At 69.8% G+C, this 101,961-nt stretch carries 106 protein-coding genes, 1 rRNA gene and 1 pseudogene; 60 read left to right on the top strand and 48 right to left on the bottom strand.

What is annotated here, in order from left to right; translation table 11 throughout:
- Together rrf and ACFY1E_RS43345 are read left to right on the top strand one after the other, a co-directional pair.
- Window positions 1–75 (top strand): 5S ribosomal RNA (gene rrf / locus ACFY1E_RS43340); the annotation flags it as partial.
- A 71-nt stretch (window positions 76–146) separates the two neighbouring features.
- Window positions 147–701 (top strand): GNAT family N-acetyltransferase, encoded by a 555-nt coding sequence (locus ACFY1E_RS43345; protein WP_389086893.1) that lies wholly within the window; start codon window positions 147–149, stop codon window positions 699–701.
- A 3-nt stretch (window positions 702–704) separates the two neighbouring features.
- Here ACFY1E_RS43345 and ACFY1E_RS43350 read toward each other — a convergent pair whose 3' ends face one another.
- From ACFY1E_RS43350 to ACFY1E_RS43390, 9 genes and pseudogenes are all read right to left on the bottom strand, one after another.
- Window positions 705–2,210 carry a TraM recognition domain-containing protein gene (locus ACFY1E_RS43350; protein WP_389087222.1) on the bottom strand — a complete coding sequence of 502 codons (1,506 nt, stop codon included), beginning with the start codon at window positions 2,208–2,210 and terminating at the stop codon, window positions 705–707.
- Between the two features lie 18 nt (window positions 2,211–2,228).
- On the bottom strand, window positions 2,229–3,656 hold the full coding sequence (locus ACFY1E_RS43355) for an ATP-binding protein (protein WP_389086895.1): 1,428 nt from the start codon (window positions 3,654–3,656) through the stop codon (window positions 2,229–2,231).
- Window positions 3,657–3,669: 13 nt separating this feature from the next.
- On the bottom strand, window positions 3,670–5,229 hold the full coding sequence (locus tag ACFY1E_RS43360) for an SCO6880 family protein (RefSeq protein WP_389086898.1): 1,560 nt from the start codon (window positions 5,227–5,229) through the stop codon (window positions 3,670–3,672).
- Window positions 5,226–6,563, bottom strand: a complete 1,338-nt coding sequence (locus ACFY1E_RS43365; RefSeq protein ID WP_389086900.1) for a hypothetical protein — start codon at window positions 6,561–6,563, stop codon at window positions 5,226–5,228. Before ACFY1E_RS43365 ends, ACFY1E_RS43360 begins: the two co-directional genes overlap by 4 nt.
- Window positions 6,553–7,383, bottom strand: coding sequence for a hypothetical protein (locus tag ACFY1E_RS43370; protein WP_389086903.1), 831 nt, complete (start codon window positions 7,381–7,383; stop codon window positions 6,553–6,555). The genes ACFY1E_RS43365 and ACFY1E_RS43370 overlap by 11 nt, the downstream gene beginning before the upstream one ends.
- A gap of 197 nt (window positions 7,384–7,580) precedes the next feature.
- On the bottom strand, window positions 7,581–7,889 hold the full coding sequence (locus ACFY1E_RS43375; protein ID WP_014673544.1) for a hypothetical protein: 309 nt from the start codon (window positions 7,887–7,889) through the stop codon (window positions 7,581–7,583).
- A 420-nt stretch (window positions 7,890–8,309) separates the two neighbouring features.
- A pseudogene (locus tag ACFY1E_RS43380) lies at window positions 8,310–8,976 on the bottom strand (hypothetical protein); the annotation flags it as partial.
- A 36-nt stretch (window positions 8,977–9,012) separates the two neighbouring features.
- Entirely contained in the window at window positions 9,013–9,297 is a 285-nt protein-coding gene (locus ACFY1E_RS43385; protein WP_389086905.1) for a hypothetical protein, read from the bottom strand.
- A gap of 218 nt (window positions 9,298–9,515) precedes the next feature.
- Complete coding sequence (locus tag ACFY1E_RS43390; protein ID WP_389086907.1) at window positions 9,516–10,883, bottom strand: peptidase S8; 1,368 nt, start codon at window positions 10,881–10,883, stop codon at window positions 9,516–9,518.
- Between the two features lie 395 nt (window positions 10,884–11,278).
- Between ACFY1E_RS43390 and ACFY1E_RS43395 the strand changes: the two genes are divergently transcribed.
- Complete coding sequence (locus ACFY1E_RS43395; RefSeq protein ID WP_389086909.1) at window positions 11,279–11,827, top strand: hypothetical protein; 549 nt, start codon at window positions 11,279–11,281, stop codon at window positions 11,825–11,827.
- Between the two features lie 3 nt (window positions 11,828–11,830).
- Here ACFY1E_RS43395 and ACFY1E_RS43400 read toward each other — a convergent pair whose 3' ends face one another.
- Entirely contained in the window at window positions 11,831–12,436 is a 606-nt protein-coding gene (locus ACFY1E_RS43400) for an NADPH-dependent FMN reductase (RefSeq protein WP_389086912.1), read from the bottom strand.
- Window positions 12,437–12,522: 86 nt separating this feature from the next.
- Between ACFY1E_RS43400 and ACFY1E_RS43405 the strand changes: the two genes are divergently transcribed.
- The 4 genes from ACFY1E_RS43405 (at window position 12,523) to ACFY1E_RS43420 (ending at window position 16,302) form a co-directional block, all read left to right on the top strand.
- A complete protein-coding gene (locus ACFY1E_RS43405) occupies window positions 12,523–13,008 on the top strand; it encodes a MarR family winged helix-turn-helix transcriptional regulator (RefSeq protein WP_389086914.1) in 486 nt (161 codons plus the stop codon).
- Between the two features lie 389 nt (window positions 13,009–13,397).
- Complete coding sequence (locus ACFY1E_RS43410) at window positions 13,398–14,171, top strand: trypsin-like serine peptidase (protein ID WP_389086917.1); 774 nt, start codon at window positions 13,398–13,400, stop codon at window positions 14,169–14,171.
- A 183-nt stretch (window positions 14,172–14,354) separates the two neighbouring features.
- Window positions 14,355–15,362: an NlpC/P60 family protein gene (locus ACFY1E_RS43415; RefSeq protein ID WP_389086919.1), complete on the top strand. Its 1,008-nt coding sequence runs from the start codon at window positions 14,355–14,357 to the stop codon at window positions 15,360–15,362.
- A 232-nt stretch (window positions 15,363–15,594) separates the two neighbouring features.
- Window positions 15,595–16,302, top strand: a complete 708-nt coding sequence (locus tag ACFY1E_RS43420) for a phosphatase PAP2 family protein (protein ID WP_389086922.1) — start codon at window positions 15,595–15,597, stop codon at window positions 16,300–16,302.
- 204 nt (window positions 16,303–16,506) lie between these two features.
- Here ACFY1E_RS43420 and ACFY1E_RS43425 read toward each other — a convergent pair whose 3' ends face one another.
- Window positions 16,507–18,063 (bottom strand): FAD-binding oxidoreductase, encoded by a 1,557-nt coding sequence (locus ACFY1E_RS43425; protein ID WP_389086924.1) that lies wholly within the window; start codon window positions 18,061–18,063, stop codon window positions 16,507–16,509.
- 335 nt (window positions 18,064–18,398) lie between these two features.
- Between ACFY1E_RS43425 and pstS the strand changes: the two genes are divergently transcribed.
- The 4 genes from pstS to pstB all read left to right on the top strand — a co-directional run bounded on the left by pstS (window position 18,399) and on the right by pstB (window position 22,543).
- Complete coding sequence (gene pstS / locus ACFY1E_RS43430) at window positions 18,399–19,529, top strand: phosphate ABC transporter substrate-binding protein PstS (protein WP_389086926.1); 1,131 nt, start codon at window positions 18,399–18,401, stop codon at window positions 19,527–19,529.
- A 136-nt stretch (window positions 19,530–19,665) separates the two neighbouring features.
- A complete protein-coding gene (pstC, locus tag ACFY1E_RS43435; RefSeq protein ID WP_389086928.1) occupies window positions 19,666–20,664 on the top strand; it encodes a phosphate ABC transporter permease subunit PstC in 999 nt (332 codons plus the stop codon).
- Entirely contained in the window at window positions 20,661–21,725 is a 1,065-nt protein-coding gene (gene pstA, locus ACFY1E_RS43440; RefSeq protein WP_389086931.1) for a phosphate ABC transporter permease PstA, read from the top strand. Before pstC ends, pstA begins: the two co-directional genes overlap by 4 nt.
- Before the next feature lie 41 nt (window positions 21,726–21,766).
- Window positions 21,767–22,543, top strand: a complete 777-nt coding sequence (gene pstB / locus ACFY1E_RS43445) for a phosphate ABC transporter ATP-binding protein PstB (protein WP_389086934.1) — start codon at window positions 21,767–21,769, stop codon at window positions 22,541–22,543.
- Window positions 22,544–22,750: 207 nt separating this feature from the next.
- Here pstB and ACFY1E_RS43450 read toward each other — a convergent pair whose 3' ends face one another.
- Both ACFY1E_RS43450 and ACFY1E_RS43455 read right to left on the bottom strand, forming a co-directional pair.
- A complete protein-coding gene (locus ACFY1E_RS43450; protein ID WP_389086936.1) occupies window positions 22,751–23,749 on the bottom strand; it encodes an anion permease in 999 nt (332 codons plus the stop codon).
- A 7-nt stretch (window positions 23,750–23,756) separates the two neighbouring features.
- A complete protein-coding gene (locus ACFY1E_RS43455) occupies window positions 23,757–24,377 on the bottom strand; it encodes a DUF47 domain-containing protein (RefSeq protein ID WP_389086939.1) in 621 nt (206 codons plus the stop codon).
- A gap of 224 nt (window positions 24,378–24,601) precedes the next feature.
- Here ACFY1E_RS43455 and ACFY1E_RS43460 point away from each other — a divergent pair, with 224 nt between their 5' ends.
- A complete protein-coding gene (locus ACFY1E_RS43460; RefSeq protein WP_123966038.1) occupies window positions 24,602–24,940 on the top strand; it encodes a metal-sensitive transcriptional regulator in 339 nt (112 codons plus the stop codon).
- Window positions 24,941–24,968: 28 nt separating this feature from the next.
- Here the strand turns inward: ACFY1E_RS43460 and ACFY1E_RS43465 are convergent, their stop codons facing one another.
- The 5 genes from ACFY1E_RS43465 to ACFY1E_RS43485 form a co-directional block, all read right to left on the bottom strand.
- A complete protein-coding gene (locus ACFY1E_RS43465; RefSeq protein ID WP_181922833.1) occupies window positions 24,969–25,136 on the bottom strand; it encodes a hypothetical protein in 168 nt (55 codons plus the stop codon).
- A gap of 118 nt (window positions 25,137–25,254) precedes the next feature.
- The gene (locus tag ACFY1E_RS43470; protein ID WP_389086942.1) at window positions 25,255–26,082 is read right to left on the bottom strand and encodes a hypothetical protein; all 828 of its coding nucleotides are present in this window, start codon (window positions 26,080–26,082) and stop codon (window positions 25,255–25,257) included.
- A gap of 260 nt (window positions 26,083–26,342) precedes the next feature.
- Window positions 26,343–26,765: an NUDIX hydrolase gene (locus ACFY1E_RS43475; RefSeq protein WP_389086945.1), complete on the bottom strand. Its 423-nt coding sequence runs from the start codon at window positions 26,763–26,765 to the stop codon at window positions 26,343–26,345.
- Between the two features lie 50 nt (window positions 26,766–26,815).
- Window positions 26,816–27,931, bottom strand: coding sequence for a CHAD domain-containing protein (locus ACFY1E_RS43480; protein ID WP_389086947.1), 1,116 nt, complete (start codon window positions 27,929–27,931; stop codon window positions 26,816–26,818).
- Complete coding sequence (locus tag ACFY1E_RS43485; RefSeq protein WP_389086950.1) at window positions 27,912–30,146, bottom strand: RNA degradosome polyphosphate kinase; 2,235 nt, start codon at window positions 30,144–30,146, stop codon at window positions 27,912–27,914. The genes ACFY1E_RS43480 and ACFY1E_RS43485 overlap by 20 nt, the downstream gene beginning before the upstream one ends.
- Before the next feature lie 387 nt (window positions 30,147–30,533).
- Between ACFY1E_RS43485 and ACFY1E_RS43490 the strand changes: the two genes are divergently transcribed.
- The 5 genes from ACFY1E_RS43490 (at window position 30,534) to ACFY1E_RS43510 (ending at window position 35,507) form a co-directional block, all read left to right on the top strand.
- On the top strand, window positions 30,534–31,073 hold the full coding sequence (locus tag ACFY1E_RS43490) for an RNA polymerase sigma factor (protein WP_389086952.1): 540 nt from the start codon (window positions 30,534–30,536) through the stop codon (window positions 31,071–31,073).
- 478 nt (window positions 31,074–31,551) lie between these two features.
- Complete coding sequence (locus ACFY1E_RS43495) at window positions 31,552–32,382, top strand: zf-HC2 domain-containing protein (protein ID WP_389086955.1); 831 nt, start codon at window positions 31,552–31,554, stop codon at window positions 32,380–32,382.
- A complete protein-coding gene (locus tag ACFY1E_RS43500) occupies window positions 32,379–33,242 on the top strand; it encodes an ABC transporter ATP-binding protein (protein WP_389086957.1) in 864 nt (287 codons plus the stop codon). Before ACFY1E_RS43495 ends, ACFY1E_RS43500 begins: the two co-directional genes overlap by 4 nt.
- Window positions 33,239–34,843, top strand: a complete 1,605-nt coding sequence (locus ACFY1E_RS43505) for an ABC transporter permease (RefSeq protein ID WP_389086960.1) — start codon at window positions 33,239–33,241, stop codon at window positions 34,841–34,843. Before ACFY1E_RS43500 ends, ACFY1E_RS43505 begins: the two co-directional genes overlap by 4 nt.
- A gap of 16 nt (window positions 34,844–34,859) precedes the next feature.
- A complete protein-coding gene (locus ACFY1E_RS43510; protein ID WP_389086962.1) occupies window positions 34,860–35,507 on the top strand; it encodes an ABC transporter in 648 nt (215 codons plus the stop codon).
- A gap of 81 nt (window positions 35,508–35,588) precedes the next feature.
- Here ACFY1E_RS43510 and mshD read toward each other — a convergent pair whose 3' ends face one another.
- On the bottom strand, window positions 35,589–36,515 hold the full coding sequence (mshD, locus tag ACFY1E_RS43515; protein WP_389086965.1) for a mycothiol synthase: 927 nt from the start codon (window positions 36,513–36,515) through the stop codon (window positions 35,589–35,591).
- Between the two features lie 175 nt (window positions 36,516–36,690).
- Here mshD and ACFY1E_RS43520 point away from each other — a divergent pair, with 175 nt between their 5' ends.
- From ACFY1E_RS43520 to ACFY1E_RS43535, 4 genes are all read left to right on the top strand, one after another.
- Window positions 36,691–38,490 (top strand): bifunctional metallophosphatase/5'-nucleotidase, encoded by a 1,800-nt coding sequence (locus ACFY1E_RS43520; protein WP_389086967.1) that lies wholly within the window; start codon window positions 36,691–36,693, stop codon window positions 38,488–38,490.
- Window positions 38,491–38,548: 58 nt separating this feature from the next.
- Window positions 38,549–39,730: a DUF2993 domain-containing protein gene (locus ACFY1E_RS43525; RefSeq protein WP_389086970.1), complete on the top strand. Its 1,182-nt coding sequence runs from the start codon at window positions 38,549–38,551 to the stop codon at window positions 39,728–39,730.
- A 188-nt stretch (window positions 39,731–39,918) separates the two neighbouring features.
- Complete coding sequence (locus ACFY1E_RS43530) at window positions 39,919–40,047, top strand: hypothetical protein (RefSeq protein WP_344399481.1); 129 nt, start codon at window positions 39,919–39,921, stop codon at window positions 40,045–40,047.
- 108 nt (window positions 40,048–40,155) lie between these two features.
- Window positions 40,156–41,940 (top strand): ABC transporter ATP-binding protein, encoded by a 1,785-nt coding sequence (locus tag ACFY1E_RS43535; protein WP_389086973.1) that lies wholly within the window; start codon window positions 40,156–40,158, stop codon window positions 41,938–41,940.
- Between the two features lie 149 nt (window positions 41,941–42,089).
- On the opposite strand, the gene ACFY1E_RS43540 is transcribed toward ACFY1E_RS43535, so the two are convergent.
- Entirely contained in the window at window positions 42,090–42,827 is a 738-nt protein-coding gene (locus tag ACFY1E_RS43540; RefSeq protein ID WP_389086975.1) for a PH domain-containing protein, read from the bottom strand.
- A gap of 319 nt (window positions 42,828–43,146) precedes the next feature.
- Here ACFY1E_RS43540 and ACFY1E_RS43545 point away from each other — a divergent pair, with 319 nt between their 5' ends.
- Window positions 43,147–43,794, top strand: coding sequence for a Uma2 family endonuclease (locus ACFY1E_RS43545; RefSeq protein WP_389086978.1), 648 nt, complete (start codon window positions 43,147–43,149; stop codon window positions 43,792–43,794).
- A gap of 11 nt (window positions 43,795–43,805) precedes the next feature.
- On the opposite strand, the gene ACFY1E_RS43550 is transcribed toward ACFY1E_RS43545, so the two are convergent.
- The 6 genes from ACFY1E_RS43550 to ACFY1E_RS43575 all read right to left on the bottom strand — a co-directional run bounded on the left by ACFY1E_RS43550 (window position 43,806) and on the right by ACFY1E_RS43575 (window position 49,411).
- Window positions 43,806–45,239 carry a sensor histidine kinase gene (locus tag ACFY1E_RS43550; RefSeq protein ID WP_389086980.1) on the bottom strand — a complete coding sequence of 478 codons (1,434 nt, stop codon included), beginning with the start codon at window positions 45,237–45,239 and terminating at the stop codon, window positions 43,806–43,808.
- Entirely contained in the window at window positions 45,236–45,973 is a 738-nt protein-coding gene (locus tag ACFY1E_RS43555; RefSeq protein ID WP_389086983.1) for a response regulator transcription factor, read from the bottom strand. The genes ACFY1E_RS43550 and ACFY1E_RS43555 overlap by 4 nt, the downstream gene beginning before the upstream one ends.
- Window positions 45,974–46,068: 95 nt before the next feature.
- Window positions 46,069–46,269 (bottom strand): hypothetical protein, encoded by a 201-nt coding sequence (locus ACFY1E_RS43560; RefSeq protein ID WP_389086985.1) that lies wholly within the window; start codon window positions 46,267–46,269, stop codon window positions 46,069–46,071.
- A 29-nt stretch (window positions 46,270–46,298) separates the two neighbouring features.
- On the bottom strand, window positions 46,299–47,357 hold the full coding sequence (locus tag ACFY1E_RS43565) for a S1C family serine protease (RefSeq protein ID WP_389086988.1): 1,059 nt from the start codon (window positions 47,355–47,357) through the stop codon (window positions 46,299–46,301).
- 143 nt (window positions 47,358–47,500) lie between these two features.
- Window positions 47,501–48,523, bottom strand: a complete 1,023-nt coding sequence (locus ACFY1E_RS43570) for a LacI family DNA-binding transcriptional regulator (protein ID WP_389086990.1) — start codon at window positions 48,521–48,523, stop codon at window positions 47,501–47,503.
- A gap of 108 nt (window positions 48,524–48,631) precedes the next feature.
- Entirely contained in the window at window positions 48,632–49,411 is a 780-nt protein-coding gene (locus tag ACFY1E_RS43575; RefSeq protein ID WP_389086993.1) for a winged-helix domain-containing protein, read from the bottom strand.
- A gap of 183 nt (window positions 49,412–49,594) precedes the next feature.
- Between ACFY1E_RS43575 and ACFY1E_RS43580 the strand changes: the two genes are divergently transcribed.
- From ACFY1E_RS43580 to ACFY1E_RS43615, 8 genes are all read left to right on the top strand, one after another.
- The gene (locus tag ACFY1E_RS43580) at window positions 49,595–50,458 is read left to right on the top strand and encodes an alpha/beta hydrolase (RefSeq protein ID WP_389086995.1); all 864 of its coding nucleotides are present in this window, start codon (window positions 49,595–49,597) and stop codon (window positions 50,456–50,458) included.
- A gap of 56 nt (window positions 50,459–50,514) precedes the next feature.
- On the top strand, window positions 50,515–50,769 hold the full coding sequence (locus ACFY1E_RS43585) for a MoaD/ThiS family protein (protein ID WP_389086998.1): 255 nt from the start codon (window positions 50,515–50,517) through the stop codon (window positions 50,767–50,769).
- A 2-nt stretch (window positions 50,770–50,771) separates the two neighbouring features.
- Complete coding sequence (locus ACFY1E_RS43590) at window positions 50,772–51,881, top strand: hypothetical protein (RefSeq protein ID WP_389087000.1); 1,110 nt, start codon at window positions 50,772–50,774, stop codon at window positions 51,879–51,881.
- 149 nt (window positions 51,882–52,030) lie between these two features.
- Window positions 52,031–52,777, top strand: coding sequence for a DUF2993 domain-containing protein (locus ACFY1E_RS43595; protein ID WP_389087003.1), 747 nt, complete (start codon window positions 52,031–52,033; stop codon window positions 52,775–52,777).
- 208 nt (window positions 52,778–52,985) lie between these two features.
- Complete coding sequence (locus ACFY1E_RS43600; protein ID WP_389087005.1) at window positions 52,986–53,093, top strand: Ms5788A family Cys-rich leader peptide; 108 nt, start codon at window positions 52,986–52,988, stop codon at window positions 53,091–53,093.
- Window positions 53,094–53,225: 132 nt separating this feature from the next.
- Window positions 53,226–54,065 carry a sulfurtransferase gene (locus tag ACFY1E_RS43605; RefSeq protein WP_351480538.1) on the top strand — a complete coding sequence of 280 codons (840 nt, stop codon included), beginning with the start codon at window positions 53,226–53,228 and terminating at the stop codon, window positions 54,063–54,065.
- A 61-nt stretch (window positions 54,066–54,126) separates the two neighbouring features.
- Complete coding sequence (locus tag ACFY1E_RS43610; RefSeq protein WP_003991226.1) at window positions 54,127–54,414, top strand: DUF1416 domain-containing protein; 288 nt, start codon at window positions 54,127–54,129, stop codon at window positions 54,412–54,414.
- 71 nt (window positions 54,415–54,485) lie between these two features.
- The gene (locus tag ACFY1E_RS43615) at window positions 54,486–54,749 is read left to right on the top strand and encodes a DUF3099 domain-containing protein (RefSeq protein ID WP_115907338.1); all 264 of its coding nucleotides are present in this window, start codon (window positions 54,486–54,488) and stop codon (window positions 54,747–54,749) included.
- A gap of 67 nt (window positions 54,750–54,816) precedes the next feature.
- Here ACFY1E_RS43615 and ACFY1E_RS43620 read toward each other — a convergent pair whose 3' ends face one another.
- Window positions 54,817–55,179, bottom strand: coding sequence for a DsrE family protein (locus tag ACFY1E_RS43620; RefSeq protein ID WP_389087009.1), 363 nt, complete (start codon window positions 55,177–55,179; stop codon window positions 54,817–54,819).
- Between the two features lie 98 nt (window positions 55,180–55,277).
- On the opposite strand from ACFY1E_RS43620, the gene ACFY1E_RS43625 reads away from it, so the two are divergent.
- The 6 genes from ACFY1E_RS43625 to ACFY1E_RS43650 all read left to right on the top strand — a co-directional run bounded on the left by ACFY1E_RS43625 (window position 55,278) and on the right by ACFY1E_RS43650 (window position 60,335).
- On the top strand, window positions 55,278–56,054 hold the full coding sequence (locus ACFY1E_RS43625) for a hypothetical protein (protein WP_389087012.1): 777 nt from the start codon (window positions 55,278–55,280) through the stop codon (window positions 56,052–56,054).
- Window positions 56,051–57,100: a hypothetical protein gene (locus ACFY1E_RS43630; RefSeq protein ID WP_389087014.1), complete on the top strand. Its 1,050-nt coding sequence runs from the start codon at window positions 56,051–56,053 to the stop codon at window positions 57,098–57,100. The genes ACFY1E_RS43625 and ACFY1E_RS43630 overlap by 4 nt, the downstream gene beginning before the upstream one ends.
- Window positions 57,097–58,002: a hypothetical protein gene (locus ACFY1E_RS43635; RefSeq protein ID WP_389087017.1), complete on the top strand. Its 906-nt coding sequence runs from the start codon at window positions 57,097–57,099 to the stop codon at window positions 58,000–58,002. The genes ACFY1E_RS43630 and ACFY1E_RS43635 overlap by 4 nt, the downstream gene beginning before the upstream one ends.
- 251 nt (window positions 58,003–58,253) lie before the next feature.
- On the top strand, window positions 58,254–58,829 hold the full coding sequence (locus ACFY1E_RS43640) for an FABP family protein (RefSeq protein ID WP_389087019.1): 576 nt from the start codon (window positions 58,254–58,256) through the stop codon (window positions 58,827–58,829).
- Between the two features lie 92 nt (window positions 58,830–58,921).
- On the top strand, window positions 58,922–59,359 hold the full coding sequence (locus ACFY1E_RS43645) for a Fur family transcriptional regulator (RefSeq protein ID WP_099929821.1): 438 nt from the start codon (window positions 58,922–58,924) through the stop codon (window positions 59,357–59,359).
- A gap of 10 nt (window positions 59,360–59,369) precedes the next feature.
- Window positions 59,370–60,335 (top strand): YgfZ/GcvT domain-containing protein, encoded by a 966-nt coding sequence (locus ACFY1E_RS43650; RefSeq protein WP_389087022.1) that lies wholly within the window; start codon window positions 59,370–59,372, stop codon window positions 60,333–60,335.
- A 25-nt stretch (window positions 60,336–60,360) separates the two neighbouring features.
- Here the strand turns inward: ACFY1E_RS43650 and dtd are convergent, their stop codons facing one another.
- Window positions 60,361–60,786, bottom strand: a complete 426-nt coding sequence (dtd, locus tag ACFY1E_RS43655; RefSeq protein WP_030941515.1) for a D-aminoacyl-tRNA deacylase — start codon at window positions 60,784–60,786, stop codon at window positions 60,361–60,363.
- A gap of 167 nt (window positions 60,787–60,953) precedes the next feature.
- Here dtd and ACFY1E_RS43660 point away from each other — a divergent pair, with 167 nt between their 5' ends.
- Both ACFY1E_RS43660 and ACFY1E_RS43665 read left to right on the top strand, forming a co-directional pair.
- A complete protein-coding gene (locus ACFY1E_RS43660; protein ID WP_389087025.1) occupies window positions 60,954–61,601 on the top strand; it encodes an aerial mycelium formation protein in 648 nt (215 codons plus the stop codon).
- Between the two features lie 567 nt (window positions 61,602–62,168).
- Window positions 62,169–63,425, top strand: a complete 1,257-nt coding sequence (locus ACFY1E_RS43665; RefSeq protein WP_389087027.1) for a GNAT family N-acetyltransferase — start codon at window positions 62,169–62,171, stop codon at window positions 63,423–63,425.
- Between the two features lie 230 nt (window positions 63,426–63,655).
- Here the strand turns inward: ACFY1E_RS43665 and ACFY1E_RS43670 are convergent, their stop codons facing one another.
- Window positions 63,656–63,841, bottom strand: a complete 186-nt coding sequence (locus ACFY1E_RS43670) for a hypothetical protein (RefSeq protein ID WP_389087029.1) — start codon at window positions 63,839–63,841, stop codon at window positions 63,656–63,658.
- Between the two features lie 178 nt (window positions 63,842–64,019).
- Between ACFY1E_RS43670 and ACFY1E_RS43675 the strand changes: the two genes are divergently transcribed.
- The gene (locus tag ACFY1E_RS43675) at window positions 64,020–64,919 is read left to right on the top strand and encodes a winged helix-turn-helix domain-containing protein (protein ID WP_389087032.1); all 900 of its coding nucleotides are present in this window, start codon (window positions 64,020–64,022) and stop codon (window positions 64,917–64,919) included.
- Between the two features lie 54 nt (window positions 64,920–64,973).
- Here the strand turns inward: ACFY1E_RS43675 and ACFY1E_RS43680 are convergent, their stop codons facing one another.
- Window positions 64,974–65,162 (bottom strand): hypothetical protein, encoded by a 189-nt coding sequence (locus tag ACFY1E_RS43680; protein ID WP_344399511.1) that lies wholly within the window; start codon window positions 65,160–65,162, stop codon window positions 64,974–64,976.
- Between the two features lie 186 nt (window positions 65,163–65,348).
- On the opposite strand from ACFY1E_RS43680, the gene ACFY1E_RS43685 reads away from it, so the two are divergent.
- Window positions 65,349–66,230, top strand: coding sequence for a FadR/GntR family transcriptional regulator (locus tag ACFY1E_RS43685; protein WP_389087034.1), 882 nt, complete (start codon window positions 65,349–65,351; stop codon window positions 66,228–66,230).
- 29 nt (window positions 66,231–66,259) lie between these two features.
- Complete coding sequence (locus ACFY1E_RS43690) at window positions 66,260–66,961, top strand: HAD family hydrolase (RefSeq protein WP_389087037.1); 702 nt, start codon at window positions 66,260–66,262, stop codon at window positions 66,959–66,961.
- A 48-nt stretch (window positions 66,962–67,009) separates the two neighbouring features.
- Here ACFY1E_RS43690 and ACFY1E_RS43695 read toward each other — a convergent pair whose 3' ends face one another.
- Entirely contained in the window at window positions 67,010–67,207 is a 198-nt protein-coding gene (locus tag ACFY1E_RS43695) for a hypothetical protein (RefSeq protein ID WP_389087039.1), read from the bottom strand.
- A 131-nt stretch (window positions 67,208–67,338) separates the two neighbouring features.
- Here ACFY1E_RS43695 and ACFY1E_RS43700 point away from each other — a divergent pair, with 131 nt between their 5' ends.
- Window positions 67,339–68,211 carry a GntR family transcriptional regulator gene (locus ACFY1E_RS43700; protein ID WP_389087042.1) on the top strand — a complete coding sequence of 291 codons (873 nt, stop codon included), beginning with the start codon at window positions 67,339–67,341 and terminating at the stop codon, window positions 68,209–68,211.
- Here ACFY1E_RS43700 and ACFY1E_RS43705 read toward each other — a convergent pair.
- Window positions 68,180–68,977 (bottom strand): HAD family hydrolase, encoded by a 798-nt coding sequence (locus ACFY1E_RS43705; RefSeq protein WP_389087044.1) that lies wholly within the window; start codon window positions 68,975–68,977, stop codon window positions 68,180–68,182. The two genes, ACFY1E_RS43700 and ACFY1E_RS43705, sit on opposite strands and share 32 nt — an antisense overlap.
- Before the next feature lie 225 nt (window positions 68,978–69,202).
- Between ACFY1E_RS43705 and ACFY1E_RS43710 the strand changes: the two genes are divergently transcribed.
- The 3 genes from ACFY1E_RS43710 to ACFY1E_RS43720 all read left to right on the top strand — a co-directional run bounded on the left by ACFY1E_RS43710 (window position 69,203) and on the right by ACFY1E_RS43720 (window position 73,160).
- Window positions 69,203–70,288 (top strand): phosphotransferase, encoded by a 1,086-nt coding sequence (locus ACFY1E_RS43710; protein ID WP_389087047.1) that lies wholly within the window; start codon window positions 69,203–69,205, stop codon window positions 70,286–70,288.
- A 176-nt stretch (window positions 70,289–70,464) separates the two neighbouring features.
- Window positions 70,465–71,070: a TetR/AcrR family transcriptional regulator gene (locus tag ACFY1E_RS43715; RefSeq protein ID WP_389087049.1), complete on the top strand. Its 606-nt coding sequence runs from the start codon at window positions 70,465–70,467 to the stop codon at window positions 71,068–71,070.
- 68 nt (window positions 71,071–71,138) lie between these two features.
- Window positions 71,139–73,160 carry a HelD family protein gene (locus tag ACFY1E_RS43720; RefSeq protein WP_389087052.1) on the top strand — a complete coding sequence of 674 codons (2,022 nt, stop codon included), beginning with the start codon at window positions 71,139–71,141 and terminating at the stop codon, window positions 73,158–73,160.
- A 35-nt stretch (window positions 73,161–73,195) separates the two neighbouring features.
- Here ACFY1E_RS43720 and ACFY1E_RS43725 read toward each other — a convergent pair whose 3' ends face one another.
- A complete protein-coding gene (locus ACFY1E_RS43725) occupies window positions 73,196–74,053 on the bottom strand; it encodes a nitroreductase/quinone reductase family protein (protein ID WP_389087054.1) in 858 nt (285 codons plus the stop codon).
- Window positions 74,054–74,352: 299 nt separating this feature from the next.
- On the opposite strand from ACFY1E_RS43725, the gene ACFY1E_RS43730 reads away from it, so the two are divergent.
- The 6 genes from ACFY1E_RS43730 to ACFY1E_RS43755 all read left to right on the top strand — a co-directional run bounded on the left by ACFY1E_RS43730 (window position 74,353) and on the right by ACFY1E_RS43755 (window position 78,217).
- Window positions 74,353–74,835 (top strand): HAD domain-containing protein, encoded by a 483-nt coding sequence (locus ACFY1E_RS43730; RefSeq protein WP_389087057.1) that lies wholly within the window; start codon window positions 74,353–74,355, stop codon window positions 74,833–74,835.
- A 52-nt stretch (window positions 74,836–74,887) separates the two neighbouring features.
- Window positions 74,888–75,439, top strand: coding sequence for a carboxymuconolactone decarboxylase family protein (locus ACFY1E_RS43735; protein WP_389087225.1), 552 nt, complete (start codon window positions 74,888–74,890; stop codon window positions 75,437–75,439).
- A complete protein-coding gene (locus tag ACFY1E_RS43740) occupies window positions 75,436–76,302 on the top strand; it encodes an RNA polymerase sigma-70 factor (protein WP_389087059.1) in 867 nt (288 codons plus the stop codon). The genes ACFY1E_RS43735 and ACFY1E_RS43740 overlap by 4 nt, the downstream gene beginning before the upstream one ends.
- Before the next feature lie 111 nt (window positions 76,303–76,413).
- Window positions 76,414–77,040: a helix-turn-helix domain-containing protein gene (locus tag ACFY1E_RS43745; protein ID WP_389087062.1), complete on the top strand. Its 627-nt coding sequence runs from the start codon at window positions 76,414–76,416 to the stop codon at window positions 77,038–77,040.
- Between the two features lie 68 nt (window positions 77,041–77,108).
- The gene (locus tag ACFY1E_RS43750; RefSeq protein WP_389087064.1) at window positions 77,109–77,753 is read left to right on the top strand and encodes a hypothetical protein; all 645 of its coding nucleotides are present in this window, start codon (window positions 77,109–77,111) and stop codon (window positions 77,751–77,753) included.
- Window positions 77,754–77,884: 131 nt separating this feature from the next.
- On the top strand, window positions 77,885–78,217 hold the full coding sequence (locus tag ACFY1E_RS43755; protein WP_181922412.1) for a DUF2516 family protein: 333 nt from the start codon (window positions 77,885–77,887) through the stop codon (window positions 78,215–78,217).
- A gap of 51 nt (window positions 78,218–78,268) precedes the next feature.
- On the opposite strand, the gene ACFY1E_RS43760 is transcribed toward ACFY1E_RS43755, so the two are convergent.
- The 3 genes from ACFY1E_RS43760 to ACFY1E_RS43770 all read right to left on the bottom strand — a co-directional run bounded on the left by ACFY1E_RS43760 (window position 78,269) and on the right by ACFY1E_RS43770 (window position 81,956).
- A complete protein-coding gene (locus tag ACFY1E_RS43760) occupies window positions 78,269–79,579 on the bottom strand; it encodes a PP2C family protein-serine/threonine phosphatase (RefSeq protein ID WP_389087067.1) in 1,311 nt (436 codons plus the stop codon).
- Window positions 79,580–79,854: 275 nt separating this feature from the next.
- On the bottom strand, window positions 79,855–80,952 hold the full coding sequence (locus ACFY1E_RS43765; protein ID WP_389087069.1) for an NlpC/P60 family protein: 1,098 nt from the start codon (window positions 80,950–80,952) through the stop codon (window positions 79,855–79,857).
- A 191-nt stretch (window positions 80,953–81,143) separates the two neighbouring features.
- Window positions 81,144–81,956 (bottom strand): class I SAM-dependent methyltransferase, encoded by an 813-nt coding sequence (locus ACFY1E_RS43770; RefSeq protein ID WP_389087071.1) that lies wholly within the window; start codon window positions 81,954–81,956, stop codon window positions 81,144–81,146.
- Window positions 81,957–82,249: 293 nt separating this feature from the next.
- Here ACFY1E_RS43770 and mshA point away from each other — a divergent pair, with 293 nt between their 5' ends.
- The 3 genes from mshA (at window position 82,250) to ACFY1E_RS43785 (ending at window position 85,854) form a co-directional block, all read left to right on the top strand.
- Window positions 82,250–83,587 (top strand): D-inositol-3-phosphate glycosyltransferase, encoded by a 1,338-nt coding sequence (mshA, locus tag ACFY1E_RS43775; protein WP_389087074.1) that lies wholly within the window; start codon window positions 82,250–82,252, stop codon window positions 83,585–83,587.
- Window positions 83,580–84,080, top strand: coding sequence for a YbjN domain-containing protein (locus ACFY1E_RS43780; RefSeq protein ID WP_389087076.1), 501 nt, complete (start codon window positions 83,580–83,582; stop codon window positions 84,078–84,080). The genes mshA and ACFY1E_RS43780 overlap by 8 nt, the downstream gene beginning before the upstream one ends.
- Before the next feature lie 109 nt (window positions 84,081–84,189).
- Window positions 84,190–85,854, top strand: a complete 1,665-nt coding sequence (locus ACFY1E_RS43785; RefSeq protein WP_389087079.1) for a glycosyl hydrolase family 28-related protein — start codon at window positions 84,190–84,192, stop codon at window positions 85,852–85,854.
- On the opposite strand, the gene ACFY1E_RS43790 is transcribed toward ACFY1E_RS43785, so the two are convergent.
- Together ACFY1E_RS43790 and ACFY1E_RS43795 are read right to left on the bottom strand one after the other, a co-directional pair.
- On the bottom strand, window positions 85,763–86,503 hold the full coding sequence (locus ACFY1E_RS43790; RefSeq protein WP_389087081.1) for a class I SAM-dependent methyltransferase: 741 nt from the start codon (window positions 86,501–86,503) through the stop codon (window positions 85,763–85,765). The two genes, ACFY1E_RS43785 and ACFY1E_RS43790, sit on opposite strands and share 92 nt — an antisense overlap.
- A gap of 42 nt (window positions 86,504–86,545) precedes the next feature.
- Complete coding sequence (locus ACFY1E_RS43795) at window positions 86,546–87,349, bottom strand: AraC family transcriptional regulator (protein WP_389087084.1); 804 nt, start codon at window positions 87,347–87,349, stop codon at window positions 86,546–86,548.
- Between the two features lie 49 nt (window positions 87,350–87,398).
- On the opposite strand from ACFY1E_RS43795, the gene ACFY1E_RS43800 reads away from it, so the two are divergent.
- From ACFY1E_RS43800 to ACFY1E_RS43810, 3 genes are all read left to right on the top strand, one after another.
- On the top strand, window positions 87,399–87,824 hold the full coding sequence (locus ACFY1E_RS43800; protein ID WP_389087086.1) for a DUF2000 family protein: 426 nt from the start codon (window positions 87,399–87,401) through the stop codon (window positions 87,822–87,824).
- Window positions 87,825–88,145: 321 nt separating this feature from the next.
- Window positions 88,146–88,370, top strand: coding sequence for a hypothetical protein (locus ACFY1E_RS43805; RefSeq protein WP_389087089.1), 225 nt, complete (start codon window positions 88,146–88,148; stop codon window positions 88,368–88,370).
- Between the two features lie 225 nt (window positions 88,371–88,595).
- Entirely contained in the window at window positions 88,596–88,760 is a 165-nt protein-coding gene (locus tag ACFY1E_RS43810; protein ID WP_389087091.1) for a hypothetical protein, read from the top strand.
- A gap of 111 nt (window positions 88,761–88,871) precedes the next feature.
- On the opposite strand, the gene ACFY1E_RS43815 is transcribed toward ACFY1E_RS43810, so the two are convergent.
- Entirely contained in the window at window positions 88,872–90,128 is a 1,257-nt protein-coding gene (locus ACFY1E_RS43815) for an MDR family MFS transporter (RefSeq protein WP_389087094.1), read from the bottom strand.
- A gap of 152 nt (window positions 90,129–90,280) precedes the next feature.
- Here ACFY1E_RS43815 and ACFY1E_RS43820 point away from each other — a divergent pair, with 152 nt between their 5' ends.
- On the top strand, window positions 90,281–91,042 hold the full coding sequence (locus ACFY1E_RS43820) for a phosphoglyceromutase (RefSeq protein ID WP_389087096.1): 762 nt from the start codon (window positions 90,281–90,283) through the stop codon (window positions 91,040–91,042).
- 78 nt (window positions 91,043–91,120) lie between these two features.
- On the opposite strand, the gene ACFY1E_RS43825 is transcribed toward ACFY1E_RS43820, so the two are convergent.
- From ACFY1E_RS43825 to ACFY1E_RS43860, 8 genes are all read right to left on the bottom strand, one after another.
- Window positions 91,121–92,356: a tyrosine-type recombinase/integrase gene (locus ACFY1E_RS43825; RefSeq protein ID WP_389087098.1), complete on the bottom strand. Its 1,236-nt coding sequence runs from the start codon at window positions 92,354–92,356 to the stop codon at window positions 91,121–91,123.
- Window positions 92,357–92,358: 2 nt separating this feature from the next.
- Complete coding sequence (locus ACFY1E_RS43830) at window positions 92,359–92,568, bottom strand: hypothetical protein (RefSeq protein WP_389087100.1); 210 nt, start codon at window positions 92,566–92,568, stop codon at window positions 92,359–92,361.
- 469 nt (window positions 92,569–93,037) lie between these two features.
- Window positions 93,038–93,283: a helix-turn-helix domain-containing protein gene (locus ACFY1E_RS43835; RefSeq protein WP_389087103.1), complete on the bottom strand. Its 246-nt coding sequence runs from the start codon at window positions 93,281–93,283 to the stop codon at window positions 93,038–93,040.
- Window positions 93,280–94,893, bottom strand: a complete 1,614-nt coding sequence (locus ACFY1E_RS43840) for a phage/plasmid primase, P4 family (RefSeq protein WP_389087105.1) — start codon at window positions 94,891–94,893, stop codon at window positions 93,280–93,282. Before ACFY1E_RS43840 ends, ACFY1E_RS43835 begins: the two co-directional genes overlap by 4 nt.
- A complete protein-coding gene (locus ACFY1E_RS43845; RefSeq protein WP_389087108.1) occupies window positions 94,890–95,399 on the bottom strand; it encodes an HNH endonuclease in 510 nt (169 codons plus the stop codon). Before ACFY1E_RS43845 ends, ACFY1E_RS43840 begins: the two co-directional genes overlap by 4 nt.
- A gap of 2 nt (window positions 95,400–95,401) precedes the next feature.
- Complete coding sequence (locus ACFY1E_RS43850) at window positions 95,402–96,181, bottom strand: hypothetical protein (protein WP_389087110.1); 780 nt, start codon at window positions 96,179–96,181, stop codon at window positions 95,402–95,404.
- Complete coding sequence (locus ACFY1E_RS43855; RefSeq protein WP_389087112.1) at window positions 96,178–96,837, bottom strand: hypothetical protein; 660 nt, start codon at window positions 96,835–96,837, stop codon at window positions 96,178–96,180. The genes ACFY1E_RS43850 and ACFY1E_RS43855 overlap by 4 nt, the downstream gene beginning before the upstream one ends.
- The gene (locus tag ACFY1E_RS43860) at window positions 96,834–97,232 is read right to left on the bottom strand and encodes a hypothetical protein (protein ID WP_389087114.1); all 399 of its coding nucleotides are present in this window, start codon (window positions 97,230–97,232) and stop codon (window positions 96,834–96,836) included. Before ACFY1E_RS43860 ends, ACFY1E_RS43855 begins: the two co-directional genes overlap by 4 nt.
- Window positions 97,233–97,641: 409 nt before the next feature.
- Between ACFY1E_RS43860 and ACFY1E_RS43865 the strand changes: the two genes are divergently transcribed.
- Window positions 97,642–98,721 (top strand): XRE family transcriptional regulator, encoded by a 1,080-nt coding sequence (locus ACFY1E_RS43865; protein ID WP_389087116.1) that lies wholly within the window; start codon window positions 97,642–97,644, stop codon window positions 98,719–98,721.
- Here the strand turns inward: ACFY1E_RS43865 and ACFY1E_RS43870 are convergent.
- Window positions 98,705–99,511: an NUDIX domain-containing protein gene (locus tag ACFY1E_RS43870; protein WP_389087117.1), complete on the bottom strand. Its 807-nt coding sequence runs from the start codon at window positions 99,509–99,511 to the stop codon at window positions 98,705–98,707. The genes ACFY1E_RS43865 and ACFY1E_RS43870 overlap by 17 nt on opposite strands.
- A gap of 1,313 nt (window positions 99,512–100,824) precedes the next feature.
- Between ACFY1E_RS43870 and ACFY1E_RS43875 the strand changes: the two genes are divergently transcribed.
- On the top strand, window positions 100,825–101,058 hold the full coding sequence (locus tag ACFY1E_RS43875) for a YozE family protein (protein ID WP_389087119.1): 234 nt from the start codon (window positions 100,825–100,827) through the stop codon (window positions 101,056–101,058).
- The last annotated feature ends 903 nt before the right edge of the window (window positions 101,059–101,961 follow it).

Here is a 101,961-nt window from a genome sequence, read left to right on the forward strand (position 1 = left end):
AACCCGGAAGCTAAGCCTTACAGCGCCGATGGTACTGCAGGGGGGACCCTGTGGGAGAGTAGGACGCCGCCGAACAATTTTTGAGAAAACCCCCGTACCGTTTATTCGGTACGGGGGTTTTCTGCGTTTCGGCTACCGTGGCCTGCATGAACTACAAGATCCGTTCCATACGCGCCGACGAGTGGCCCCGGGCGAAGGCGTTGCGGCTCGTCTCGCTCCAAGATCCCGTAGCGCATCTCGCCTTTCTGGAAACCTACGAGCAAGCGATCGCGCGCCCGGATTCCTTCTGGCAGGAGCGGGCGGCCGGCGCCGCCGAGGGCGCGTCCGGGGCGCAGCAGATCATTGCCGAGGGGCCCGACGGAGAGTGGGTCGGGACGTTGGTCGTGCTGGTCGAGGAGGCCGGGTCGACCGACTGGGCCGGGTTTCCGGTGGAGCGGAAGCAGGGGCATGTCGTAGGCGTGTTCGTGCGGCCGGAGTGTCGCGGGATCGGGCTCACCGAGGTGCTCTTCGATTCCGGCCTGGAATGGGCCTGGGCGCAGGGTGTGGAGCGGGTGCGGCTCATCGTGCACGAGGAGAACGGGCGGGCTCAGCGGTTCTATCGGAAGATCGGGTTCGCGCCGACCGGGGTGACCGTGCCGCTGCAGGAGAGGCCGGGGGAGTCCGAGTTGGAGTTCGCTCTGGTGCGGGACGAGGTCGGCTGACGGCTATACCGGCAGTTCGTCGTGCGGCCAGCGGGCCCGGCCCTGTTCGCGGGAGCGGAGCAGGGCCAGGGTCGGCAGGCCCCGGTCCGCTCCTGTGGCCAGTAGCTCCGGGAGCTGGGGAAGCGGAGCCACTGCTGCGACGTCGTCTAGGACGAGCGTGAGTGGTGGGTCGAGGCGACCGGAGGATGACCGTTCGGCCATGCGCCGGCCACGCTCGACCACGCTTGAGACGAGGGCCGTCAGAAGGGGCATCGCGCCCGGGTTGCTTCTGGGGTCCTCGATGGATTCCCCCACCACATAAAGCGTGCCCCCTTCATGGACGAAGGAATCCAAGGTGAGGGCATCTGTTCGGTTTGGAGTGCAGGCCTCGCGGATGTTGACCGTGAAGAGCGCGGAGAGTGCTCGGCTGGTCAACTCCTGGGCCATGTCCCTGCGTTCCGGGTGCGCGGTGAGCGCGGCCTCGAGTTCGCCCGCGGAGCCGGGGGCCGCCTTGGGGTTCGTACGGAGGATGCGGACCGCGTCCTGGACCTGGGCGCCCTGGGACCAGCGGTGGACGTGGCGGATGGTGCGGCCGTCGATCGCGGCGGCGTGCACATAGCTGCGCAGGAGCGTTTCGGCTGTGGCCGACAGGGCCTGGTCGAGTTTGGCCGTGGGGCGGATCGGGGCGAGGAGGGCGGCGGCTCTCGCCGTGGCCGTCTCCTTGTCCTCGCAGCCCGTGGTGGGCGACCAGTGGAGGCGGGCCGGGGTGTCGCAGAGGTGGGCGGGGTCGTAGAGGAGGACGGGGCCCAGTTTTGACCGGGCGTCCTTGGTGTCCGACCAGACCGCCGGGTTGGAGGTGATGACGAGGGCAGGGCCCTCCGCGTCGCGTACGGCCTGGGTGGCGGCCGTCTGGCGGCTTTCTCTGGGGGCCACGACGAGTTTTTCCCGGCTGCCTGTTGCTCCGCCCACTCCGGCCGTCCCGCCCACCGTCGTCCGGTCATCGGCGAACAGGGAGGGGGAGGGCTCGGGAATGGGCGCCGGTTCCTGGAGGAGTTCCGTCGGCTGTGGTTCGGGCGGTGCCGTCCGCGGCGTCGGGACCTCGTAGTGCGTCGGCGTCGGCGACGGCTCGGGTGCCGGGCGGTCGAGTGGTTGCGTGCGGCGCTTCAGGCGGCCCGCGCGCCAGCGCGCGAAGGTGCCCATCGCGAAGACCGTCAGTACGAACAGCACCATCAACTGGCCGATGAACAGGCCCCAGAACAGTCCGTAGCCGGAGAGCTGGGTGTCCGGGGTGTCGGGCCAGGCGCCCGGGATGTCGTGCGGTTGGCCGATGAGGTGGCGCATGGCCGTGGGGGTGCGGGTGAAGGTGACGCCGTGCGGCCAGCTGCCCTTGGTGAACAGGCCGGCGAGGCCCGTGGCCGTCCACACCAGCACGGTCATGCCGAGGAGGAAGGCGAGTATGCCGAGCAGGAGCCCGTCGGGGATGCCGCCCTGCCCGTCCCGGGGGTCTCTGCGCCGGTCGTCCGGTCTCACCACGTCCCGCCTCCCCTGCTATGCCACCGTCGACTCGGACGGCCCCTCGAAGTCGCTCAGGTGCTGTTCCACGAAGGCGGCCGCGCGCTCCTCCGCCTCCAGTTCGGCGGCGCGCAGGGCGTCGTCGGCCAGGTTCCGCTCGGCGGAGGACTCCGTCATGGCGCGGTCGGTGAAGACGAGGGGGCGTTCCGTCTCGGTGACCAGGTGTTTGACGACCTGGACATTGCCGTTGACGTCCCAGACGGCGATGCCGGGGGTGAGGGTGGGGATGATCTCCACCGCCCAGCGGGGGAGGCCCAGGACGCGGCCCGTGGCCCGTGCCTCGTCGGCTTTCTGGGCGTAGATCGTCCTGGTGGACGCCATCTTCAGGATGGCCGCGGCTTCCTTCGCCGCCGCGCCGTCGACGACGTCCGACAGGTGGTGGACCACCGCCACGAAGGACAGACCGAGCCGGCGGCCGAACTTCAGCAGTCGCTGGAACAGCTGGGCGACGAAGGGGCTGTTGATGATGTGCCAGGCCTCCTCGACCAGGAAGATGCGCTTCTTCCGGTCGGGGCGGATCCAGGTGTGTTCCAGCCATACGCCGACGATCGCCATCAGGATCGGCATGGCGATGGAGTTGCGGTCGATGTGGGACAGGTCGAACACGATGAGGGGTGCGTCGAGGTCGATGCCGACCGTGGTCGGGCCGTCGAACATGCCTCGCAGGTCACCGTCGACCAGACGGTCCAGGACCAGCGCCACGTCCAGGCCCCAGGCCCGTACGTCCTCTATGGCGACGTTCATCGCCTCGGCCGACTCGGGTTCGGGGTGCCGTAGCTGCTCGACGATGTCGGTGAGGACCGGCTGGCGTTCGACGATGGTCTCGTTGACGTAGGCGTGCGCGACCTTCAGGGCGAAGCCGGAGCGTTCGTCCAGGCCGTGGCCCATCGCGACCTCGATGATCGTCCGGAGCAGGGCGAGCTGGCCGGTCGTCGTGATCGCCGGGTCGAGGGGGTTGAGGCGGATCCCGTGGTCCAGGGCTGCCGCCGGGTCCAGGCGGATGGGTGTTATCCCCAGCTCTTCCGCGATCAGGTTCCATTCGCCGACGCCGTCCTCGCCCTGGGCGTCGAGGACGACGACCTGGCGGTCGCGGAAGCGCAGCTGCCGTAGGACGTAGGTCTTCTCCAGGGCCGACTTGCCGTTGCCGGACTCGCCGAGGACCAGCCAGTGCGGGGCCGGGAGCTGCTGGCCGTAGAGCTGGAAGGGGTCGTAGATGTAGCCCTTGCCGGAGTAGACCTCGCGGCCGATGATCACGCCCGAGTCGCCGAGGCCCGGCGCGGCGGTCGGCAGGTAGACCGCCTGGGCCTGGCCCGTGGAGGTGCGTACGGGCAGGCGGGTCGTCTCGACCTTCCCGAAGAGGAAGGACGTGAAGGCGTCGGTCAGGACGGACAGCGGATCCCGCATCAGAACTCAGCCCCTACCTTCGGATGCCGGTGGCGAACGGGAGGGTGTTCACGAAGGCGCGATGGTGTTCCCGGTCGCACCACTCCAGCTTCAGGTACGACTTTCCGGCCGAGGCGCGGATGGTCCGCTTGTCGCGGGCGAGGGCCTCGGGGGAGCGGGAGGAGACGGTGATGTAGCCGACCAGGTTGACGCCTGCCGCGCCGCTCGCCAGGTCCTCGCCGCGCTGGTCCAGGCGGTTGTGGGCGGCGACGTCACGGGGGTCGACCGTGCGGTTCATCTTGGCGGCGCGGGAGGCCTCGGCCACGTCGTTGGTCTTCTCGGTCAGCATGCGCTCGATGGCCACCTCGGTGGGTTCGAGATCCATCGTGACGGCGACCGTCCGGATGACGTCCGGGGTGTGGACGAGCAGCGGGGCCAGGAAGTTGACGCCCACCGGGGTCATCGGCCACTCCTTCACCCAGGCCGTGGCGTGGCACCAGGGCGCGCGGGTGGAGGACTCCCGGGTCTTGGCCTGGAGGTACGTCGGCTCCATGGCGTCCAGTTCGGCCGGCCAGGCGTTGCGCTTGGTCATCGCCTGGATGTGGTCGATCGGGTGGTCCGGGTCGTACATGGAGTGGATGAGGGAGGCGAGACGGCCCTGTCCGAGGGGCTGGCGGACGCGGATGTCGGCCTCCTGGAGGCGCGAGCAGATGTCGGTGAGCTCGCGGGCCATGACGACCGCGAGACCGGCGTCCCGGTCCACCTTGCGGCCGTTCTGGGGGCGGGCCGCGCGGGCCATCGCATGTGCCTCGGCCGCGAGCTCGCGGGTGAAGTGCATGCAGGCGACGAGGTAGGCGCGGTGCTGCTCGCTGCTCGTCGACACCATCGACTGCAGTTGGTCGTACGACTGCTGCAGCCAGCCCAGCGCCTTCTCGTCCCCACGGATGGCGACGTCCTTGGCGTGGGCGTCCGGGTCGGCGGGGAGGGTGCGGGCGAGCATCTGGAGGCGGGTGACGAAGCCGTCCCCGTTGGCGACGTGCTTGAGGAGCGTGCCGAAGCGGTCGACCAGGGCTTCCTGGTCCTCCGAGTCGCGCAGTCCGACGCCGGGGCCCTCGATCTCGATGGCCGCTGTCACCGTGCGGCGGTCCGCGTGGAGCAGTACGGCGATCTCGTCCGGGCCGAACGGGGCGGCCAGCCAGGTGATGCGGCCGATCCCGGGGGGCGGGCCGACCTCGACCTCGCGTCCGTCGAGCCGCGTGCCGGCCTCGATGACACCGCTGCGGTAGACGGTGCCCTGCTTCAGGGTGCGCTTGTAGCTGCGGTTGATCTCGAACCACTTGTAGAACGTGCGGTGCTTGTACGGCACGTAGACCGCCGCCAGGGCGAGCAGCGGGAAGCCCATCAGCAGCACGATGCGCAGGGAGAGGACGGGGACGAGGAGCCCGCACATCATGCCGAGGAAAGCGCCCGCGATGATGAGCGCGATCTCGCCGGATTCACGATTACGGCCGACGATCGCGTTCGGCCGGGCGCGGCCGATGAGATATGTACGGCGGGGCGTGACCGGATGGGACAGGTGGGACTCGGTCGTCAACGCCCTTCACCTCCCGTGCGGTTGGTACTGCTGTTGCGGGTGTTGCTGGCGTGCGGGGTGTTCACCGGGTTCGACGAACGGGGTGCGGGTGCGGCGGTGGGGACGGAGCCGCCGCCTCCGTTCGAGGGCCGGGTGCTGTGGGCGGCTACGCCGCCGGTGGCCGGGTTGGCCGGGCGGGGGCCGCCGTTCGAGGACGACTGGCCGCCGCCCCCGTTGTCGTTGGCGCGGGCGCTGTGCGTCTTGATGCCCTGCGCGACCATGGTCGCCGGGGAGCTGATGACCGCGGCGGCCTTGCTCTCGGCGCCGGCCATGATGCGGTTGTTGCGGCCGTTGGCGATCTCGTCGCCGAAGCCGGGGACGAAGCGGTAGATCATCCCGGAGGCGAAGATCGCGAGCAGGATGATGGCGAGGCCGGAGACGACGGCGGCGAGCGAGTCGGGGCCTCCCCCCGAGGCGAGGGCGCCGGCGAGGCCGAGGACGATGACGATCACGGGTTTGACCAGGATGACCGCGATCATGATGCCGGCCCAGCGGCGGACGTGGCCCCACAGGTTCTTGTCCACGAGGCCGGCGTAGACCACGACGCCGAGCAGGGCGCCGACGTACAGCAGTACGGCCCGCAGATAGAGCTCCAGGTAGAGGACGCCCGCGGCCAGTACGGAGACCAGCGACACGATGATCAGCATGATCGGGCCGCCGCCGATGTCGTTGCCCTTGCTGAGGGCTGCGGAGAACGTGCCGAAGAACGTGTCCGTCTGGTCGCCGGTGCCCTTCGCGATGACGTCGGTGACGGCGTCGGTCGCCGATACGACGGTGTAGAGGATCAGGGGCGTGAACGCCGAGGCCAGGACCGTCAGCCACAGGAAACCGACCGCCTCCGAGATGGCCGTCGTGAGGGGGACACCTCGGACGGCTCGCTTGGCCACCGCGAGCAGCCAGAGGAGGAGGGTGAGGATTGCGGACGCCGCGAAGACGACTGCGTACTGCTGAAGGAACTTCTGGTTGGTGAAGTCGACGTTCGCGGTTTCTTTTACGGCGTCACTGAGCTTGTCGATGGTCCAGGAGGCGGCTTTTGCGCAGCCCTTGGCGAGGGAGGAGAGGGGGTCGAGGGTGGAGGTGGGGTCCAGGGAGGTGGAGCCGCCGGTGCCTTTGTCGCCGTTGCCGCGTTCGCAGTACTGCTTGGCGGGGCCGACGATGAGGTCGCACTTGTCGTCCGACGTCGTCGGCTTCGGTGAGGGTGCGGCGGCAGCACGGGTGGCCAACAGCACGGCTGCGGTCTGTGCGGCTGTGACGGCGGCGGCGACCGTGAGTGCGCGGCGCGGGCTACCGGGCATAGGTGAAGCCTCCGTACTCCTCGACGGCCTTGGACATCTCGTCGGCGGTGGACGCCTTGTTGTCCCCGGGGACGGGTGCGGGGCCGCTCTTCTGGGAGAAGCTGTCGACCTTCCAGTCGCCGTTCGCCCAGCGCAGCTGGAGCGTCATGGTGAACCAGTCGCTGGTCACTGGATTGGCCGAGTTTTCACCGGCTGTGCCGTACAGCCCGGTGCACCACACCTCCATGGTCGCCGCGGCGTCCGAGTAGCTCGTGGTCTTGGTGCCGATCGGCACAGTGCGCGAGACATAGGTGGAGCCAGCGGTCGGGTTGCCGTTGTCGTCCAGGCCGATGTTTCTCAGGAAGTCCCTGGAATAGGCCTTGTTGAGCTTGTCCTGGAGCTCCGCCTGCTTGTCGGTGACGAAGACCTGCTGGACGATCTCGGCCCGTCGGGTCGGCTTGAGGATGTCGGCCGAAACCAGCACCGTGGCGTAGTTCGCCGCAGCGCTCTGCGCCCCCTGCTGGTCGTGTGCGAAGCCCGTGGGAATGCCCCCCGCCGTCGTCCGGACAGGCTTCGTCCCGCTGGCCGCCGTGGACGCCGCGTCCGGCTTGCTCCCGCTTCCGCTGTCCGAAGAGGAATCGCCTCCTCCACGGTTCGCGAAGGCGATTGCGGCGATGAGGAGGACCACCACGCCGACGACCGTGATCAGGCTCCGGGACGACGAGCGGCCGCCGCGGCGGGCGCCGCCGTAGACGTCGCCGCCCCCGTCGGGCAGCCGGGTCCGGGTCTGGCCCGTGCCGCCGTAACCGCCGGAGGCCTCGTGCTCGTCTCCGAGACTCATGCCGTGTACGCCCTCTCCAGCTCGTAGACATACGACGGTAGCCGTGCTGGTTCCCGCGCGGGCGCGGTGTGGTGACTCGACATCAGGGAAACGCAACCTCAGCCGGTGGGCACGACGGGCGGGTGGGGGTGGAGGGGACCGGGCGCGCCCGGAGGGACTGGCGGACGCCTGCCGCGAACGGCCTGCTAGACGGCCATCTAGACAGCCATGCCGTACACGATGGTGAACAGCGTGCCCAGCGAACCGATGATGAATACCCCGGTGAGACCGGCGATGATGAGGCCCTTGCCCTGTTCGGCGCTGAAGGTGTCGCGGAGCGCGGTCGCGCCGATGCGCTGCTTGGCGGCGCCCCAGACGGCGATGCCGAGGCAGAGGAGAATGGCGACGGCCATCACCACCTCGATCATGACCTTCGCCTCGTTGCCCAGGCTGCCGAAGGGGCCCCAGTCCGGAGCGATCCCGCCGATGATGGTGTTGATGTCTCCCTTGTCGGCCGCAAAGAGCATGTAAGTCACCGCCCCTGGTGGGTAGTTCCGCAGCCCCTGCCGGGATGCAGAGGTCAGGCTCATTCTCGCCGACAATGCTGCCTTCGTATGTCGACTTGGCGTCATTGCATGGCGGGTTTCGTACGAATAGCTGTTAGGTCACTCTGTGTATCACGGCAGGTCACGCCGGGCAATGAGGCCTGAGCGGAACCTGTGGTGGGGTTCCGTCGTTGACCCCTCTTACGACCTGAATCGTTCCTGACGGTGGGTCGGGTGAGGGATCGAGCCGATGTTCTCCGGGTGACGGGCGAACGGATGAAGAGTATCCGGTACGGCGAACGGGCCGCGGTCGGCGGCCGTGGCCCGCTCGTTGACGGAGGGTCAGTCGTAAGCCGGTGAAGGCGGCGCCCCCCTCCGGGTGGCCGCAGCGTAGGGGAAGGAGTAGGAGGAGCAGCCGGAGCCGGTGGCCTCGGTGCTCGACGTCTTCCAGACGGTTTCCCTCCGGCCTCGGGTGGTGGAGGTGGCCTTGGTCAGGGCCGTGCCGCCGACCGAGGTCACGTACCGGGAGGCCGCCGGGTATTCGGCGCCGTAGCGCTGTGGCCCGCGCCGACGGTTGCGGAGGGCAGGGAGGTCGTCGAGCCGGTCTGGCTGACCTTCCTGAAGCAGCCGTTGGCGGCGGTGCAGGCGGAGAGGCCGTAGTACGAGCGGTAGGTGGCGAGGTCGGCCTCGGCGTTCGGATCGTCGTAGACGTCGACGATGGCGATGGTCCCGCCGGAGCCGTTCGAGGCGGCGGCGGAGGTCAGGCCGTGGGCGGACCGGAGGTCGGTGGGGCCGTAGCCGGAGGGGGTGGCGGCGTCGGCGGCCTTGGGGGTGACGCCCCTCTTCGCCGCCTGCTGCTTCTGGAAGGCGGTGAGGCCGCCCGTGACGCGGTAGGAGTTGCAGGCCAGTTCGCCCTTGTGGGCGGGGTGGCGCAGGGGGTCGCGGTCCAGGTGGCCTTGGCGGAGGCGGCGGGCTGCGCTGCCTCCGCCTGGACTGCGGTGCCGAAGCCGGCCAGGAGCAGGGCGGCCGTGGCGGCCGCCGCGGTGGCGGTACGGCGCAGGCCGCGCACGGATCGCTGTCTGTATCGCTGCCTGTTTCGGTGCCGCTAGCGCGTGGTGCACTTGGGGTAGCGGGACCCCTCGACGCAGTTGTTGTAGGCGCTGTAGCTGACGTCGACCTCTTCCTCGTCGCCGCCCTTCGTGCGGACCGTCAGCTCGTACTCGGTGTGGCAGCTGCGGGTCCGCTTCGAGCCCTTCTTCTTCGTCTTGCACTCGTGGTCCGTGTCCTTGCTGACGACGGTGCCGGTGACGTTCTTCGACGAGCTGCTGCAACCGGCCAGTGGCGCGGTGAGTGCGGCGACGGTGAGCAGGACTGCGAGCGTGCGCTTCATTCGGTTTTCCCCCGGGCGTCGTGGATGGGACGTCGACGTTCTCCGGAAGATGGTGCCCGATGCACTGTCACGTCCGAACGCCGGGGCGTACGGGAAAACGGGCCGCGGCCGGCTGCCGTGACCCGTTTTCCTTTCCGTGCCGCCGAGGAGGCCCCACGTACTCCCTCAGTCCGGCGGCTCCCCGTGACCCGACGGGGTGGTCCTGCCGTGTACCGCTGTCAGCTCGCCGTGAAGGCGGCGAGGCCCTCGGGGGTGCCCCAGCCGGTCGGGCCGTCGTAGCCCGACTTCGCGGTGCAGAAGTAGCTCGTGGAGCAGGTGCCGTTGCTGCCGCTGGTGACGTCGTTCAGCGCCGAGGTGCCGGCCGCGTTGTAGGGGTACTGCGCCGGGTAGTCGCTGGAGCCCGGGGTGCCGGCGAGGGCGTAGACCGAGGCGATGAGCGGGGAGGAGGCGCTGGTGCCGCCGTAGGTGTTCCAGCCGGTGCCGTCGGAGCCGTAGGTGTCGTAGACGGAGACGCCGGTGGCCGGGTCGGCGACCGCGGAGACGTCGGCGATCATGCGCTTGCTGCAGCCGGTGTCGGTCTGCCAGGAGGGCTTCGCGTCGTACGAGGAGCAGCCGGAGCCGGTGCCCTCGGTGCTGCTGGTGTTCCAGACGCTCTCGGTCCAGCCGCGGCTGTTGGAGGACGTCGAGAGCTTGGTGCCGCCGACTGCCGTGACGTACTTGGAGGCGGCCGGGTATTCGGCGCCGTAGCCGCTGTCGCCGGCGCTCGCGGTGATGGCGACGCCCGGGTGCTTGTAGTAGGAGGAGTCGTACGTCGTGTCCGAGGAGGACTCGGAGCCGCCGTAGCTGTTGGAGACGAACTTGGCGCCGAGCTTGACGGCCTCGTTCACCGCGGTGCCCAGGTTGGCGTCGGACGCCGACTTGGCCTCGACGAGGAGGATGTTGCAGTTCGGGCAGGTCGCGCTGACCATGTCGAGGTCGAGGGAGATCTCACCGGCCCAGCCGCTGTCGGCCTTGGGGAGGGAGGTCGTGGAGCCGGTCTGGCTGACCTTGGAGAAGCAGCCGTTGTCCGTGGTGCAGGAGCTCAGGCCGTAGTAGTCGCGGTAGGTGGCCAGGTCGGCCTCGGCGTTCGGGTCGTCGTAGGCGTCGACGATGGCGACGGTCTCGCCGGAGCCGTTGGAGGAGGCGGCGGAGGTGAGGCCGTATGCCGACTGGATGTCGCTCGGGCCGTAACCGGTCGGGTCGTCCTGAGCGGCGTTCGGCTTGATCGTCTTGGGGGTGACGCCCTTGAGTGCGGCCTGCTTCTCCATGAAGGCGGTGGTGCCGCCGGTGACGCGCAGGGCGTTGCAGGCGGCGTAGCCCTTCTTCGGGGTGGCGCCACAGGCCCTCGTGTACTGCACGTGCGCCTTGGCGACCTGCGCGGCGATCGCCTTGGTGCTCACCTTGTGCGCGGCCGGGGCGGTGGTGGCGTGCGCCTGGACCGCGCTGCCGAATCCGGCGAGGACCAGCGCCGCGGTGGCCGCGGCGGCCGAGCCGATCCGGCGCCATCTGCCGGATGTGTGGGGGGAGTTGGGGGTGGTCGTACGCAACGTACAGCCTCCTGAAAGTGGTGGGCAGAGGCCTGCGGTGGGGGACTGCCGGGGTGTTCCCGGCAGGGGCGGCGACCCGCGAAGACCATCGCTTGTTGAGTACGCGACAAACAAGGCAGTTTCGGAATTCTGACTTCCGCATTACTGAAGGGGGTTGGCGGATTGCTGCTCAATGGCGGTGCGATGGAGGGGGGTTGGGAGTGGCTTGACTCCGCGCACAGCGTTCGGACAGGTAGGAGACAGGTTTACGCGCGTCGATTCCCGGGCGTGGCGGCCCCTGTCCGGGCGGGGTGGGGGTCAAGTCTGCGCCATGTGCCATCGGCGGCTGAGAGGGCGGGAGTTGTCCGACGTATGTAGTGGGCATGTGGATGGCGACCCCGAAGAGGGGCAACCCTGTGATCCAGCACCGCATCGTCCTCGCTTCGGCCGCGGGCCTTGTCTGCGCCTTCCTGCTGGCGGCGTGCGACTCCATGAACAGCGGCGCCTCCGGTACGAGCGCTGCCGGCGCCGCGCCGGTCACGTCGGCTCCGGCGGCCTCGGCACCGGTCGGCGGTGAGGCGTCCGGGAGCGGGCGGACGGCCTCGGCCACCACGGTGAGGGCCGAGGCCGTGAAGGGCGGGGCCAGCGTCGTCACCGACGGCACGGGCGCGACCCTCTACCGCTACGACAAGGACCGGCCGGATCCGTCCCGGTGGACGTGTGCCGGCGCGTGCGTGAAGACGTGGATTCCGGTCATCGTGTCGGACTCCGTGCAGACGGTGGGCGTCGAGAAGAGCCTTCTCGGCACGGTCCACCGCAACGGCAGGAAGCAACTCACCCTGGGCGGCTGGCCGTTGTACCGGTATGTGGGCGATACGGGGGCCGGGCAGCTGAACGGTCAGGGGAGGGGCGGGCAGTGGTATGCGGTCACTCCGACCGGGGGCAAGGCCGATGTGACCGGCTGAGCATCATGCCGTTGCGGCGGGCATGGCGCCTGCGTGCGCCTCCGCCTTGGCCTCGCGTACGCCGCGCAACGCACCGGACCAGGCGATGACCTGGTCGAGCATGCCGCAGACCGCGTCGGCGAGGCCCTCCGCCGGGACGAAGGTGCCGGTCGCGAAGGCAGGCATCAGGGCGATCGCGGGTTGAGTGCGGACCGTGGCCGTCTGGAGCTCGGCGAGCACGAGCCGCAGCGCCTCGGCGGCTCGAACGCCCGCGGCCCATCCGCCGTAGCTGATGATGCCGGCCGCCTTGTCGTTCCACTCCCGGTAGACGTAGTCCAAGGCGTTCTTGAGCGCGCCGGGGTAGGAGTGGTTGTACTCCGGGACGAGGAACACGAAGCCGTCGAAGCCGTCGATCAGTGCGGACCAGGCCCGGGTGTGCGGGTGCTCGTACTGCTGGTGGGTCGGATTTCCGCCCTCGTCGAGGTTGCCGAGGCGGTGGTGGGCGAGGTCGATGAGCTCGTAATCGGCGCCGCCGTGGGCGCGCGCCGTGTCGAGCACCCAGGAGGCGATCGTCTCGCCCCGGCGTCCGGGGCGGGTGCTGCCGAGGATGATGCCGATGCGGAGTGGCATGGTGTTCCTTCCAGAGGAGTTGACGCGTCAACTCTAGAAGGCAGGGAGTTGACGCGTCAACACCATGCCTCGGTATGCTGCCCGCCATGGCTCAGATGCGCACGCTGGAACCTGAGGAGTGGGAGTTCTGGGACGCCTGGATGCGCGCGCAGCGCCTGCTCACCCGGGAGCTCGACCGCGGTCTGCAGCGTGACTGCGGCATCTCGAAGGCCGAGTTCAGCGTGCTGGTGACGCTGTGGCAGGCCCCCGGCCGCGAGATGCGCGTCGGCGAGCTCTCCGAGTCGCTCGACTGGGAGAAGAGCCGTGTCTCGCACCAGCTGACGCGCATGGAGAACCGCGGCTTCGTGGAGCGGACCGAGCACGGCGCCGGCGGCCGCCGCACCGGGATCGGGCTGACCGACAAGGGGCGCAGCGCCGTGCAGAGCGCCGTCCTCGTGCATGCGGGAAACATCCGCCACTACTTCCTCGACACGCTCACACCTCAGCAGGCTGCGGCCTTGCGGGCCTGGAGCGGGCAGCTGATCGAGCGCATCGAATCGCGCGGCGGTGGGGCCCCCGACGACGCCGGGTAGGACACGGCCAGGACTGTGTCGCGGGCCGGATGTCAGTCCGGTGGCCTAACGTGATGGTGTGGGTTCGGAGAGTGAAAGGAGGATGTTGTGGTGAACGTGGAGTCGCGCCAGGGGCGGGCTGCGCGGCCATGTGCGCAGCGTGACGCGGAGGCGGAGTCGGCGGTCGCACCGTACCGTGGTGGCGATGCCGAAGCGGTGGAGAGACGGAGGCAGCGAGCCATGTCCGTGTCGCCGGGCGCCCTGGCCCGTCCGCGACCCCGGCACCCGGGTGTCGTGTACGGCGCTTCCGCGCGCCCTCCGCAGTCGCAGCCGCGGGGAGGATCGTTCACGGAGAGATCCAAGTGAACGTCAGACCCTTTTCTCACCTTCGTGGGCCACAGTGGGCGCCGATGAAGCGCATCCCACGCATCAGCAGGCGTGTCACCAGTCCCCTGTGCGCGGCGGTCGTGCTCCTTGTGCCGGCGCTCACCTCCGCTTCCCTCGCCAACGCGGACGACGGGCCGGGGCCCCTCGGGGTGACCGCCGTGGCGCCGGACAACGCGCAGTCCAGGAAGGTCGGAGCCCTCTTCGACGCCGATCGACGGTCCTCGCTCGCCGGCGGGCACTTCTGCACCGCCTCCGTCGTGTACAGCCCGCATCGCAATCTCATCGTCACGGCTGCCCACTGCCTCAACGGCAGCAAGGACGGGGACCTCGTCTTCGTGCCGGGGTACCGGGGCGGGCAGGCGCCGTACGGGACGTGGACGGTGCGGAAGGTGTTCCTGCCCGACGGGTGGGCCAAGGGGCAGCACGAGGACAGTGACGTCGCCTTTGCCGTCGTCGAGAACAAGAGCGGGAAGAGCGTCGAGGACGCCGTCGGTGGCAACCCCTTTGTGGCCGGTATGGCGACCGGGGCGACCGCCGTCACCATCACCGGGTATCCCAACACCCGTGAAGTGCCCGTCAGCTGCACCAACAGGCCGACCGTGCACAGCCGTACCCAGCAGCGGATCTACTGCCCCGGCCTTTCGGGAGGAACCAGCGGGAGTCCTTGGGTCAACGGGGACAAGGCGGTCGTCGGGATCCTGGGCGGGCACGAGAAGGGCGGGAGCACGGACGACATCTCGTACAGCGTGGTGTTCGGGGCGGAAGCGGCCGAGCTGTATCGGGATGCGACCGGCTGATCTCTGACGCGGCGGAGCCGCATGTCGGCTGTGCCGTCAGCCGCTGCGGAGCCGCATGTCGGTGGTGCCGTCAGCCGCTGCCGCGGCGGGGCCCCGTGCCCCTTCGGGCCCGGTGATCTCCCGGAACTCAGCACGCGCCCCTAGACTGACGTGGGCTTCGGACTCCCGGGCGGTGAGGGGCGGTTGACGGTGCGTAAGGCGTGGATCGTTGCCGGCGTTGCCGTCGGCTCTGCTCTGTCCTTCGTCATGCTGCTCGTCGTCGGGGTGTACGTCGTCGCCGGGAACCTCATCAACGGGGTGGGCGTCGGTACCAAGGCCCTGGCCAAGGGGGCCGTACCCGCCGCGTATTCGGCCATCGTGCAGAAGTGGGGCAACCTCTGCCCCGCCCTCAACCCCGCACTGCTCGCCGCCCAGCTCTACCAGGAGAGCGGGTTCAATCCGAACGCCAGGAGCGCGGCGGCCGCGGAGGGGATAGCGCAGTTCATTCCGGGCACCTGGGCCACCCACGGCGTCGACGGCAACGGAGACGGCGTCAAAAACGTCTGGGATCCCGCGGATGCCATCCCGTCAGCCGCCTCGTACGACTGCCAGCTCGCCTCGTACGTCAAGGACGTACCCGGGAATCTGACCGAAAACATGCTCGCCTCGTACAACGCGGGGGCCTACGCGGTGATCAAGTACGGGGGCGTGCCGCCGTACAAGGAGACCCAGAACTACGTCAAGACGATCACGACGCTCGAGGAGAGCTTCGCCGCGCCCGTCAGCCGGGTGGATCCCAGCAAGCAGGCCGCGGGGGCCATCTACTACGCGCAGAAGAAGCTCGGGACCCCCTATCTGTGGGGCGGCGACGGTACCGCCGCGGACAACGGGCGTTTCGACTGCTCGGGGCTGACCAAGGCCGCGTACGAAAGTGTCGGGATCACGCTGCCGCGGGTCGCCAACGACCAGTACAACGCCGGGCCGCACCCCAGGCGGGACGAACTGCTGCCCGGCGATCTCGTGTTCTTCTCCACGGACCCCACCGACTCCCGGGCCATCCACCATGTGGGGATCTATGTGGGCGGCGGGTACATGATCGACGCGCCGAGGACGGGCGCAGTGATCCGGTTCGACCCCATCGACACCTCCGAGTACTTCGGAGCCACGCGCGTCACCGAAGATGGCGCGAAAGCACTGCCCACCACGGTGTGAACCGAGCGTGAACCCACCCCCTGAGCTGCAGAGATGAGTCTCTCTTCGATAACGTCTGCGTGATCATTCGGTGGAGTGTGGAACGTAGTAACTGGGACCGTGCGTTCCTGTTCTCGTAGTCATCCGACAGTCATCCCGGTGGCTGTCCGCGACGTGACCTACAACCACGGGGGTGGGTAAGCGGGCGTGCGCGAGTACGTCCGGCAGCAGACGACGAAGGGGCCGCAGCACCATGGCTGGACTCGCCGAATCCGGGTCGAACCCCGACGTCGACCTGCTCTACGACATCAATGGCCTGGCCAAGGACGCGCCGCACTGGCTCGACCGGGTCGTCTCCTTCGTGGGCGAGTACGGGCTGTTGCTGGCCATGGTGCTGCTGGTGGTGTGGTGCTGGTGGTCCGTGCGGCGGCGCGGGGACGAGGACGCTGCCTCGTCTGTCGCCGCGTTGGTGTGGGCGCCGGTGGCTGCGGCGTTGGCGGTGCTGGTGAATGTGCCGATACGGGGGTTCGTCGAGCGGCCTCGGCCGTTTCGGACGCACGACGGGCTTGATGTGCTGGTGTCCGGGAAGGCCGACTTCTCGTTTGTGAGCGATCACGCGACGATCACCATGGCGATGGCGGTGGGGGTGTTTGTCGCCAACCGGAAGTTCGGGGTGGTCGGGATCGGGTTGGCGCTGCTTGAGGGGTTCTGCCGGGTCTACATGGGTGTGCACTACCCGACTGATGTGGTCGGGGGGTTTGCGCTGGGGACGGCTGTGGCGTTGTTGCTTTCGCCGGTTGCCATGCTGCTGCTGACGCCTGTGGTGAAGGCTGTTGAGGGGTCGGCTTGGGGTGGGTGGCTCGTGCGGAGCCCTGCGCGGGCGGCTGTAGGGCAGGGTGCGTTGATCCCTGGGGCGCGGAGTGAGGCCCTGGGTGCGGATGAGCGGGACCTCGCTGCGTAGGTGACCGGGGGTGTGGTCGGCGTAGGGGAGGTTCGCTTGCCCGCGCTGCGGGGTGCCGCTGCGCCCACCCGTGCCGCCCTTGGCGGCACGATTGCCCGCAGCTTCGACGGTTGCCCGCAGCTTCGACGGTTGCCCGCAGCTACGACGGTTGCCCGCAGCTGCGACGGTTGCCCGCAGCTGCGGCAACTGGGGCAGCGGAGGCGGCTACAGCGACTGGGGGTATGTGAAGAAGCGGTTCGGGTCGTACTGCTTCTTTATTGCCGTCAGGCGGGGCGCCGCATCCCCGTAGTACGCCTGGCGCCAGTTCGTCAGGGTCGGGTCCGTGTAGTTCTGGTAGGCCGCTCCCGAGGCGTACGGGCGCATGGCGTTGTGAGTGTTGGTCAGCCAGGTCTGGGCCGTGGAGCCGGTGGTGCCGGCCCGCCAGGATGCGAGGTACTGGGCCAGCATGCGGGAGCGGCGGTGGACGAAGGCCGTTGCGGTGGGGGAGACGCGGTTGACCGCGCCGCCCAGGGCCGTCAGCGCGATGCTGCCCGCGCCGCCCGGGACCGAGCTGATGCTCCTCAGCAGGGTCTGGATGCCCGCCGCGGAGATCGAGCGGTCGAAGAAGTCCGAGCGGGCCGAGTAGGTCTCCCGGCCCAGGGAGCCCCCGGGGTTGCGGTTCGGGGTGGAGCCGGGGAGGTGGCACTGGGCCTCGGTGCGGAACGACGAGCAGCCCGCGTACGCCTCCATCGCACCCTCGTAGGTGTGCCGCTTGAGCGTCTCGCTGCGGGCCGGTGAGCCGACCGCCGAGACCAGGCGGTCGAGGGCGTTCTGCAGTTCGCCGTACGTGCCGATGGAGAACGCCGCCACCGACACGGTGGGCGAGCCGCCGTTCTCCAGGTGGCAGGAGGACCAGATCTCGTCGGGCTGGTCGGGACCCCATTCCTGCCAGGCCTTCACCACGGCGGCGGCCTTCGACCAGGGCCAGGTCAGGTAGGCCGAAACGGCCTGCGGGGCCGGGTGGGTCCTGAAGTGCAGTTCCGTCACGACGCCGAAGTTGCCGTTGCCCGCGCCGCGCAGCGCCCAGAACAGGTCCTTGTTGGTCGTCGCGTCGGCGGTCAGCTGCTTGCCGTCCGCCGTGATCAGGGTGGCCTGGGTGAGGCTGTCGCAGGTCAGGCCGTACGCCCGGGAGACCACGCCGTGGCCGCCGCCCAGCACCAGGCCCGAGACGCCGACCGAGGGGCAGGAGCCCGCGGGTATCGTCACGCCCTTCGCGGCCAGCGCCCGGTAGACGTCGATCAGTTTGGAACCGGCGCCGACGACGGCCTGGCCGCCGCCCACCCGGATCTGCTTCAGCTTCGAGACGTCGACGATCAGCTTGCCGTTGCCGGAGGACCAGCCCGCGTAGGAGTGGCCGCCGTTGCGGATCGCGACCCGGATGTCGTGCGCGCGGGCGTAGGCGAGGGTCGTCCGTATGTCGTCGGTGTGGGCGACATAGGCCACGGCCGCCGGTTTCAGGCCGTCGAAGCGGGTGTTGTACAGCTGGTGGGCCGTGGTCCAGGTGGCCTCGCCCGGGCGTATCAGGGCGCCGTCGAGGTCGCGGGAGAGCGCGGTCCAGTTCGCCGGGGCGGCCTGGGCGGACGTCGACCTCATCGCCGTACCGGAGGAGGCGGACGACGCGGAGGTGCTGGTGTTCGCGTCGGCGGACCCGCCCCTGCACGCGGCCGTGGCCACCGCCGCCAGCGCGGCCGCGCCGCCTCCGATGAACGTACGACGTTCCATGTTGCGCCCTCCCGGATTGCTCTCGGGGAACGAGACGGCTCGCCGATCACATGGGTTCCTGCTGAAGTGTCACTGCTGTGTCACCGTGGAGGGAGACACGAACAGAGCCGGGACCTTTGTGTGCTCTCCCCGTGAGCATTCCGTGACCTAACCACACCGTCGGCAGGGGTTCACCTGCCGTTCATTTCCGGCCGTAGGCGCCTTCACCTGGTCTGCTTAATTTCGGCCTTACGCGATGTGGGTGCGCCTGGGGAAGGTGCGTCCTCCGTCGCCAGGACTTAAACCTCGCACGCCGCCGAATTCAGGACGGCGGCTCCTGGAAGGAACTCTTTCAAGTGAAGCTTCAGCGCATGAATCGGCGGGCCATCGCCCTCGGTGCTCTCGCCGCGTCGAGCGCCCTGGTCCTCACGGCGTGCGGCTCGGACAACACCAGTAGCGGTAGCAGTGGCGGCAACAGCGCCTCCTCCACCACCGGTGCCAGCAAGATCAAGTGTGACGGTGCCAAGGGTCAGCTGCTCTCCGACGGCTCGTCCGCGCAGAAGAACGCGATCGACGCGTGGGTGGCGCAGTTCTCCCAGGCCTGCGGTGTGCAGATCAACTACAAGGCCGGCGGTTCCGGCGCGGGTGTCACCTCCTTCACGCAGGGCCAGCTGGCCTTCGCGGGTTCCGACTCGGCTCTGAAGCCCGAAGACGTCACCGCCTCCAAGAAGGTCTGCACGGGCGGCCAGGGCATCGACCTTCCGATGGTCGGCGGCGCGATCGCGCTCGGCTACAACCTCTCCGGCGTGGACAACCTGGTCCTGGACGCCCCGACCATTGCGAAGATCTTCGACAGCAAGATCACCAAGTGGAACGACCCGGCCATCGCCGCGCTGAACAAGGGCGTCAAGCTGCCGGACCTCAAGATCCAGGCGTTCCACCGCTCGGACGAGTCCGGCACCACGGACAACTTCACCAAGTACCTCAAGGCCACGACGCCCGACAACTGGAAGTACTCCGGTGGCAAGGCCTGGCAGGCCAAGGGCGGCCAGTCCGCCGCGCAGTCCTCCGGTGTGGCCGCCCAGGTCAAGCAGACCAACGGCGCCATCGGCTACTTCGAGCTGTCCTACGTCACCGACGGCGTGAAGGCCGCCAGCATCAACACCGGCGCCAGCGCGCCGGTCGCCCCGACCAGCGACAGCGCCACCAAGGCCATCGCCGACGCGAAGGTCGTGGGCACGGGCAAGGACCTGTCGCTGAAGCTGAACTACAACACCAAGGCCGACGGCGCCTACCCGATCTCCCTGGTCACGTACGAGATCGTGTGCGACAAGGGCAACAAGGCGGACACCCTGCCCGCCACCAAGGCGTTCCTGCGCTACATCGCCTCCGAGGACGGCCAGGGCCTGCTGCCGGGCCTGAAGTACGCGCCCGTCCCCGCCGACATCATCGCCAAGGTCCGCACCACCATCGAGGGCCTCAGCTGATCCGAGTGCGGTCCGGTCCCGGGCCTGAGAACCCGGGACCGGACCGCATCGTCCGGTGCACCGCCGCCACGAGCCGTACGTCGTACGGCTTCGCAGAGCCCCACTCCGCGTGAGGCTCCGCAGACCGGAGAACCCGATGGACACTTCCACACAGATAACCGACGCTCCCCCACCCGCCCCCACCGCCGAACAGAAGCGCGCAGCGCGCGGCGCCACCCGACCCGGTGACCGGATCTTCCTCGGTCTCTCCCGTGGGTCGGGCATCTTCCTGTTGGTGGTCATGGCCGCGATCGCGGTCTTCCTGACCTATCGCGCCTCCCTCGCGATCAGCAAGGACCACGGCAACTTCCTCACGACCTTCGAGTGGAACGCCACGTCCGTCCCGCCGGTCTTCGGCATCGCGGTCCTGGCCTTCGGCACGGTGGTCTCCTCGATCATCGCCATGGTCCTCGCCGTGCCGATCGCCGTGGCGATCGCGCTGTTCCTCACGCACTACGCCCCGCGCAGGCTGAGCGGTCCCATCGCGTATGTGATCGACCTGCTCGCCGCCGTACCGTCCATCGTGTACGGCCTGTGGGGCGCCCTGATCCTCGTACCGCACATGAACGGCCTCTACGGCTGGCTGAACAGCTATTTCGGCTGGACCGGCATCTTCTCGTGGGACGGCGGTGCGCCGCGCTCGATGCTCACCGTCGGCATCCTGCTCGCGATCATGATCCTGCCGATCATCACCAATGTGAGCCGCGAGGTCTTCCGCCAGGTCCCGCAGATGCACGAGGAGGCGGCTCTCGCCCTCGGTGCCACGCGCTGGGAGGTCATCCGCATGGCGGTGATCCCCTTCGGCCGCTCCGGTGTGATCTCCGCCTCGATGCTCGGCCTCGGCCGTGCGCTCGGCGAGACGATGGCCGTCGCCACCGTGCTCTCCCCGGACTTCCTCATCCACGGCAGCCTGCTCAACCCGGGCGGCGGCACCTTCGCCCAGAACATCGCCTCCAAGTTCGGTGAGGCCACCGAGCAGGGCCGGGACGCGCTCATCGCCTCCGGTCTGGTCCTGTTCGTCATCACCCTGTTGGTCAACGGCGCGGCCCGCATGATCATCGCCCGCCGCAAGGAGTACTCGGGGGCCAACGCATGAGCCACAGCGCCAACGCCGCCATCGCCGAAAAGCCCGCCAGCACGCTGCGCGGTGCCAGCCTGCCGAAGTGGTCGCCCTGGGCGATCGCCGCCGGCTCCGTGGCCGTGGCCATCGGTATCGGTCTCGCCGCCGGCCTCGACAGCAAGGTCCAGTGGGGCCTGATCGCCGGGCTGATCTTCCTCGGCGCCACGTACGTCATCGCCGCGGCCGTCGAGGGTCGCCGTCAGGCCAAGGACCGCATCGCGACCGGCCTGGTCTGGGTGGCCTTCCTGGTCGCCGTCGTCCCGCTGGTCTCCCTGGTGTGGGTGACCATCTCGCGCGGTGTGAAGGTCCTCGACGTCTACTTCCTGACCCACTCGATGGGCATCGTCGCCGACTCCCAGCCAGGCGGTGGCATCTACCACGCCATCATCGGCAGCCTGGAGCAGGTCGGCCTCGCCACGCTGATCGCAGCGCCGATCGGCATCCTCACCGCGATCTACCTGGTCGAGTACGGCCGGGGCAAGCTCGCCCGGGCCGTCACCTTCTTCGTCGACGTGATGACGGGTGTCCCGTCCATCGTCGCGGGTCTGTTCATCCTCAGCCTCATGCTGATCTTCGAGTTGGAGCCCTTCGGCTTCGCCGGTTCGCTGGCCCTGGCCATCCTGATGATGCCGGTGGTCGTGCGCTCCACGGAGGAGATGCTCAAGCTGGTCCCGAACGAGCTGCGCGAAGCCTCCCTGGCGCTCGGTGTCCCGAAGTGGCGCACCATCCTGAAGGTGGTCCTGCCGACCTCCATCGGCGGCATCACCACGGGCATCATGCTGGCGATCGCCCGTATCACCGGTGAGACGGCTCCCGTGCTGCTGCTGGTGTTCGGCAACCGGTTCATCAACAACAACCCCTTCGAGGGTGCGCAGCAGTCGCTTCCGCTGTACATCTATCAGCAGTACGCGGCAGGCGCGGACGCGTCGTACGCCAGGGCCTGGGCGGCCTCGCTCACCCTGATCGCCTTCGTGATGATCCTGAACCTGGTGGCCCGCGGCATCGCCCGCTGGAAGGCCCCGAAGACCGGTCGCTGACGCGGCCATATGCGACCGAGAATTCTGGAAGTGACGTAATCATGGCCAAGCGAATCGACGTAAGCGGGCTCACCGCCTACTACGGCGCCCACAAGGCGATAGAAGACATCTCGATGACCGTCGAGCCGCGTTCGGTGACGGCGTTCATCGGCCCCTCCGGCTGCGGCAAGTCGACGTTCCTGCGCACGCTCAACCGGATGCACGAGGTCACGCCCGGCGGCCGGGTCGAGGGCAAGGTGCTGCTGGACGACGAGGACCTGTACGGGCAGGGCATCGACCCGGTGTCCGTGCGCCGCGAGGTCGGCATGGTGTTCCAGCGGCCCAACCCGTTCCCGACGATGTCGATCTTCGACAACGTGGCGGCGGGGCTGCGGCTGAACGGCTCGTACAAGAAGAGCGAGCTCGCGGAGATCGTGGAGAAGTCCCTGAAGGGCGCGAACCTCTGGAACGAGGTCAAGGACCGGCTGAACAAGCCCGGTTCGGGGCTCTCCGGTGGTCAGCAGCAGCGTCTGTGCATCGCGCGGGCGATCGCGGTGGAGCCGAAGGTGCTGCTCATGGACGAGCCCTGCTCGGCCCTCGACCCGATCTCCACGCTCGCCATCGAGGACCTGATCGGTGAGCTGAAGGAGCGGTTCACGATCGTCATCGTGACGCACAACATGCAGCAGGCGGCGCGTGTCTCGGACCGTACGGCCTTCTTCAACCTTGCGGCGGTCGGGCAGCCCGGCAAGCTGATCGAGATCGACGACACGGAGCGGATCTTCTCCAACCCGTCGGTCCAGGCGACGGAGGACTACATCTCCGGCCGCTTCGGCTGAGCCTTCGAGACCCCTCGCGGTGCTGCATGGCGGTGCCACCGCGAGGACGATGAAGGGCCCGCCCCTGGCTCCCGGGGGCGGGCCCGTCGTCGTATCTGGGGGCTCCGCCCCCAGACCCCCGTCCGGCCCTTGAGGGGCCTCGTCCTCAAACGCCGGACGGGCTGAGTCGGCTGAGCCGAGGAAGGGGCGGCGGGGGCGAGAAAGGCTCTACAGGAACGCCAGGTTCACGATCCCGAAGGAGCCCGCCGCCACCAGGGCCGCCGCCGGCATGGTGATGAACCAGCCCAGGACGATGTTCTTCGCCACCCCCCAGCGCACCGCGTTCACGCGCTTCGTCGCGCCGACGCCCATGATGGCCGAGGTGATGACGTGGGTCGTCGAGATGGGCGCCTTGAACAGGTACGCCGTGGTGAACATGATCGACGCACCGGTCGTCTCGGCGGCGAAGCCCTGCGGGGGGTCGAGCTCGATGATCTTCCGGCCCAGCGTGCGCATGATGCGCCAGCCGCCGGCGTACGTGCCGAGGGACAGCATGAGGGCGCAGACGATCTTCACCCAGACCGGGATCGGGTCGGCGAAGGTCTGGTGGCCGGAAATCACCAGTGCCATCACGACCACACCCATGGTCTTCTGCGCGTCCTGAAGGCCGTGGCCGAGCGCCATGCCCGCCGCCGACACGGTCTGCGCGATGCGGAAACCGCGCTTGGCCTTGTGCGGGTTGGACCGGCGGAAGAGCCACATGATCGCCAGCATCACCAGGTAGCCGGCGATCAGACCGACCACCGGCGACAGGAACATCGGGATGACGACCTTGTCGAGGACGCCGCTCCAGAGCACGTCGGTGCCGCCCGCGAGCGCCGCTCCGACCAGGCCGCCGAACAGCGCGTGAGAGGACGAGGAGGGCAGGCCGAAGTACCAGGTGATCAGGTTCCACACGATCGCGCCGGTGAGCGCCGCGAAGAGGATGCCCATCCCCCTGGAGCCTTCCGGCGTCTCGATCAGGCCCTCACTGACCGTCTTGGCCACGCCGTTGCCGAGGAACGCACCCAGCATGTTCATCGCCGCGGCCATCGCCAGCGCCGCCCGCGGTGTCAGCGCCCGCGTCGACACCGACGTCGCGATCGCGTTCGCCGAGTCGTGGAAGCCGTTCGTGTACGTGAAGAAGAGCGCGACCGCGATGGTCACGACCAGAGCGAAGGTGTCCATGGAGGGGTCAGGACTCCTTGACGGCGATGGTCTCCACCGTGTTCGCCACGTGCTCGAACGCGTCCGCCGCCTCCTCCAGTACGTCCACGATCTGCTTGAGCTTGAGCACCTCGATCGCGTCGTACTTGCCGTTGAAGAGATGCGCGAGCAGCTTGCGGTGGATCTGGTCGGCCTGGTTCTCGAGGCGGTTGACCTCGATCCAGTACTCGGTCAGGTTGTCCATGGTGCGGAGGTGGGGCATGGCCTCCGCCGTCAGTTCGGCGGCCCGCGCAAGGACCTCGATCTGCTGCTCGACGCCCTTGGGGAGTTCCTCGATGTTGTAGAGGACGACCAGGTCGACGGCCTCCTCCATGAAGTCCATGATGTCGTCGAGGGACGAGGCGAGGGAGTAGATGTCCTCGCGGTCGAAGGGCGTGATGAACGAGGAGTTCAGCTGGTGGAAGATCGCATGCGTGGCGTCGTCACCTGCGTGTTCCGCGGCCCGCATACGCTCTGCGATCTCGGCCCGGGCAGGTGCGTCCGCCCCGAGCAGTTCCATCAGGAGCTTCGAGCCGGTGACGATGTTGTCCGCGGATGCGGCGAACATGTCGTAGAAGCTCGTCTCCCTGGGGGTCAGACGAAAGCGCACGTGGGGTCCTCGGGGTGCTTCGGTTTCGGTCAGGGTGATGCTAGGCGCATCATCCGGCCACGGCTAATGGGCCGTCCCCCAGTGTCGCCCATCGGGCAGGGTGGTCGGCACGGGGGCGGTGTGCGGGCCCGGTCCCGGCAGGGACCAAGGGCCGTATACCCAGCGAAGTTCGATACCATATACCCACCAGGGGTATATGTCCGCATGTCTTACGGGAGGACGCGATGACGACCACCGAGGCCGGCGCGACGGCGCCCTCCGACGACAGCACGCAGAACGCGACGCACGGCTACCACAAGCAGAAGGACGAGCACCTCAAGCGCCTGCGCCGGATCGAGGGCCAGATCCGTGGCCTGCAGCGGATGGTCGACGAGGACGTCTACTGCATCGACATACTCACCCAGGTGTCCGCCTCCACCAAAGCCCTGCAGTCCTTCGCGCTGCAGCTGCTGGAGGAACACCTGCGGCACTGCGTCGCCGATGCAGCCGTCCGGGGCGGTGACGAGATCGACGCCAAGGTGGACGAGGCGACGAAGGCGATCGCCCGGCTGCTGCGCACCTGAACCCGCCGGTGCGGGGCCTCGCCTCCGGCTAGTCGCCGGAGGCGGCGCGCTCTTCGGCCACTTTCAGCACCTCGTCGATGCTCTCCAGGCTGAGCCGGTCCTCCGCGGCCGAGGCCGCGATGATCAGCTCTCCGCACAGCTCGATCTCGGCGAGGGCCACGTGGTCCTGAACTGCCGTACCGCCGACCGGAGCCACGTGCATCACCTCATCTCTGCCGTTACCGACTTCCTAGAGTAGGGAGCGGCCTACACACCGCGCATGGCACGGACGGGCTAGTTCTTGACGCCCGGAAATCCTCCTCCAGCAGGGCCCGCTACTCGGCGATCTTCCCTGCGTAGATGTCCTTCGAGGCCGGCAGCCGTACGTCGACGGGGGCCCCGAAGTCGTACAGCAGCGCCGTCGAGGCGACCGCCACGGTGCCCTTCTGGAGGCCGTTGACGAAGCTGAACCGGTGCCGGATCTTGCGGATGCGGCCCTGGTCGTCGAGGTAGACGTCGAACGGGACCTCGGCCGTGGCGAACCCTTTCGCCGCCGCCGCGAGGGCCTCCCGGACGCCCTTCGAGGCGTGCCGCGCGGCCAGGGTGAGGTCGGCGAGGCCGCGGTAGTGCCGCACCTCGACACCGGCGAACTCGCTCCGGCCGAGATACGTCGCCCTGCGCGTCCCGCGCAGCAACTCGGCCGCTGCATACGGGTCGGTGGCGCCGCCGGTCACCAGGTTGCCGTCGGAGAGGGTGGCCGTGTCGACCCGTACCCACTTGTCGGCGGGCACTCCCGCGCCCCGGTTCTTCATGAACAGGGCGCCGGGCGCGAGGAGTTCGGTGATCGGGCGGTGGTCGTCGGTTCCGGCCGGGCTCTGCGGGAGCTGCACCTTCAGCCGGCCGATCTGCCGACGGTAGTTGTAGTCGCCCTCGCCCCGGATGGTGACGCGGGTGCCGCCGATGGCCATCTCCATCGAGGTGGTCGCCCTCGAACTGCCCGACTCCACCAGGGTTTCGGCGGCGCGGTGCAGGATCTCGACGGGGTCGGAGGCGCGGGGGTCCTCGGCGGCGGACCCGGTGCCGGAGCAGCCGCCGGCCCCCATGCAGACGCAGACCACGAGCCCTGCCGTGACGACCGTCCCCCTGTGCTGCCGCTCCGCCATCGCCTGTCTACCCCCAAGCCGGTACGTCCGTCACGGGCCCCCTGTCGTTCCGGATAACGACGGCTGGGGTGGGGCCGTCACGCGCATACCGGCGCCTTACTCGGGGTGGGTAACGTTGTCAGCGTGGCGCAGCAGGAACATCGCACGACGACGGTCGAACAGGGCCGGTTCTGTATTGCCCGGTGCAGCTGCGGGTGGCGTGGGCCTGCCCGCAGAGCGCGCAGCCAGGCCCGGGCGGACGCCGAAGGGCATGTGGGCCTTCAGGCGTGACGGAGTGTCGCAAGCAGCTCGTCGACCAGGGTGCGGTCGCGGTACTGGGTCAGCCGGCTGCGGGCCGCGGCGGGGGAGAGCCACAGGATGCGGTCCACCTCCGTGGTGGGGGTGAAGCTGCCCGAGACCGCTTCGGCCGCCCAGTAACGGACCTGTTTGGGACGGCCGTTGGCGAAATAGCGCAGGGTGGACAGCTCGGCGCCCGGTTCGGCCGTGTAGCCGGACTCCTCGGCGACTTCGCGCAGCGCGCACGCCAGATGGTCCTCGCCCCGCTTCAGCTTGCCCTTGGGGTGGGACCAGTCGTCGTACTTCGGCCGGTGGACGAGACAGATCTCCAGCTCGCCGTCGACCGGGGAGCGTCGCCACAGGACGCAGCCGGATGCCTGGACGATGGTGTCGTTGGTGTGGGTCACGGGTGGGTCACCGCCTCCTTCGACAGGGATGGGGCGCCGGGGTGGCCGGCTCAGGGGGTGCTCACCGCCTGCTTCTGCCAGCACTGCTGGAAGGTGAAGCGGGCCGCTTCCACTTCGTGCCGCTGGTCCGCGTGGAGCACACCGAGTGCGTACGCCGTCGCCGGGGCGATCCGGGGGGTACGGGCCGCGGAGGCCGCGGCCGCCGCCGCCTCCGAGGCGTCGCGGTGCCGGTCCAGGGCCTGGCCCGCGGTCAGCAGGCGGAGGTCGGTCGGGCCGCCGGTGCCGTGGAGGGCCTCGCGGGCGTAGCGGTGCAGGCGCAGCAGCAGGCGGACCTGGTGCCAGGGGGCGTCCTGGGGGTGCGGGGACGGGTCCGGGGAGAGGCCGTGGATCAGGGCCTCCGCGTTGTAGGGGCTGCCTGCGGTGACGAGAGGGAGCGCGGCGATGGCGTCGGTCAGACGGTCCTCGGCTGCGGCGGCGAGAGGCTGGAGGGCTGTGGTGGGGGCGGTCGTGGTGAGGGGGACTTCGCTGGCGAGTACGGCGATTTTGTCTGCGACGGCGTGGAAGCGGCTGGATCCCAGGGCCTGCAGGGCGGTGCTGTGGGCTCGGGTGCGGGCGAGGGTCAGCTGGCGTTCGAGCAGGGCGCCTGCTTTTGCTGCGCCAACTGTGAGGTTGCCGCGGTCCGTTGTGGGCGTGGGGGCGGGGGGACCGGTGGTGGTCTGTGCCGTTGTGCCCACCCGTTCCGCCCCGGCGGAACGACTGCCCACAACGGCGCCGACGGCTGAAGACGTGGCCGCCACCGCAGACTGCGCCGGGAACACCGTCGCCCCCGACAGCCTGTGCAGCGCCAGCAGCAGCCGTTCCTGCCTTGCCGCGTAGGCGTGTTCCATGGCCAAGGTGCCGGAGAGCCAGGCCAGTTCGGGCTGGAGGGACTCCGACCATTCCGGTTCCAGGAGGGGGCGGAACGTGTGCAGGCTGGCGCTGATGCGGCGGACCGAGCGGCGCAGGGCGCGGGCCGCGTCGACCGGGTCCTCCGTGCCGTTGCCGGTCGCACCGCCGGTTTCCCGGTGCAACCGCAGGGCGCGGAGGAACTCCGTGGCCTGGGCCCTCAGGTAGCCCGCGAGGGCCTCGCCTGTGGGGTCCGTAGGGTCAAGGTGTTGCTGTGCCACGCCGGCGCCTCCGGGCGTCTATGAGCATCTCCTGGATGTTTCGCAGGGGCCCGCCGTCCGCGTCGGTGGCATGCCGCGTCCACTCGCCGTCCGGGCCGAGGTGCCAGGAGGCGGTGGTGTCGGACATGCCGGTCTCCAACAACCGGTTCAGGGCGGCGCGGTGGGCCGGGTCGGTAACCCTGACCAGGGCCTCGATACGGCGGTCGAGGTTGCGGTGCATCATGTCGGCGCTGCCGATCCACACTTCCGGTTCGCCGCCGTTGCCGAAGGCGAAGACCCGGGAGTGTTCGAGGAAGCGGCCGAGGATGGAGCGGACCCGGATGTTCTCCGACAGGCCCGTGACGCCGGGGCGGATCGCGCAGATGCCGCGCACCCACACGTCGACCGGCACACCGGCCTGCGATGCCCGGTAGAGCGCGTCGATGAGGGCCTCGTCCACCATCGAGTTGACCTTGATGCGGATGAAGGCCGGACGACCGGCACGGTGGTGCTGGGTCTCCTTGTTGATCCGCGCGATCAGTCCGTCGCGCAGGGACTTGGGGGCGACCAGCAGCCGGCGGTACGTCTCGCGGCGCGAGTAGCCGGAGAGGCGGTTGAAGAGGTCGGAGAGGTCGGCGCCGACCTGCGGGTCGGCCGTCAGCAGGCCGAGGTCCTCGTACAGCCTCGCGGTCTTCGGGTGGTAGTTGCCGGTGCCGACGTGGCTGTAACGCCGTAGCGTGTCGCCTTCCTGACGGACCACCAGGGACAGCTTGCAGTGGGTCTTCAGGCCGACCAGGCCGTAGACCACGTGGCAGCCGGCCTCCTCCAGCTTGCGCGCCCACTTGATGTTGGCGTGCTCGTCGAAGCGGGCCTTGATCTCGACCAGGACGAGGACCTGCTTGCCGGCCTCGGCGGCGTCGATGAGCGCGTTGACTATGGGGGAGTCGCCGGAGGTCCGGTACAGGGTCTGCTTGATCGCGAGGACGTCCTCGTCCTCGGCCGCCTGCTCCAGGAACGCCTGCACCGACGTGGAGAAGGAGTCGTACGGGTGGTGCAGCAGCACGTCCCGGCTGCGCAGCGCGGCGAATATGTCGGGCGCGGACGCCGACTCGACCTCCGCGAGGTCGCGGTGGACGCCGGCGACGAACTTCCGGTACTTCAGCTCGGGACGGTCGAGACCGGCGACACGGAAGAGGCCCGTGAGGTCCAGGGGACCCGGCAGCGGGTACACCTCGGCCTCACTGATCTTCAGCTCGCGGACCAGCAGGTCCAGCACCTCGCGGTCGATGGACTCCTCGACCTCCAGGCGCACCGGCGGCCCGAAGCGGCGCCGCATGAGCTCCTTCTCCAGGGCCTGGAGCAGGTTCTCGGCGTCGTCCTCCTCGACCTCCAGGTCCTCGTTCCTGGTCAGCCGGAAGGCGTGGTGCTCCAGGACCTCCATGCCCGGGAACAGCTCCTCCAGGTGGGCTGCGATGACGTCCTCTATGGGGACGTAGCGGCCGGGGGAGCTCTCCAGGAAGCGGGAGAGCAGCGGCGGCACCTTGACGCGGGCGAAGTGCTTGTGGCCGGTGACCGGGTTGCGTACGACCACGGCCAGGTTCAGGGAGAGGCCGGAGATGTACGGGAAGGGGTGCGCCGGGTCGACCGCCAGGGGGGTCAGCACCGGGAAGATCTGGTGGCGGAAGAGGGTGAACAGGCGGGCCTGCTCCTTCTCCGTCAGCTCGCTCCAGCGGACCAGGTGGATGCCCTCCTCCGCGAGCGCGGGGGCGACGTCCTCGTGGTAGCAGGCGGCGTGCCGGGCCATGAGCTCGCGGGAGCGGGCCCAGATCATCTCCAGGACCTCGCGGGGCTGGAGGCCGGAGGCGGAACGGGTGGCGACACCCGTCGCGATACGGCGCTTCAGACCGGCCACCCGGACCATGAAGAACTCGTCCAGGTTGCTGGCGAAGATCGCGAGGAAATTGGCGCGCTCCAGCAGCGGGGTGTTCGGGTCCTCGGCGAGTTCGAGGACCCGCTCGTTGAACGCCAGCCAGCTGCGCTCCCGGTCGAGGAAACGACCCTGGGGCAACTGAGGGCCGTCGTACGGCGACTCCTCGTAGGCATCGAGATCGGCATCGATGTCGGGTTCCAGGTCGGAGACCGCGGCGGCCACCGTGTGGGGGCGGTGCGCGGCTATGGAGCCCACGGAGGGCTGCGCGTGCTGGACCTGTGCCTGGGCGGTGTCTGGCTGACTCATGAACCCATTCTTCCGCGTTCCCAGCGATACGGGCGCGTCGGAAAGCGCGGGCGGGAGCGCATTCGGGAGAGCGCTTACGGAGCCAGGGCCGGAGCGGAGGGCGTCCCCGTCCCCCGCAGGCCCCTCGGGGGACGGCGAAGGCTGTGGCACGGAGGGCGTCATTGGCCGAGCGTCGCAAGCCTGTCTGAACCGTTGGTTACGGCGACATGGCGTGCGGGATATCTGGGGGCGGCTCCGGGGCGTCTACGTCCAGGGGGCCGCCGTAGAGACTGCTGGGAGCCGCCCCGAGGATACGTACGTCCATACCGCCGGGGAAGGACGTACGCGCATCGGATGCCTCACACGGTTCGCGTGAACCGATCCGCGGGGCCGGTCCGATGAGGGGACGTGAGCGAAACGAGAAGCGACGGTGAGCTGCTGCGGGCCGCCGCGGACGGGGACCGGCGGGCCTTCGAGGAGCTGTACCGGCGGTACGCGCCGTGGCTGACCGCCCGGCTGCGCGGCCGGTGCGCCGACGCGGGCGTGGTCGACGACGTCGTACAGGAGACGTTCCTCGCGATCTGGCGGGGCAAGGCCCGCTACCGCCAGGACGGCGACGTCGCCGGCTGGCTGTGGCGGATCGGCTCGCGGCGGCTGATCGACGCGCTGCGGGGCGACGGGGCTCGGGGGCGGCTCAAGCAGGCGCTGGCGCGGCTGCGGCACCGGGACGAGGCGTCCGCGGAGGAACGCGTGCTCGCGGGGGTGGAGCACGGGGATCTCGCGGGCGCCCTGGTCCGGCTCTCACCGGAACTGCGCGCGGTGCTCCAGGCCACGGTCATCGACGGCCTGACCACGAGGGAGGCGGCCGTCCTGCTCGGGATACCGCCGGGCACGGTCAAGACACGGGCGATGCGGGCCCGTAAGCAACTGCGGGAGGCGCTGGCATGAGCGGGCGGGTGTGCGACGGGGGTTTCCGGTCTGTGTCCGGGTGTGGGAGTCGGGGTGCCGGTCGGCTGGTGTGCGATCGGGGCTTGCGGGTCGTGCGCACGGCTGGGAGGGGCGATGTCGGGGGGCTGCTGTGCGATCGGGCCTTCCGGGTCGCGTCCGGGTGTGGGAGTCGGGGTGCCGGTCGGCTGGTGTGCGATCGGGGCTTGCGGGTCGTGCGCACGGCTGGGAGGGGCGATGTCGGGGGGCTGCTGTGCGATCGGGCCTTCCGGGTCGCGTCCGGGCGTGGGGGCTGGGCTGTCGGTGGGCTGGTGTGCGATCGGCGCTTGCGGGTTCTGCGCACGGCTGGGAGGGGCGATGTCGGGGGGCTGCTGTGCGATCGGGGCTGCGGGGGCGCGGGGCGGTCGCGCCGGTGCGGGGGCGGCGGAGTGGGTGGGCAGGGGCGTGACCTGGGGCGCGTGGCGGTGCGGGAGGTGACCTCATGACCTGGCATGTGGATGCTGAGGATCTACGGGCCTATGCCCGGGGTGAGCTGGCGCCGCCCGCATTGTGGTCCGCCGACACTCACCTGGTCGCGTGTGCGCAGTGCCGGGGCGTGCTCGCGGAGGTCGGCGACCCGGAGCGGGTCGATGCCGGGTGGGAGCGGCTGGACGCCGAGCTCGACGCGCCCCGGCCGGGGGTGTTCGAGGGGCTGCTGGTGCGGCTGGGGGTCGCCGATCACACCGCGCGGCTGCTCGCGGCCACGCCCGTGCTGCGCCGTTCCTGGCTCGGTGCGGTCGTCGCCGTGCTGGTGATGAGCGTCGTGGCGGCGCACACCGGCACGGCGGCCGCCTCGCCCACGCTGTTCCTGGCCCTCGCGCCGCTGCTGCCCCTCGGCGGGGTCGCGCTGTCCTACGGGCCGGCGCTGGACCCGACGTACGAGATGGCGGTGGTCGCGCCGATGCACGGGTTCAGGCTGCTGATGGTGCGGACGGTCGCCGTGCTCACCGCCGTGCTCGGCCTCAGCGGCCTCGCGACCCTCGCGCTGCCCGGATACGGGCCGGCCGCCCTGGCCTGGCTGCTGCCCGCGCTGGCCCTGACCTCGACCGGCCTGGTCCTCACCGCACGCCTCGGCCCGGTGCTCGCCCCGTCGCTGGTCGGCGGGGTGTGGGTGGCGCTGCTGCTGGCGGCCCACGCCTATGACGCCGGTGCCACGCCCGTGCCGTTCACCGCGGCCGGCCAGGGGGTGGCGGCGGCGGTCGCCGCGCTCACCGGCGGGCTGCTCTTCCTCGTACGTGACCGTTTCGACCGCTTCCAGGGGGATGCCGTATGACACCGACCGTTTCCGCTTCCGGGCTCAGCCTCCGCTTCGGCCGGACCCAGGCCCTCGACGAGGTGTCGCTGCGGCTGACCTCGGGCGTCACCGGGCTGCTCGGGCCCAACGGGGCCGGAAAGACCACCCTGCTCAGGGTGCTGGCCACCGCCGTGCCCCCGGACCGGGGCGCCTTCACCGTCCTCGGCCACGACCCGGCGACGGCGGCCGGCCGGCAGGAGGTGCGGCGCCGGCTCGGCTACCTGCCCCAGACGCCCGGCTTCCACCCGGACTTCTCGGCCTTCGAGTTCGTCGACTACGTGGCGATCCTCAAGGAGATCACCGACCGGGGCGCCCGGCACCGGGAGGTGCGGCGCGTGCTGGGCGAGGTGGACCTCGCCGACGTACGCGCCAAGCGCATCAAGAAGCTGTCCGGCGGAATGCGCCAGCGGGTGGCGCTGGCCGCCGCGCTCGTCGGTGACCCCGGCTTCCTCGTCCTCGACGAGCCGACCGTCGGGCTCGACCCCGAACAGCGCATGCGCTTCCGGGAGTTGATCGCCCAGGCAGGGGAGGGCCGCACCGTTCTCCTCTCCACCCACCAGACCGAGGACGTGGCGATGCTCTGCCACCGTGTGCTGGTGATGGCGGGCGGCAGCATCCGCTTCGACGGCACCCCCGCCGAGCTGACCGCACGGGCGGCCGGACGGGTCTGGAGCAGCACGGAACGCGACCCCGGCGCGAAGGCGGGCTGGCGCACCGGCACCGGTTCCTTCCGCAACGTGGGCAGCCCGCCCGCCGGCGCCGACCTGCTCGAACCCACCCTGGAGGACGGCTACCTGCTCACCCTGGACGGCGCGGGCGCGGAGGTGGCGGCGGCATGAGCACGATCATGGAGGCGACGGCCCCGCCCGTCGTCCAGGGCGGACAGCGCCGCAGCTGGGCGGCCGTGTTCGCCCTCGCCCGCTTCGAGGCACGCGAACTGCTCCTGCAGGTCCCGGTGGCGGTGACCCTGCTGTTCTACGTCGGCTACACCGGCTGGAAGCTGCTCTTCCCTCCGGACGGCATGGACGCCTACCCGGCGCTCCAGGACGTCGACCGCGCGACCCAGACCACGCCGGTGCTGCTAGGCATCGCCCTGTTCGTCGGCGTCAACCGGGCTGCGCTGCGCTCCCGTCGGCGCGGTACCGACCGGCACTTCGACGTGCTGGTCATGGAGCCCTGGCGGCGTACGGCCGGGCACGCCCTGTCCGTGGTGCCGTTCGGTGTGCTCACCGCACTGGTCGTGGGGGCCCAGTTCACCTGGCAGGCGCTGCGGCCGGGCGCGGTGGGGCACGGGTCGGTGGCCGAACTGGCCGTGGCTCCCCTGTACGTGCTGCTGTGCGGAGCCGTCGGCCTGCTGATCGCCCGGCTGATCCCGTCCGTGTTCGCGGCGCCGCTCACGGTGCTCGGCCTCTTCACGTTCCTGATGTTCGTCTCGGCGGGGACGTCGGGGGCGCAGTGGAGCCGCTGGCTGTCGCCCGTGGTGAGCGAGAACAGCAACTCGACGCTGCCGTCCGACCTGCTCGGTCGGCCTGCGGGGTGGCACGCCCTGTACCTCGTGGGGCTGACCCTGCTGGTGGCCATGGCCGCGGTGCTTTGCGCTCCGCGGGATGCGGTTGGTCGTCTGCAGCAGCGTCGTGGCTGGTCGGGCCCCGCGGCGGAGCCGCACATGAGTGCAGCCCCGCGCCTCTATGGGGCGCTTGGGATCGCGGGGGCTCTTGCGATCACGGTGGTTGGTGCGGTGGGGCAGTCCGGCGGGGTGTCCCCTGAACTTGCCGCGGCACGGGAACGGGCCTCCGTCTCACCCGAGAAGGAGCAGTCGTGCGTACGGCACGGCTCCTCGCGGTACTGCGCCTTCGACGAGTGGACCGGTCGCACGGGTACCTGGGCCGGGGTCGTCGACCGGGTCCAGGCCCTCGCCGGGGGTGCGGCCGCGAGCCGGCCCCTGCTCGTACGGCAGCGGATCGACGCCCGCTACGGCCTGGACGGCGACGCGGCGATCGAACCGTCCACCACGCCCGGCCAGGTGACCGTCGGCACGCGCTGGGGTGGCAACCGGGTGCCCGAGTTCGCGGTCGGCGTGGCCTCCGTGCTGGTCGGCGGCGACGAGAAGAAGGGCGGCGACCTCTGCGACGGCCGCGTGGTCACGGTGATGTGGCTGGCACTGGGCCGCGATGCGAACCCGGTCGCCGACCTCAAACACGTCCGCCTCGACGACAGCCTGAGCGGCCCGGCGATCGCGCTGACGCCGACCAACCCGTTGTCGATGTCGGCCGGACAGACCGACGTCGTACGGGAGTTGCTCTCCCGCCCGCGTGCCGAGGTGACGTCCGTGGTCAAGTCCCACTGGGCACAGCTGACGGCTCCCGGGGTGACCACCGCCGAGGTGGCCCGGGTACTGGGGACCAAGGTGCCGAAGGGGGCGGACGAGTGTGGGAAGTGACCGCAGGACCGTTCCGGTGAGCGGGGCGCTGGTGGCGGCCGTGGCGCGTACGGTGCCGTGGCGGGCGCTCGGGGCGGGCGCGGCGGTGGGGCTGCTGCTCGTCGCCCTGCCACGGCTGTCCGACGGCCCGCCCGGCCCCTGGCTCGCACTCACCCTGCTGCGGGCCGCCGCCCTCGCCTTCGCGCTGGGCCTGACCTTCCTGCTGGACGACCCGGCCCGGCACCTCACCACACCCGTCACCACCCCGCGATGGGTGCGCACGGGCCTGCGGCTGGCGCTGGTCGCGCCGCCGGCGGCCCTGTGGTGGACGGCCTCCCTGGCCCTCGTACCGCACTCCGTACGTCCCCCGGTCGGCGCCGTCACCCTGGAGGCCGGCGCAACAGCAGCCCTCGCCCTGGCCGCGGCGGCCACCGCGGTACGCCTCACGGACGAGCCGCAGCCGGGCCCGTCGGTGGCGGCCGCCGTCCTGACCACGGCGACCCTGGGGGCCCTGGTGATCCCCGCCCGCTGGACCCTGCTGGCCGCGACGGGCGATCCCCGCTGGGCGGCCGCGCACGAGCGGTGGGGGGTGCTGCTGGGGGCCGGGGTGGTGGCTTGGGGGGTCTGCATGCCCGAGCCGGTGCGGAAATTCCAGCCCGTCCGGCGTTTGAGGACGAGGCCGTAGGCCGATGGGGGTCTGGGGGCGCAGCCCCCAGGGGCGTGCACCTCACCCGCCCGCACGACACACCGCTCGACCGCCGGAGGCTCACGTCTCCGTGCGGTACATCAGGTCCGTCTCGTACGTGGTGAAACCGAGCCGCTCGTACACCGACACCGCCGCCTTGTTGTCTCCGTCGACGTACAGCATCGCGGTCGGCAGCCCCTGCGCCTCCAGGTGCCGCAGCCCGATCGTCGTGAGGGCCTTGCCCAGCCCCCCGCCCTGCGCCCCCGGCCGCACCCCGAGGACGTACACCTCACCCAGCCGGTCGGCCGCATGCACCTTCGTCCAGTGGAAGCCGATGAGTTCGCCGCCACGGAAGGCGAGGAAGAAGCCCGCCGGGTCGAACCACGGCTCGGCCTTGCGGTCGTCCAGGTCGCGCTGGGTGAGGGAGCCCTGTTCGGGGTGGTGGGCGAACGCGGCGGCGTTCACCGCGAGCCAGTCGGCGTCGTCCTCGCCGGGGACGAAGGTACGGACGGTCACGCCCGCCGGCAGCACCGGCTCGGGCAGGTTCAGGTCCGTCAACGACCGCCGCATCTGCCGCAGTTCGCGGAAGAGGGTGAGCCCCAGGACCTGGGCGAGATGGCGGGCCGCGGAGTGCCCGCCGTGCGCCCACACCCGCAGCCGCTTGCCGGAGGCCGCGAGCAGCGCCGAGCCAAGTGCTCGCCCGTGCCCCTGCCCGCGGTGCGCGGGGTGCACGACCAGTTCGGCGGCCGGTGCCTCCACCGGATCGGTGTCCTCCAGCTGCGCGTAACCCACGAGCTCGTCGCCGACGCTGAGCAGCAGATGCGACACGCCCTCGCGTTCGCCGCCCCGCAGTTGCAGCCGTCCCTGTTCGGACACCGCCTGCTGGCCGTCGGTCTCGGCGGCCGCGGCGAGCAGCGAGAACACGGCCTCGGTCTGCTCCTGGGAGAGCGCGGAGTAGGTCTCGATGGAGCGGGTCCGGCCGGGCCGGGCGGTGTCGTCGCTGGTCATGCGTACGAGGGTAAGCGGAGCGCCCCGCAAAGTGGGGGTCAATGGAAGGGCAAAGGGAAACCAGGATGTAACCACGAATCCCTTTTCGCGCTACGCGCGTTGACCCTAGGCTGCGCCCGACGAGGCCATGACATCCAGCAGACCCGCAGGCCTCAACGGACCCTCAGGGGGGCGCATGCCAGCCACTTCCCAGCCGTACCCGCGCCGCAGACGGACGTTCCGTCTCGTCGCCGCAGCCGCCGGACTCGCCACCGCCGGCGCTCTCGCCGCCGCGCTGCCGGCGGACGCGCACGAGACGAAGGGCGGCGGCCACCACCCGAGCCGCTACCAGGACGTCCAGCTGCTGTCCTTCAACGACCTGCACGGCAATCTGGAGCCGCCGTCGGGCTCCTCCGGGCGGGTCACCGAGCTGCAGGTCGACGGTACGACGAAGACGATCGACGCCGGTGGTGTCGAGTACCTCGCGACCCATCTGCGTGAGGCCCGCAAGGGCAAGGCGTACTCCATCACCGCGGCCGGCGGCGACATGGTCGGCGCCTCGCCGCTGATCTCGGGCCTCTTCCACGACGAGCCCACCATCGAGGCGCTGAACAAGCTGGACCTGGACGTCACGTCCGTCGGCAACCACGAGTTCGACGAGGGCGCCAGGGAACTGGCGCGCCTGCAGAACGGCGGCTGCCACCCGACCGACGGCTGTTACACGGACGAGGAGTTCGAGGGCGCCGACTTCCCCTATCTGGCGGCGAACGTCCTCGACGAGAAGACGAACAAGCCGATCCTCAAGCCCTACTGGGTGTGGAAGAAGAAGGACGTCAGGATCGGCTTCATCGGCGTGACCCTGGAGGACACCCCGGGTGTGGTCTCCGCCGAAGGAGTCAAGGGCCTCAAGTTCAAGGACGAGGTCGAGACGATCAACAAGTACGCGCGGGTGCTCCAGGCGCAGGGCGTGAAGTCGATCGTCGCGCTGATCCACGAGGGCGGTCTGCCCGCCTCCGGGGCCTACAACTACAACTGCGACTCCGCGGGCGCGGGCAGCGGTATCTCCGGCCCCATCGTCGACATCGCGAAGAACATCACGCCGGCGGTGGACGCGCTGGTCACGGGCCACACACACGCGGCCTACGTCTGCACGGTCCCCGACCCGGCGGGCAAGCCCCGCATGGTCACCTCGGCCGCGTCCTTCGGCCGGCTCTACACGGACACCACGCTGACGTACGACCGCGTCACCGGTGACATCGCCCGTACGGCGGTCAAGTCGGCGAACCACGTGGTCACCCGGACCGTCGCCAAGGCGCCGGACATGACCGAGCTGATCGGCAAGTGGAACACCCTGGCCGCGCCCATCGGCAACCGCGCGATCGGCTACATCTCCGCCGACATCGGCAACACCGGCACCGAGTCCCCGATGGGCGACCTGATCGCCGACGCGCAGCTGGCGTACGGCAAGGAGCTCGACCCGGAGACCGACCTGGCGCTGATGAACCCGGGCGGTGTGCGGGCCGGTCTGACCTACGCGGCCAAGGGCAGCGAGGGCGACGGGGTGGTCACCTACGCGGAGGGCTTCACCGTCCAGCCCTTCTCCAACACGGTGAATCTGCAGAACTTCACCGGCGCCCAGCTGATCCAGGTCCTCAAGGAGCAGGTGAGCGGCACGAACACCGCCGCGCCGAAGATCCTGCAGCCGTCGGCGGGGCTGACGTACACCCTGGACCTGACGAATACGGGCGCTGACCGGGTGGTGACGGACTCCGTCAAGCTGAACGGGTCCGCGATCGACCCGGCGGCCACCTACCGCGTCGCCACCAACAGCTTCCTCGCGGGCGGCGGCGACGGATTCCCGACGCTCGGACAGGGCACGGGCGACCTGGTCGGAAGCGACGATCTGGCGGCGCTGGCGAAGTACCTGACCGCCAACTCCTCGGCCGGCAGCCCGATTTCGCCCCCGGCGGCCGACCGGATCACGATCGTGAGCTAGATCGCATACCTGAGGCAGAGGTTGCGGGTGGGGGGCCTTGGCATGGTCGGATGGATCGATGCGTGCCCCCCACCACATAACGACGCATCCTGGTACAAACATCAACGACTTCTTCGAGGGTGCCTCTGTCGCAGGCGAGGCCGAGGAAGCGGAGGACGAGCCCTGGGCTCCGCCCAACCACCGCCGCGGCGGCCGTCGTAGGCGAAGGCGGTTCGCGGGTCTTCCGCTCGCGTTGAAGGCGGTGGTGGGCGTTGTCGTCCTCGCCGCCTTCCTCACCCTCGCCGACCGCTGGGCGCTGCTGTACGCCGAGCGCCGCGCGGCGGACGAGCTCAAGGACCGGATGCACCTGAGCGCGGCTCCCGAAGTGGACATCGACGGCTTTCCCTTCCTCACCCAACTCGCCGACGACAGACTGGAGTCGGTGCAGGTCACCGTGCCGGACGTGGCGGCCGACCGGGTCTCGCTGGCCAGGGTGACGGCGACCGCGCACGACGTACGGCTGAACGCGCCCGACGGGCCGACCTCCGTACGCGGCGCGGCAATTCCCCGGCTCGACGGCGACGTACTGCTCTCCTTCGACGACCTCAACCGCGAACTGGGCGCCTCCCAGGTGACGTTCACCGGCCACGGCCACGACCGGGTGCTGGCCCGCGGCACGCTCCCGGTGGCCGGACACGACCTCCGGCTGCGGGCCGACGCCCGTATCGGCCGGGACGGCGAACACGGCATCGCCACGCAGATCGACGGAATGCGCCTGGACATCGGGAACCTGGCCACCTACCGGCCCGGCACCCGCGCCTCCGAGGGCCTGCACCTGACCCGCGCCTCCGCCGCACGCCTCGCGCACGAGACGAAGAAGGCGAAGGCGCTGTTCGCGGTGGACGCGGTGGTACGGCGGCTCGGCGTACCCGACTCCGCCGTACGCGCGGCCCTGCGCTCCGACGCCGAACTGGCGCGCGTGACCGGCTCCCCGCGCTTCATCCACCGGGCCATGCGGCTCAACCTGATCGACCTGGCCCTGGAACACCCGGCCCTGCTCAAGCGCCTCGGCTTCGACCCGTCCCTCCTGAACGCCCTGCCCCGGCTCACCCGCCCTGTCCTGGCCGACCGCCTGTCCCTGGGCTTCCGCCTGCCCACACCGGACCGGGGTGAGCTGCGGCTCAGGGATGTGCGGGTGGAGAAGGACGGGATCCGGGTGCGGATCGAGGGCTCGGGGCTGGCCGTGGGCGGCTCCGGCTGAGGCTCGATAAAACCTGTGTGAGTGCGGGTTCGGTTCCGCAAATTACATATGAATCTTCCACAGAATCAACTCAGCAACCTCTAAGGGGAATTGGGCTTTTCCTGCTCCGGGAATGCCGTAACGTTTTCCATGTCGAAAGCGAACGACGCGAAACGAAAAGCAATTCACGGCAAGAAAGGCAGACTGTCATGAGCTTCCACAAGATTGCCCCGGTGAAGAAGCACGACTGCAAGAAGGGCGCCCCGGCCCCGAAGAAGAAGGCGCCGAAGAAGCCCGCCCCGGCCCCGAGGCGCCGTCCCGTCGGCCACCAGGGCTGAGGTACGCCGCGAGGCGGGGTCACCGGTCGGCGAGCGCCGCTCGCCCGGTGGCCCCGCCTCGGCCATGTCCGGCGCCGACTTCGGCGTACGAGAAGGGAGTTGTCGACCATGGGTGAGGTCCGTGCGGCCTTCCGTCGTTTCTGGCCGCTGACCCGCGGCGACCGCAAGTGGCTCGCGGCGATCGTCGCGTGCGTGGTGGTGGCCGCGCTCGCCGAGACCGCGTCGATCCTGCTGTTCGCGGAGCTCACCGACAACGCCCTGAAGGCCGGCTCGCTCTCCGCTTTCTGGGGCCCGGCCGGTGCCTGGCTGGCCGTCGCCGTGCTCGGCGCGCTCGTCGGCTATTTCGGCAACTCGCTCGCCACCTGGACCGCGGAGAGATTCGTGCTGCGGCTACGGGCGGGCGTCTTCCGGCATGTCCAGAGCCTGCCGCCGCATTTCTTCCAGAATCACCGCCAGGGCGACCTGGTCGAGCGGCTGACCGGTGACGTCGAGGCCATCGAGCAGATGGTCGTCTCCGGTGTCGTCGGCACGGCGTCGGCCGCGTTCTCCGCGGTCTTCTACTCCTGCGCCGCCCTCTGGCTGCGCTGGGACCTGGCCCTGGCCACCTTCGTCCTCGCGCCCCTCTTCCTCCTCGCCGCCCGCCGCTTCTCCGGCCGTATCAGAACGGCCTCGCAGGACGAACGGGTCGCCGACGGCGCGATCACCTCCGTCGTCGAGGAGTCGCTCGGCAACATCGTCCTCACCCAGGCCTACAACCGCCGCCGGGACGAGGAGCAGCGCCTCGACCGCGAGGCCCGCGCCTGGATGAAGGCGTCCGTGCGCGGAGCCCGACTGAGCGAGATGTACGAGCAGTTGGTGGAGGTCGTGGAGACCCTCTGCGTCCTGGCCGTCATCGGCCTGGGCGTCTGGGAGATCTCGGCCGGCCGCATGACCCTTGGCCGGCTCCTCGCCTTCGCCGCCTTCATCGGCTACCTCTACCCGCCGGTCCGCAATCTCGGCCGGCTCGGCCTCACCCTCACCGCGGCCACCGCCGGTGCTCAGCGCCTGAACGAGATCCTGGACGCGAAACCCGCCGTCGCCGACCCCGCCCGACCGGTCGCCGAGTGGCCGGTGCGCGGCTGGGTCGCCTTCCACGACGTGTCCTTCCGCTACCCCGAGTCCCGGCGCGCCTCCCTGCGGGACGTGTCCTTCACCGCGGGCCCCGGAGAGCTGGTGATCGTCACCGGTCCGAGCGGCGCCGGCAAGTCGACCCTCTCCAAACTCCTCACCCGCTTCTACGACCCCTCGCAGGGCACGATCACCCTGGACGGCGTCCCGCTCACGGACGTACCACTGGAGTTCCTGCGCGAGAACGTGGCGCTGCTGCCCCAGGAGACCCTCGTCCTCAGCGGCACCATCCGGGAGAACATCGCCTGCGGGCGGCCCGGCGCGAGCCACGAGGAGATCGAGCAGGCGGCCCGGGAGGCGGCGGCGCACAACTTCATCACCGCACTCCCCGAGGGCTACGACACCCATATCGCACCCGGCACGGCCGCCCTCTCCGGGGGCCAGCTGCAGCGCGTCGCCATCGCCCGCGCCATGCTCCGCGCCGCACCGGTCCTGGTCCTCGACGAACCGACCGCGGGCCTGGACGCGGTGGCCGCCCGCCAGGTGGTGACCCCGCTGCGCAGGCTGATGGCGGGCCGTACGACGATCATGATCACGCACGATCTGAGCCTCGCGCCGGACGCGGACCGGATCCTCGTAGTCGAGCGGGGCCGCCTGGTGGAAGCGGGCACCCACGAGGAACTCCTCGCCCGCCCGGGCGCCTACGCCCGGCTCGCCGAGCCACTGCCGGACGCAGTGGCCGACGTACCGCCGGCGCAGGACGAGACGATGATCCTCAGGTGGTAGTGCGGGGCGGGCGGCCTGGGGCACCGAGGGTTCGTGGCAACCCCATGGTGGAGCCATGGCGGAGCAGATCGCGGAGCGTGTCGCCGCGAGCCGCAAGGTACGCACTCGCCGTACTCCCCGGGCATGCTCGGCTTCCACTGACCCGGACGCTAGGGCTGCTGCGGCAGGGAGCGTGGGGGACGGCTGGTCCAGTACCGGTCGAGTACCGTGCCGAGGACGCCGAAAGCGGCCAGCGGCACGCACACGAACAGCAGGAACACGTGTTCCGGACGCCCGGTGGCGACCATCCCGATGTCCAGCACGACCATGACGAAGAACGTGATGAGCGCGCCGTACGCAGCCCATGTCCAGGCCCTGCGCCGGGCCGCCCGCCGCAGGATCAACTCCTCGACGTGGGGCTGACGTTGCCAGGTGAGGCTCCGATGGGGGGCCGCGGCCAGGCACAGGTCGGAGACCTCCGCGTAGGGGTCGGCCAGCTGCCAGTCGTCGAGGTGCCGGAGCAGGAAGCGGCGGCCTTCGAGGTCGTAGAGGTGGGTGAGCCACTGGGGACCCAGCTTCCCGGTACCGCGCGGAGCCTGCTCGACCCGGATGTCGTACACCTCGTGCCAGGCCCACGACCGTGAACGGAGGCTCCCCTGGGCGGTGACGCCCGAGGCGGTCACGCGGGTGTGCGCCCGGAACTGCTCCAGGAGGACCCGGACGAGGGTCGCCATCGCGAGCAGCCCGATCAGCCACGGCCCCCATCGGGGCAGACCCGGGTCGTCGGAGGCGCGGGCGTTCTGGAGGAGGGCGTTGAAGAACACCACCGCCACCGCGCCCAGGTACTGCCACGGCAGCCTGCGCCGTCTTCGGTACACCCGCTCGATCCCGCCCGTGTCCCCGCCCATACGCCCTCCCCGGCATCCGTGTCCGAGGTGATCGTAGAGCGGGGAGCCGAGGGCGTGAGGAGAAGGTCGGCGTCCGGCCGGCCGGCCTGTGGGGTGGTCTTGATCGCCGCGCTCAGGCTGGTGGTGACGGCGAGAGCGGTTCTGCGTCGGCTGTGCTGGGGGGCCGCCCCGGGCGGAAAGGTTGCCGGGTCGTTTCGCCTTCGCTCGAACGAGTGATCTGGAGGCATTTCCCCAGGTCAGGCGTATCACCTTACTTACCGTGATCGTGTTGCTTGTGCCGCAGGCACGCCCAGCCCACACTTGAGGAGGAGGTGCCACCTTGACCGCTCTCGCACATGAGAGGCCCGAGACCATGTCCGAGGCTTCGGCTGAAATCGTGAACGTACCCGACCTGGACGAGGTCTTGTGGCAGGCATGGAAGGCCATGGAACTCCCCGAGGGCTACCGCGCTGAGATCATCGAGGGAGCCATCGAGGTGTCGCCCACCGCTCGCCGTTCGCACGGTCAGATCACCAATCGTGTGCGCAGGGCGCTCGACAAGTTCCTGGACGGAGGCGAGTACGCCTGCCATCAGGACGTGAATGTGATCCACAAACGCAAGGCGTGGATCCCGGACGCCTTCGTCGCCCCGGAGGACACGGAACCGTGCAGCGACGAGGACGACATGGGGGTCAGGGCCGAGTCCGTGCACCTCATCGTCGAAGTCGTCTCCCCGGGCAAACGCAACCAGGACCGCGACCGCACCCGCAAGCGCCGCGAATACGCCCGCGCCGGCATCCCTATGTACGTCCTCATCGACGACTACGACGGCCAGGGCGCCGTCACCCTCTTCACCGGCCCCCGCCCGGACAAGGCCGACTGGGAGGACATCCACCGCGTCCCCTACGGCACCGAGGTCACCATCCCCGAAGGCCCCGCGAAGGGATTCGTGATCGGGGAGACGATCACCGGCCCGAAGCGCGGCTGAGGCCGCCCGGACTACGGCCCCTCCGGCGGCGGCATCGGCGCCCCCGGCAGCCGTACCGTCGCCACCGTGCCGCCGCCCTCCGCGCGGGACAGGGTGACCTCGCCGCCCGCCTGCTCCACCGTCCGCGCGACTATCGACAGACCCAGGCCCGAGCCCGGCAGCGCGCGTGCGCTCGGGGAGCGCCAGAAGCGGTCGAAGACGTAGGGGAGCTCCTCGGCGGGGATGCCGGGGCCGTGATCGCGGACCGTCAGGATGCCGCTGCCGAGCTCCACCTCGATCGCGCCGCCCTCGGGGCTGAACTTCACCGCGTTGTCGAGGATGTTGACGATCGCCCGCTCCAGCGCGGACGGCTCCGCCCGTACGTACCAGGGATGCAGGTCCGCCGTGATCGTCAGCTCCGGCCCGCGCAGACGTGCCCGGCGCAGCGCCGCTTCCACGATGTCCTCCAGCGAGACCACCTGGACGCGCTCGCCCCGCTGGCCCTCCGAACGCGACAGCTCCTGCAAGTCGCCGATCAGGGCGGCCAGTTCGGTCATCTGCGCCTTCACGGAGGCGAGGAGCGCCTTGCGGTCGGCCGGGGGGAGGGGGCGGCCGGTCTCCTCGCTGCGGCTGAGGAGTTCGATGTTGGTGCGGAGGGAGGTGAGGGGGGTGCGGAGTTCGTGACCGGCGTCGGCGATGAGCTGCTGCTGCAGGTCGCGGGAGCTGGCCAGGGACGCGGTCATCGAGTTGAAGGAGCGGGACAGCCGGGCCACCTCGTCCTCGGCGTCGTCCTCCACCGGGATGCGGATGCTCAGATCCTCGGTGCGGGCGACGTGTTCTACGGCTTCGGTGAGCTTGTCGACGGGGCGGAGGCCAGCGCGGGCGACTGCTAGTCCCGCGGCGCCGGCGCCGAGGACTCCGACGCCGGAGACGAGGAGGAGAATCAGGGCGAGTTCGTTGAGGGTGGACTGCGTGCCCTTGAGCGGGACCGCGAGCTGCAGGGCGACACCCTGGCCGTCGGTCTGGTCGACGCCCAGGTACAGCGTCAGCACGCGGACGGCGTTGCCGTGGTCGTCGGTGCCGTTGCGGAACGTGCCCCGGAGGAACTTCCCGTCCTTGATCACGTCCTTGTCGGAGCCGGTGACCTTGACCGTGCCCGGGGAGCTCGGGTCGACGCAGGGGGTGCCGCTCTCCTTGATCGCCTGGACGTAGTTGTTCCGGCCCGGATAGTTCTGGGGGTTCTCCGGCGGGTTCTGCGTGCACCTGTTCAACAGCTGGTTGACCGTGCCGGGCCTCCCCGCCATCTCGTTGAGATCGTCGTTGACCTGGTCGTACAGCTTCCCCTGCACGATGAACCAGCACGTCACCGAAACCGCCGCCACCGCAAAAGCCACCGCCGCAGCCACCAGCATCGCCAGCCGGGAGCGGATCGGCAGCGTCTGGAAGCGGCGCAGGAGCCTCCTCACTCCGCGCCGCCCTGCCGCAGCACATACCCGACGCCCCGCACGGTGTGCACGAGGCGCGGCTCGCCGCCCGCCTCCGTCTTGCGGCGCAGGTACATGACGTACACGTCCAAGGAATTGGAGCTCGGCTCGAAGTCGAAGCCCCACACCGCCTTCAGGATCTGCTCCCTGGTCAGCACCTGGCGCGGGTGCGCCATGAACATCTCCAGGAGGGTGAACTCCGTGCGGGTCAGCTCCACCTGGCGCCCGCCCCGCGTCACCTCCCGCGTCGCCAGATCCATCCGCAGGTCCGCGAAGGTCAGCGCCTCGTCCTCCTGGAGGGCCCCGGCGGCCGCCGCGGCGGCGTACGAGCTGCGCCGCAGCAGGGCGCGGACGCGCGCGAACAGCTCGTCCAGCTCGAAGGGCTTGACCAGGTAGTCGTCGGCGCCGGCGTCGAGGCCCGTCACCCGGTCACCCACCGTGTCACGCGCCGTCAGCATCAGGATCGGCGTCGTCGTGCCCGCCCCCCGCATACGGCGGGCCGCGGTCAGACCGTCCATGCGCGGCATCTGGATGTCGAGGACCACCAGGTCTGGCTGGTACGCCGTTGCCTTCTCCAGCGCGTCGGCGCCGTCGACCGCGACCTCCGTCGCGTAGCCCTCGAAGGCGAGGCTGCGCTGGAGTGCTTCGCGTACGGCCGGCTCGTCGTCGACGATCAGGATGCGCTGCGGGTCACGGTCGCCATCGGCGGGGCTCATGGGCTTCGGGTCCTCGGTGCGGTGGGACGGTGGGACGACAGGGGGCTGGACCAGCGAAAGATGCTCAACGTGCTGAAGGCCTTCAGCCTCGCATATCAGCCACGCATCGCCGCGATCCGGTTCAGCGGCACCCTGCGGCGGTGCGGGCGGGCGGCCGAGGTGTGCAGGCCCATCAGCTGCGGGGCCACCTCCGGCGCCCGCGTCGTCGGTGCGTGCAGTTCGTACGCCACCGCGAGGGCCAGGGCGAGACCGGCCGGGTCGGTGCCGGCGACCGTGTGGGAAACCTGCTGGATCATGACGTACTCCCTTTTCGTGGAGGCGGGATTCAGCTGTCGGTGCCGCCGGCCCGCAGCGTGGCCAGGTCGGACTTGACGGTGTTGATCGGGATGGCGAAGCCGAGGCCGACGCTGCCGGCGTCCGACGAACCCGAGGACGACTGCGAACTGGCCGAGTACATAGCGGAGTTGATGCCGATGATGTCGCCCGCGGCGTCGATCAGCGCGCCGCCGGAGTTGCCCGGGTTGAGGGACGCGTCGGTCTGGATCGCCTTGTACGTGGTCGTCGAGGAACCCGTGTCGCCGTTGAACTGCCGGCCGCCGAAGGAGAACGGCCACTGGCCGTCACCGCCGTCCTGTCCCTGCCCCTGGTTCTCGTCGGTCGAGACGGTGACGTCGCGGTTCAGGGCCGAGACGATGCCGCTGGTGACCGTGCCGCTCAGGCCCTCGGGGGAGCCGATCGCCACGACCGTGTCGCCGACCTGCACGCCGTCGGAGTTGCCGAGGGTTGCCGCCTTCAGCCCGGACGCACCCTCCAGCTTGATCAGGGCGAGGTCCTTCTTGCTGTCGGTGCCGACGACCTTCGCGGGGTAGGTCTTGCCGTTGCTGGTCGTCACCTTGATCGACGAGGCGCCGGAGATGACGTGGTTGTTGGTGACAATCTCGCCGCCGCTGGTGATGATCACACCGGAGCCGGTCGAGGAGCCGTTGCTCAGGGTGGCGCTGATCTCGACCACGCTCGGGCTGACGGCCGCGGCGATGGTGGCGACGTCGCCCTTCTTGCCGGCCGGCACCACATTGGTGCTGGTGCTGCTGGTCGCGACGGTGTTGTTGCCGGTCAGTTCCTGGAAGGCGTAGGCGGTGCCGCCGCCGATCGCCGCGGCGACGATCGCCACGGCGGCCAGCAGGGCCAAGGGGCCCCGGGACCGCTTCTTCGGCGCCTGAGCGTGGGCCGGCTCGACCATGGCCTGCTGCACCGGCGGCTGCGCCGGCGGGGGCGGCCACTCGGGGTTCACAGGGGAGGAGGCGTGCTGCGGGGCGCCCTGCTGCGGGTTCCCGTAGCCGTCATAGCTCTCGTACTCGCCGCTGCGGCGGAAGCTCTCGGTCATGACAATGAGCTTGAACCGCGACCATGAGAGCTTCCTGAGTGTCCGCTGAGAAGCCCGGCAGAACCTTGTTTGCCCGATATAAAGACGCTTCTCGCTGCCCGGCGGGCGCCTTCAGAGAACTTTCATGTGCCGGTGCACGGCCCTCAGGGGCAGCCGCAGGAGGTCCGCGCGACCAGTCGTGACGGGAACTGCTTGAGCCGTTCCCGCCGCGCCCCCGCCACCCTGAGCCCGTCGTCGAGTACGAGGTCCACGGCCGCCCGGGCCATCGCGGAGCGGTCCGAGGCGATCGTGGTCAGGGGCGGATCGGTCAGCGCCGCCTCCTTGATGTCGTCGAACCCGGCGACCGCCAGCTGACCCGGCACGTCGATGCGCAGCTCGCGGGCGGCCCGCAGCACGCCGATCGCCTGGTCGTCGGTGGAGCAGAAGATCGCGGGCGGCCGCTGCGGCCCGGAGAGGATCTCCAGCGCCACGCGGTACGCGTCGTAGCGGTTGTACGGCGCCTCGAAGAGCCGCCCCTCGGTGGAGATCCCGGCCTCGCCCATCGCGCGCCGCCAGCCCTCGACGTGGTCGGAGACCGGGTCGCCGACCGCGGGGGTCTCGGCGGTGCCGCCCATACAGGCGACGTACTCGTAGCCGTGCTCGATGAGGTGGCGTACGGCGAGCTCGGCGCCGCCCAGGTCGTCGGTGACGACGGCGACGTCGTCGATGGCCTCCGGCCGCTCGTGCAGCAGGACCACCCGGGCGTCCCAGGCGTCGATCTCCGCGGCGGCCAGGTCGTTGAGGGCGTGCGAGACGAGGATCAGTCCCGAGACCCGCATGCCCAGGAAGGCGCGCAGGTAGTGGACCTCGCGCTCGCTGACGTAGTCGGTGTTGCCGACGAGCACCATCTTCCCGCGCTCGGAGGCGGCCTGTTCGACCGCGTGCGCCATCTCCCCGAAGAAGGGCTGGCGCGCGTCCGGGATGATCAGGCCTATGAGGTCCGTACGCCGGGACGCCATCGCCTGCGCGACCCGGTCCGGTCGGTACCCCAGCTCCTTGATGGCGGCGAGGACACGCTCGCGCGTGGCCGGGGCGACCGGCCGGGGTCCGTTGTTGATGACGTAACTGACGACGGCGGTCGAAGTTCCCGCCAGCCGCGCCACATCATCCCGAGTCACCTTGGCCACGCGCGGAGTCTACGCGGATATACCGGCCCTGGGCAGGGCGAGAAGGAGCTTGCTCCCGCGCCCCCTGGGTGGAAGCTGTGCGGAAGCAATGCCCCTTCCGGCGGTCCGTTATGCCTCGGCCGACACCTCGGCGGTGTCCAGAGCGGCGGTCTCGTCCGCATCCTCCACCTTTGCCCGGTCTGCCTTGGCCTTGACTTCGTCGGAGACGCGATCGGCCTTCTCGGGAGTAACGAATCGATAACCGACGTTCCGGACGGTCCCGATCAGCGACTCGTGCTCGGGGCCGAGCTTGGCGCGCAGCCGTCGTACGTGGACGTCGACCGTGCGGGTGCCGCCGAAGTAGTCGTAGCCCCAGACCTCCTGCAGCAGCTGGGCGCGCGTGAAGACGCGGCCCGGGTGCTGTGCGAGGTACTTGAGGAGCTCGAACTCCTTGAAGGTGAGGTCGAGGACCCGCCCCTTGAGCTTCGCGGAGTACGTCGCCTCGTCGACCGACAGGTCGCCGTTGCGGATCTCCATGGGGGAGTCGTCGTTGACGATCTGCTGCCGGCCCATGGCGAGCCGCAGTCGCGCCTCGACCTCCGCAGGTCCTGCGGTGTCGAGGAGCACGTCGTCGATGCCCCAGTCGGCGGTGACGGCCGCGAGGCCGCCCTCGGTGACGACGAGGACGAGCGGACAGCCAGGGCCCGTGGAGCGCAGCAGCTGGCACAGGCTGCGGACCTGGGGCAGATCACGGCGGCCGTCGACGAGGATGACGTCGGCACCGGGGGTGTCGACGAGGGCGGGGCCCTCCGCCGGAGCCACTCGCACGTTGTGCAGGAGCAGGCCGAGAGCGGGGAGCACCTCCGTCGACGGCTGGAGGGCATTGGTCAGGAGCAGCAGAGAACTCATACGTCTGGTTCCTCCTCGGTCCCTGCGAGGACGTGTGCGGTGTATCACCCTGCTCTGCGATCCCGAAGGCCCCGTATATCAGCGGTCACCTGGAGTTTCCCGCTTCGTATACAACGCTTCCGAAAGCACAAAAGGACCCGGGGGCTACGCTGCCCGAGTCCTCTGCCCAGCAGAATAGCCCACATGAGCATCACTCCGGCAGGTCATGTGGCGCGATCCACCGTTCGTCCGAATTCTGAGACGGGCAGACAGGGGCCTTTCCGTACGTTTCTGCGCACCGACGACGGGATTGCGATTGATTCCGTATACGACCCGGGTGCGGCCGTATACGACGCCTCCACGACACCTTCTGTTGTTCCGGTGTTCGTCGTCGCCCACGGGTTCACCGGCGATGTGGACCGGCCGCATGTTCGACGGGTGGCGGAGGCGTTCGCGCAGTACGGGGCCGTGGTCACGTTCTCCTTCCGCGGCCACGGCGCCTCCGGCGGGCGCTCGACCGTCGGCGACCGGGAGGTCCTGGATCTGGCGGCCGCGGTGGAGTGGGCGCGGGGGTTCGGGCACGCGCGCGTGGTGACCGTCGGCTTCTCGATGGGCGGCTCCGTGGTGCTGCGGCACGCGGCGCTGTACGGGCAGGGGCGCGAGGGGCGCACGGAAGCGGCGACGGACGCCGTGGTTTCGGTGAGTGCCCCCGCTCGCTGGTACTACCGGGGCACCGCCCCTATGCGGAAGCTCCACTGGCTGGTAACGCGGCCCGAGGGCCGGCTGGTGGGCCGCTACGGATTCCGTACCCGGATCCACCACCGGGAGTGGGACCCGGTGCCGCTGTCTCCCGTGGAGGCCGTACCGCGGATCGCCCCGACGCCGTTGCTGATCGTGCACGGCGACCGGGACGGCTACTTCCCGGTCGACCATCCGCGCATGCTGGCCGACGCCGCCGGTGACCGGGGCGAACTCTGGCTGGAGCACGGCATGGGGCACGCCGAACACGCGGCCACCGACGATCTGCTGGCCCGTATCGGGGCCTGGGGTGCCGCGCAGGCGGGCTAGCCTGACGGTGTACACCGCCGATGCACCACTCGGCGATCCACTACTTGAGGAACCGGATGCCAAAGGTCACGGTGCGCTACTGGGCCGCCGCGAAAGCCGCGGCCGGGGTCGCCGAGGAGCCGTACGACGCGGCCACCCTCGCCGAGGCGCTCGACGCCGTGCGCGCGCGACACCCCGGAGAACTCGCGCGCGTCCTGCAGCGATGCTCGTTCCTCATCGACGGTGATCCCGTGGGCACCCGCGGACATGAGACGGTACGGCTGGCCGACGGCGGCACGGTCGAGGTGCTCCCGCCGTTCGCAGGAGGGTGACGATGACCGACCAGCCGTACGAGGGTTCGTACGACGCGTACGACCCGTATCAGCAGCAGCACCAGCAGCCGTACCAGGGGTATCAGGGGTACCAGGGGTACGACGAGGCGCACGCCGCCCAGGCCCAGCAGTACCAGCAACACCCGCAGTACACGCAGCAGTGGCAGGGGCAGACCTGGGAGGCGGCACAGCCGCAGGAGTATGCCGGCGCTGCGGTCCACCCCGGCTACGAGGCGCCCGGCGGTGGCGGCCTTGCCCACCCGTCCCGCCCCAGCGGGACGACTGCCCAAGGCGGCGGGGAGGACGCCGAGGCCGACTCCGACTACGGGCCCGCGACCCTCGCAGGGAACTCCCGGATCACGGACGCCCAGCGTGCCCGTGAAGAGGGACGTTCCCCGATCATCGAGCCGGGCATGCAGCCGGCCGGACTCACGGCGCTGCTCGGGCTGCTCGTGTCCGGAGCGGCGGCGATCAACTCGTACGCCCTGCTCGCCCCGCTCGTCGCGCTGCAGGCGGTCACCGCGGCGGGCTGGTTCCGGCTGAACGGCATGTGGCCCGCCCGGCAGGGCATCGCGCTGGCCTTCCTGGGCGCGCTGGCCGCGGACGTCGCACTGCTGGTGGCGGGCCGGGAGAACGCCCCGGCGGCGATCCTGGGCACCCTCGGCGTCTGGGTGCTGCTCTCCCTGGTCCTGCAACTGCGCTCGCACGCGGAGCCGGACGAGCGGATGTACGGCCTGATGGCGACCGTCGCCTCGGCGGCGCTGTCGATCGTCGCGGCCGGGTACCTCGCGGCCGAGCCGGACGCGGTGACCGTCGGCGCGGCGGCCGTGGCGGTGGCGGTCCTGGCCCGCGCCCTGCCGCTGCCCACCCCGGCGTCGATCGTCGTCTCACTGCTCGCCGCGGCGGGGGCAGGTATCGCGGTCGGCGGGATGACCGGTTTCGGCGCGAAGGGCGCACTCCTCGGCGCGGGCGTGGCGGTCTGCGCCCTGATCGGCCACCGGGTGGCGAGCTACGACTACCCGTCGAGGTTCGTCCACTTCACGGCGGGCGTGGCCCTGCCGCTGACAGCGGCGGCACCGGTGGTGTTCATGCTGGGCCGGGCATTGGCGTAGCCCGGCCCGTCCGGCGTCTGAGGACGGCAAGCTCTGTCACAGCTGATCGACAACTCCCCGATCAAACCCAGGGGCAGGGTTACTCTCGCGCTGGACGGCCACCCGGTCGTCACAACCGTCGTCGTCCGGCCAGGTGGGGGAAACACCGAATGCGCGCCCTGCGAATACTTCTGATCCTCGTCGTGGTCCTGGGCGGCCTCTTCGTGATCGCGGACCGTGTCGCGGTCCACTTCGCCGAGAACGAGGCGGCGGACAAGGTGAAGACCACGGAGAACCTCGCCACCACGCCGGACGTGTCCATCAAGGGCTTCCCCTTCCTCACCCAGGTCGCCTCCGGCGAGCTGGACGACGTCGAGATCGGCATCAAGGACTACGAGGCCGACACCGGCACGGGCACCGGCGGCAACAGCGGCCCGAAGTCGATCCGTATCGACGATCTGAAGGCCGACATGAAGGGCGTCAAGTTCTCCGGCGACTACAGCTCCGCCACCGCCGCCACCGCGACGGGCACCGCCACCATCGCCTACGACGAACTCCTCAAGGCGGCCAAGTCCGAGCCGACACAGATCATCCCCGGCATCGACGCCCAGGTCGTCGGCCTCTCCGACGGCGGCAACGGCAAGATCAAGGTGGACATCAAGGTGACCGCTGCGGGCGCCACGCAGACGTATCCCGTGCTCAGCTCGGTGACCGTGGACGGCGACACCGTCAAGGTGCACGCGGACAACCTGCCCAAGCTGGTCGTCGACCTCGCGGACTCCCGCATCCGGGCGATCACCGACTTCCAGCAGGCCATCCACCAGCTCCCGGGCGGTGTGAAGCTGGACAGTGTGCAGGCTGCGAAGAACGGTGTGGAGATCACGGTGAAGGGTTCGAACGTCAGGCTCGCGGGGTAGTACGACGGGCGGTGGACGGCGGTGGACGCCTGGCGTCCGAAAGGCGAGACGCTCGCGTCCGCACCGTAGATGTGATGACCGGCAGATCCACCCGCGGACCGTGCCGGTGCACCCCGCGCAGTGATCACTTCTCACATTCCGGACGATCGCATCTCACGATACGACACCCCGGTGACACGCCCCGCTGTCCGTCCCTACGATCGACCGCATGCAGAGCTGGACTAGTGTCCTCCGGCCACGGGGACAGGCGGACCTCACGAAGCGGCGGGCAGTCGACCTGTGCCGCGTCGCCGCCATGCTCTGTCGCCCCTTCTGAGCGGAAGGCGCAGACCTCCGCATCCCCCTGCCCTGCTCAGGGCACCCGTGCGCGCCCCGGCCCACCGCCGGAGGCATCCCGCGCCCCCTGCACTCGCACGCCCCGCCGCAACTGCCCCGGAGGAGAAAGAGCATGAGCCGCAGCGACGTCCTGGTCGACGCCGACTGGGTCGAGGCCAACCTCGACAACCCGAACATCGCGATCGTGGAGGTGGACGAAGACACGTCCGCCTACGAGAAGAACCACATCAGGAACGCGATCCGCATCGACTGGACCAAGGACCTGCAGGACCCGGTCCGCCGCGACTTCATCGACCAGGAGGGCTTCGAGAAGCTCCTGTCCGCCAAGGGCATCGCCAACGACACGCTGGTGATCCTCTACGGCGGCAACAACAACTGGTTCGCGTCGTACGCGTACTGGTACTTCAAGCTGTACGGCCACGAGAACGTCAAGCTGCTCGACGGTGGCCGCAAGAAGTGGGAGCTGGACGCCCGCGAGCTGGTCGAGGAGGTCCCGGAGCGCGCCGAGACCACCTACAAGGCCAAGCCGCAGAACAAGGCGATCCGCGCCTTCCGTGACGACGTGGTGGCGGCCATCGGTTCGCAGAACCTGGTCGACGTGCGTTCGCCCGACGAGTTCTCCGGCAAGCTGCTCGCCCCCGCGCACCTGCCGCAGGAGCAGTCGCAGCGTCCGGGTCACGTCCCGACCGCCCGCAACATCCCGTGGTCGAAGAACGCCAACGACGACGGCACCTTCAAGTCGGACGACGAGCTCAAGGAGCTCTACGCCGAGGAGCAGGTGGACCTGTCCAAGGACACCATCGCCTACTGCCGCATCGGTGAGCGCTCGGCCCTGACCTGGTTCGTCCTGCACGAGCTGCTCGGTGTCGAGAACGTCAAGAACTACGACGGCTCGTGGACCGAGTACGGCAGCCTCGTCGGCGTCCCGATCGAGCTCGGCGCCAACAAGTAAGACCCCCAACCCGCAAATCCCGACCGGCCTTCCTCCGGTCAGACCCCTCTTGGAGAAAGACATGTGTGGAGCGAAGGCCGGCGGCCCGGACGCCTCGACGATCAAGCCCGGTGAGACCACCATCCAGGGCCAGGTGACGAAGGACGGCGAGCCCGTCGTCGGCTACGTCCGCCTCCTGGACTCGACCGGTGAGTTCACCGCGGAGGTCCCGACCTCCGCCACCGGACAGTTCCGCTTCTACGCCGCCGAGGGCACCTGGACCGTCCGCGCGCTCGTCCCCGGCGCCACCGCGGACCGCACGGTCGTCGCCCAGCAGGGTGGCCTCGCGGAGGTCGCGATCGCGGTCTGACGCGCCGACCACCCAAGGGCCGCACCCTCCGGGGCGCGGCCCTTCGGTGTGCCCGGGCCTACGCTGGAAGCATGCTGGCACGTCGGCGTCACGTTTATTTCGCCATGATGGGCACCTGCATCACGCTGTTCGTCCTGGCCTGGGGAGTCGTACGCATCTGGTCGGTCCCGGTGGCGGTCGGGATGTGCGTGGTGGCGATGGTCATTCCCCCGGTCGCCGCCATGGTCGCCAACCGCCGGGGTCCGGACGACCGCTGGTGGGACGATCCGTCCGGCGATCCGAAGTCCGACGAGTGGTGGGACGAGCTGGACGGCAAGAAGCGCCCGAGGTCCTAGCGGCCGCCCGAGGTCCTGGCGGCTCGGTGGGCCGGCCCAGCGGTCCGGCACCGTTCCGTAGACCGTCTCAGTAGACGAGAGCCTGCGTCTCGTCCCCCAGGGCCTCCTGAACGAACACCTGCGCCCCCGCGATCCGTACGCCCTCGATGACGTCCTTCTCCGTGATGTCCCGGCGGGCCGCGCACTGGGTGCACAGGGTGACGTTGCCGGCGGCGAGGATCGCGTCGAGCAGGTCGGGCAGCGGGGCCGCGTGCGGGAGTTCGAACTCTGCGGCGCGACCCGGCAGGGCGAACCATGCGGACTCCCCGGTCAGCCACAGGGAGACGTCGACACCGCTGGCCACGGCCACCGCCGCCACCGTGAACGCCTGCGAGCACCGCTCGGGCGCATCGGCCCCCGCCGTCACCTTGATCACGAGCTTCTTCGCCATGGCCGAATCGTAATCACCGCCCCTACAACCAGCAGTGCCGGCCATGGGTCTCCTGTGAGCGCGCGTACGGAATGCGCGCTTCAAGTTTGTGGGGGGACGTGTTGGAAGTATCCGAAGAGGTGGTCGAAGCGCCGGTTGCGGAGGTTGCGCCCGATGCGCCCGCCGTGCCCGGCCGCCGCGGCCGCACCGCTCTGCTGATCGCCGGCGCCGCACTCCTCGGCGTGGTCACCGGCACCTGCACCGGCTGCCTGATCCAGGCCGACCGCAGCCCGACGGCCCTGCCCCCGCTCTCCCAGCCGAAGCTTTCACAGGCGACGGGCAAAGCACCCGAACCGCTCTCCGCCGCCCAGGACCGCCAGGTGAAGACCGACGGTGACCTGCGCAAGCTGCTGCTGAAGAAGCCGGGCGGTGCGAAGACGGCGGCCTGGCTGAGCGGCGGCGACGGCTGGATGAACCTGACCGAGTACGCCGAGGACTTCGAGAAGCCCGGCACCATGTTCGGCAACCTCGTCCGCGACGAGTTCCGCCGTGCGGCCGTCACCGGCTGGGAGACCGACGGCAGACAGACCGTGGAGATCCGGCTGGTCCAGTTCCGCCAGCAGGAGTCCCTGGAGGCCGCCGACTCCAGCGACAACAGCCAGTACTGGGCGGAGAAGAAGTCCGCCACCGACAGCTGGCCCGTCCCCGGGACGGGGAGCGGTATGGCGTACGTCCACAACCGTCCGGACACCGAGGCCGGCTATGTGCCGCTGTACAGCGCGGAGGCCCACGCCTACCGCGGTGACATCGCCATGGAGGTCTGGATCTACGACACCAAGCCGATCACCAAGGCCAGGATCATGGACCTGGCCGAGCGGCAGATGGAGCGGCTGTGAGCGAGAACGTCAACGAGCCGGTCGAGTCAGTCGAGTCGGTCGAGTTGGTGGAGCCGGTTGAGTTGGTGGAGCCGGTTGAGTTGGTGGAGCCGGTGGAGCCGGTCGAGTCGGTCGAGTCGGTCGAGCGGGTCGAGCCGGTGGAGCCGGTGGAGCCGGTCGAGTCGGTCGAGTCGGTCGAGCGGGTCGAGCCGGTGGAGCCGGTGGAGTTGGTCGAGTCGGTCGAGCCGGTTGAGCCGGTCGAACCGGTACGGCCGGTCGAGCCCACCGCCGCTCCCGCGCAGCCCGCTGCCCCCGCCGGCCGGCCCCGCCGTCGTGGCCGTGTCGTCGCTGTCGCCGGGTCCGCCCTGCTCGCCGTGGCAGTGGCCGTCGGCGTCGGCTACACCGTCGTCACCGTGAACGGCGCCGATCGTGACGCCGGTGCGGCCGTCTGGAAGTTCCCGAAGCAGAAGAGCGCCGGCAGCGAGAAGAAAGCCCGCGCCAAGGGGCTCTCCGGGATGCTCCTGACCTACACCGGCGGCTGGAAGCGCGGCCCCGACCTCGGCAACTTCGCCGCCGACACCGAACTCAGCGGCGCCCAGGCCACCGCCATGCGCAAGGAGTCGCTGCGGAACCTGCCGCGCACCCAGCGCAGACAGCTGGAGAAGCTGATCGACAAGCAGCACATCGAGGGCATGGCGATGCGCAGCTATGTGAGGGAGGCCGGCGCCGGCTTCTTCACGGACACCGCCGTCGCCGTGAACATCCAGCTGTCCCAGATGAAGAACAGGGCCGCCGTCCGGAACATCTCGGCGTCCCAGAACGAGTTCCTCGACAGGCTCGACGTCTTCCGCAAGGGCCCGAAGATCGAGGGCTACAAGGACGCCGCGTGCTTCCTGCCGCCCAAGGACTCCGGTGAGGACCTGGAGGCGATGTTCTGCTCCGCCTACCGGGGGAACGTGCTGGTCACCGTCACCGCGGACGGGGTCAAGCCGTTCGACTCCAAGGGCATCGCCCAGCTTCTGAAGGACCAGCTCGACCGCATCGCCGAGCCCGGAGAGGCCGTATGACCGAGCAGACCGAGCCCGTAGTGCAGACCGATCCGCAGGCCGTCGTGCAGACCGATCCGCAGGCCGTCGTGGTCCCGCCCCACGAGCCACCGGCCCCGATCGAGGACCCGGCCCCCGCCCCGGCCCCGGCTCCGGTGAAGAAGAACCGCCGTGTCCTGCACGCGGCCCTGCGCTGGACCGCCGCCGTCGTGGTGTTCGCGGCGGCCGGTGCGGGGACGGCGTACGGCATCACGGCGATGAAGCGGACCGACGTACCGGGACTGGCGACGCAGTCGGACGGGCGCTGGGACTACCCGACGCTCGTCAGGCCGCCGCTGCCCTCCGGCAGTCCAGGGCCCTTCGCCGAGGACAACACGGCCGGCACCCACTACGCCGACCTGCGTGCACTCGTCCTGCCCGCACCCGAGGGAGCGGTGCAGGACCAGAAGCTGCGCGGCAAGGACGGCTGGCTGGCGACGAAGGACTTCCTGGCCGAGTACCCGCCGGGGTCCGCCCGCGACGACCTGCGGCAGGAGTTCGTCGACGATGGTCTGCGGCACATAGCGGCCCGCGGCTGGACCACTCCGGACGGCATGCGCACCCGCATCTACCTGCTGCAGTTCGGCACGGCGGAGGTCGTCGACGATCTGTTCTCCCACGAGGCCCCGATCGACGGCCCCCGACATCCGCTGCGCGGCACGGACGGCCTGGTCTTCGACACGGACTTCCCGGCCGAGGCCCACGACCACGACGTCGACTACTCCGTCTACATCGAGAAGAGGCCGCGCGGCGCCGAGCAGACCCGGCAGGGATACCTCTCCGCCGGTGACGTCCTCGCGGTGATCCTGCAGTCCAGGAAGGGCGCGGCGCAGGCCGTACCGTTCCGGCAGACGGTGGCCCTGCAGAGCGAGCTGCTCGGCTGACGTCCGCCCGAGTCCCGCTTGGGCGTACCTCACAAGGAGTGCCGGGCCCCGGCCGCGTAAGCTGGGGCCCGGCCTTTGTGTACCGCCCACCCTCAGCTCATCAAGGAGCACCCCGTGCTTGAGGCATTCTTCGAAGCCCTGCTGGTCCTGGTCTGCGTCGGCGTCCTCGCCTTCGCCGGGCTGACCGTGAAGAAGCTGTACCAGGGCCAGCGCTGACCCCCATCAAGGTCCCCTCAAGGAACTGCCGACCCATGATCGAGATCCCGTCCGACCTCCACAAGGACCTCGTCCCCCTCGCCTTCCTGCTCGGCAGCTGGGCGGGCGCGGGCGTGCACGACTTCCCCGGTGCCGAGAAGTGCAACTTCGGGCAGGAGGTCACCTTCAGCCATGACGGCCGGGACTTCCTGGAGTACCAGTCCCGCACCTGGGTGCTGGACAACGACGGCAACAAGGTCCGCCCGCTGGAGTCCGAGCACGGCTTCTGGCGCATCGACGCCGAGCGCAAGGTCGAGGTGACGATGGTCCGCGACGACGGCGTCGTCGAGATCTGGTACGGCGAGATGGCCGACAAGAAGCCGCAGATCGACCTGGTCACGGACGCCGTGGCCCGGACGGCCGCCTCCGGCCCGTACAGCGGCGGCAAGCGCCTGTACGGCTACGTCAAGAGCGACCTCATGTGGGTCGGCGAGAAGCAGACCCCCGAGGTCGAGCTGCGCCCCTACATGTCGGCGCACCTGAAGAAGGTCGTCACCCCCGAGGACGTCGAGCGCTGGGCCAAGGCCCTGCCCGACGACATGCCGGACGACGGCATCGCGTTCTTCAAGTAGTCCGGCACTCCGGCACTCCGGTAGTCCGGTCGTGGTCCGGTGGCGTTTTTCAAGTAGTTCTGACAAGTACAAGTAGTTCTAGACTCTTCGGTGTGGTGAGCACCGACTGGAAGAGCGACCTCAGGCAGCGCGGCTACCGGCTGACGCCGCAGCGGCAACTCGTGCTCGAAGCCGTGGACGCCCTGGAGCACGCGACCCCCGACGACATCCTCACGGAAGTGAAGAAGACGGCGTCGGGGGTCAACATTTCCACCGTCTACCGGACGCTGGAGCTGCTGGAGGAGCTGGGACTCGTCAGCCACGCCCACCTCGGGCACGGAGCGCCGACGTACCACCTCGCGGACCGCCACCACCACATCCACCTGGTCTGCCGGGACTGCCAGAACGTGATCGAGGCCGATGTGTCGGTGGCCGCCGAGTTCACCGCGAAGCTGCGGCGGGAGTTCGGCTTCGAGACGGACATGAAGCACTTCGCGATCTTCGGCAGGTGCCGGGACTGCTCGCTGAAGAGTTCAACTACCGAGTCGTAGGCTTGTGCATATGAAGAGCCCCCTCCTGTCCCTGCCCGGCGCCGTCCCCGCCGAGGGCGTGGACGAAGGCGTCGCCGCCCACTACGGCGAACTGTTCCGCGAGCAGCGCGCCCTCGCCGACGGCACCGGCTTCGTCGACCTCTCGCACCGCGGGGTCGTCACCGTCACCGGCGAGGACCGTCTGAGCTGGCTGCACCTGCTCCTCACCCAGCACGTCAGCGACCTCCCGGCCGGCCAGGCCACCGAGGCGCTGATCCTCTCCGCGCACGGCCACATCGAGCACGCGCTCTACCTGGTCGACGACGGCGAGACGGTCTGGGCGCACGTCGAACCCGGCACGCAGGACGCGCTCCTCGCCTACCTGGAGTCGATGAAGTTCTTCTACAAGGTCGAAGTCGCCGACCGGACGGCCGAGTTCGCGGTCGTGCACCTGCCGGCCGGTTCGATCGCGGAGGTGCCGGAGGGCGTCGCCGTACGCGAGACGCCGTACGGCCGCGACCTGTTCCTCCCGCGCGCGGACCTCGAGTCGTACGCGGAGAAGGCCGGCCCGCCCGCCGGGATCCTGGCCTACGAGGCCCTGCGCGTCGAACACCACCGCCCGCGCCTGGGCTTCGAGACCGACCACCGCACCATCCCGCACGAGCTGGGCTGGATCGGCACGGCGGTGCATCTGCAGAAGGGCTGCTACCGGGGCCAGGAGACGGTCGCGCGGGTGCACAACCTGGGGAAGCCGCCACGCCGCCTGGTCTTCCTGCACCTGGACGGCAGCGAGGTCCACCTCCCCACGCCCGGCACGGAGATCCGCCTCGCGGACGAGGACCCCGACGGCCGCAAGATCGGCTTCATCACGACCTCGGTACGCCACCACGAGCTGGGCCCGGTCGCACTGGCCCTGGTGAAGCGGAACGTGCCGGTGGACGCGCGGCTGGTGGCGGGGGACACGGCGGCGGCGCAGGAGACGGTCGTAGAACCGTAGGTGCAGGGATTTCGGGCTCCGGGCCCTAGATCTCCACGAGGACGGTGAAGGGCCCGTCGTTGGTCAGCGACACCCGCATCTGCGCGCCGAAACGGCCCGTCGCCACCGTCGCGCCGAGGGCCCGCAGCTGGGCGACGACCTCGTCGACGAGGGGTTCGGCGACATCGCCGGGGGCGGCGGCGTTCCAGGTGGGGCGACGCCCCTTGCGGGCATCTCCGTACAGCGTGAACTGGCTGATGACCAGCAGCGGCGCATCGACGTCACTGCAGGACTTCTCGTCCTGCAGCATGCGGATCGACCAGAGTTTGCGCGCGAGTTGGGCGGCCTTCTCCTTGGTGTCCTCGTGCGTCACCCCGACGAGGACGCACAGCCCCTCGCCGATGATCTCCCCGACCGTCTCGCCGTCGACGACGACGCTCGCGCCGTCCACTCTCTGCACCACTGCACGCATGAACCCATCATGCCGTGCGCCCGGAACCGCGTCCGAGGGGGCTTCGGAGGGCTTCTTATTGATCCTTAACCCCCCATCTGGGGCCGATCGGGGGCACTCGGTCACATAGCGGCCACTTGGGGTGGCACGATGCTTCCACACGCCGGTCGAGGGGACGGTTGAGGCACATGAGCACACCGAGTATTGGGCAGCCTCCTGGGGCAGTCTCGCTGATTCGTACGGGGGAGCGGACACCGCCGCGTCCGCCCACTCAGCGGACGGACAGCCCGGACAGCGCGACCGGCGGGGACAGCGGTGCGGGGCCTTGCGGCCCGCAGCTGCCCGCGGGGCCGCCCGAGCACGACCTGGCCCTGCTGAGCCTGCCCGAACTGCGCACCCTGCGCCGGGACGCCCAGCGCGAGGAGGCCGACCTCAGCTATGTACGGCGGCTGCTGCAGGGCCGTATCGACATCCTGCGGGCGGAGCTGGCCCGCCGCTCCCCGGCAGGTGCGGGCTCCGTGGTCGAACGGCTCCCGGAGATCCTCACGGACGCCCCGGCCCGCCACCGCTCCTCCGCCCGCCATGTGACGCTGGGCACGCCGTACAACGAGGAGTACGGCCGACTGGCCGCGGACATGCTCGCCGAGGTCGAACTCTCCGACCTGGCCGCCCGCACGGACCTGGAACTGAACACGGCCATGGGCCGACTCGTCCGCTACGAGCAACAGGTGTCCCTCAGGCGCCAACGCCTCCAACGCACGACGGACGACTGCAGCGGCGAAATCACCCGCCGCTACCGCGAGGGAGAGGCACAGGTCGACGACCTGCTCACCTGATCCCTACGTGCGGGTTGCCGTTGCGCGCCCCGCGCCGGGCTGTGCTCTCCAGCCTGTTTCCCCGCCCACCCGCGGGCCGTGTCCGTCGTAGCCCCGGCCCGCGCCTCCCAGCCCGTCCGGCGTTTGAGGAGGAGGCGAGGCCAGCCTCTCTCAGCCGGTCCGGCGTTTGAGGAGGAGGCGGGGCCCGCATCTTTCAGCCGGTCCGGCGTTTGAGGAGGAGGCGGGGCCCGCATCTTTCAGCCGGTCCGGCGTTTGAGGAGGAGGCGGGGCCAGCCTCTCTCAGCCGGTCCGGCGTTTGAGGAGGAGGGCGGGTCCCATCTTTCAGCCCGTCCGGCGTTTGAGGACGAGGCCGTTCAGGCCGATCGGGGTCCGGGGCGGAGCCCCGAAACGGGGTGCAGGGGCGGAGCCCCGCGTGGGGTGCAGGGGACGCAGTCCCCGCCGGGGTGCAGGGGCGGAGCCCCTGGCGGGGTCGAAGGGGCGGTAGCCCCTGGGGACGGGACGGGTAGGGGCGGCGGGGGCGAGGAAAATCCACGCGACACCACCCCACGCTGCACCTACCGTGATCCCATGACCCAGGCGCACCCCGACATCAACGTCCGCCCGATCACCGAGCCCGAATTCCCCGAGTGGCTCCGCGCCGTAAAAGTCGGTTTCGTACAGCAGTCCCAGGTCGACGAACCCGAACTCGAAGCCCGCCGCCCCCAGTTCGAGCCGAACCGATACCTCGGCGCCTTCGACGGCACTCGCTGCGTGGCAACCTTCCGCTCCTTCGAGCAGCAGGTCACCGCGGTGGGCGGCACCCCCGTCCCCGCCAACGCCATCTCCGCGGTCACCGTCACCGCCACCCACCGCCGCCGCGGCCTCCTCACCCGCATGATGAACCGGGACCTCGCGGGCGCGAAGGAGCGCGGCGACCTCGTGGCCACGCTCATCGCCGCCGAGTACCCGATCTACGGCCGCTACGGCTTCGGCCCCGCCACCACGACCGCCGAGTGGACCGTGGACGTCCCGCGCACAGGCCTCGACCCCCGCTGGTCCGGCCCGGCCGACGGCGGCCGTATCGACCTCGTGGACCCCGAGGACGTACGCAAACTCGGCCCCGAACTCCACGACCGCGTCCGCCGCACCACCCCCGGCGCCGTCACGCGCGGCGACCGCTGGTGGCAGCAGCACACGGGCGAGATCCGGCTCGACCCGAAGTGGACCGAGCCGTTCTTCGCCGTGTACCGCGCACGGGACGGCGAGGTCGAGGGCCTGGTCGCCTACGAGGTCGACGACAAGTGGGGCGACGCCAAGCAGCCGCTGGACACGGCGACCGTGCGGAGCCTGATCGCGGCGACCCCGGCCGCCGAGCGCGCCCTGTGGAGCTATCTGTGCTCCATCGACTGGGTCACCCGGGTCAAGAGCGGCCAACGGGCCCCCGACGACCTCCTCCCCCTCCTCCTCCCGGACCCGAGGGCCGCCCGTATCACTTCGCAGGCCGACTGGCTGTGGGTGCGGATCCTGGATGTCGTACGGGCGCTGGAGTCGCGGACGTACGAGGGGTCGGGCTCCCTGGTGCTCGAGGTCGCCGACGGCGCCGGCCTGGCGGGCGGCCGCTACCGACTGGAGGCGTCGGCACAGGGCGCGTCCTGCACGCCGACCACGGAGAGCGCCGAACTCACCCTCGGTGTCGCCGAGTTGGGGCGGTTGTGGCTGGGCGACGAGTCGGTCGTACGGCTCGCGGCGCTGGGCCGGGTGCAGGAAGAACGAGCGGGCGCCGCCCGAGTGGCCGACGCCCTGCTGCGTACGTCCAGGCGACCTTGGTGCCCGGACATGTTCTGAGCCCCCTTCCTTCCGACAACGACTGATGACTCATCCGTAGCTGTGCTCTTCAGTTGTGACGGTGCTGGTGGAGCTGTTCAGTTGTGGCTGTACTGGTGGAGCTGTTCAGTTGTCGGTGTTCAGTTGTGGCTGTGCGCTTGGTGCAGACTGGCCGGGCTCCCGGCTCCCCTCCGGAAGGGAGCCCGGTCAGCCGGATCCTGGCTCGGCGAACCCGTCGGGCTCGCCGGGGCTCAGCCGGACTGGGCGAGCAGCATCACGAGGATGACCGCCCCGATGCCGCTGATCGTGGTGTTCCTGGCCTTGAGTCCGATGGACAGGGCGGCGAAGGCGATGATGCCCATCGGCCCGTACTTCCACTGGACGAGGTTCTCGAATCCGATGGCGAGAGCGGCGACGGCGAGGGCGACTAGCGGCATGGCGGTCCCTCCTTCGGGACGGGGAGGCGGACCCCTGGTTGCGGCCAACCCTCCTGAAGTTTGACCATGTTGTTGAAGTTGGTGACCAACTTCTCTGTACTTATCTCCGCTTGGAAGCGGCTTATAACCACCTTCCCTGGAACTGCCAAAAGATGGCGGGAAGTTGTAGTGTTTGGTCGTGGACCCGGATACCGCTTCCGTCAACGGGCGGAAGAGACCACAAAAGACACATCGCGAAGTGGCCGATGCACTGCGTGCCCGGATCAGGAGCGGGGAGCTGCGGCCGGGACAGCGCATGCCCACGCAGGCCAGGCTGGCGGACGAGTTCGGCGTCGAGCGCGGTGCGGTACGTCAGGCGCTGCGCATCCTGCAGTCCGAGCATCTGCTGACGAACGTCTCCAAGGGCAGCCCGGCGACCGTGGCCCCCGACCCTGGCCCGGGCAGGGTTTTCGGCGGTCCGGAAGCTCCGCCGCTGCCCACCATGGTGGCGCTGGCCCCTCGCATAGCGACCGCGTTCGGCGAGCCTCATGTCGAGGTCGATGCTCTCTGCCTCACGTCGATATCCCTCACGCTCGCCATGGGCGAACCGCTGCGCCGCATCCACGCCGGGGAACTGAAACCGGCCAAGATCGACGTTCGTGTCCTGCTGCCCAGCCGCGACATCGACCTCGCCTTCCCGACCCCGGTGGACCCGTCCGCCGACGGCCGGCTGCAGCGCCGCTGGCTGGCCCAGCGCAATGCCCAGGGCCAGGTGCTCCAGCACAACCTGCTGGCCCTGCGCGCCACCCACGGCATCGAGGTGAACGTCACCTTCCGCGCCCTGCCCTTCACTCCGCCCGTGAAGCTGTACCTGCTCAACGGCGCGGAGGCGCTCTTCGCGTACTACACGCTCACGCGACGCGAGGAGGAGATCGACCACGAGCACCTGGAGATGTACGACGCCGAGGGCACCCAGTCCATGCTGTTCGCCTTCGAACAGGGTGCCGGCCTGCGCGACACCACCTTCGTCGAGCAGTCGCACCTGTGGTTCAACGCACTGTGGGAGACGATCAGTTCGGAGCTTGTGCTCACGAGCTGACGTCTCCCACAGCGACTGAGGCAGCGGCCGACCGGGCCGCAGGATGCCTTCCGCTCATAGAGCGGGCCCCGCGACCAGCAGGGCGAGCACGACGGCCCCGATGGAGCTGACGGCCGGGTTCTTCGCCTTGATGCCTATGGTGAGCAGCAGCAGACCGATGATGCCGGTGGCGCCGTACTTCCACTGAACGGTCTGCTCGATGCCGACGACGAAGACGGCGGAGAGGAGGGCGAGGACGGGCATGGTGGTTCCCCCTTCGGGCTTCGCGGGCGGGACGGTGCGTGGGGGTGGTGAGGCGGATCCGAGGAAGCAAAACTTCCGCCAACTGAACCAAGTTGGCAACCAACTCAATCTAAGTTATCCCCACTTGGTTCCTACTTATAAACAAGTCCCAAACAACTCCCGGTAGATGGATCCGAGTTGTAGCGTTTGGTCGTGGCCCAGGAGAACGTGGCAGTGAACGGCAGCAGAAGGCTCTCGCCCCAGGAGATCGCCGACGTCCTGCGGGAACGGATCAACAACGGCGAGCTCAAGGCCGGAGACCGCCTGCCCACCCAGGCCGAACTGGCAGACGAGTTCGGCGTGGAACGCGGCGCGGTCCGCCAGGCCCTGCGCGCCCTCCAGCAGGACGGGTTGCTCAGCAATGTCAGCAAGGGAAGCCCACCACGGATCGCGGAGCCACCGGCGCCCGTCCGCAGGGAGCCGCAGCCGACGATGGTGGGGCTGGCACCGCGGCTGACCGAGGCGTTCTCGGCGCGGCGGGTCTGCGTCGACGTGGTGTGCCATACGTCCGAGACGCTGCTGCTGGCCCTCAGCGAGCCGGTTCGCCTGATCCACGAGGGCCGCATACGGCCCGAGTCGATCACCTTCCGTGTCCTGCTGCCGAGCCGCGACATCAATCTCGCCTTTCCCGTGCTGGTCGAGGGCAGCGACGAGGACGACATGGTCCACCAGCGATGGCTCTCGATGCGCGACGCGCAGGCGCAGGTTCTCCGCCACAACCTGCACGCCATCCGGTCCACGCACGGCATCGATGTCCGGGTCACATTCCGCGCGCTCCCCTTCACGCCTCCGGTGAAGCTGTACATGCTCAACGGCGAGGAGGCGCTGATCGGCTACTACATCCCCACCAAGCGGGCGGAGGAGTGGCAGAGCCAGACCCTGGAGATGTACGACGCCCTCGGCTCCGCGTCCGTCCTCTTCTCCTTCGTCAAACGGGCCGGGCAGCGGGACGAGGCGTTCGTGGCGGAATCCCAGAAGTGGTTCGACGCCCTCTGGGAAACCATCACGACGGACCTGACACTCTCCTAGTGACTAGTGATACGACGCAGACTGATCCGATGGCGGCACAGACCGAGCGACTGCAGGAGCTGATCGGGCACGCCCGCGTCGTGCTCTGGGACTTCGACGGACCGATCTGCCGGCTGTTCGCCGGGCACTCGGCCGAGGGTGTGGCGACCGACCTGGTGGACTGGCTCGAAGGCCGGGGGCTGCACGATCTCCTCACGGAGGACGAGCGGGACACCGAGGACCCCCATGCCGTCCTGCGCGCGGTCGACCGCCGGCATCCTGACAGTGACCTGGTGCTGGAGGTGGAGGAACGTCTCACCCAGGAAGAACTGCGGGCGGTCCCCAAGGCCCAGCCGACCCCGTACGCCGACCCGCTGATCCGCACCTGGAAGGCGGTCGGTGCACGGTTGGCGATAGCCACGAACAACTCCCCGAAGGCCGTCCAGGCCTACCTGGCCGGCCGCGGCCTGCTCGACTGCTTCCTGCCGCACATCTACGGCCGCACCCACGACCTGCAGTACCTCAAGCCCCACCCCCACTACCTCAACCGCGCCCTGACAGCCATGGGCGTGGCTCCCACCGGCGCCCTGTTCATCGGCGACACCCCCACCGACTGCGAGGCGGCCCGCCAGGCCGGTGTCCCCTTCCTCGGCTACGCGCGTAACGAACACAAGGAGAAACTGCTCCAGGTCGCCGGGGCGAGGGACATCGTGGGGTCACTGGAGCCGTTGTTGAAGGTGCTGCGGGGGTGACTTGCCGCACCGCTGCTCATCCCGCCGTGACGGCGAACGGAAGCGCTGCTAGGCAGAGACCATCGGGAGCACGAGGACGAGGAGTACGGCCGCGACGTACAGGCAGGTTCCGTTGCGGGTCCGGATTCCCACTCCGACGAGGAGCAGGAGCAGGAGTCCGAGTGCGCCGAACTGCGACTGGGCCAGCTGATCGAGGCCCATGAAGAAGATGCCGATCCCCAGTTCAACGATCGTGTTCGTGATCACCACTACCCCCTGGCTGCCGCTTGCCGATAAGCGATCAACTTCCAGTCCAATTGGACTGGTTGACTAGGGCCGGTATGCCCTTGTCTGCTGATCGGCTAACACGGGCAGACAAGTTGAGGTACGGTCGCGGTGTGAGTGGTACCACTTCCACCAGTGAGCGGGGCGGCAAGGAGTACGACCGCGTCGCCGTGGCGCTGCGGGCTCGGATCACGAGCGGTGAATATCCGCTGAACGGACGCCTGCCGTCACAGCGTGAACTGGCCGAGGAGTTCGACGTCTCCCGCGACACCGTGCAGCGGGTGCTCAGGGATCTGAAGAGCGAGCACTGGATCGAGTCGCGTCAGGGCAGTGGCTCCCGGGTGATCTGGAACCAGCACATTCACTCGCCAAGGAGCGCGAAGGATCCTGACCACCAGGTGACGTTGGGGGAGCTCATCGGTGAGGCGTTCGAACAGACCGAAGTGACCCTGGACGTCTTCACGCTGACTTCGGAGTCCCTTGGCGCGCACCTCCGCACGCAGGCGGAGCGGATCCAGGCGGGGCGCATCTCACCGCAACGGATAGCCCTGCGCGTGCTGCTGCCCTCCGAGTCGGTCGAGATGCCGTACTGGCGCACCGGCGACCCCGCCCACGACGAGGTCCTGAAGGAGCGCTATCTGGACCTCAGACGTCGGCACACGGCCACACTGCGGACCCTAGTGAGCGATGTGCGGGCCATGAAACTGGTCCCCTCGGTGGAGTTCGAGATCCGTCACATTGGACTGATTCCGTACTCCAAGCTCTACCTCGTCAACAAGGTGCAGGCTCTGGAGGGGCCGTACAAGGTCTACATGCGCCCCTTCGAACTGGACGACGGCCTGGAGATCGAGGCCCCCGATGTGATCGGTCTGGGCGCCGGTCTCACGCACTACGTGAAGGACGACGACCCCTCTTCCCAGGGCTCGGAGTTCGTGGAGAAGCAACAGGCCTGGTTCACGTCCGTGTGGGAACTGCTCGGCCGCTGACCGACTCCGCGGAATGCCTGGCTTCGAAGAGTCTCCCGGCGGCCGCCACCAACGGCCGGTGCGACGAGACGACGGCATCCGATCCGTCCCTCTCCATCTCCTTGGCCTGGATCTCGTCCTGCGTCCAGCCGAGGAAACGGGTCCCGGCGGCCCGGGCCGCGGTGAGATCGGTGATCTGATCCCCCACCAGCAGACAAGCGCGGGCGGGGATCCCGAGGTGGGCGAGGGCGCGGCGGACGCAGTGGGGGTTCGGTTTCATGAGTCGGGCGTCTTGCGGGTCCCGGCCGAACACCGCCTCGAACTGCGGGGTCAGACGCATGCCTTCGAGCGCCCGCAGAATCGCGCCCTCGGCGTTGTTGCTGACGATGACGAGACGCATACCGAGCTTGCGCAGTCGGAGCACCAACTCGCCGATGTGCTCGGCGCGGGTGGCATCGGCGGCGGCCGAGATCTCTGCCTCGGCGACGGTCTTCTCCGCGAATTCGAGCGGACGGCGGCTGGGCCGCCGCTTCGGGGCCTGCTCCTCGTACAGCCGCTCGTACATGTGCCGCAACGGCCGAAGAACGTGGTGGGAGTCGTCGCAGTCCCGGACGTCCGGGTCGAGGGGACCCCAGACTTCTTCCGCTGTTCGTTTGATGCTTCGTGCAATCCCGGCTGTGGACTCGGAGAAGAGCCGGCAGACAGGCCCGTCGAAGTCGAACAGTACGGCGCTTGTGCGGGCGAGCAGTGGCAGAAGCGCTTCCTGGTCGTCGATGGTGTCCGTCATGGGATTCCTCGTATTACTCCGCACCCCGGGTGTGCTCTCGGGGTGTCGTGGTGTCAACGAGGCGGGGGGTGCGCAGTTACCTGGCGGTCGCGCGTGCGGGGGTTCACCCAAGTCGGGGACCGAAGCCCTCGATTATCGGGTTCGCGGCGCACCGCAGGATGCCAGTGGAGTAACGTGCGTCCCCTCTTACCTCATGGGCTCCACCGGAACGAGCTGAACCCAGAAATGCCACCCCAAGCAGCCTCCGACGCTCGACAGCTCGCCGACGAAGTGCGCGGCGAGGAACCGGGTGTGATCAAAGGCCCGCTCAAGGGGTACCACCACGAGACCTATGTCCTGTGGCTGGACGGCGGTACGCAGATCGTCAAGGTCCGGGAGCCGCGTGCCGAGATCCTGTGGTTCGACCGGCGGTGCTTCGAGTCCGAGGAGAAGCTGCTGCGCACCCTCAAGGGGAAGGTCGAGTGGATCCCCGACGTCCTCGACGTCGCGGGCATGGGGTTCCAGGGGTTCATCGAGGGCCGCACCCTGCCCACCCGGCGCTGGGCGGGCCGACGGGTCTCCGACGCGGTCTTCGACCAGATCGTGGAGCTCTTCCGGCAGATGGCGCGGATCCCGCCCGAGATGCTCGAGAGCGTTCCCCGGCGCTGCCGTCCGGAGGACCGTGCCGAAGACCGTGACACGGACGGATTCCTGGAGCGTCTGGTCGTCTTCATAGAGGATCAGGTCTACGAGAAGAACCGCGAGGAGTTCGGGGACCTCTTCGAGCAGCTCGGCGTGGGCAGTGAATCGTTCACCCGCCTGAAGAAGAAGATGTCCGGGCTGCGGCCGCGCCCTTTCTGCCTGTTGCACGCGGATCTGCACCGCAAGAACTTCGTCGTCGACTCCCGCGGCCAACTCTGGACGATCGACTGGGAGTTGGCGATGCTGGGCGATCCCCTATACGACCTCGCCACCCATCTCTATCTGATGCGCTACCCGGAGTCTCAGCAACGGCGTATGGCCACGGAATGGTGCCGGGTCGTCGAGAGCGGCAACCCCGGGGGTTCGTACGGCTGGGCGGACGACCTGGATGTGCTACTCGACTTCAAGAGGGCGCAGTCGGTCTTCACGGACGTCATCCGTGTGTCGATGTCGCTGGGCGACGGGACGGGATTCAACTGGGCGGCTCTGCCCTGGGCCGCGCGGAAACTGCAGCGAGTCCTGGCCGCCGCGGCCGGGCCACTCGATCTTGCCGAGGTGCCGAGCCACACGGAGATCATGACGGCCCTCATGCGTCGCCGCCGCACCGCGGACCCCGGCCACCCGGACTGACTCCGTGCTGCCGCTTCGGCTGCCCCCTTCCTGACGGACTGTCCGGCCGGGCACCATGAGGCCCTGGGTCAGGCAAGATCTCCGACGCTCCGGGAGATCATCCGGCGCCGCCGCGAGCTTTTCGAGACGCTCTGGAGCGTGGCCCGTGAACTGACCCAGTGCGTAGGCTCACCGCCATGACCCAGCCCGGCCTGCGTGAACGCAAGAAGCAGCGGATGTACCAAGAGGTCTCCGAGACCGCCATCCGCCTGTTCCTGGAGCGCGGCTTCGACGCCGTCTCCGTCGCCGAGGTCGCCGCAGCCGCCGGGATCTCCAAGCCGACCCTCTTCCGGTACTTCCCCGCGAAGGAGGATCTCGTCCTGTACCGGATCGCCGATCACGAGGCGGAGGCCGCCCGGGTCGCGGCCGAGGGGCCCACGCCGCTCGCCGCGCTGCGGCGGCATTTCCTCGACGGGCTGGAGCGGGAGGATCCGGTCACCGGGCTCAACGACCATCCCGCGGTGCTCGCCTTCCACACCCTGCTGTACGGAACCCCCGCCCTCGTCGCCCGTGTCTACGCCTACCAGCAGCGGTCCGAGGCCGCGCTCGCCGAGGCCCTCGGCAGTGGACTGGAGGCCCGCCTCGCCGCCGGGCAGATCGTTGCCGTGCAGCGGATTCTCGCGATGGAGAACTGGCGGCGGATCTCCGAGGGGGAGCGGGTGGAGGACGTACGGGCGGATGCCGTGGCCGCGGCGGAGCGGGCGTTCGGGGTGCTGGCGGACGCGTTGCCGCATCTCGCCTGAGCCGCAAGCAGATGTGAGACTCGGTAAAATATTTAACTCGGTTACGTTAGTTGGGTAGTCTCGTGTCCATGACGACAGTCGAGCCCGCCCCGCCTGCCCTGAAAGAGTCCCTTCTCCGCGAGCGCGCCCATCACGACCGCTGCCGCAGCGCCCTCGCCGCCATGGTCGACAGCGCCCAGGAGCACGTCGTCACCGGCGAGGACGTCTCCGCCTCCGGTGCCGACGCCGAGGTGCTGGGGTACCGGCTGCGCAGTCGGGCGAAGGAGATGCGGGAACTGCCCGAGGGGCCGTTGTTCTTCGGGCGGCTGGACACCGCCGAGCAGTCACTGCACATCGGGCGGCTGCGGATCAGCGAGGACATCGCCGCCCCGCCGCTGGTCGTCGACTGGCGGGCGCCCGTCTCCCGCGCCTTCTACCAGGCGAGCGCCGGCGACCCGCAGGGCGTTGCGGTCCGGCGCCGGTTCGGCTGGGCCCCCGGCAGCCGCGGTGACTCCGCCGACCTCACCGGCCTGGAGGACGAGCACCTCGACCGCGGCGAGTCCCGGGCGAGTGACATCGTCGCCCGGGAGATCGAACGGCCCCGCGTCGGCCCCATGCGGGACATCGCGGCGACCATCCAGCCCGAGCAGGACGATCTCGTACGAGGGGATCTGGGCGTTTCCGTCTGCGTGCAGGGCGCTCCCGGCACCGGCAAGACCGCCGTCGGGCTGCACCGGGCCGCCTATCTCCTCTACACCCATCCGCAGCGCATGAAGCGCGGCGGACTGCTCATCCTGGGGCCCAACCGGACTTTCCTCTCCTACATCTCCCAGGTGCTCCCCGCCCTCGGCGAGACGGGAGTACGGCAGTCGACCCTCCAGGAGGAGATCGCCGCACACCCGGTCAGGGGGACCGACAGCGAGCGGGCCGCCGTCGTCAAGCACGACGCCCGGATGGCTGAGGTGCTGCGCCGGGCGTTGTATGCGCATGTCTCCAGCGAGGGGATCGACCCCGTCACTGTGGATGACGGTTCTTACCGGTGGCGGGTCGGGGCCGGTGAACTCGTGCGGATCGTCGAGGGTGTGCGGAGTGAGGAGCCGCCGTACGGGATCGGGCGCGAGCGGGTGCGGATGCGGGTCGTGCGGTGCATCCAGGCGCAGGCCGAGCGCCGGGCCGGGCCGCAGTCGAACGCCTGGGTCCGGAGGATCTCGCGGGCGCGGGCCGTCGGGGCGTATGTCGACGCCGTGTGGCCGCGGGTGCGGCCCGAGGAGGTCGTGGCCCGGCTGCTCGCAGATGCAGGGGTGCTGGCCGTCGCCGCCGACGGGCTGCTGGACGCGGACGAGCAGCGGGCACTGCTGTGGGCCAGGCCCCCGCGGTCGTGGAAGTCGGCTCGCTGGTCGGCCGCCGATCTGGTGCTTCTCGACGAGGTCGCCGGGCTCGTCGCGCATCCCGAGGGGTACGGCCATGTCGTCGTCGACGAGGCGCAGGACCTCTCCCCGATGGAGTGCCGGGCCATCGCACGGCGCGCACCGTTCGGGTCGCTCACCGTGCTCGGCGATCTGGCGCAGGGGACCACGCCCTGGGCGGCGCGCTCCTGGGACACGGTCCTGCGGCACCTGGGGAAACCGGACGCGGCCGTGGTGCCGCTGACCACCGGGTTCCGCGTGCCCCGGGCCGTCGTCGCACTCGCCAACCGGCTCCTGGAGCGGCTGGACGTCGACGTTCCGGCGGGGCGGTCCCTGCGCAGGGACGGAGAGCTGAGGGTGCGGGAGGCGGGGGGCGATCTGCCGGGTGCGGTCGTGGACGCCGTACGCGATGCGCTCGGGCATGAGGGATCGGTCGGGGTCGTCGCCGCCGACGCCGACGTGGAGCGGGTGACCCAGGCGCTCGGCGCGGCCGGGATCAGGGCTGCCGGACCGGAGGAGCTGGGCGCCCGCGTGACCGTCGTACCGGCGGCGCTCGTCAAGGGACTGGAGTACGACCATGTCGTCGCCGTCGAGCCCGCGGCGATCGCGGAGGCGGAGGCGCGCGGGCTGCACCGGCTGTATGTCGTGCTGACCCGGGCGGTCTCGCGGCTGGAGGTGGTGCACGGGCGGCCGCTGCCGTTCTAGCCCGGGGGCCGAGGTCGGCAGCGGCCGCCCGCGGGTCAGGCGGGGGCGTCGAGGAGGGGGATCAACTCCTGCTCCTCGTACGTCAGATGGGCTTCGAGGTCGAGGGTGAGGCGCTCGACCTCGGCGCGGGCCGCGGCCGGGTCCTCGTCGGCCAGTGCGCGGCGCAGCTCCGCCACCAGGACGGCGATCTGCTCGTGCTCCTCGCCCAGGCGCTTGAGAACGGGGTTCGCCTCGGGGCGACGGTCGGCGAGGAACGGGAACATCATCGTGTCCTCGCCGGTGTGGTGGTTGTGCAGACCCTGGCAGAAGGTCAGGCAGTTGACGCGCAGCTGGGCGCCGAGGGTGCCGTTGCCCGCCGCCATCTCCTTGCGGATCAGGGCGAGTTCACGGCGGAAGGCGTCGTGCACGACCTTGATCGCCTCGCCGGGCGTGGCGGCGTTGATCTTCCCGGGGCCGCCGGTCGTGATCGCGTGCAGGGCGACCACCGGGATGATCCGCTCGGTCTTCCTCTGGTACTCCGCCCAGCCGGGGTCGGCCTCCACCGCCCGCGCCCAGGCCTGCTCACGCTCCTCACCGGCCAGTACGACGGCCTCGGCCTCGTACGTGAACACACCGCTCTCCACGGTGACCCGTGGGTGTGCGAGGAGGTTGTGGTACCAGTCCGGGTGCTTGGGGGAGCCCGCCGCGGAGGCGATGACCAGGACGCGTTCGCCGCCGTCCGGGAAGTAGGCGACGGGAGTGGTGTGCGGGGTGCCGGTGCGGGCGCCGGTGGTGGTCAGCAGGAGCAGCCTGCCGCCCTCGAAGGGGCCGCCGACGCGGCCGTGGTGGGCGCGGAACTCGTCGATGACCTGCTGATTGAAGCCGATGAACTTCTTGTTGTCGTCGTTGGGCATTCTCTTCTTTCTCTGCAGCTGGTGTCTTCCGAAGGACTCGTGTCTTCCGAAGGTTCGAAGGCGGCGCAGAGAAAGAGGCGGGCTCCTGGCCCGCCGCGACCTCACTCAGAGGCCGGGCACCCAACTCGCTCACGGCACAAGGCCGACCCGGCAGTCATGCACCGGACGATAACGTCCGCCACATGACTGACGCCACCGAGTTCGGCCGGTGAGTCGCTGGACGCCTGGGAGACGGCACACCGGGCGCGCATCGACGAGATCCTGGCGGAGCAGGGTTTCGAGGGCTGATCCTGTCCCTGATGCTTCTCTTCCTCGACATCGACGGAACGCTGATCCCGTTCGGCTCGGCGCACCCGTACCCGTCGTACGAACCGCGCTTTCCGTTGCCGCCCGCGGCGGTCGCCGGGCAGCCGCTGCTGAACCGCATCGACCCCGCGCTCGGCGCGCGGCTGGTGGCGCTGGACTGTGAACTGGTGTGGGCGACGACCTGGCTGGACGACGCGAACGTGTGCGTCGCGCCCTGGCTCGGCCTGCCCCCGCTGCCCTCGGTGGACTGGCCGGACGAGGACGAGCCGCAGGCACCGCTGCACTGGAAGACCCGGCCGCTCGTGGCCTGGGCGGACGGCCGTCCCTTCGTCTGGGTCGACGACGAGATCACCGCGGCCGACCGCGCCTGGGTCGCAGCACACCATCCGGCGCCCGCGCTGCTGCACCGGGTCGATCACCTGTACGGGCTCACCGACGCGGACTTCGCCGTCCTGGAGGAGTGGCTGTCACATTGACGGGCCCGGCGGTGTCTTCATGGCAAACACCCCGACGTACAGGGAGAACACCATGGCGCTCCGCGTTCCGAAGGCCGAGATCAGCAGTGAGGTGGCCGACAGCATGATCGAGCGGTTCGGGGTCGTGCCCGAACCGCTCGAGGCCACCTGGCACAACCCCCCGGTCGCCGAGGCGTCCTCGGAGATGGGGGCCAGGGTGGCCGCCTGGGATGCGGCCGACGAGAGCCTCAAGTCGTTCGCCCACATGGCCGTCGCGGCACAGGTCGGCTGCAGTTGGTGCCTCGACATCAACTACTTCCAGGCGCAGAACAAGGACCTGGACCTGGCCAAGGCGAGCCAGGTGCCGCGCTGGCGCGAGTCGGAGGTGTTCACGCCGCTGGAGCGGGACGTCATGGAGTACGCCGAGGCCATGACGAACACGCCGCCGACGGTCACCGACGAGTTGTCCAGGCGTCTGCTGGACCGGCTCGGCCCGGCGGCGCTGGTCGAGCTCACCGGCTGTATCGCCTACGCCAACCTCGCGACCAGGAGCAACACGGCGCTCGGGGTCGAGTCACAGGGCTTCGCCGCCGCATGCGAGATCCCGCTGGCCGCGCGTTCATGACCGAGGACCCCTTCGTCGCCCATCGTCGCCTGCTGTTCACGGTCGCCTACGAGATGCTCGGCTCCGCGGCCGACGCGGAGGACGTGCTGCAGGAGTCCTGGCTGCGGTGGGCCGGCGTCGACCGTGCGCAGGTGCGTGACCCGCGGGCGTACCTCGTCAGGACCGTGACCCGGCAGGCGCTCAACCGTCTGCGGTCGTTGTCGCGCAGCCGCGAGGAGTACGTCGGCGAGTGGCTCCCCGAACCGCTGCTGACCAGCCCGGACGTCGCCGAGGACGTCGAACTCGCGGAGAGCGTCTCGATCGCGATGCTGACCGTCCTCGAAACGCTCGGGCCGACGGAGCGGGCGGTGTTCGTGCTGCGCGAGGTCTTCGAGCTGCCGTACGGCGAGATCGCCGCGGCGACGGGCAGGTCCGCGGCCGCGGTACGGCAGATCGCACGGCGGGCCCGCGAGCACGTGGCGGCCCGCCGGCCGCGGGTGCGGGTCAGCCGGGCGGAGCAGCAGGCCGTGGTGGAACGGTTCCTCGCCGCGTTGCGGACCGGGCAGTTGCAGGAGCTCCTGGAGCTCCTGGCACCGGACGTCGTCATGATCGCCGACGGCGGCGGGGTCGTGGCGGCGGCTCTGGCTCCGCTGCACGGCGCTCAGGTGGTGGCCGGGCTGCTCGCGGGCGCGAACCGGAAGGTGGCCGCACTCACGACGACGACCGTCTGGCTCAACGGCGCGCCCGCCGGCCGTATCGACTTCGACGGCGAACCGTCCACCGTGAGCCTCGGTGTGGAGAACGGCCGGGTCACCCGGATCTACGTGGTGAGAAACCCGCGCAAGCTGACCCGGCTGGACGCCCCTGCCGAACTCGCCAGATAGGCCTGCCGTCGCCGGGTTCACGACGGTCCCGATGCACCCTCCCGAGTGGCATGGCGCACTATTGCAAGCGGCTGCTTGCAATAGTTAGCGAGGATGGTGCAAGGTGGAGGCATGGCATCGCTCAACGTCGGCAATCTCGGTGAATACCTGCGCGACCAGCGGCGCACCGCGCAGCTGTCGCTCAGGCAGCTCGCCGATGCCGCCGGGGTGTCCAATCCGTATCTGAGCCAGATCGAGCGCGGGCTGCGCAAGCCGAGTGCGGAGGTGTTGCAGCAGGTCGCCAAGGCGCTGCGGATCTCCGCCGAGACGCTGTACGTCCGCGCCGGCATCCTCGACGCCGAGCGGGACCGGGACGAGGTGGAGACGCGTGCCGTCATCCTCGCCGATCCCACGCTGAACGAGCGGCAGAAGCAGGTGCTGCTCCAGATCTACGAGTCCTTCCGCAAGGAGAACGGGTTCGGGATCGCCGGCGCGGCGGACGAGGTGACCGAGGCGCCCCCGGAGGCCGGCGCGGTGGTCCTGTCCGCCGAGCCCGGCCAGGGCGCCACGGACGCCCGGGACGTTCAGGACACCGACGCTGCGATACGCCGCCCCCGCGAGGACGACGGCGAGCAGACCGGTGAGCGCCGTACCCGCAAGACCCGCACGGCCGGCGGACGCAGGTCCGCCACGCGCCGCACCCGCACGTCCGACGGCAACGATGCCGAACCGCACGACCCGCAGCGGCCCACCGGTTGAGCAGACCGGCCACGCCGCCCGCGGGAACCAAAACCCTCAGCTGCAAGTGACCCGGGAGGACCATCACCATGGCCATCACCGACGACCTCCGCAAGACCCTCAGCGACCCGACGCCGCTCTACTTCGCCGCAGGCACCGCCGACCTGGCCCTTCAGCAGGCCAAGAAGGTGCCCGGCCTGGTGGAGCAGCTGCGCGCCGAGGCCCCGGCCCGTTTCGAGGCCGTCCGCACCACCGACCCGAAGGCCGTCCAGGAGAAGGCCCAGGCCCGCGCCAAGGAGGCCGGCGCCAAGGTCAAGGAGACCCAGGAGAACCTCCAGGCCAAGGTCAGCGAGTTCCTGGCGACCCTCGACGGTGACATCAAGAAGCTCGGCTCCACCATCGACGCCGACCTGAAGAAGCTCGGCGAGTCGGCCCAGGACCTCGCGCTGCGCGGTGTCGGCGTCGCCGCCGAGTACGCCGTGAAGGCCCGCGAGACCTACGAGAAGGTCGCCGAGCACGGCGAGCAGGCCGTGAAGACCTGGCGTGGCGAGGCGGCCGAGGAGATCGAGGACCTCGCCATCGCCGTCGAGCCGAAGGCGCAGCCGCTCAAGGAAGACGCCGCCAAGCCGGCCGAGGCCACGGCCACCCCGGCGAAGAAGCCCGCCGCCAAGAAGGCGCCGGCCCGCAAGACCACCACCACCACCGCCAAGAAGACGACGCCGCCCGCGAAGTGACACGGACGGGTGATCGGTAACGGGTCGGGCACTCCTGGAGCGCCCGGCCCGTTGTGCGGGTAGCCGGTGTTCGGGAACGGGTACGGTGACCGCGTAGAGACAAGCCGAGTCTGGTGGTGGACGTAGTGCTGATGCAGGGATTCGCAGGGTTGATGTGGCTGCTGAGCATGGCCCTGATCCTTTTCAGCGGCTTCGCGCTGATCGATGCGGCCATCCGCCGCGAGGACGGCTACCGCGCGGTCGGCAAGCAGACCAAGCCGTTCTGGCTGATCATCCTCGCCCTCGCCTTCGTGGTGAACCTCATCTTCCCGATCCTGTCGTTCCTGCCCGCCATAGGCCTGGTGGCCAGCATCGTCTACATGGTCGACGTCCGCCCGGCCCTCCGAGGCCTGGCAGGCGGCGGCCGCAACCGCAGGGGCTCCAGCAGCGACGGCCCCTACGGTCCCTACAACGGCGGCCGCTGAATACGGTGGGCGGGTGCAACGCCCTGTTTTTTTGGAACGGCGAGCTTCCGCTCAAGCCCCGCGGTCCAGCAGCAGCACTGCAACGTCATCCGTGAGCTCGCCCCCATTGAGCTCACGAACCTCGTTCACCGCAGCCCGAAGCAACGCCTCGCCGCGCAAGCCCTCGGCCAGCTGCCGCCGCACCATCTCCACCATCCCGTCCTGCCCCAGCCGCTCGAGACGCCCCTCCCCGATCCGCCCCTCGATCAGCCCGTCGGTGTAGAGCATCAGGCTCCACTCCCGCCCCAGCTCGACCTGCATCCGAGGCCACCGCGCCCCCGGCAGCAGCCCGAGGGCCGGCCCGTTGTTGTCGTACGGCAGCAGCTCGGCCGGCCGGCCCGGCCGGGCGATCAGCGGCGACGGATGCCCGGCCAGACACAGCCCGGCCCGCCGCTCGTCCGGCGAGATGTCCACCGTGCAGAGGGTCGCGAAGATCTCGTCGTCGGACCGCTCGTGCTCCAGCACCTGCTGCAGCGTCCCGAGCAGTTCGTCGCCGCACAGCCCCGCGAGGGTGAGCGCCCGCCAGGCGATCCGCAGCTCCACGCCGAGCGCCGCCTCGTCCGGGCCGTGCCCGCAGACATCGCCGATCATGGCGTGCACGGTGCCGTCCGGCGTCCGTACGACGTCGTAGAAGTCACCCCCGAGCAGTGCCCGCGACCGGCCAGGGCGGTACCGGGCAGCGAACCGCAGTGACGAGCCCTCCAGCAGCGGCGTAGGGAGCAGCCCCCGCTCCAGGCGCCGGTTCTCCTGCGCCCGCACCCGGCCCTCGGCGAGCCGCCGCTCGGCGGTGTCGGAACGTTTCCGCTCCACGGCGTAACGGATCGCCCGGCTCAGCAGCCGGCCGTCCAGTTCGTCCCGGAAGAGGTAGTCCTGGGCGCCGACCCGCACCGCCTCGGCGGCGCGCTCGGCGTCGCCGGACGCGGTGAGCGCGAGGACGGCGTGCCGGGGCGCGAGTTCCAGTACGTGCTTGAGCACGGCGAGCTCGTCGTCGTCATCGCTGCGGCCGGGGGCCGGCAGCGCGAGGTCCAGCAGAATGCAGTGGACGTCGTCGGTCAGCAGCCGCGCGGCCTCGGTGAGGTTGCGAGCGGCACGGACGCGGATCGGACGGCCGGCCGAGTCCTGCAGCTCGGGTATGACGGTGGAGCCGCCGGGATCGTCCTCGATCAGCAGCAGCGTCAGGTTCGTGGTGGTGGCGGCGTTCTTGTCGACCGTGGCTTCCTTGCGCGGGGTCTGGTCCGTGGAGGTGCCGCCTTGTTGCGCGGCCTGCGCCTGACCACTCTCCGCGGCCGGGATCGCTCTCTGCCGCGGTATGGGTACGGGCATCTTGTTGAGTTCCTTCCCTCCCCCCGAGGGCAGGCGGAGCGAGAGATCTCGATCCACCGACGGGGACCATAGCGGGTGCCGGCGCCGTAAAGGAATGGCGTGAGACACGCTGCTTGGCGAGGCGCCACTGTCATATGCCGCGATCCGTACCGCAGTTGGACAGGAGGGGCACGGCGCAGGAATGACGAACGTCACGTCCGCCGTGGGTTTGCGGGGCTGTTCGGCGTGCAGTGGGTCACGTGACGGGGTTCACGAGGCCGCCCGGCCCACCCTCCCTAGGCGTCCGGGCGCACCACGCCGAGGATCGGCATGGACCCCGCCCCGGTGATCGTCACCGTCCGCCCGGGCCGCGGGGCGTGCACGATGGCGCCGTCGCCGATGTACATCCCGACATGGCTGGCGTCGTCGAAGTAGATGATGAGGTCGCCGGGCCGCATGTCCTTGATGTCGACGTGCTGCAGCTGCTTCCACTGCTCCTGCGAGGTGCGCGGAATGGCGTGCCCCGCAGCCGCCCAGGCCTGTGAGGTCAGCCCCGAGCAGTCGTAGGTCTCCGGGCCCTCGGCGCCCCATTCGTACGGCTTCCCGATCTGCGCCGTGGCGTAGGCGACCGCCTTCTTGCCCAGCTCGGACGCCTTGCCGCTGATCTCGTGGAGGATCCCGGAGTCCAGCCACGCGGTCTGCGCCTGGAGGGCGGCCGCCTGTTCCAGCTCGGCGAGGCGCTCCTTCTCCTTCTTCTCCAGCCGGCTCTCGAGCTTCTCGGCGGCCGCGATCTGCTGCTTGATCTTCTTCCGGGCGGCGTCCTTCGCCTTGCGGCCCGCCTCCAGCTTGTTCCACTGGTCGGCGGCGTCCGCGGCGTACTGCTTCAAGTCCTGCTGGGTGCGGGTCATTTCCACGATCAGGCCCTTGGTCGCGCGCTCGCCCTCCTGCACCCGGCCCGCGCCGTCGAGGAACTGCTGCGGGCTGTCGCTGAGCAGCAGCTGGGCCTCGTCGGGCAGTCCGCCGGTGCGGTACTGGGCGGCGGCCGCGGCGCCGGCCCGCTTCTTCAACTCGTCCAGCTTCTGCTGCCCCTTGACGATCTTCTGCGCCAGGTCGACGATCGCGGCGGACTGCCGCTCGGCCTTCTCCTCGGCCGCGTTGTACGCATCCGTGGCGACGGCCGCGTCGTGGTAGAGCTGGTCGAGCTTCTCGCGGATCGCCTCAAGGTCCTTGCTCGGCGCGGGAGTCACGGAGGCGGACGCGTCCGGGGCGGGAGAGGTGCTGGGGGAGGGCGTCCGGCCGGCATTCGCGAACGCCGTCCCCGGCGCTGCCAGCACGGTGACCGCGCAGACGACGGTCACGGCCATCGCGATGAGGCCGCGCTTGCCCGTACCCATACAGCTACCCCCAAACCTGATTTACCGTCAGTAACTTACGGTGCCTGGGGGATCGTGCCACGCCGACGCGCAAAGCGACAGGGCTGCACGCAAGTCGGATTTCCCCCTCCCCGGTGCCGTACACGATCTTCCCGCCTTTGTGACGAACGACTCACGGAGATCGTTCCCCGCAGGTCAGGGGTGAAGGACGGTCAGCTGCGGGGCGCCAGTGCCTCCCAGGTCACCGTCACTTCGCCCTGCCGCCACCGCTCGGCTCGGTCCGTCACCGGCCAGTCGGCCGTCAGATCCCGCACCGCACGGATCCAGCGCTGCCGGGCGCCGTAGGAGGCGTAGGGCGCGGCGGCGGACCAGGCGCGGTCGAAGTCGCGCAGGAAGGCGTGCACGGGTTCGCCGGGGACGTTGCGGTGGATGAGCGCCTTGGGGAGGCGTTCGGCGAGGTCCGAGGGCCGGTCCAGGGAGCCGAGCCTGGTCGCGAAGGTGACCGTCCGCGGCCCCTCGGGGCCGAGCGCGACCCATACGTGCCGGCGCCCGATCTCGTCACAGGTCCCCTCGACCAGCAGCCCGCCGCGGGAGTGCGCGCTCGCCGGGGCCAGCCGGGCGCACAGCCGCTGCCACACCGCGGCGACCTCGGACTCGTCGTACTGGCGCAGCACGTTGGCCGCGCGGACGAGATGCGGCCGCTGGGGGAGGGGGATCTCGAAGCCGCCGTGCCGGAAGGCGAGCCCGTCGCGCTCGTACGGCTTGGCCGCCGTCACCCGGGCCGGTTCGATCTCGACACCGACCACACGGGTGCGGGGCGCCGCCGTGCGCAGCCGGGTGAGGAGTTCGACGGCCGTCCAGGGGGCGGCGCCGTAGCCGAGGTCGACGGCGACGGGATCGGCGGCGCGGCGCAGCTCGGCGCCGTGCGTGGCCGCGATCCAGCGGTCCATGCGGCGCAGCCGGTTGGGGTTGGTCGTCCCGCGCGTCACGGTTCCCACGGGACGCTGCGCTGTGCTGGGCGGCATGGGTACGAGGGTATGCGGCCAGGGTTTGATGCCCGGCGCTGGAGTGGACGCCCCGGGGGCTCCGCCCCCAGACCCCCGCTTTCGGCCTGAACGGCCTCGTCCTCGAACTCCCCCACTCTCGGCTTCGCTCGAGTGGGGGGACCCACGACGGGATGGATTTGGTTGAGCGCCCACGGTAATGACTGGGCAAAATCCCCTTCCCTCGGGATGGGAACCCCACCTCGCGCTGTTGCCTCCCTTGGAGGGCGCCCCACACCCTCCCCCAGGCATGCCCGCACAAGGAGGAACGCCACGTGAGCCAGTACGTCAGCAGGCTCGGGCGACGCTCCCAGGCAACGCCCCCGCGGCTGAGGCTGCACCGCCGCCCGCGCCGCGTCGCCATGCTCTCCGTGCACACCTCACCGCTCCACCAGCCGGGCACGGGTGACGCCGGCGGCATGAACGTCTACATCGTGGAGCTCGCGCAGCGCCTCGCCGCGATCAACATCGAGGTCGAGATCTTCACGCGCGCGACCACGGCCGCCCTCCCTCCGAGCGTCGAGCTGGCTCCCGGTGTCCTCGTCCGCCACGTCGACGCGGGCCCGTACGAGGGACTGGCGAAGGAGGAGCTGCCGGCCCAGCTGTGTGCCTTCACCCACGGGGTGATGCAGGCCTGGGCGGGCCACCGCCCCGGCCACTACGACCTCGTGCACTCCCACTACTGGCTCTCCGGCCATGTCGGCTGGCTCGCCGCCCAGCGCTGGGGCGCCCCCCTGGTGCACGCCATGCACACCATGGCCAAGGTCAAGAACGCCAACCTGGCCGACGGCGACACCCCCGAGCCCGCCGCCCGCGTGATCGGCGAGACCCAGATCGTCGAGGCGGCCGACCGCCTCATCGCGAACACCGCCGAGGAGGCCGACGAGCTCGTACGGCACTACTCGGCCGACCCCGCCAAGGTCGCCGTGGTCCACCCGGGCGTCAACCTGGACCGCTTCCGACCGGCCGACGGCCGCGCCGCCGCCCGTGCCCGCCTCGACCTCCCGCAGGACGCCCTGATCCCCCTCTTCGCGGGCCGCATCCAGCCCCTGAAGGCCCCGGACGTGCTGCTGCGCGCGGTCGCCGTCCTCCTCGACGAGCGCCCGGAGCTGCGCTCCCGCATCGTCGTGCCGATCGTCGGCGGCCCCAGCGGCAGCGGCCTCGCCAAGCCCGAGGGCCTGCAGAAACTCGCCGCCCGCCTGGGCATCGCGGACGTGGTGCGCTTCCGCCCGCCTGTCGGCCAGGACCAGCTCGCGGACTGGTTCAGGGCCGCATCCGTCCTCGTCATGCCGTCCTACAGCGAGTCCTTCGGCCTGGTCGCCATCGAGGCGCAGGCGGCCGGCACACCGGTGCTCGCGGCCTCGGTCGGCGGACTGCCGGTGGCCGTGAGCGACCGGGAGACCGGTTTCCTCGTACGAGGCCACAATCCGGCGGACTACGCGCGCGTGCTGTCCGAGTTCGCCGACGATCCGACGCTCCCGTCCCGCATGGGTGCGGCCGCCGCCCGGCACGCGCAGTCCTTCGGCTGGGACACCGCGGCCGCCGCGACGGCGGACGTCTACACGGCCGCGATGCAGTCGCACCGGCGTCGCGTACGCTCCCACCATGGCTGATGCAGAGAAAGCCGCACAGGTGATCGAAGGCGTCCTGAAGGACGCCGAACTCGAGTGGGAGAGCCCCGCCACCGGCAACTACGTCGTACAGCTCCCCGGCACCCGGAAGCTGAAGACGACCGTCTCCCTCCTGGTCGGCCGCCACTCCCTCTCCCTCAACGCGTTCGTCATCCGCCACCCCGACGAGAACGAGCCCGGCGTCCACCGCTGGCTGCTGGAACGCAATCTCAAGCTGTACGGCGTGAGTTTCGCCGTCGACCAGCTGGGCGACATCTACGTCGCGGGCAAGCTCCCCCTCTCCGCCGTCACCCCCGACGAGATCGACCGACTGCTCGGCCAGGTCCTGGAGGCGGCGGACGGCAGCTTCAACACCCTCCTGGAACTCGGCTTCGCGTCCGCGATCCGCAAGGAGTACGCATGGCGGGTGGCGCGGGGGGAGTCGACGCGCAACCTGGACGCGTTCACGCACCTGACCCAGCGCTCTGCTGAATAACTCCCGCACGCTCCCTTCCCGCCCACGTGCCCTCATGGCATGCTCACGGTCGACGCAGATCTGAACGTCGTTCATATCCATGAAGAGCCGCATGGGAAGGACGTACGGAATGAGCACGGCGCACCAGGGCATGACCAGACGGAGTCTCCTCGTCGGAGCCACCGCCGTGGCCGCCGCCGCGGCGACCGGCACGCCCGCCTCCGCCGCCCCGCCCGGCAGCCAGGTCCCCGGTATCTGGCGGGAGTTCACCCGCACCCCCTTCACCCACCCGCAGATCCCGTACGTCGGCCGCGCCGGCTGCCTGCGCGGGACGGCGCGCCTGCCCCGCCGCCCCGTCGTGGCCGACGTGCGCGACTACGGCGCTGAAGCGGGCGGTTCGACCGACTGCGCCCCCGCGATCAACCGTGCCCTCGCCGCCGCCGGGAGGGCCGGGGGCGGCACGGTCACCATCCCGCCGGGGACCTTCCGCATCGACGGCCTCATCCGCATCGGGTACGACAACGTCGTGCTGCGCGGCGCCGGAAGCGGCCGTACGACGCTGTACGCGACGAAGAGCCTCACCGAGCTGATCGGTGTCTACGGCTCCCGATACGGCGGCACCAAGTCGGCCTGGTCCTGGGCGGGCGGTCTGATCTGGCTGGCCCCACAGGCCCGCTGGGAATCACTGGTCGCCGCCATCAGGGCCCAGGCCTGGCCCTTCGAGGGCTGGACCGGCAACAAGCGGGACGAGTGGGAGCCCCTGACGGCCGTGGAGCCCGCGCGGCAAGGGGACTGGACGGTGACGGTCGCCGACCCGTCACGGCTGCGCCCCGGCCGACTGGTCCTGCTGCGCATCGCCGACGACGCCGGACACACCCTCCTCCAGCACATGTCGGGCGGCGGCGCCGGACCGGCGGCGTACTCCTGGCAGGACAAGACCAAGCTGCTGTCGTACGTCCCCTACGAGTGGCCGGTCCGGGTGGCCCGTGTCCGCGGCCGCAGGGTCACGCTGGAGCGCCCGCTCCCGCTCGACCTGCGCCCCGAATGGAACCCCGAATTCACCACGCACATACGGGAGTTGACAGGAGCAGGCGTCGAAGGACTCACTCTCGACGTCATGGAGACACCCCAGTCGCCGCACCTCCTCGACAAGGGCTACAACGGCGTCGCGCTGCAGTGCGCCTACGACTGCTGGGTGGACGACGTGACCGTACGCAACGTCGACAACGGGTTCGGCCTGGTCGCCGCGTCCTCCTGCACCCTGCGCCGCACCAGGGTCGGCGGCCGCGGCGAACACCACCCCTACTTCTGCCGTGAGGGCTCGCACGACAACCTGATCGAGGACTTCACGATCGAACAGCGCACGGTCCCGGCCCCGGAGGGAACACAGTTGCACGGCATCAACGTCGAGGGCCTGTCCTCCTACAACGTCTGGTCGCGCGGCGACCTGCAGATGGGCACCTTCGACTCACACCGGGGCCTGCCCTTCGCGAACGTCCGCACCGACATCACCCTCGACAACAACGGCCGCCACGGCGGCGACGCGAACGCAGGCCCCCTCTTCGGCGCCCGCTTCACCCACTGGAACATCCGCGTGACGAACGGCAGGGCGGGCCTGGTGAAGATCGACGGACTCGCGCCGTACTCCGCGACCGTCGGCGTCAACGAGGTCACGGAGTTCGACCAGATCGACGTGCCGGACTTCACCGGGGACCTGCATGCTCGGCTGGAGCTGTATCCCACGACGGACCAGGTCCGGCCGCGGAACCTGTACGAGGCGCAACGGGAGCTGTGACCAGGGCACGGTGCAGGGTGTCGTAGCCGATGAAGTCGAACATGCGCTGCCCGGGGCTCAGCGGTCGGGGCTCACCGGCGAAGCGGTGGGCTCCGACGCCGTAGCCGAGGCTGGGGTCGGACACCCAGAGCCGCTCGAAGTCCCGCTCCTCCAGCCAGGCGCAGATCTGGGGCACCAGGTCGGGCTCGAAGTGCCGGGTGCGGGTCCAGACGACCGTGCCGCCGGGTCGGCAGAGTTGCGTGAGGTGGTCGATCGTCCGCTCGACGTCGGCGTCGACCAGGTTGCCCAGCACCCCGCAGACGAGGACCAGGTCGGCGGGCACGAGCGGGGCGTAGTGGTCGGTCAGCGAGGCGTCCCCGGCGAGGACTTCGACGTCCGGCAGCCCCGCGGCGCGCGCCGCAGCCCGTGCCACCGTGACGTTGCGTTCGTCCAGTTCGACCAGCCGGGCCCGGACGTCGGCCCGTCGGGGGTGGTCGTGGAGCACACCGATCAGATCGCGGCCCTGGCCGGCGCAGAGGCTCACTGCGGTGAGCGGGCCGGGCGGGGCCTCGTCGAGGGCGAGCCGGACGCGTTCCTGGACGAGGGCCAGGCGCCGGCCGAGACAGGAGTCGGGTGAGTCGTACGCATCGTGCCACTCATGCCAGTCCATGAGCCGGACGATATGGCCGCGGGCCTCGCAAGGAGGTCCTTGTCACACGTTCTTCGCATAACGCCCCGGGGTCACCCCCACCAACTTCCTGAAGTGCCGGGTGAGATGGGACTGGTCGAAGAATCCGGTGGCGGTCGCGACCTCCCCCGGCGACCGGCCGTCGAGCAGGAGCCGGCGGGCGCGGTCGACGCGGCGGGAGTTCAGGTACTGGTGCGGTGCGATGCCGTAGGCGGTGCTGAACGCCCGTACGAGATGCGCGGGATGGGCGTGCACGAGCCTCGCGGCCTCGTCGAGGGTGAGGCCGTCGACGACCCGCTCGTCGAGGAGTTCGCGCAGGCGGCGGGCGAGGACGGGATCGGGCCGAGGGGTGTCCGCCGCGGCGCTCGGCCGCAGCTGGGAGCGCAGCCGCTCCCCGATGAAGGTCAGCCTGCTCTCGGCCTCCAACTCGTCGCCGGCGTGCGTGAGCGCGGTGTGCAACTGCCCGACGCGCCGCCGCAGCACGGGGTCGCGCAGGTCCGGCTGATCGACGGCGGCCCCGATGAGGTCGTCGCGCAGATGCGTGCCGTCGAGATAGAGGACACGCTTGCGGAAGCCGTGCGGGGTGGCGGGGGAGCCGTTGTGCGGGACGTGCGGCGGCAGGAGGGTGACCGTGTCGTGCGGGGTGCCGTGCTCGTGCCGGTCGAGGTCGTACCGTACGGCGCCGTCGTCCACGATGAGCAGCGTCCACGCCTCGTGCACATGCATCGGATAGGCGTACTCGGTGAAGTGCGCGTGGAAGACCTCCACGACGCCGGGTATCCGGGGGCGCCAGGCGGAGACCTCCTGCCGGGGGCGCTGAGCGGCCATGCAAAGAACGTACAAGACGGGGTCCTGCGACGGTCGGCAGTCTCGGTGCATGAGCACTGAACCGATGCGCTTCGACACCAAGATCGCCGTCCTGCTGCGGGAGGACCTGGAGCCCTGGCAGCGGCTGAACGTGACCGCGTTCCTGGTCAGCGGCCTGGGGACGGCGGTTCCCGAGGTGATCGGCGAGCCGTACGAGGACGCGGACGGCGTCCGGTACCTGCCGATGTTCCGCCAGCCGGTCCTGGTCTTCGAGGGTACGAAGGAGACGCTGACGGCGGCCCACGGGCGGGCGCTGTCCCGGGCCCTGCCGCGCTCGGTCTTCACCTCCGACCTGTTCGCCACGGGCAACGACCGCGACAACCGGGCGGCGGTACGGGCCGTGCGGACGGGTGATCTGGACCTGGTGGGGATGGCGGTCCACGGCCCGAAGAACGCTGTGGACAAGGTGCTGAAAGGCGCGCGGATGCATCCGTGACCGAATCTGCACAGTGAATGCGCAACCGTGCGCAACCTCGGCGCGGATGGGTTCTGTTGATGTGGAGTTGTCCTGTTCGCGGAAGCCGGGGCAACACCTGTCGGCTTCCTGTGCGGCGCTCGTTGTAGAGAACCTGCCCCCAATTCGTGTGCATCCCCACACGCTTCGGTGGCCGACCGTTTCAACTGCCCAGCTCCGGGCGCCTTCGCACTGGATGCCGGGCACGCTCCGTGGTTTGATCCTGCGCACCGAGCCCCGCCTTCTGTCCCCCCGCGGGGCCGCTCCCCCCTCTGGCACATCCATGCGAAGGGCAGTTTCAGCATGAACTCCGCTCCCCAGGTTCAGACCGCCGAGATCTCCGACGCCGACCTCGACGCCGTCTCCGGCGGTCTGGCCCCGCAGGTCTCCCTCACCGCCGGCTCCACGACGCTCAGCAGCGCGGACGCCCTGGCCGAGCTCGACACGCTCAAGGCGACCGCCCTCGGCACCCTCGGCGGCACCCTCGGCGCCCTCCCGCACCAGGTCGGTGTGAACGCCAGCTTCTGACCGCCGGCCGGCGACCTGACAGCGCCGGCACCGGTCGACAGCCACGGCGACAAGCCCTCCACCGGCGGACAACCGCAGGTGGGGGGCTCTGTCATGTCTTCTCCTACGCCCACACGGGTGGCGCCCGGTGCGCCGCATTCGGGTGCTTGTGTGCACGTGGCGCTTCCCGCACGGCGGCTGGGCGGCATACCTCCGGCAAGCACACACCTACCGAAGGAGACGCTCATGCGTGCACGTGCCGTGCTGGCCGCCCTCGCGCTCGCCGGGACAGTCCTGCTGGGAGGCGCGGCCCAGGCCCTCGCCGACGGCCCCGACGACTGGCCGGTCAGCGACGTGGGCAAGGTCAACGGCGACCCCGACTTCGGCAAGCTGGAGGGGACGTTCAACTAGGCTTCTGGCACCGAGTGCCGGGGGCTGCCTGATTCCCCGCCCCGCGCCTTGGTGTTCTCGGTGCGGTGCGGGGGCTCTTTCGACGCCCTCCATGCCCGGGCGCCGGGCACCTCACCCTGCCGCGAGCTCGGCGTCGGCGGCCGCCGGAATTGCCGCCGCCACCTCCGCCGCCGGAAGGCGCCGCATAAGCGCGCCGTACCCGACGGCGGCAGCCGTGCCGACGACGGCGCACAGGCCCCACAACCACTCCGCCCCGAACCGGTCGATCACCACCCCGGACATCAGCGGAGCAACCAGCGCAGCAAGAGACCAGGACAACGTGTACACGCCCTGGTAGCGCCCCCGCCCGTGCACGGGCGACAACCGAACGACCAAACCGGTCTGCGTGGGCGCGTTGACCATCTCGCCCAGCGTCCACACGCACACCGTCAGCGCGAAGAGGCCGACCGACCCGGCGAAGGCGGTGAGCCCGAAGCCGTAGCCGGCCAGCAGGGACGAGACGACGAGCAGCCGCCGGGGATCCCGGCGCTCGATGAACCGGGTGACGGGGATCTGCAGCGCGACGATCAGTACGCCGTTGACGGCGATGGCCATGCCGTAGTCGGCGGGGGTGAACCCGGCCTCTCCCATGGCGACGGGCAGTCCGACGGACCCCTGCTGAAAGACGAGCGCGACCAGGAAGGACAGCCCGACGACACCCATGTACCGCTTGTCGCGGACGATCGCACCAAGACCGACGGCGTCCTCCTTCGCCCCCTTGGAGACGACGGCGACGGGCCGTGACTCGGGCAGCTTCAGGAAGACGACGACCGCGCAGACGGCCGTCATCCCGGCCTCGATCAGGAACCCGGCGAGATAGCTGAACTCGGCGATGAACCCGGCGGCCATGGAGGAGACGGCGAACCCGAGGTTGATGGCCCAGTAGTTGAGGGAGAAGGCCCGCACCCGGTCCTCGGGCCGCACGATGTCGGCCATCATCGCCTGGACGGCGGGCCGGGAGGCGTTGGACGCCATGCCCACCAGGAAGGCGACGGCGGCGATGGCGACGGGACCGTGCACGAACCCGAGGAGGGCGACCGAGGCGGCGGTCGAGGTCTGGGCGATCAGCAGGGTGGGCCGCCGCCCGAGCCGGTCGGCCATGACTCCGCCCCCGAGCGAGGAGACGACCCCGCCGAGCCCGTGCAGGGACGCGACGAGACCGGCGTAGGAGGCGGAGTACCCGCGGTCGATCGTCAGGTACAGAGCCATGAAGGTGGCGACGAACGCCCCGAGCCGGTTGACGAGGGTGCTGGTCCACAGCCACCAGAACTCGCGGGGCAGTCCGGAGACGGTCTCCCGGGCGGCACGTCTCAGACCGGCGACTGACATCGAGAATCCCCCATGGACGTAAGTGGCGCAGGCAGCAGGCACAACTTACGCACGGGCGGAGGGGCCCGGCCACTCAATTAACAGATGCCGTCAACTGTCCGTCTGCTGGGCGGGCCTCCTGTGGCCCGAATGCGTGGATTACGCTCTGGGACATGGCCGACGCACCGTACAAGCTGATCCTCCTCCGCCACGGCGAGAGCGAGTGGAACGCGAAGAACCTGTTCACCGGCTGGGTGGACGTGAACCTCAACGAGAAGGGCGAGAAGGAGGCAGTCCGCGGTGGCGAGCTCCTGAAGGACGCCGACCTTCTCCCCGACGTGGTCCACACGTCCCTCCAGAAGCGCGCGATCCGCACGGCGCAGCTCGCGCTGGAGTCCGCGGACCGCCACTGGATTCCGGTCCACCGCAGCTGGCGCCTGAACGAGCGCCACTACGGCGCCCTCCAGGGCAAGGACAAGGCGCAGACCCTCGCGGAGTTCGGCGAGGAGCAGTTCATGCTGTGGCGCCGCTCGTACGACACCCCGCCGCCCCCGCTCGAGGACGGCACGGAGTTCTCCCAGTCGGACGACCCGCGCTACGCGTCGATCCCGCCGGAGCTGCGCCCCCGCACGGAGTGCCTGAAGGACGTCGTCGTCCGCATGCTCCCCTACTGGTACGACGGCATCGTCCCGGACCTCCTGGCCGGCCGCACGGTCCTCGTCGCCGCCCACGGCAACAGCCTCCGCGCCCTGGTCAAGCACCTGGACGGCATCTCGGACGCGGACATCGCGGGCTTGAACATCCCCACAGGCATCCCGCTCTACTACGAGCTGGACGCCGCCTTCAAGCCGGTCACCCCCGGCGGCAAGTACCTCGACCCGGAGGCGGCCGCGGCGGCGATCGAGGCGGTCAAGAACCAGGGCAAGAAGAAGTAGGGTTTGTGATCATGCCCCTGACCTGCGCGGGAAGCGCGGAGCAGGGGCATTTTCATGCTCTGGAACCTCCCTGGAACCTCAGCCCTTTGGATCTTGAGGCCGGAGAGCCTTGCCGAGAGCCTTCCGGGCCCGGTCTCGGCTGCTCGGCATGAGGTGCGCGTACACCTTCAGAGTCAGGCCCGGGTCGGAGTGCCCGAGGTACTCAGCGAGCGCCTTGATGCTCTCCCCGGCGTCCAGCAGTACGGACGCGTAGAAGTGCCTCAGCGCGTGCATGCCGTGCTCGCGGGCGGCGGCGTGCTCCCGGCTCTTGGCCTTGGGGATGACTCCGGCCTTGGCGAGAGCGGGCTTCCAGTGGTCCTCGTTCAGGGACGTACGCCAGACGTGCCCGCCGTTGGGGCCCGTGAAGATGAGCCGTCGCGTCACTGGTTGACCGTTGCCCCGCATCCACGGGAGCTTGATCTCCACAGGCGGGAACCGCTTGATGTGCTCCTGGAGAGCCTCCGCCACGGGGTCGGGCAGCGGAACGTCTCGGAGCTTGCCACCCTTCGGCGGTGCGAACACCGCCTTGCTCAGGCTCAGCTTGAGTTGCTGCACCACGTGCAGGGTGCCGCTGTCGAAGTCGATGTCATCGACGGACAGCCCGAGGATCTCCCCTTGCCGCAGGCCGCATCCTGCGCCCACGTCGACCATGGGACGGAACCGCTCGACCATGGCGGCGCGTACGGCGAAGACGCGCTCAGGCTCCCAGGGGACGACGCGGCGTGAGCCCATGGCCGGCGGGGTCACTGTGCGCGAGTTGCAGGGGTTCCGGCGTAGGCATCCGTCCTCTACCGCAGCGGAGAGCACGGCGCGCACGTTGGAGAAGATGACGCGGGCGTACGAGCCGGACATGCCGGTCTCTTCGAGCTGGGTCACGAACTCGCGAATGTGGCTCGGCTGAAACGACCCGAGCTGACGCGACCCGATGCGAGGGAAGGCGTGGAGCTTGAGCTGAGACTCCATCGACGCACGCGTGTTGGGGTCGCCACTCTGGCTCGCGAGCCACTTCTCAGCGAACTCCTGGAACGTCGTACGGGACGCGCTCGGGTCGATGAAGTCGCCGCGGGCGACGTCTGCCGTGATGGCGCTCAGCCACTGTTCGGCGAGGCGCTTCTGTCCGTCGGGGAAGGACTTGTTCTTGCGCTTGCCGTCGGGGCCGACGTAGCGGGCCTGGTAGCGCAGGCCAGCGCCGTATCGGTCGGTCTTCACGCGAACCGTCTTGCCGTTCGCGTCGGTGATGGTCTTGAACCAGCGATCGAAGATGTGGCCTGCCATGGTCAGGCGGCTCCCTTCAGGAGGTGGGCGACTTCGGTCTTCACCAGCCAGCGCTCAGCGGCGCGGCGGTCGTGGAAGCACTTGGCGGTGCGCCGGCCGGTGCCGTCGCTGAAGTGAGCGCGGTAGCGCGGACCGTGGCTGTAGCGCGCGGTGCGGACGCGGGAGCCGTCGCGGCGACGTCGGTACCAGCGGTCTTCCAGGTGGATGGACACGGGCTGTGGGCTCCTTGTCGGGTGAGGCCGCAGGGCGCGGCCGGTAGCAGGGCGCAGGAGGGCCAGAGAGCGGCCTTCCGGCCTGTTTCGGGGTGTGCTGGGGGAGGCCCGCTACTCGCTACGGGCCTGATCACTGGGGGTTTGGGGTGCTAGCGGGGTTGCTACCGGTAGCAGGGCCAGGTGCTACCGGTAGCACCGGAGGGAGGGCTCGCAGGGAGGCGTAGACAGGGGGCTGGAGAGGCTTACTGGAGGCCGGTTCCGGTGACGTTCAAGGTTTGCCTCCCTGCCTCCCTACGAGGCTGTCCGCCCTGGTCACGGAGAGGGAGGCGGGACAGGGAGGCCCGGAGGGAGTTCTCCCTGCCTCCCTAACACGACGGGTGGTGCCTCCCTGTCGGCCGACGGCTCGGGGTGCGTAACGAAACCCGGCGCAGCTGACGCGAGTTTCGTTACGCCGTTCCCCGTTGGCGGCTCAGGCCGCGTCGTCGAGCGCGCTCTGTTCGGCGACCCAGCGGGCCACGGCGGCGGGGTCGAATCGGACGTGCTTGCCGACGCGGAAGCCGGGCGGGCCGATGCGCTTGCGGCGCCACTGGTAGACCGTCTCGACGCTCGGCAGGCTGAACATCGTCACCAGGTCCTCGGGGGTGAGGTACCGGTCCGGCAGTCCGCCGCGAAGGGCGGCGGGCGGGTCGGTATTCGGCTGGTTGGCAGTGCTCATGACGCCTCCCTCGCGACGGCAGGGGTGCAGGTGGGGTGAGTGGTCTGGCCCGGTTCGAGCGGCTCGAAGGGGTGCCCGCATCCGGTACACAGGGGCAGATCGTCAGATGGCGGCTGCAATAGCGTGAGTCCCGTCTCAACCCGACTCAGCGTCTGCCCGTGGCCAGTGAGACGGGCTGAGTCGGGGCTCAAGGAACGGCGGCCGTCGGCCGTGAGTGAGATCCCGCTGTAGGTGGGGACCTGTCGGCCGTCCACACCGCGCGGCCGGGTACGGCGCACCTGAGGGACGACGGATTGCAGGTTGCGGCCCATCATCGCCTTGGTGCCGGGGCGGACGCCGTTGTCGTCAGCCCAGTGCCGCCACGCCATCCACAGCTCTTCGGCGGTCACCTCGCACGCCGGTCCCGTCTCGCAGCACTCGCGGACGAATGCCGAGGTGGGAGAGGCAGTGTCCTGCATGGTGGTGACGGCTTCCTGGGACGATGGCGGCACGGTGAAGCGGCCGTTCGCCTCCAGGCGGGCAAGCCCGTCCAGAGCCCAATTGAGGATGCCCGGCATCTCCGCGTTGAGCTTGTCCGTGAGCGCGGTGTCCTCCCTGCCGAGCCACGACACGGTCATGTTCAGCACGACGAACCGACGGGCGATGACCCCGGAGGAGTCGCCGAAGTTCGGCAGTTCGTTGGAAAGGATCATGAGCCGGGTAGGGAGCTTGCCCGTCCACGGATCCTTGAACTTCCGGTCCACGTCGATGGTGTCCTCACCGCTGATGGTCAACAGCCGTTCTACGACCTGGTGACCGTCACGGCCGGTCAGCCGCGCGTCGGCGACGACCGCGAGCGACTTGCCCAGCAACGGGGAGAGCCCGAAGTTGCTGCCGAGACTGGCCAGCGTCGGCCCCGCCATGTTGCCCTCACCGACCAGTCCGGCCAGCACACGAGCGATGGTGCCCTTGCCGGAGCGCGTCGGACCGACGATGAGCAGGATCTTCTGTTGGTCGGTGCGGCCGGACAGCACGTAGCCGAACCACTCTTGCAGTGCCGCGATGGACGCTGGATCGTCCGGCCACACCTGCCGGAGGAACGCCTCCCAGGTGGGCGCGGTCGCGTCCGGGTCGTAGTCGAACGGCACCGACACCAGGTTGAAGAACCCCGGGGTCAGCTCTGTCAGGGTCCGGTCGGCGACTCGAAGCAGCCCGTTCGTGCACGCCACGATGGGACTCCCCACGCCATCGGCCAGCGGGGCGGTCGGGCGGTGTAGCGCGTCAGTGGGCGTATCGATCCACGCCGGAGCGTCGATGGTCGGCGCCAGGTGGGTCACGGCGGCAATGGCCTGCATCAGGTCGGCGACCTTGCGGATGGTCGGGGCCCACGGACGCTGTTCCAGTTCGCCCTTGGGAGTGACGTGGTCGTACACCTCGTGTTCGAGCTGCTTGTAGAGGCTGGCGCGGATCTCCTGAGAGTCCAGCTCACGCCAGTGCGAGTAGTCCCAGCACATCCATGTACCGCGCCAGTGCCTCAGCGTGAGAATGCCTTGGTGCTCCCACTGGGGGGCCAGGTGGCGGGCGACGGCCATCGGGTTGGTGGGCGCAGGAATGGGGATGTCGTGGTTCATACGGCCTCTCCGATCGGCCACCCGCACACCCGTACAGGTCGGGTCGCACGCAAGCAGTCGGGCCGCGCGATCGAGCGCGATACAGGGGTGTGACGCTGGTCGTCACGCTGGTCAGGGGTCGACTCTTTGCCGATCGGGTCGGCTGACTCGGCAGCCGACCACATGGCCGTGAACGCCGACTGGTTGGCGTACGCGAGTCGGGCCAACAACGGCCAGAGGTCGGGGCCGACGGTCGGCCGACTCGGGTCGACCGACCGCAGCAGAACCAGCGCGAGCGAGAGCGGGAACCGGTCGGCCTTGGCGTTGTTGCAGTCGAGGCACGCCAGAGCAAGGGCCGTGACCGTCCACGTACGCCACAGCGAGTGCGGCACGATGTGGTCCATCGTGGCCTCCCGCAGGTCGGCGAACGGGCGGCGGCAGTAGGAACAGCGCTGCCCGTGGCGCCGGGCAAGCTGTTCCTTGCGCACGCGGCGCCGTGCGGAGTTGAGCACCTGCTTGTGGGACACGCTCACCACTCCGCCCGCATCGGTCGCGCCCACTTGCCGTCAGGTCCGGGCGGCGGGGTCAGGCCGACCAGGTAGCCGCCGGCGTCTGGCCGCACGATGAGCGGGGCGGGCTGTTCCCGGTTCCACTGGACCAGGTCGAAGGCGAAGCGGCGGCGGTGGTAGTCGGGCAGCGCCTGCTTGTACAGCCACTCCTGACCTCGGTCGCGGTCGACTCCGCCCAACTCGCCGGACATCACCTTGCCGAGTCGGACCAGGGTCTCGGTCGGCACGGCCGTCACGCCCTCATGGATGGCGCGGGCCAGCAGCAGCTTGCGGCCCGGGAGATCTCGGAAGTCGGCCATTCGGTAGCGGGTCAGGCTGGATAGGTAGATGGCCACGCCGACTTCCCCGGCCGTCATCGGCCGCGAACGGGCCCCCTCGTACCAGAACGACAGGGCGAGCCGGTAGGCGAACTTGCGGCACTGCGCCACCTCGGGGAACTCATCTGCGGGCAGTCCCGCGAAGGTGGGCGTGATGTCCGCGATCCCGGCCGGACCGAGCGTGTTCACGGCGGCCGTGAGCGCCGCGTGCAGGGCGTCGGTGCTGGGCACCGGAAGCGCGAGGTCTTCCGCGGCCGTCTCGAACAGCGCGGCAGCGGCCTCTGCCGGGGTCAGCTCAAGTCCGCTCACGGGGACGGTGGGGAAGTCGTCGCCTTCCCGGCGCCGGTCCATCTCCGCCAGGGAGACGACCGGGGCCGGGACGGGCTTCACCTGCGCGTACAGAGCGTCCAGAGCGGTGCTCACGCGACCACCCCGAAGACCCGCGCGACCGCACGGCGCAGCTTGACGAGGTATCCGGCGGGGAGTTCCGGGCCCGTCGTGGGGTCGGCGAACATCTCGCGGACCCGTTGCGCCCACGTGGCCGCCTCGCCTGCCCCGCCGTAGGCCAAGGCGAAGCGCACGGTCTCGGTCACCGCGTCGTCGTCGTCCAGCTCTGCGAGCGTGAGCACGCCCGTTCCGCCAAAGATGACCAGGCCCATCAGCTCATCGGCGGTGGGGTGGACCGAGATGCGGATCTCTACCCGGGTCTGCCAGTCCTGCGGTTCGGGGCCGCCGAACAGGTCGACCTGCGTGCGCAGGCGCAGCGGGTTGATCGGCTCTGCCGGGACGCCGGTCACCTCGGGGAAGAGACCGAGCACGGAGGCGCCGAACAGGTTTGCGATGAGCGGCTTGTAGAAGGCGCCCGGCATGGTCTTGCCGGACTCCCAGCGCTTCCACTGCCGGATCATGGTGTCGTCGTCGGGCAGCGACTCGGCCGACACCTTGCGCAGCTCACGGACCGCGTCCGCCTGGGACCAGTCACGGACCTGACGCGCAGCGAGGATCTGCTGAGCCCACACGGGCCGCTCCGCCCCTGTCGGTGCGGCCTGGGTGTAGGGCGGGTTCAAAGTGACGGTCATGCCGCACCGTCCTTCGAGGTCACGCCGAAGGTGCGGGTTACGGCCGTGCCGAGACGGTGCAGGAACTCGGGCGAGGGGCCGTCGGCGGAGCCGTTGCCGTAGTACGCCCGCCACGCCGACAGCGCCTGAATCTTGATCGCGCTCGCGCCGTAGCGCATGAGACCGAACTGCACCGACTGCCGCAGGTAGTCGTCATCGTCCATCTCGTCGTACGCAACGCACACGCCGGAGGTGTACGAGAGCAGACCGAGGATGTCCCAGAAAGACAGGTGCATGCTCACGGGGACCTCGACGCGAACTGGCTGGTCCGGGTCGTAGTCGCCGTACATGGTCACCTGCGAACGAAGCCGGTTGATCGACGCGGGAGGCGCGATCGTCTCGGTTCCAGGCATCATGGAGTTGCCCCTTCGAGGGTCGGGGAGCGGCTGACTGCTTGGCGGTAGGTGGCCGCTCCTTGCTGTGTCGGGCCATGACGGCGTATGCGCGTCATGGCCCGCTTTCGCGTTCCAATCTGGTGCGCACCAGTAGTTTCCATCTGGTGCGCACCAGATGCAAGAGGGTGTGCGCTGAATCTGGGAGATTCGCGGTTGCTGCATGCTTCGAGGGAACGCCCGCGGAAGGGTGTACCGGTAGCCAACAGGCCCTAATAACCGGGGTGTTAAGAGTGGTGTTAACCCCTTCCGACCTGCGGGATTTGGTGCATCCTGGTGTGAGGTCCGAACACCCTGGCGACTGGGGGCGGTATGCGTGAGTGAACGGCTGAAGGGCGCTCGAAATGCTCGCGGCTGGTCTCAGGAACGTCTCGTGCGGGAGATCGAGCGATACGCCCGGCAGCACGCCCTTGACGTTCCGACGACCGCGAGCCTCCGCGTCTATGTCTCCGAATGGGAGAACGGCAGGCGCAAGATCTCGGCGAGGTTCGCCGCGATTCTCCGGCCTCTCCTTGGCCTGACCGATGGTGAGTTGCTCGGGGAGGCGCAGGCGGCCGGGCCGCCGCTGGTGGGCGGCTACGACGAACTGATCAGCCGAATCGATTCGGCTGGGAGCGTCGGCCTGAGCATGGTGAAGGCCTTCACTGATCAGACCGAGCTGTTCCGCACGATGGACAGGCAGATGGGGGCCGCCGCTCTCGTTGACCAAATGACGGGCCACCTCGCGCGCCTTGAAGACGCGCTCACGTTTGCGGTCCTCCCTGACACCCGCCGGCCGGTTGCTCAGGCGCTGGCTGCCGCCGCGACGCTCGCGGCCTGGCAGGCCCTGGACGCAGGGGCTGTCGAACGGGCTTGGCGGAACTACGAGTTAGGCAAGCGGGCGGCTCAAGAAGCCGGAGAGCCCATGTACCTCGCGCACGCCATGGCGGAACAGGCTTACGTGCTCAGCGAGGCGGGGCGGCCGGAACTGGCCGTGGCGCTCGTACGCGACGCTCGTAGGGCAGCAGATGGCCGCATGTCACCCCGCCTTCAGGCGTGGCTGTACGCGGCCGAAGCGGAGCTGTGCGCCAAGGCTGGGCCCGAACTGGCCGACGACTGCCGCCGCGCGCTGGATTTGGCTGCGTCCGTGCTCCCGCCCGGTGATGAGGCCAGGGACCCAGACATGTTGAGCATCTTCCTGAACGGCTCACACCTGGCACGCTGGCGTGGCAACGCCCTTGCGATGCTCGGGGACGATGACGCGGTGGGCAGCCTCTACCAGGCACTCGATTCGCTCGACTCCACGTTCGTGCGTGCCGAATCCGGGCTGAGGTGTGACCTTGCCCAAGCGCACTTGGCGCGCGGCGAGTACGACCAGGCGCAAGAGCACCTGCGGACCGCGCGCCTGTTAGCGAGCCGCACCGGATCGGCGCGGCATCGCCGACGCATAGACCAGCTCACCCAGAGGCTGTAGGCGTGCTCTTCTGCCTGCTCGCGAGCACGTGCAGGAGGGCAACGAGGGTGCCGGAGCCCATGAGTTGACCACGCGCCATCAGGTCGGGGACGTCCGCGAGCGGTACCCACTCGACGCGGCCCGCTTCCTCCGCATCGCTCGGCTCGCCCACCTGGTCGGCACCGCGCGCTACGAAGATCTCATGCGGTGAGTCCACCATGCCGACCATGGGCTGATACGTGACGACGTGCTCAAGGTCGCGGGGGCGCCAGCCCGTCTCTTCCTCGACTTCCCGCGCGGCACACGTACGGGCATCCTCGCCCGCGTCCACGATCCCGCCCGGGAGCTCCCAGCCCCACTGATCTGGCACGAAGCGGTAGCGCCAGAGCATGAGCACGCGGTCCTGGTCGTCCAGCACGGCCGTGATGGCGACGTGCTGTAGCCGCACCACATGGTGCTCAAAGCGCTTCACGCCCGGCGGCTCGACGTCGACCAGGTCAAGCCGGACCCAAGGGTTGTCGTACACGGGCCGCTCGCCGTAGATCTGCCACGGTTCCAACTCTCCTGAGGAGGCACCCGTCCGCCGCTGAGCCGGAGAGGGCGCCGGCACTCGGTACGAACTCCGGCCGTGGACCTCCAAGACCCCTTCGGCTACGAGCCGCGCGAGAGCCTGCCGCAGGGCGGTGCGGCCGATGTCGAGTTCCGTCGTCAGCGTGCGCTCGGACGGCAGCTTGTCACCGGGCGAGAGCTTCCCCCCTCCGACCCACTCACGGATCGTGCGCTCTACCCGAGCCGTCTTGGTCTCTGCCATTCCCGCAGCACGCTCCCCATTCGGTGGCTGGTGCACACCAGCGTAGCCACTGGGAATCACCCCCGGCAGGTGACGCCGTAAGAGTCCCCTCGACTACGGGGCGTCGCGATTGGCCAGCCGCTTCTAGCGACGGCTGCACCCTCGACCGCCTCGGTTCGCCGCTTGACCAAGGTGCAGCCAACGTCGAGGCGGACGACTGTCCAGCGGATGTCGAACCAAGCCCCTGTAACGAAGAGATAACGAGGGGTTCGAGTTTTTCGACTTTACCTCGCCTTTGCATTAAGGAGTGTTGAGCTGACTCCGTACAAACACGCCTGAGGGCCCATCACCCGCCTGGTCAGCATCAGATGAGCCCTCTCGCGTGGACTCCAGCACGTTCGAGCACGTGGAGCCGCAAGTGCAGAGTACGTCCCTTCCTTTCGGGAGTCAGCCGAACACCCATCCCAGTCCGTGTCCCCGATGCGAACTGTGGGCACGGCGGAGGCGCATGTGCGGCAAAGTGGCGCGCACCGTCCTCCTGACCGCCAGCCTGTCATTGGCAGTAATAGCATTGATCTTGGTGGTCCTCGGTCAAGGTTCGACCGCTGGCCCGTGCGCGGTCGTTGCGGGAGTTCTCGCCGCCATTTGGGCCGCCCTCTGGAAGGACTGGAGGGACAACCAGAGGCGCTGACGCGGAGCGACGCGTCGTTCCGCCCATCCGGCATCGCATTCCTCGATGGCCACGGCGTTGGCACATGCCCGATCGGGTTCGCGTGTCGGCCACCGTCAGGGCCGCAGGTCTCGGTCCGAGGGACGGCTGCAACATCAAGGTGTTTCAGCCTGTCCGTAGGAGAGGTCAGGTGCTCATCGCTGATGGCCGGAGTGTAGTGAGTCCCGTCTCACCGCGACTCACGGTCCGCGAGTAGGCACTGAGACGCGATGAGACGGGACTCGGCGCATTGCGGATGCCATCGGGGAGCGATGGCGGGGCGGCTTTTCAGGGGGCAGGTGCGCGGGGCGCACGGCCGTCCCCCTGCTGAAGAGCCTCGGGACGCCTTCCAGGTCAGTAGGGAGCCGGCGGTCCGCGCCCGCGTCTGCCGCCTGTCCCTGGAAGGCATCGGGAGGCATTTGGAGCGCCACGCCGATGCGGGCAGAAGAGACCACCCCACCCCGCCGGGGGAAGGTGGCCTCTTCTTATGAGCGGCGCCGCAGTTCGAGCATGGCGCCCAGCCTCGATGGTGGCCGACGCGCGAGCGGAGCGAGCGCCAAGGGATGCGCGGCGTAGGCCGCTCCTCATTGAGTTTGTTCCGACGCGGCGGCGGAAGGATGCCGACATGCCCAAGCCGAAGAGCTTCACAGCGTGGTTGAAGACCCATGCCGACCAGCACAACGCCATCGGGGATCTCGCCCGGGACGTCTCCGCTGATCCAGACTGGCCCTCACGCGAGGGACGGCAGGGCCAGCTTGACTACCTTGAAGAGTGCGGCGCCATTGATCGTGCCATCGAGACGCTCGAACGCGCCTGGACGAAGTACGAGGCATACCGGGCAGCCGAGAGCGATGCCTGAGCGGTCGGAGGGAGCCTCGGGCGATAGCAGCGCGGGCGGCCCTCTCGGGAGCGCGTATCGGGCCGTTTCTGGGGTCTGCGACGATCGGCCGCTATCTGCTAACGCCCTGGTCACCTGCGGGTTTGGTCGCTATCAGGGTCGCTATCGTTAGCAACCCCTGCCGCTATCGATAGCGGCCCAAATGTAAGGGGTGCCTGCTAGCGGAGCCGCTAACGTTAGCGGGCCTAACGACTCACGGAGACTCGGACGACCGCCCCGCACAAGCAAGAGGACCACGGCGGGCGCGGGTGCTCCTCTTGCTTGTGGGGGAGGCCAGCCGATAGGGGGCCGCAGCCGGTCACCGCGAGCCGCGCCAGGCGCAGAACTCGGGGGTTCCGCAGGTAGCCCCCCTATCGTCTAGCGTCCTGGTCAGAGGCGGTGTAGGCCGCTAGCGAGACCTCTAGCGGTAGAGGGTCCGGCCTCTAGCGCTAGAGGCCATGAGGGGCCCCGAGTCGGAACCTGTCTGGAACCTCCGAGGTCAACCAGCAACGACAGACAACGACCGCCAACGACCGCCCGAACGCAGGTCAGTTGAGGTGAGCACCCCTCTGATCAGCCCCAAAAACCGGGCGGTCGAAACCCAGGGCAAGAAGAAGTAGGTTGGTGATCAAGCCCCCTGCCTGCGGTTGCGCACCGTGGGCAGGGGGCTTGTTGCTGTTACCGAATGCGGACAGATCCGGCTGAACGGCGCCTGGCGGGGCGTCATCTCATGGGGTGCAGCGAAACAGCAGACCATGGGGGAGCTTCATCATGACCACGCACCGTACGCACCGTACGCACCGTACGCACCGTACGCACCGTACGCACCGTACGCACCGTACGCACCGTACGCACCGTACGCACCGTACGCACCGTACGCACGTA

The sequence above is a fragment of the Streptomyces sp. NPDC001604 genome, assembly GCF_042893475.1.
Lineage (GTDB): Bacteria > Actinomycetota > Actinomycetes > Streptomycetales > Streptomycetaceae > Streptomyces.

What these genes read in the sequence shown, in the direction of transcription:
- ACFY1E_RS43345 (WP_389086893.1), top strand. Translation starts at nt 147, where the DNA reads ATGAACTACAAGATCCGTTCCATACGCGCCGACGAGTGGCCCCGGGCG.
- ACFY1E_RS43355 (WP_389086895.1), bottom strand. Translation starts at nt 3,656, where the DNA reads ATGCGGGATCCGCTGTCCGTCCTGACCGACGCCTTCACGTCCTTCCTC.
- ACFY1E_RS43365 (WP_389086900.1), bottom strand. Translation starts at nt 6,563, where the DNA reads ATGCCCGGTAGCCCGCGCCGCGCACTCACGGTCGCCGCCGCCGTCACA.
- ACFY1E_RS43370 (WP_389086903.1), bottom strand. Translation starts at nt 7,383, where the DNA reads ATGAGTCTCGGAGACGAGCACGAGGCCTCCGGCGGTTACGGCGGCACG.
- ACFY1E_RS43375 (WP_014673544.1), bottom strand. Translation starts at nt 7,889, where the DNA reads ATGCTCTTTGCGGCCGACAAGGGAGACATCAACACCATCATCGGCGGG.
- ACFY1E_RS43385 (WP_389086905.1), bottom strand. Translation starts at nt 9,297, where the DNA reads ATGAAGCGCACGCTCGCAGTCCTGCTCACCGTCGCCGCACTCACCGCG.
- ACFY1E_RS43400 (WP_389086912.1), bottom strand. Translation starts at nt 12,436, where the DNA reads ATGCCACTCCGCATCGGCATCATCCTCGGCAGCACCCGCCCCGGACGC.
- ACFY1E_RS43405 (WP_389086914.1), top strand. Translation starts at nt 12,523, where the DNA reads ATGGCTCAGATGCGCACGCTGGAACCTGAGGAGTGGGAGTTCTGGGAC.
- ACFY1E_RS43410 (WP_389086917.1), top strand. Translation starts at nt 13,398, where the DNA reads ATGAAGCGCATCCCACGCATCAGCAGGCGTGTCACCAGTCCCCTGTGC.
- ACFY1E_RS43420 (WP_389086922.1), top strand. Translation starts at nt 15,595, where the DNA reads ATGGCTGGACTCGCCGAATCCGGGTCGAACCCCGACGTCGACCTGCTC.
- ACFY1E_RS43425 (WP_389086924.1), bottom strand. Translation starts at nt 18,063, where the DNA reads ATGGAACGTCGTACGTTCATCGGAGGCGGCGCGGCCGCGCTGGCGGCG.
- pstC (WP_389086928.1), top strand. Translation starts at nt 19,666, where the DNA reads ATGGACACTTCCACACAGATAACCGACGCTCCCCCACCCGCCCCCACC.
- pstA (WP_389086931.1), top strand. Translation starts at nt 20,661, where the DNA reads ATGAGCCACAGCGCCAACGCCGCCATCGCCGAAAAGCCCGCCAGCACG.
- pstB (WP_389086934.1), top strand. Translation starts at nt 21,767, where the DNA reads ATGGCCAAGCGAATCGACGTAAGCGGGCTCACCGCCTACTACGGCGCC.
- ACFY1E_RS43450 (WP_389086936.1), bottom strand. Translation starts at nt 23,749, where the DNA reads ATGGACACCTTCGCTCTGGTCGTGACCATCGCGGTCGCGCTCTTCTTC.
- ACFY1E_RS43460 (WP_123966038.1), top strand. Translation starts at nt 24,602, where the DNA reads ATGACGACCACCGAGGCCGGCGCGACGGCGCCCTCCGACGACAGCACG.
- ACFY1E_RS43470 (WP_389086942.1), bottom strand. Translation starts at nt 26,082, where the DNA reads ATGGCGGAGCGGCAGCACAGGGGGACGGTCGTCACGGCAGGGCTCGTG.
- ACFY1E_RS43485 (WP_389086950.1), bottom strand. Translation starts at nt 30,146, where the DNA reads ATGAGTCAGCCAGACACCGCCCAGGCACAGGTCCAGCACGCGCAGCCC.
- ACFY1E_RS43495 (WP_389086955.1), top strand. Translation starts at nt 31,552, where the DNA reads ATGACCTGGCATGTGGATGCTGAGGATCTACGGGCCTATGCCCGGGGT.
- ACFY1E_RS43500 (WP_389086957.1), top strand. Translation starts at nt 32,379, where the DNA reads ATGACACCGACCGTTTCCGCTTCCGGGCTCAGCCTCCGCTTCGGCCGG.
- ACFY1E_RS43505 (WP_389086960.1), top strand. Translation starts at nt 33,239, where the DNA reads ATGAGCACGATCATGGAGGCGACGGCCCCGCCCGTCGTCCAGGGCGGA.
- mshD (WP_389086965.1), bottom strand. Translation starts at nt 36,515, where the DNA reads ATGACCAGCGACGACACCGCCCGGCCCGGCCGGACCCGCTCCATCGAG.
- ACFY1E_RS43520 (WP_389086967.1), top strand. Translation starts at nt 36,691, where the DNA reads ATGCCAGCCACTTCCCAGCCGTACCCGCGCCGCAGACGGACGTTCCGT.
- ACFY1E_RS43525 (WP_389086970.1), top strand. Translation starts at nt 38,549, where the DNA reads ATGCGTGCCCCCCACCACATAACGACGCATCCTGGTACAAACATCAAC.
- ACFY1E_RS43530 (WP_344399481.1), top strand. Translation starts at nt 39,919, where the DNA reads ATGAGCTTCCACAAGATTGCCCCGGTGAAGAAGCACGACTGCAAGAAG.
- ACFY1E_RS43535 (WP_389086973.1), top strand. Translation starts at nt 40,156, where the DNA reads ATGGGTGAGGTCCGTGCGGCCTTCCGTCGTTTCTGGCCGCTGACCCGC.
- ACFY1E_RS43540 (WP_389086975.1), bottom strand. Translation starts at nt 42,827, where the DNA reads ATGGGCGGGGACACGGGCGGGATCGAGCGGGTGTACCGAAGACGGCGC.
- ACFY1E_RS43555 (WP_389086983.1), bottom strand. Translation starts at nt 45,973, where the DNA reads ATGAGCCCCGCCGATGGCGACCGTGACCCGCAGCGCATCCTGATCGTC.
- ACFY1E_RS43560 (WP_389086985.1), bottom strand. Translation starts at nt 46,269, where the DNA reads ATGATCCAGCAGGTTTCCCACACGGTCGCCGGCACCGACCCGGCCGGT.
- ACFY1E_RS43565 (WP_389086988.1), bottom strand. Translation starts at nt 47,357, where the DNA reads ATGACCGAGAGCTTCCGCCGCAGCGGCGAGTACGAGAGCTATGACGGC.
- ACFY1E_RS43575 (WP_389086993.1), bottom strand. Translation starts at nt 49,411, where the DNA reads ATGAGTTCTCTGCTGCTCCTGACCAATGCCCTCCAGCCGTCGACGGAG.
- ACFY1E_RS43580 (WP_389086995.1), top strand. Translation starts at nt 49,595, where the DNA reads ATGAGCATCACTCCGGCAGGTCATGTGGCGCGATCCACCGTTCGTCCG.
- ACFY1E_RS43585 (WP_389086998.1), top strand. Translation starts at nt 50,515, where the DNA reads ATGCCAAAGGTCACGGTGCGCTACTGGGCCGCCGCGAAAGCCGCGGCC.
- ACFY1E_RS43590 (WP_389087000.1), top strand. Translation starts at nt 50,772, where the DNA reads ATGACCGACCAGCCGTACGAGGGTTCGTACGACGCGTACGACCCGTAT.
- ACFY1E_RS43595 (WP_389087003.1), top strand. Translation starts at nt 52,031, where the DNA reads ATGCGCGCCCTGCGAATACTTCTGATCCTCGTCGTGGTCCTGGGCGGC.
- ACFY1E_RS43600 (WP_389087005.1), top strand. Translation starts at nt 52,986, where the DNA reads ATGCAGAGCTGGACTAGTGTCCTCCGGCCACGGGGACAGGCGGACCTC.
- ACFY1E_RS43605 (WP_351480538.1), top strand. Translation starts at nt 53,226, where the DNA reads ATGAGCCGCAGCGACGTCCTGGTCGACGCCGACTGGGTCGAGGCCAAC.
- ACFY1E_RS43610 (WP_003991226.1), top strand. Translation starts at nt 54,127, where the DNA reads ATGTGTGGAGCGAAGGCCGGCGGCCCGGACGCCTCGACGATCAAGCCC.
- ACFY1E_RS43615 (WP_115907338.1), top strand. Translation starts at nt 54,486, where the DNA reads ATGCTGGCACGTCGGCGTCACGTTTATTTCGCCATGATGGGCACCTGC.
- ACFY1E_RS43620 (WP_389087009.1), bottom strand. Translation starts at nt 55,179, where the DNA reads ATGGCGAAGAAGCTCGTGATCAAGGTGACGGCGGGGGCCGATGCGCCC.
- ACFY1E_RS43635 (WP_389087017.1), top strand. Translation starts at nt 57,097, where the DNA reads ATGACCGAGCAGACCGAGCCCGTAGTGCAGACCGATCCGCAGGCCGTC.
- ACFY1E_RS43640 (WP_389087019.1), top strand. Translation starts at nt 58,254, where the DNA reads ATGATCGAGATCCCGTCCGACCTCCACAAGGACCTCGTCCCCCTCGCC.
- ACFY1E_RS43650 (WP_389087022.1), top strand. Translation starts at nt 59,370, where the DNA reads ATGAAGAGCCCCCTCCTGTCCCTGCCCGGCGCCGTCCCCGCCGAGGGC.
- dtd (WP_030941515.1), bottom strand. Translation starts at nt 60,786, where the DNA reads ATGCGTGCAGTGGTGCAGAGAGTGGACGGCGCGAGCGTCGTCGTCGAC.
- ACFY1E_RS43660 (WP_389087025.1), top strand. Translation starts at nt 60,954, where the DNA reads ATGAGCACACCGAGTATTGGGCAGCCTCCTGGGGCAGTCTCGCTGATT.
- ACFY1E_RS43665 (WP_389087027.1), top strand. Translation starts at nt 62,169, where the DNA reads ATGACCCAGGCGCACCCCGACATCAACGTCCGCCCGATCACCGAGCCC.
- ACFY1E_RS43670 (WP_389087029.1), bottom strand. Translation starts at nt 63,841, where the DNA reads ATGCCGCTAGTCGCCCTCGCCGTCGCCGCTCTCGCCATCGGATTCGAG.
- ACFY1E_RS43680 (WP_344399511.1), bottom strand. Translation starts at nt 65,162, where the DNA reads ATGCCCGTCCTCGCCCTCCTCTCCGCCGTCTTCGTCGTCGGCATCGAG.
- ACFY1E_RS43690 (WP_389087037.1), top strand. Translation starts at nt 66,260, where the DNA reads ATGGCGGCACAGACCGAGCGACTGCAGGAGCTGATCGGGCACGCCCGC.
- ACFY1E_RS43705 (WP_389087044.1), bottom strand. Translation starts at nt 68,977, where the DNA reads ATGACGGACACCATCGACGACCAGGAAGCGCTTCTGCCACTGCTCGCC.
- ACFY1E_RS43710 (WP_389087047.1), top strand. Translation starts at nt 69,203, where the DNA reads ATGCCACCCCAAGCAGCCTCCGACGCTCGACAGCTCGCCGACGAAGTG.
- ACFY1E_RS43715 (WP_389087049.1), top strand. Translation starts at nt 70,465, where the DNA reads ATGACCCAGCCCGGCCTGCGTGAACGCAAGAAGCAGCGGATGTACCAA.
- ACFY1E_RS43720 (WP_389087052.1), top strand. Translation starts at nt 71,139, where the DNA reads ATGACGACAGTCGAGCCCGCCCCGCCTGCCCTGAAAGAGTCCCTTCTC.
- ACFY1E_RS43725 (WP_389087054.1), bottom strand. Translation starts at nt 74,053, where the DNA reads ATGCCCAACGACGACAACAAGAAGTTCATCGGCTTCAATCAGCAGGTC.
- ACFY1E_RS43730 (WP_389087057.1), top strand. Translation starts at nt 74,353, where the DNA reads ATGCTTCTCTTCCTCGACATCGACGGAACGCTGATCCCGTTCGGCTCG.
- ACFY1E_RS43735 (WP_389087225.1), top strand. Translation starts at nt 74,888, where the DNA reads ATGGCGCTCCGCGTTCCGAAGGCCGAGATCAGCAGTGAGGTGGCCGAC.
- ACFY1E_RS43740 (WP_389087059.1), top strand. Translation starts at nt 75,436, where the DNA reads ATGACCGAGGACCCCTTCGTCGCCCATCGTCGCCTGCTGTTCACGGTC.
- ACFY1E_RS43745 (WP_389087062.1), top strand. Translation starts at nt 76,414, where the DNA reads ATGGCATCGCTCAACGTCGGCAATCTCGGTGAATACCTGCGCGACCAG.
- ACFY1E_RS43750 (WP_389087064.1), top strand. Translation starts at nt 77,109, where the DNA reads ATGGCCATCACCGACGACCTCCGCAAGACCCTCAGCGACCCGACGCCG.
- ACFY1E_RS43755 (WP_181922412.1), top strand. Translation starts at nt 77,885, where the DNA reads ATGCAGGGATTCGCAGGGTTGATGTGGCTGCTGAGCATGGCCCTGATC.
- ACFY1E_RS43760 (WP_389087067.1), bottom strand. Translation starts at nt 79,579, where the DNA reads ATGCCCGTACCCATACCGCGGCAGAGAGCGATCCCGGCCGCGGAGAGT.
- ACFY1E_RS43765 (WP_389087069.1), bottom strand. Translation starts at nt 80,952, where the DNA reads ATGGGTACGGGCAAGCGCGGCCTCATCGCGATGGCCGTGACCGTCGTC.
- ACFY1E_RS43770 (WP_389087071.1), bottom strand. Translation starts at nt 81,956, where the DNA reads ATGCCGCCCAGCACAGCGCAGCGTCCCGTGGGAACCGTGACGCGCGGG.
- ACFY1E_RS43780 (WP_389087076.1), top strand. Translation starts at nt 83,580, where the DNA reads ATGGCTGATGCAGAGAAAGCCGCACAGGTGATCGAAGGCGTCCTGAAG.
- ACFY1E_RS43785 (WP_389087079.1), top strand. Translation starts at nt 84,190, where the DNA reads ATGAGCACGGCGCACCAGGGCATGACCAGACGGAGTCTCCTCGTCGGA.
- ACFY1E_RS43790 (WP_389087081.1), bottom strand. Translation starts at nt 86,503, where the DNA reads ATGGACTGGCATGAGTGGCACGATGCGTACGACTCACCCGACTCCTGT.
- ACFY1E_RS43795 (WP_389087084.1), bottom strand. Translation starts at nt 87,349, where the DNA reads ATGGCCGCTCAGCGCCCCCGGCAGGAGGTCTCCGCCTGGCGCCCCCGG.
- ACFY1E_RS43800 (WP_389087086.1), top strand. Translation starts at nt 87,399, where the DNA reads ATGAGCACTGAACCGATGCGCTTCGACACCAAGATCGCCGTCCTGCTG.
- ACFY1E_RS43805 (WP_389087089.1), top strand. Translation starts at nt 88,146, where the DNA reads ATGAACTCCGCTCCCCAGGTTCAGACCGCCGAGATCTCCGACGCCGAC.
- ACFY1E_RS43810 (WP_389087091.1), top strand. Translation starts at nt 88,596, where the DNA reads ATGCGTGCACGTGCCGTGCTGGCCGCCCTCGCGCTCGCCGGGACAGTC.
- ACFY1E_RS43815 (WP_389087094.1), bottom strand. Translation starts at nt 90,128, where the DNA reads ATGTCAGTCGCCGGTCTGAGACGTGCCGCCCGGGAGACCGTCTCCGGA.
- ACFY1E_RS43820 (WP_389087096.1), top strand. Translation starts at nt 90,281, where the DNA reads ATGGCCGACGCACCGTACAAGCTGATCCTCCTCCGCCACGGCGAGAGC.
- ACFY1E_RS43825 (WP_389087098.1), bottom strand. Translation starts at nt 92,356, where the DNA reads ATGGCAGGCCACATCTTCGATCGCTGGTTCAAGACCATCACCGACGCG.
- ACFY1E_RS43835 (WP_389087103.1), bottom strand. Translation starts at nt 93,283, where the DNA reads ATGAGCACTGCCAACCAGCCGAATACCGACCCGCCCGCCGCCCTTCGC.
- ACFY1E_RS43840 (WP_389087105.1), bottom strand. Translation starts at nt 94,893, where the DNA reads ATGAACCACGACATCCCCATTCCTGCGCCCACCAACCCGATGGCCGTC.
- ACFY1E_RS43855 (WP_389087112.1), bottom strand. Translation starts at nt 96,837, where the DNA reads ATGACCGTCACTTTGAACCCGCCCTACACCCAGGCCGCACCGACAGGG.
- ACFY1E_RS43860 (WP_389087114.1), bottom strand. Translation starts at nt 97,232, where the DNA reads ATGATGCCTGGAACCGAGACGATCGCGCCTCCCGCGTCGATCAACCGG.
- ACFY1E_RS43870 (WP_389087117.1), bottom strand. Translation starts at nt 99,511, where the DNA reads ATGGCAGAGACCAAGACGGCTCGGGTAGAGCGCACGATCCGTGAGTGG.
- ACFY1E_RS43875 (WP_389087119.1), top strand. Translation starts at nt 100,825, where the DNA reads ATGCCCAAGCCGAAGAGCTTCACAGCGTGGTTGAAGACCCATGCCGAC.